This is a genomic window from Pararhodobacter sp. (assembly GCF_034676075.1).
GTDB lineage: Bacteria > Pseudomonadota > Alphaproteobacteria > Rhodobacterales > Rhodobacteraceae > Pararhodobacter.
Map to the genome: position 1 here is coordinate 54,830 of NZ_JAUCCQ010000003.1, position 90,165 is coordinate 144,994.

Annotated in this window: 80 protein-coding genes and 2 pseudogenes (1 of these 82 running past the window's edge); 43 read left to right on the forward strand and 39 right to left on the reverse strand. The window is 63.9% G+C overall.

The features are described 5' to 3' along the window. The 7 genes from VDQ18_RS02370 to VDQ18_RS02400 form a co-directional block, all read left to right on the forward strand. A protein-coding gene (locus tag VDQ18_RS02370) for a DEAD/DEAH box helicase (protein WP_323019413.1) crosses the window boundary here: on the forward strand, positions 1 to 736 show its 3' portion. 470 nt of this gene lie to the left of the window's left edge; the window shows 736 of its 1,206 coding nt (coding positions 471-1,206); its start codon lies off the left edge, out of view; the stop codon is at positions 734 to 736. 114 nt (positions 737 to 850) lie between these two features. After that, on the forward strand, positions 851 to 1,237 hold the full coding sequence (locus tag VDQ18_RS02375) for a hypothetical protein (RefSeq protein WP_323019414.1): 387 nt from the start codon (positions 851 to 853) through the stop codon (positions 1,235 to 1,237). An 87-nt stretch (positions 1,238 to 1,324) separates the two neighbouring features. After that, on the forward strand, positions 1,325 to 2,167 hold the full coding sequence (locus tag VDQ18_RS02380; protein ID WP_323019491.1) for a transglutaminase family protein: 843 nt from the start codon (positions 1,325 to 1,327) through the stop codon (positions 2,165 to 2,167). Between the two features lie 76 nt (positions 2,168 to 2,243). After that, the gene (locus tag VDQ18_RS02385; RefSeq protein WP_323019415.1) at positions 2,244 to 2,375 is read left to right on the forward strand and encodes a hypothetical protein; all 132 of its coding nucleotides are present in this window, start codon (positions 2,244 to 2,246) and stop codon (positions 2,373 to 2,375) included. Between the two features lie 82 nt (positions 2,376 to 2,457). Further along, the gene (locus VDQ18_RS02390; RefSeq protein ID WP_323019416.1) at positions 2,458 to 3,330 is read left to right on the forward strand and encodes a transglutaminase family protein; all 873 of its coding nucleotides are present in this window, start codon (positions 2,458 to 2,460) and stop codon (positions 3,328 to 3,330) included. Between the two features lie 380 nt (positions 3,331 to 3,710). Continuing rightward, positions 3,711 to 3,953, forward strand: coding sequence for a hypothetical protein (locus VDQ18_RS02395; RefSeq protein WP_323019417.1), 243 nt, complete (start codon positions 3,711 to 3,713; stop codon positions 3,951 to 3,953). A 61-nt stretch (positions 3,954 to 4,014) separates the two neighbouring features. Then, positions 4,015 to 5,064, forward strand: coding sequence for a fatty acid desaturase (locus VDQ18_RS02400; protein WP_323019418.1), 1,050 nt, complete (start codon positions 4,015 to 4,017; stop codon positions 5,062 to 5,064). Between the two features lie 111 nt (positions 5,065 to 5,175). On the opposite strand, the gene VDQ18_RS02405 is transcribed toward VDQ18_RS02400, so the two are convergent. Further along, positions 5,176 to 6,540 carry a PLP-dependent aminotransferase family protein gene (locus VDQ18_RS02405; RefSeq protein WP_323019419.1) on the reverse strand — a complete coding sequence of 455 codons (1,365 nt, stop codon included), beginning with the start codon at positions 6,538 to 6,540 and terminating at the stop codon, positions 5,176 to 5,178. 263 nt (positions 6,541 to 6,803) lie between these two features. Here VDQ18_RS02405 and VDQ18_RS02410 point away from each other — a divergent pair, with 263 nt between their 5' ends. Further along, on the forward strand, positions 6,804 to 7,184 hold the full coding sequence (locus VDQ18_RS02410) for a DUF983 domain-containing protein (RefSeq protein ID WP_323019420.1): 381 nt from the start codon (positions 6,804 to 6,806) through the stop codon (positions 7,182 to 7,184). A 69-nt stretch (positions 7,185 to 7,253) separates the two neighbouring features. On the opposite strand, the gene VDQ18_RS02415 is transcribed toward VDQ18_RS02410, so the two are convergent. Genes VDQ18_RS02415 through VDQ18_RS02425 form a run of 3 tightly spaced genes read right to left on the reverse strand, consistent with a single transcriptional unit; the run spans position 7,254 to position 11,456 of the window. Further along, positions 7,254 to 9,200 carry a tripartite tricarboxylate transporter permease gene (locus tag VDQ18_RS02415; RefSeq protein ID WP_323019421.1) on the reverse strand — a complete coding sequence of 649 codons (1,947 nt, stop codon included), beginning with the start codon at positions 9,198 to 9,200 and terminating at the stop codon, positions 7,254 to 7,256. Positions 9,201 to 9,260: 60 nt separating this feature from the next. After that, positions 9,261 to 10,349, reverse strand: coding sequence for a tricarboxylate transporter (locus tag VDQ18_RS02420; RefSeq protein WP_323019422.1), 1,089 nt, complete (start codon positions 10,347 to 10,349; stop codon positions 9,261 to 9,263). Between the two features lie 27 nt (positions 10,350 to 10,376). Further along, a complete protein-coding gene (locus VDQ18_RS02425) occupies positions 10,377 to 11,456 on the reverse strand; it encodes a 4-oxalomesaconate tautomerase (protein WP_323019423.1) in 1,080 nt (359 codons plus the stop codon). Positions 11,457 to 11,563: 107 nt separating this feature from the next. Between VDQ18_RS02425 and VDQ18_RS02430 the strand changes: the two genes are divergently transcribed. Beyond that, a complete protein-coding gene (locus tag VDQ18_RS02430) occupies positions 11,564 to 12,457 on the forward strand; it encodes a LysR family transcriptional regulator (protein ID WP_323019424.1) in 894 nt (297 codons plus the stop codon). A gap of 317 nt (positions 12,458 to 12,774) precedes the next feature. Next, positions 12,775 to 13,440, forward strand: a complete 666-nt coding sequence (locus VDQ18_RS02435; RefSeq protein WP_323019425.1) for an imm11 family protein — start codon at positions 12,775 to 12,777, stop codon at positions 13,438 to 13,440. Between the two features lie 194 nt (positions 13,441 to 13,634). Here VDQ18_RS02435 and VDQ18_RS02440 read toward each other — a convergent pair. Further along, positions 13,635 to 13,960 (reverse strand): annotated as a pseudogene (locus tag VDQ18_RS02440) (transposase); the annotation flags it as partial. A 300-nt stretch (positions 13,961 to 14,260) separates the two neighbouring features. On the opposite strand from VDQ18_RS02440, the gene VDQ18_RS02445 reads away from it, so the two are divergent. The 3 genes from VDQ18_RS02445 to VDQ18_RS02455 all read left to right on the forward strand — a co-directional run bounded on the left by VDQ18_RS02445 (position 14,261) and on the right by VDQ18_RS02455 (position 17,059). Beyond that, on the forward strand, positions 14,261 to 15,136 hold the full coding sequence (locus VDQ18_RS02445) for a dioxygenase (RefSeq protein WP_323019426.1): 876 nt from the start codon (positions 14,261 to 14,263) through the stop codon (positions 15,134 to 15,136). A gap of 121 nt (positions 15,137 to 15,257) precedes the next feature. Further along, entirely contained in the window at positions 15,258 to 16,421 is a 1,164-nt protein-coding gene (locus VDQ18_RS02450) for a muconate/chloromuconate family cycloisomerase (protein ID WP_323019427.1), read from the forward strand. Positions 16,422 to 16,423: 2 nt separating this feature from the next. Then, positions 16,424 to 17,059 (forward strand): glutathione S-transferase family protein, encoded by a 636-nt coding sequence (locus tag VDQ18_RS02455; RefSeq protein ID WP_323019428.1) that lies wholly within the window; start codon positions 16,424 to 16,426, stop codon positions 17,057 to 17,059. Here VDQ18_RS02455 and VDQ18_RS02460 read toward each other — a convergent pair. Beyond that, positions 17,032 to 17,949: a LysR family transcriptional regulator gene (locus tag VDQ18_RS02460; RefSeq protein WP_323019429.1), complete on the reverse strand. Its 918-nt coding sequence runs from the start codon at positions 17,947 to 17,949 to the stop codon at positions 17,032 to 17,034. The two genes, VDQ18_RS02455 and VDQ18_RS02460, sit on opposite strands and share 28 nt — an antisense overlap. Positions 17,950 to 18,068: 119 nt before the next feature. Between VDQ18_RS02460 and pcaD the strand changes: the two genes are divergently transcribed. Both pcaD and dctP read left to right on the forward strand, forming a co-directional pair. Then, positions 18,069 to 18,848, forward strand: a complete 780-nt coding sequence (pcaD, locus tag VDQ18_RS02465) for a 3-oxoadipate enol-lactonase (protein WP_323019430.1) — start codon at positions 18,069 to 18,071, stop codon at positions 18,846 to 18,848. Positions 18,849 to 19,192: 344 nt separating this feature from the next. Beyond that, positions 19,193 to 20,146, forward strand: coding sequence for a TRAP transporter substrate-binding protein DctP (gene dctP, locus VDQ18_RS02470; protein WP_323019431.1), 954 nt, complete (start codon positions 19,193 to 19,195; stop codon positions 20,144 to 20,146). Between the two features lie 67 nt (positions 20,147 to 20,213). Here dctP and VDQ18_RS02475 read toward each other — a convergent pair whose 3' ends face one another. The 7 genes from VDQ18_RS02475 to VDQ18_RS02505 form a co-directional block, all read right to left on the reverse strand. Continuing rightward, complete coding sequence (locus VDQ18_RS02475; protein WP_323019432.1) at positions 20,214 to 23,036, reverse strand: molybdopterin-dependent oxidoreductase; 2,823 nt, start codon at positions 23,034 to 23,036, stop codon at positions 20,214 to 20,216. Continuing rightward, positions 23,033 to 23,878 carry an FAD binding domain-containing protein gene (locus tag VDQ18_RS02480; RefSeq protein WP_323019433.1) on the reverse strand — a complete coding sequence of 282 codons (846 nt, stop codon included), beginning with the start codon at positions 23,876 to 23,878 and terminating at the stop codon, positions 23,033 to 23,035. The genes VDQ18_RS02475 and VDQ18_RS02480 overlap by 4 nt, the downstream gene beginning before the upstream one ends. Further along, positions 23,875 to 25,191, reverse strand: a complete 1,317-nt coding sequence (locus tag VDQ18_RS02485; RefSeq protein WP_323019434.1) for a TRAP transporter large permease — start codon at positions 25,189 to 25,191, stop codon at positions 23,875 to 23,877. The genes VDQ18_RS02480 and VDQ18_RS02485 overlap by 4 nt, the downstream gene beginning before the upstream one ends. A gap of 1 nt (position 25,192) precedes the next feature. Beyond that, on the reverse strand, positions 25,193 to 25,684 hold the full coding sequence (locus tag VDQ18_RS02490; protein ID WP_323019435.1) for a TRAP transporter small permease: 492 nt from the start codon (positions 25,682 to 25,684) through the stop codon (positions 25,193 to 25,195). Positions 25,685 to 25,916: 232 nt separating this feature from the next. After that, entirely contained in the window at positions 25,917 to 26,369 is a 453-nt protein-coding gene (locus VDQ18_RS02495) for a carbon monoxide dehydrogenase subunit G (protein WP_323019436.1), read from the reverse strand. A 218-nt stretch (positions 26,370 to 26,587) separates the two neighbouring features. After that, the gene (locus tag VDQ18_RS02500) at positions 26,588 to 27,811 is read right to left on the reverse strand and encodes an NAD(P)/FAD-dependent oxidoreductase (protein WP_323019437.1); all 1,224 of its coding nucleotides are present in this window, start codon (positions 27,809 to 27,811) and stop codon (positions 26,588 to 26,590) included. Between the two features lie 78 nt (positions 27,812 to 27,889). After that, the gene (locus VDQ18_RS02505) at positions 27,890 to 28,558 is read right to left on the reverse strand and encodes a GntR family transcriptional regulator (RefSeq protein WP_323019438.1); all 669 of its coding nucleotides are present in this window, start codon (positions 28,556 to 28,558) and stop codon (positions 27,890 to 27,892) included. Between the two features lie 251 nt (positions 28,559 to 28,809). On the opposite strand from VDQ18_RS02505, the gene VDQ18_RS02510 reads away from it, so the two are divergent. From VDQ18_RS02510 to VDQ18_RS02550, 9 genes are read left to right on the forward strand one after another with little or no spacing between them, the layout of a single operon-like run. Next, on the forward strand, positions 28,810 to 30,093 hold the full coding sequence (locus tag VDQ18_RS02510; protein ID WP_323019439.1) for an aromatic ring-hydroxylating dioxygenase subunit alpha: 1,284 nt from the start codon (positions 28,810 to 28,812) through the stop codon (positions 30,091 to 30,093). Positions 30,094 to 30,104: 11 nt separating this feature from the next. After that, complete coding sequence (locus VDQ18_RS02515; protein WP_323019440.1) at positions 30,105 to 30,455, forward strand: hypothetical protein; 351 nt, start codon at positions 30,105 to 30,107, stop codon at positions 30,453 to 30,455. Between the two features lie 10 nt (positions 30,456 to 30,465). Further along, positions 30,466 to 30,885, forward strand: a complete 420-nt coding sequence (locus tag VDQ18_RS02520) for a cupin (protein WP_323019441.1) — start codon at positions 30,466 to 30,468, stop codon at positions 30,883 to 30,885. Further along, positions 30,882 to 31,172, forward strand: a complete 291-nt coding sequence (locus VDQ18_RS02525) for a hypothetical protein (protein WP_323019442.1) — start codon at positions 30,882 to 30,884, stop codon at positions 31,170 to 31,172. The genes VDQ18_RS02520 and VDQ18_RS02525 overlap by 4 nt, the downstream gene beginning before the upstream one ends. Continuing rightward, positions 31,169 to 31,699, forward strand: coding sequence for a nuclear transport factor 2 family protein (locus VDQ18_RS02530; RefSeq protein WP_323019443.1), 531 nt, complete (start codon positions 31,169 to 31,171; stop codon positions 31,697 to 31,699). The genes VDQ18_RS02525 and VDQ18_RS02530 overlap by 4 nt, the downstream gene beginning before the upstream one ends. Then, entirely contained in the window at positions 31,696 to 32,553 is an 858-nt protein-coding gene (locus VDQ18_RS02535; RefSeq protein WP_323019444.1) for a dihydroorotate dehydrogenase electron transfer subunit, read from the forward strand. The genes VDQ18_RS02530 and VDQ18_RS02535 overlap by 4 nt, the downstream gene beginning before the upstream one ends. After that, the gene (locus tag VDQ18_RS02540; protein ID WP_323019445.1) at positions 32,547 to 33,488 is read left to right on the forward strand and encodes a dihydroorotate dehydrogenase; all 942 of its coding nucleotides are present in this window, start codon (positions 32,547 to 32,549) and stop codon (positions 33,486 to 33,488) included. Before VDQ18_RS02535 ends, VDQ18_RS02540 begins: the two co-directional genes overlap by 7 nt. A 7-nt stretch (positions 33,489 to 33,495) precedes the next feature. Further along, complete coding sequence (locus VDQ18_RS02545; RefSeq protein ID WP_323019446.1) at positions 33,496 to 33,810, forward strand: non-heme iron oxygenase ferredoxin subunit; 315 nt, start codon at positions 33,496 to 33,498, stop codon at positions 33,808 to 33,810. Next, entirely contained in the window at positions 33,807 to 34,787 is a 981-nt protein-coding gene (locus tag VDQ18_RS02550; RefSeq protein ID WP_323019447.1) for an asparaginase, read from the forward strand. The genes VDQ18_RS02545 and VDQ18_RS02550 overlap by 4 nt, the downstream gene beginning before the upstream one ends. A 213-nt stretch (positions 34,788 to 35,000) precedes the next feature. Here the strand turns inward: VDQ18_RS02550 and VDQ18_RS02555 are convergent, their stop codons facing one another. From VDQ18_RS02555 to VDQ18_RS02565, 3 genes are all read right to left on the reverse strand, one after another. After that, a complete protein-coding gene (locus VDQ18_RS02555) occupies positions 35,001 to 36,887 on the reverse strand; it encodes a TRAP transporter fused permease subunit (RefSeq protein ID WP_323019448.1) in 1,887 nt (628 codons plus the stop codon). Positions 36,888 to 36,919: 32 nt separating this feature from the next. Then, positions 36,920 to 37,906: a TAXI family TRAP transporter solute-binding subunit gene (locus VDQ18_RS02560; RefSeq protein WP_323019449.1), complete on the reverse strand. Its 987-nt coding sequence runs from the start codon at positions 37,904 to 37,906 to the stop codon at positions 36,920 to 36,922. A 348-nt stretch (positions 37,907 to 38,254) separates the two neighbouring features. Further along, positions 38,255 to 39,535, reverse strand: a complete 1,281-nt coding sequence (locus VDQ18_RS02565) for a Rieske 2Fe-2S domain-containing protein (RefSeq protein ID WP_323019450.1) — start codon at positions 39,533 to 39,535, stop codon at positions 38,255 to 38,257. Between the two features lie 112 nt (positions 39,536 to 39,647). On the opposite strand from VDQ18_RS02565, the gene VDQ18_RS02570 reads away from it, so the two are divergent. Genes VDQ18_RS02570 through VDQ18_RS02585 form a run of 4 tightly spaced genes read left to right on the forward strand, consistent with a single transcriptional unit; the run spans position 39,648 to position 43,201 of the window. Next, positions 39,648 to 40,592, forward strand: coding sequence for a PDR/VanB family oxidoreductase (locus VDQ18_RS02570; protein WP_323019451.1), 945 nt, complete (start codon positions 39,648 to 39,650; stop codon positions 40,590 to 40,592). Then, positions 40,582 to 41,763: a Gfo/Idh/MocA family oxidoreductase gene (locus tag VDQ18_RS02575; protein WP_323019452.1), complete on the forward strand. Its 1,182-nt coding sequence runs from the start codon at positions 40,582 to 40,584 to the stop codon at positions 41,761 to 41,763. The genes VDQ18_RS02570 and VDQ18_RS02575 overlap by 11 nt, the downstream gene beginning before the upstream one ends. Next, positions 41,760 to 42,752, forward strand: a complete 993-nt coding sequence (locus VDQ18_RS02580) for an ABC transporter substrate-binding protein (protein WP_323019453.1) — start codon at positions 41,760 to 41,762, stop codon at positions 42,750 to 42,752. Before VDQ18_RS02575 ends, VDQ18_RS02580 begins: the two co-directional genes overlap by 4 nt. Positions 42,753 to 42,760: 8 nt before the next feature. Further along, positions 42,761 to 43,201, forward strand: a complete 441-nt coding sequence (locus tag VDQ18_RS02585) for a hypothetical protein (RefSeq protein WP_323019454.1) — start codon at positions 42,761 to 42,763, stop codon at positions 43,199 to 43,201. 12 nt (positions 43,202 to 43,213) lie between these two features. Here the strand turns inward: VDQ18_RS02585 and VDQ18_RS02590 are convergent, their stop codons facing one another. Next, the gene (locus VDQ18_RS02590; protein WP_323019455.1) at positions 43,214 to 43,633 is read right to left on the reverse strand and encodes a hypothetical protein; all 420 of its coding nucleotides are present in this window, start codon (positions 43,631 to 43,633) and stop codon (positions 43,214 to 43,216) included. Between the two features lie 191 nt (positions 43,634 to 43,824). Here VDQ18_RS02590 and VDQ18_RS02595 point away from each other — a divergent pair, with 191 nt between their 5' ends. Next, entirely contained in the window at positions 43,825 to 44,334 is a 510-nt protein-coding gene (locus VDQ18_RS02595; protein WP_323019456.1) for a MarR family winged helix-turn-helix transcriptional regulator, read from the forward strand. A gap of 211 nt (positions 44,335 to 44,545) precedes the next feature. Here the strand turns inward: VDQ18_RS02595 and VDQ18_RS02600 are convergent, their stop codons facing one another. Continuing rightward, positions 44,546 to 45,424 carry a LysR family transcriptional regulator gene (locus VDQ18_RS02600; protein ID WP_323019457.1) on the reverse strand — a complete coding sequence of 293 codons (879 nt, stop codon included), beginning with the start codon at positions 45,422 to 45,424 and terminating at the stop codon, positions 44,546 to 44,548. 82 nt (positions 45,425 to 45,506) lie between these two features. On the opposite strand from VDQ18_RS02600, the gene VDQ18_RS02605 reads away from it, so the two are divergent. Beyond that, positions 45,507 to 46,301, forward strand: a complete 795-nt coding sequence (locus VDQ18_RS02605; RefSeq protein ID WP_323019458.1) for a phytanoyl-CoA dioxygenase family protein — start codon at positions 45,507 to 45,509, stop codon at positions 46,299 to 46,301. Positions 46,302 to 46,330: 29 nt separating this feature from the next. On the opposite strand, the gene VDQ18_RS02610 is transcribed toward VDQ18_RS02605, so the two are convergent. Beyond that, entirely contained in the window at positions 46,331 to 47,080 is a 750-nt protein-coding gene (locus VDQ18_RS02610) for a sulfite exporter TauE/SafE family protein (RefSeq protein ID WP_323019459.1), read from the reverse strand. Positions 47,081 to 47,165: 85 nt separating this feature from the next. Between VDQ18_RS02610 and VDQ18_RS02615 the strand changes: the two genes are divergently transcribed. Continuing rightward, entirely contained in the window at positions 47,166 to 47,846 is a 681-nt protein-coding gene (locus VDQ18_RS02615) for a FadR/GntR family transcriptional regulator (protein ID WP_323019460.1), read from the forward strand. Positions 47,847 to 47,972: 126 nt separating this feature from the next. Here VDQ18_RS02615 and rnk read toward each other — a convergent pair whose 3' ends face one another. Continuing rightward, positions 47,973 to 48,896 (reverse strand): nucleoside diphosphate kinase regulator, encoded by a 924-nt coding sequence (gene rnk / locus VDQ18_RS02620; protein ID WP_323019461.1) that lies wholly within the window; start codon positions 48,894 to 48,896, stop codon positions 47,973 to 47,975. A 408-nt stretch (positions 48,897 to 49,304) separates the two neighbouring features. Between rnk and gdhA the strand changes: the two genes are divergently transcribed. Beyond that, positions 49,305 to 50,660, forward strand: coding sequence for an NADP-specific glutamate dehydrogenase (gene gdhA, locus VDQ18_RS02625; protein WP_323019462.1), 1,356 nt, complete (start codon positions 49,305 to 49,307; stop codon positions 50,658 to 50,660). A 2-nt stretch (positions 50,661 to 50,662) separates the two neighbouring features. After that, on the forward strand, positions 50,663 to 51,862 hold the full coding sequence (locus VDQ18_RS02630; protein WP_323019463.1) for an HPP family protein: 1,200 nt from the start codon (positions 50,663 to 50,665) through the stop codon (positions 51,860 to 51,862). A 318-nt stretch (positions 51,863 to 52,180) separates the two neighbouring features. On the opposite strand, the gene VDQ18_RS23570 is transcribed toward VDQ18_RS02630, so the two are convergent. From VDQ18_RS23570 to VDQ18_RS02680, 11 genes are all read right to left on the reverse strand, one after another. Further along, a complete protein-coding gene (locus VDQ18_RS23570) occupies positions 52,181 to 52,498 on the reverse strand; it encodes a transposase (protein WP_416235081.1) in 318 nt (105 codons plus the stop codon). A 154-nt stretch (positions 52,499 to 52,652) separates the two neighbouring features. Beyond that, positions 52,653 to 53,681: a polysaccharide biosynthesis protein gene (locus VDQ18_RS02635; protein ID WP_323019464.1), complete on the reverse strand. Its 1,029-nt coding sequence runs from the start codon at positions 53,679 to 53,681 to the stop codon at positions 52,653 to 52,655. A gap of 8 nt (positions 53,682 to 53,689) precedes the next feature. Beyond that, positions 53,690 to 54,511 (reverse strand): hypothetical protein, encoded by an 822-nt coding sequence (locus tag VDQ18_RS02640; protein ID WP_323019465.1) that lies wholly within the window; start codon positions 54,509 to 54,511, stop codon positions 53,690 to 53,692. A gap of 52 nt (positions 54,512 to 54,563) precedes the next feature. Further along, a complete protein-coding gene (locus VDQ18_RS02645) occupies positions 54,564 to 55,661 on the reverse strand; it encodes a hypothetical protein (protein WP_323019466.1) in 1,098 nt (365 codons plus the stop codon). Positions 55,662 to 55,670: 9 nt separating this feature from the next. Then, positions 55,671 to 56,720: a pseudaminic acid synthase gene (pseI, locus tag VDQ18_RS02650; RefSeq protein WP_323019467.1), complete on the reverse strand. Its 1,050-nt coding sequence runs from the start codon at positions 56,718 to 56,720 to the stop codon at positions 55,671 to 55,673. After that, on the reverse strand, positions 56,710 to 57,357 hold the full coding sequence (locus VDQ18_RS02655; RefSeq protein WP_323019468.1) for a UDP-glucuronic acid dehydrogenase: 648 nt from the start codon (positions 57,355 to 57,357) through the stop codon (positions 56,710 to 56,712). Before VDQ18_RS02655 ends, pseI begins: the two co-directional genes overlap by 11 nt. Beyond that, on the reverse strand, positions 57,354 to 58,463 hold the full coding sequence (pseG, locus tag VDQ18_RS02660) for a UDP-2,4-diacetamido-2,4,6-trideoxy-beta-L-altropyranose hydrolase (RefSeq protein ID WP_323019469.1): 1,110 nt from the start codon (positions 58,461 to 58,463) through the stop codon (positions 57,354 to 57,356). The genes VDQ18_RS02655 and pseG overlap by 4 nt, the downstream gene beginning before the upstream one ends. After that, complete coding sequence (gene pseF, locus VDQ18_RS02665; protein WP_323019470.1) at positions 58,460 to 59,167, reverse strand: pseudaminic acid cytidylyltransferase; 708 nt, start codon at positions 59,165 to 59,167, stop codon at positions 58,460 to 58,462. Before pseF ends, pseG begins: the two co-directional genes overlap by 4 nt. Then, positions 59,164 to 60,324, reverse strand: coding sequence for a UDP-4-amino-4,6-dideoxy-N-acetyl-beta-L-altrosamine transaminase (gene pseC, locus VDQ18_RS02670; RefSeq protein WP_323019471.1), 1,161 nt, complete (start codon positions 60,322 to 60,324; stop codon positions 59,164 to 59,166). The genes pseF and pseC overlap by 4 nt, the downstream gene beginning before the upstream one ends. Beyond that, positions 60,321 to 61,610 (reverse strand): lipopolysaccharide biosynthesis protein, encoded by a 1,290-nt coding sequence (locus VDQ18_RS02675; RefSeq protein ID WP_323019472.1) that lies wholly within the window; start codon positions 61,608 to 61,610, stop codon positions 60,321 to 60,323. Before VDQ18_RS02675 ends, pseC begins: the two co-directional genes overlap by 4 nt. Further along, complete coding sequence (locus VDQ18_RS02680; RefSeq protein ID WP_323019473.1) at positions 61,607 to 61,975, reverse strand: MarR family EPS-associated transcriptional regulator; 369 nt, start codon at positions 61,973 to 61,975, stop codon at positions 61,607 to 61,609. Before VDQ18_RS02680 ends, VDQ18_RS02675 begins: the two co-directional genes overlap by 4 nt. 265 nt (positions 61,976 to 62,240) lie before the next feature. Here VDQ18_RS02680 and VDQ18_RS02685 point away from each other — a divergent pair, with 265 nt between their 5' ends. From VDQ18_RS02685 to VDQ18_RS02715, 7 genes and pseudogenes are all read left to right on the forward strand, one after another. Next, a complete protein-coding gene (locus VDQ18_RS02685) occupies positions 62,241 to 63,371 on the forward strand; it encodes an NAD-dependent epimerase/dehydratase family protein (RefSeq protein WP_323019474.1) in 1,131 nt (376 codons plus the stop codon). 3 nt (positions 63,372 to 63,374) lie between these two features. Continuing rightward, positions 63,375 to 64,532 (forward strand): non-hydrolyzing UDP-N-acetylglucosamine 2-epimerase, encoded by a 1,158-nt coding sequence (gene wecB, locus VDQ18_RS02690; protein WP_323019475.1) that lies wholly within the window; start codon positions 63,375 to 63,377, stop codon positions 64,530 to 64,532. After that, complete coding sequence (locus tag VDQ18_RS02695) at positions 64,529 to 65,764, forward strand: glycosyltransferase family 4 protein (protein WP_323019476.1); 1,236 nt, start codon at positions 64,529 to 64,531, stop codon at positions 65,762 to 65,764. Before wecB ends, VDQ18_RS02695 begins: the two co-directional genes overlap by 4 nt. Before the next feature lie 210 nt (positions 65,765 to 65,974). Beyond that, positions 65,975 to 66,580 (forward strand): sugar transferase, encoded by a 606-nt coding sequence (locus VDQ18_RS02700; RefSeq protein ID WP_323019477.1) that lies wholly within the window; start codon positions 65,975 to 65,977, stop codon positions 66,578 to 66,580. Continuing rightward, a complete protein-coding gene (locus VDQ18_RS02705; protein WP_323019478.1) occupies positions 66,577 to 67,203 on the forward strand; it encodes an acetyltransferase in 627 nt (208 codons plus the stop codon). The genes VDQ18_RS02700 and VDQ18_RS02705 overlap by 4 nt, the downstream gene beginning before the upstream one ends. Positions 67,204 to 67,209: 6 nt before the next feature. Continuing rightward, positions 67,210 to 68,340, forward strand: a complete 1,131-nt coding sequence (locus tag VDQ18_RS02710; RefSeq protein WP_323019479.1) for a DegT/DnrJ/EryC1/StrS family aminotransferase — start codon at positions 67,210 to 67,212, stop codon at positions 68,338 to 68,340. A gap of 179 nt (positions 68,341 to 68,519) precedes the next feature. Further along, positions 68,520 to 69,101: pseudogene (locus VDQ18_RS02715) on the forward strand (IS5 family transposase); the annotation flags it as partial. 978 nt (positions 69,102 to 70,079) lie between these two features. On the opposite strand, the gene VDQ18_RS02720 reads toward VDQ18_RS02715, so the two are convergent. The 8 genes from VDQ18_RS02720 to VDQ18_RS02755 form a co-directional block, all read right to left on the reverse strand. Next, positions 70,080 to 72,482, reverse strand: coding sequence for a hypothetical protein (locus tag VDQ18_RS02720; protein ID WP_323019480.1), 2,403 nt, complete (start codon positions 72,480 to 72,482; stop codon positions 70,080 to 70,082). Between the two features lie 111 nt (positions 72,483 to 72,593). Then, positions 72,594 to 74,501 carry a hypothetical protein gene (locus tag VDQ18_RS02725; protein ID WP_323019481.1) on the reverse strand — a complete coding sequence of 636 codons (1,908 nt, stop codon included), beginning with the start codon at positions 74,499 to 74,501 and terminating at the stop codon, positions 72,594 to 72,596. Beyond that, positions 74,498 to 76,879, reverse strand: coding sequence for a HAMP domain-containing sensor histidine kinase (locus VDQ18_RS02730; RefSeq protein WP_323019482.1), 2,382 nt, complete (start codon positions 76,877 to 76,879; stop codon positions 74,498 to 74,500). Before VDQ18_RS02730 ends, VDQ18_RS02725 begins: the two co-directional genes overlap by 4 nt. 124 nt (positions 76,880 to 77,003) lie before the next feature. Further along, the gene (locus tag VDQ18_RS02735; RefSeq protein WP_323019483.1) at positions 77,004 to 77,855 is read right to left on the reverse strand and encodes a phosphoadenosine phosphosulfate reductase family protein; all 852 of its coding nucleotides are present in this window, start codon (positions 77,853 to 77,855) and stop codon (positions 77,004 to 77,006) included. After that, positions 77,852 to 81,301: a hypothetical protein gene (locus VDQ18_RS02740; protein ID WP_323019484.1), complete on the reverse strand. Its 3,450-nt coding sequence runs from the start codon at positions 81,299 to 81,301 to the stop codon at positions 77,852 to 77,854. The genes VDQ18_RS02735 and VDQ18_RS02740 overlap by 4 nt, the downstream gene beginning before the upstream one ends. 4 nt (positions 81,302 to 81,305) lie before the next feature. Next, complete coding sequence (locus VDQ18_RS02745; RefSeq protein WP_323019485.1) at positions 81,306 to 82,232, reverse strand: DUF4007 family protein; 927 nt, start codon at positions 82,230 to 82,232, stop codon at positions 81,306 to 81,308. Next, positions 82,225 to 83,379 (reverse strand): cysteine desulfurase family protein, encoded by a 1,155-nt coding sequence (locus VDQ18_RS02750; RefSeq protein ID WP_323019486.1) that lies wholly within the window; start codon positions 83,377 to 83,379, stop codon positions 82,225 to 82,227. Before VDQ18_RS02750 ends, VDQ18_RS02745 begins: the two co-directional genes overlap by 8 nt. A 392-nt stretch (positions 83,380 to 83,771) precedes the next feature. After that, positions 83,772 to 86,045 carry a hypothetical protein gene (locus tag VDQ18_RS02755; protein ID WP_323019487.1) on the reverse strand — a complete coding sequence of 758 codons (2,274 nt, stop codon included), beginning with the start codon at positions 86,043 to 86,045 and terminating at the stop codon, positions 83,772 to 83,774. Between the two features lie 594 nt (positions 86,046 to 86,639). Here VDQ18_RS02755 and VDQ18_RS02760 point away from each other — a divergent pair. The 3 genes from VDQ18_RS02760 (at position 86,640) to VDQ18_RS02770 (ending at position 89,948) form a co-directional block, all read left to right on the forward strand. Then, entirely contained in the window at positions 86,640 to 87,515 is an 876-nt protein-coding gene (locus tag VDQ18_RS02760) for a LysR family transcriptional regulator (RefSeq protein WP_323019488.1), read from the forward strand. A gap of 76 nt (positions 87,516 to 87,591) precedes the next feature. Next, positions 87,592 to 88,827, forward strand: coding sequence for a D-alanyl-D-alanine carboxypeptidase family protein (locus VDQ18_RS02765; RefSeq protein ID WP_323019489.1), 1,236 nt, complete (start codon positions 87,592 to 87,594; stop codon positions 88,825 to 88,827). A gap of 17 nt (positions 88,828 to 88,844) precedes the next feature. Next, positions 88,845 to 89,948, forward strand: coding sequence for a D-alanyl-D-alanine carboxypeptidase family protein (locus tag VDQ18_RS02770; RefSeq protein ID WP_323019490.1), 1,104 nt, complete (start codon positions 88,845 to 88,847; stop codon positions 89,946 to 89,948). Positions 89,949 to 90,165 lie beyond the last annotated feature (217 nt).

Here is a 90,165-nt window from a genome sequence, read left to right on the forward strand (position 1 = left end):
GATGCTCGACATCGGCTTCATCCATGCCCTGCGCCGGATCGCGCCGCTTCTGGGCAAGGACCGCCAGACGATGATGTTCTCGGCTACCATGCCGAAGTCGATGGCGGATCTGTCGCGCAGCTACCTCACCGATCCGGTCCGGGTCGAGGTCTCGCCGCCCGGCAAGGTCGCCGACAAGGTCACCCATTCGGTGCATTTCGTCGCCCAGGAGGCCAAGCAGGCGCTGCTGATCGACCTGCTGCAGGGGCATCGCGAGGAACGGACGCTGGTCTTTTCGCGCACCAAGCACGGGGCCGAGCGGCTGATGAAGCAGCTTGACCGCGCCGGGTTCGCCGCCGCCTCGATCCATGGCAACAAGAGCCAGGGCCAACGCGACCGGGCGCTTCAGGCGTTCCGCTCGGGCTCGGTCACCGTGCTGGTGGCGACCGATGTCGCGGCGCGCGGGATCGACATTCCCGGCGTCGGGCATGTCTATAACTTCGACCTGCCGAACGTGCCCGAGAATTACGTCCACCGCATCGGCCGGACTGCCCGCGCCGGCACCGCCGGCCGCGCCGTCGCCTTTTGCGACGCCGGTGAGGTGAGCGAACTCAAGGCCATCGAAAAGGTGCTCGGCATGCCGGTCGAGGTCGCCGGGGGCAGCCCCTGGCAGACCCGGGCCCAGGCGCCGAAACCGCAAAAGGGGCGCCGCCCGCGCCGTCGCACCGGAGGATCCTCGGCGCGACTGGCTGCGTGATCTCACGCAGCCCCCCACCTTCCTGAGGACCAAGCCCGCGCTGACCCGGCAGTTGACTGCGACCCGGACAGGCTTTCACAGCGACGCGGCGCTTTCCCCGCAGGAGGATGAGACATGACGACCCCCGACTGGATCAAACCCGGCCTCTACGGCGCCCTGATCGGCGGCGTCGCCGTCGCCATCCTGGGCTTCACCTGGGGCGGCTGGGTCACCGGCGGCACCGCGCATGATCAGGCGACGGCAATGGCGCGCGACGAGGTGGTCGCCGCCATGGTGCCCGTCTGCCTTGGCATGGCGGAACGCGATCCCGACCGGCTGGAAACGCTGGCGACGATCCGCGCCGCGACCAGCTACCGGCGCCGCGACGCGCTGATGGCGACTGGCTGGGCAACCATGCCGGGCACCGAAGCGCCAAGCCGCGACGTGGCCCAAGCCTGCCTCGCCGCGCTCGATGTCGATGCGATGCCCGAAGCCCCGGCCAGCGCGGCGGACGAAGGGTGAGCGGCCCCGGTGCCGCCGCCCGCCCCCGGGCCTTGAGCGGGGAACACGCCCTTGGATGATAACCCCACGCAACGGACCGCGCCGGGCATGCGGATGCGCATCGGCTGCCGCATGCGCTATCGCATGGAGCAGCCGACGCCGATGATCGCCATGCTGAACGTGCATTACTCGCGCTTCGGCGATCTGGAGCGGGCCGATTATCTGGTGACCTCGCCCAGCGTGCCGCTGGAAAGCTACCGCGACGGTTTCGGCAATTGGTGTACGCGGATGGTGGCCCCGGCGGGGGAGTTCATCCTGGCCTCGGACGGGATCTTCCGTGATTCCGGCCTGCCCGATCCCTTCGCGCCCGAGGCCCAGCAGGCCGCGGTGCAGGACCTGCCCTTCGACACGCTGGTCTACCTGCTGGGCAGCCGCTATTGCGACACCGACCTTCTCTCCGAGGAGGCCTGGCGCCTCTTTGCGCAGACGCCGACTGGCTGGGCGCGGGTGCAGGCGATCTGCGACTATGTGCACGAGACGGTGGCCTTCGACTACATGCAGGCCAGCGCCACCCGCACCGCCTCGGAAACGCTGCGGGGGCGGCACGGGGTCTGCCGCGACTTCACCCATCTCGGCATCGCCTTTTGCCGCTGTATGAACATCCCGGCGCGCTATTGCACCGGGTATCTGAGCGATATCGGCGAGCCGATGCCCTATCCCGCCGGCGATTTCGCCGCCTGGATGGAGGTGTATCTGGACGGCCGCTGGTGGGTCTTCGACCCGCGCAACAACACCCGCCGCCTGGGCCGGATCCTGATCGCCCGGGGACGGGATGCGGCCGATGTGCCGCTGACCCAGACCTTCGGGCCGAACACGCTGACGCAATTCGACGTCTGGACCTGGGACGCGCATGATGACCCGTTCGAGGCCGTGGCCGGCGCCCGGAACTGAGGGGCGGGCCCGGATCCCGGCCCGCGCCTGTCTGAACAAGACACACCCCCTGACTTAACCTGAACTGGAGAAGACCATGGCCAAGGGCAAAAGCCGTCGCGGCCGCGAAGACAAGAAGCCGAAACAGACCAAGGCCGCACCGGCGCCGGTCATGTCCTTCGGCAAGGGCCTGACCCCCGACACGGCGACGAAGCTCAAGAAGGCCTGAGCCCGGTCACCCGGGGCGCGCGCGGGCATCGGCGATTGCCCTGCGCCCCGGGCCCCTGACCGACAGCCGAAAGAGACCGACCGTGACCACGCTGACGACCTATCACAAGACCGAATACCGCTATGCCAATCCGGTCCTGCTGGGGCCGCACCGGATGATGTTGCGCCCGCGGGAGGCGCGCGAACTCAGGCTTGTGTCGCACGAGATCACCCTCACCCCACCCGCCACCCTCACCTGGTCGCATGACGTGGCGGGCAATGCCGTCGCCACCGCCCGCTTCGACCAGCCGACCGACCATCTGCTGATCGAGAGCCGGGCAACCGTCGATCTGACCGCGCCGGTCTGGCCGGTCTTCGCCATCGCCGCCGAGGCGATCCGCTTTCCCTTCCTCTATTCGGCCGACGACTGGACCGATCTCGGCGCCCTGACCACCCCGCAATACGCCGATCCCGAGGGCCAGTTCTCGCGCTGGGTGGAGGGGTTCGTCTTTCAGCGCCCGACCGACACGCTGTCCCTGCTCAAGGACATCGCCAACGGCGTCTCCAGCCAGATCTCGTATCAGGGCCGCGAACGGGAGGGAACGCAATCGCCCCTGGAAACGCTGGCCCGCGGCTGGGGTTCGTGCCGGGATTTCGCCGTGCTCTTCGCCGAGGCCGCGCGCATGCTCAGCTTCGGGGCGCGCATCGTCTCGGGCTATCTTTTCGATCCCGAGACACGGCTCGTGGGCTCCGAAGGTGCGGGCTCGACCCATGCCTGGGCCGAGGTCTTCATCCCCGGCGCGGGCTGGGTGGCATTCGACCCCACGAACCAGAGCGTCGGCTCGAAGAACCTGATCCCGGTCGCCGTGGCGCGCAGCATTCATCAGGTGGTCCCGGTCGCGGGCAGTTTCATCGGGCTGGGCAATCCTCTTCTCGGCATGAATGTCGACGTGCGTCATTCGGTGATCGGCTCTTGACCGGGACGGCCGCGATCCCGGGCCCTGTGCCCAGCGCTTCCCGGGCACTCCCGTACCCTTGCGCGCGCCGGACAGGTCAGCAGCGGTCCGGTCTGATCCAGATAGGCCGGGTCAAGACCCGCGAAGGCCACCGGCCCCCGGCAATCATGCACCGTCACATACCCCTCACGGACCCCGCTCAGCCCCCGCGCATCCGTGAACTGATCGCGGGTCAGCGGGCTTGTCGCGGCCGGCGCCTTGGCCTGTCCCCGCCGATGGCAGAGGAATGTCGGGCCCGACGGGTAGACTGCTCGCGATCACTCCAGCATAGAGCCTTTCATGCGCAAGGTGGGCAGCCGTCTGACAAGCGTCATGGCGGCATGAGAAAAGGATCCCACCGAATGTCCAGCACGAGCGGCGCCGCGGGACTGGCCGCCCTGTCGATCTGCGAAACGCGGCTGCTGGCCCTGACCGACCGCGGACGCCTGCCCGGGCACGAGGCCGCCGGGGTCCTGCGCGACGCCGCGGCCCCGCATGAGACCACCCAGGGCGCCGGGCCGGAGGCCGGGATGCACCGGGCCGCCGCCGCGCTCTTCAACACGATCTTCGCGGCGGAAAGCTCGCTGCGTCGACCCTCGCCCTGACGCCACAAAACGTAGAGGATCTGCACCACCCATGACGCGACCGTCCACCTCAGACATGACCATGCCCCGACCGCCCGAAGCGCGAGAGCTTCCCGACAGCAGCGCCGAGGCGCCGCGCCATGCCTCGGACTGGACCCGGACGCTGGCGGCCTATCGCCAGCCGATCCAGTCCCGCAGCGTCTTTGAACTGGCGGTGACGCTGGTGCCGCTTGTCGCGCTCTGGGCGGCGGCCTGGTGGGCGATGTCGGTCAGCCCCCTGCTGGCGATCCTGCTGGCGCTGGTCAACGCGGGCTTTCTGGTGCGCGCTTTCATGGTGCAGCACGATTGCGGGCACGGGTCGCTGTTCCGCGACCGGCGGGTCGGCGACTGGGTCGGGCGCGGGCTGGGGGTGCTCACGCTGACCCCCTACGATGTCTGGCGCAAGACCCATGCGATCCACCACGCCACCACCGGCAATCTGGACCAGCGAGGGATCGGCGACATGCCGACGCTGACGGTGCGGGAATACGAGGAGAAAGGCCCCCTCGGCCGCGCCGCCTATCGGCTGCTGCGCCATCCGGTCTTTCTGTTCGGGGTGGTGCCCTTCTACATGTTCTTCCTGCAAAACCGCCTGCCGGTGCATCTGATGCGCTCGGGCTGGCGCTACTGGCTCAGCGCGATGGGCACCAATGCCGTCATCGCCCTCTTGGTGGCCGGGATCCTCTGGCTGGGGGGCTGGCAGGTTCTGGTCTGCGTCTTCCTGCCGACGACGATGCTGGCGGCGACGATCGGCATGTGGTTCTTCTATGTGCAGCATCAGTTCGAGGACACCAGCTGGCACCGGGGCGAGGACTGGAACATCCAGGAGGCGGCGCTTTACGGCAGTTCGCATTACGCCCTGCCCGCGCCGCTGCGCTGGATCAGCGGCAATATCGGCGCGCATCACGTGCACCATCTGGCCAGCCGCATCCCCTTCTACCGCCTGGATGAGGTGATCCGCGATCACCAGGTGCTGGCCGGGACCAAGCGCATCACGCTGTGGCAGAGTTTCCGCTGCGCGCGGCTGCACCTGTGGGACGAGGAGGGCCGGAAACTCCTGTCCTTCGCCGAGGCCCGGGCGCTGTCCGCCTGAGGCTCAGCGCGCATGGGAAAACGGGGCCCGCGAGGGCCCCGTTGGTTTGTCAGGCGACGGGACGCCGGTCAGCTCCGTCACCCGGACTGGTGCGGCCCAAGGCCCAGCGGGTCAGCCCATGAACTCGCTGGGCAAGAGCGCCTGATGCAGGAAGAGCAGGGTCTCGCGCAGATCCTCGCGGCCGATCCGGCCACCGAGGCAGACGCGGAGTTTCTCCTGCGGCGGGCCATCGACGGTGAAAGCATCCGAGGGAATGAGCCCCAGCGGCCGCCCGGCCATCTTCACCACGACATCGGCGCGGCCCACCCCCTCGGGCAGGGTCAGCCAGATGTTGAAGGCGTTCTCGGCGGCCTCGAAGCGGAACCCCTCCAGCGTCTCATGGGCGATGGCCTGCCGGGCAGCGCTTTCGAGGCGGATGAAGCGGCGGATGGCGTCGGCGGTGCCGTCCTCGATCCATTGCGTCGTCAGCGCCGTGGACAGCGGCGAGGGCATCACCGACAGCGCCCGGATCGCCTGCGAAAGGCGGATCGCACCGCGCGGCGAGGGGGCGACGGTGAAGGCCAGCCGCAGCCCGGCGCCCAGACATTTCGCCAGGCCGCCGATATGCCAGGTCAGGTCCGGCGCCAGTTGTGCCATGGGCGCGGGCGCCTTGGCGGGGATGAAGCCATAGGCGTCATCCTCGATCAGCGTCAGCCCGGTGTCGTTCAGCACCTCGGCCAGCGCCTGCCGCCGCCCGGCTGGGATGGTCAGGGTCGTCGGGTTCTGCAGCGTCGGGTTGAGATAGAGCGCTTTCGGCTGATGCCGGGCGATGGCGGCCCGCAGGGCCTCGGGCGTGATGCCCTGCGCGTCCATCTCCAGCCCGATCAGCGTCACGCCGAAGCGCGCGGCGATGTTGCGGATGCCGGGATAGGTGAGACGCTCGCAGAGGATCCGGTCGCCGGGGCTGGTGACGATCGACAGGATCGCCGCCATCGTCGCATGCGCCCCGGGGGTCACGGCGATCCGCTCCAGCGCCGGTGTCAGGCCGCGCTGGCCCAGCCAGCTGGCGGCAGCGATCCGGTCCCGATCGGCCCCGACCGGCGATTGATAGCGCAGCAGCTCAACGAGATTGGCCGAAACCATGCCCAGCCCCGCCTGCATCCGGCCGAGGAGCGCAGGATCCGTGGGTTCGGGCGGCAGGTTCATCGACAGATCGCCCGCGCGCCGGCGCTCGGGATCCTCGGCCGCGGCGGGACGCGGCGCGACGAAGGTGCCGCGGCCGACATGGCTGGCGATCAGCCCGCGGGCCTGCGCCTCGGCATAGGCGCGCGAGACGGTGGTGAAATCGAGGCCGAGGCTCGCGGCGAGGCGACGCTGCGGCGGCAGCCGGTCGCCGATGCCCAGCAGACCCTGCTGGATGCCCTGGGAGATGGCATCGGCAATCGCCAGATAACGCGGCTTGCCGGTGTCTTCCAGCTGGGGGACCCAATCAATCATCGCGGCAACTCCTGTTCAGCAGCAGGCTAGCGGATTGATTCGGGGAATTGAAGGGCAATTGTATGGATATACGGCTCCAACGGCCTGCCGCGACGCTTTGTCCGCTTTTACTGTCATAAGCGGACCCGCTTTCGCGCGCCACCCCCAATAGAACCAATCAATCACGCTACAATGTCGCACTTTGAATGTGATTTTTCCCATTCAATTTCCCACAATCTGCCCTATATTCACCCCATGCGTCTTGACCGAAAGCGAGTACGACTATGAGCACCCCTGCCCCCCGTGATACCAAGCTGGCCGTCCGGCGCGGCCTGATGCTGCGGTGCCCGGCCTGTGGAGAGGGTAAGCTCTTCGGCCGCTACCTGAAGGTCAATCACACCTGCGCCGCCTGTGGTGAGGAGCTGCACCATCAGCGCGCCGACGATGGCCCGGCCTATCTGACGATCCTGGTGGTCGTGCATGTGGTCGGGATCGCGCTGCACAGCCTCGTCGGTCGCTATCAGGACCACCCGCTGCAACTGGCGCTGATCCTCTGTACGGTGGCGACGGTGCTGTCGCTGGTGCTGCTGCCCCGGATGAAGGGGCTGATGGTGGCGATCCAATGGGCCAAGGAAATGCACGGGTTCGGCAAGGCCACGTCCTGAACCACCCCCGCCAATAGGAAAGGAGCGCGCTGTCCCCAGCGCGCTCCTTTTTCGTTTCCGGCTGCGGGATCAGCCCAGCAGGGACATGACCATCCCCTGCGGCAGGCGCAGCGACATGGCGGTGGTGATGCCATAGATGAAGGCCAGCGCCGAGGCGGTCAGGAACAGCGACCGGATCACCGGGGCCTTGCCGATCAGGATCAGGAACAGCGGGAAGAACAGCGCCATCGACGGCAGGAAGCCGATCAGCCAGATCGCGGCGACCACGGCGATGAAGAGGCCCAGATACAGCTCGCGCCCCGACCAGCGACCGGCGACAGCCAGCGCCGCATCGTCGTCGTGCAGCGCCGAGGCCCGCCCCATCGCCAGATGCACCAGCACCCAGACCGCGCCGCCCGCCGCCAGCAGACCGACGGTCAGCGGGAAGACCTGGCCGAGGAAACTCAGCCCCAGGGCGGTGACGATGCAGACCAGCGCGGCACCGAGGAAGAGCGCGGTGAAGGCCATCTGCCGGGGACGGGTCGCGGCGGCGGCCGGGTCGGTCTCGCCCTCGCTGGAGATATCGGCGCCATAGCGCAGGCCGAGGACGACCGAGGCCACGGTGATCGCGGCGATGATCAGCACGCCCGGACGCCAGATCCAGTCCCAGTCGTAGAACTGGACGGCCTGATAGAGGTAGCCCTCGGCACCCGGGGCCAGCACGAAGCCGATCAGCAGCGCCGGACGCGGCCAGCCGAAGCGGCGCATGTAAAGCCCGACCGCGCCCATCACCACCAGCGCCACCAGATCGGCGATCGACCGCGTGGCCTGGAAGGCCGCGAACATGGTGATCATGATCATGAAGGGCGCGAGATAGACGAAGCGGATCTGCGTCAGCTTGGCGACATAGCGGGCGAGCAGCACGCAGAGCCCGGCGCCGACGATATTGGCCAGCGCCAGCGACCAGATGATCGTATAGGTCAGGTCAAGCCGCGTCTGCACCAGCGTGATGCCGGGCTGGATCCCCAGCAGCACCATGCCGCCCAGGAACACCGCCATCGAGCCCGAGCCGGGCACGCCGAACAGTAGCGTCGGCACCAGCGCGCCGCCCTGGCAGGCGTTGTTGGCCGATTCCGGGGCGATGACGCCGCGGATGTCGCCCTTGCCGTATTGCGACTTGTCGCGGCTGGTCTGGACGGCGTGGCTATAGGCGATCCAGTCGACGACCGCGCCGCCGAGGCCGGGCAGCGCGCCGATGACGCAGCCCAGACCGGCGCAGCGGGCGACCAGCCAGGGATGGCGCAGCACGTCGCGCAGCCCCTTGCCCCAGCCGCCGCCGAGGCCCGTGGTCTCGGAAATGGCATTGCCGCGCTTCAAGAGGTCGATGATCTCGGGGATGGCGAAAAGGCCCATGGCGACGACGACCAGCGGGATGCCGTCATAGAGGTAGTCGATGCCCAGCGTCATCCGGGGCTCACCGGTCGCGGGGGCGGTGCCGATCACGCCGACGATCAGGCCCAGACCCGCCGCGGCGATCCCCTTGGCGAGGCTTCGGCCTGACAGGACCGCGACCATGGACAGGCCGAAAAGCGTCAGCATGAACAATTCCGCCGACGAGAAGGACAAAACCAGCGGCCGGGCCATGACGATGGCCACCGACAGGACCAGCGCGCCGATCACGCCGCCCAGAAGCGAGCTGGCGAAGGCGGCCGAGAGGGCCCGTGCCGCCTCGCCCTTCTTGGCGAGGGGGAAGCCGTCCAGAACCGTGGCCTGACTGGCGCTTGATCCCGGAATGCCCATCATCACCGAGGTGAAGGTGTCGCCCGTTGGAATGACCGCGACCATGCCAATCAGCATGCCGAGCGCCGAGGTCGGGTCCATCCCGTAGAGGAACGGCAGCAGGATGGACATGCCCGCGATGCCGCCCAATCCGGGCATGATGCCCACGGCCAGGCCCACGAAGACACCGATGACCAGAAATCCAAGGTGCGCGCCGGTAAAGACCTGGCCCAAAGCAAGAAGTGCGGCGTCGAGCATGTTTCACCCTCCCCAGTGTTGAACGCCGGCGGAACCTCCCCAGGGTCCGCCGGCAAAGCGTCAGAAGCTGACGTTGAACTCGTCGCGCAGCCAGGTGACGAGGTAGTCGCGGACCGCGGGGTCGATCTGCAGCGCCCGGGTCAGCGCGGCATCGGCCTCGGCCCCGACTAGCTGGGTATAGGCACCCAGTTCCTCACCCGCGCGCTCGCGGAAGTCCGGGGCATCGACGATCTCCTGCGCCGCGGCGGCATAGGCGGCGATGATCTCGGCCGGGACGTCGCGGGGCAGGACCATCATCTTCTGCAGCGAGAAACCGGCCAGCATCAGCGAACGCCAGGCGTCGAAGGCCTCGCCCTCGGGCGCGGCACCGGTCGCCTGTTCGAAGAACTCGACGAAGGTCGGCAGGTCCGGGAAGGACGGATCGCGCGAGACGCTGCCATCTGCGTTGACCACGCCGAGCGCGAAGAGCGGCACGGCACTGCCCGCTTCCACCAGCGGCGCGACGCTGCTCAGATAGGCGGGCGTCGTCTGGAAATCGATGCCCGACTCGCCCCGCTCGAAGGCCAGACGACCAGCGCCACGGCTTTCCATGCCGAAGACGGCCCGGATGTTGAGGTCGAGCATCTCGAAGGCCAGCAGCACCGGCATTTCCAGACCCGTCGCGCTTTGCGCGGCGAAGCGGATTTCCGAGCCGCGCAGCGCCTCGATATCCGCCGGGCCGCTCACGCCATAGCTGGGCGCGATATAGACGACGCCGCCGACGGGCGAGGCCAGGACCGCGGTCCAGTTGGCATAATCGTAGCGCACCCGGGGATCACCCAGGATCGCCGGGAACTGGGTCGAGGCCGAGGTACCCAGCACTTCCAGCCCGTCCGACGCCGCGCGCATGGCGAATTGGTTGGCGCCGGTGATCGAGCCCCCGCCCGGCACGTTCAGCACCACGACATTGGGGTTGCCCGGCAGGTGCTGGCTGAACTGCGGCGCGAAGAACCGCGCCCAGACATCGGTGCCGCCGCCGACACCGAAGGGAATGGTCCATTCGATGTTCTCGCCCGCGAAGTCCTGGGCAATGGCCGGGGTGGTGAGGGGGGCAAGGGCGATCGCGGTCGCGAGCACGCCCCTGAGGCTCAGGGATTTCAGCATGGTCATGTCGTCTCCTCCTACGTTGATGGTCGCTCAGGCGGCGGTGTCGCGGACGTGGACAACGCCTTCGAGAATACGCCGCGCGGTCCGGATCACCGAGACCCGCGTCACTTCTCCCGTCTCGGGGTTCTGCTCGATCTCGATCGGGGTGCTGCCCGAGGGATGCTCGATCTGCAGCAGGCGCCGCCCCTGCGCATCGGGCGCGGACAGCCGGGCCAGATCATGGGCGACGGTGCCGGGCGTGCAGCAGGCGGCGGCGATGCAGACGGCGCCGGTCACCGCCACGGCGGTATGACAGGAATGCGGCATGAAATACCGGGCGCGGATCGTGCCGCCCGCGGCGGGCGCCGAGACCAGGATCGGCTTCGGGATCACCAGCTGCGACACGTCGCCAAGGCCCATCGCCCGCCCGGCCAGCAGGCGCGCGGCCTCCAGCGCCTCCATGAAGGCGCGGTCGGCATCCAGCGCGGCGGGGCTTTCGCCGCCGGTCTTCCCGAAGCTCTGCGCATCGGCCATCATCGCCGCGACCGCCATGTCGATCAGGCTGACCTCATGCCCGGCGATCCGGTCGCGGGTCTGGCCCGTGGGCAGGAATTTCCCGGTCTTGGACCCGGCCGCATCCAGAAACGCCAGCCGGATCGGCGCGGCGGTGCCGGGGACGCCGGCAATGGCGGTCGTGCCCTCATAGGTCACGCGGCCGCCGGGGGTTTCCACCGTCGATTCGATCAGTTTGCCGGTGTTGACGTTGTGGATGACCAGTCGGGTCAGCCCCGGGGTCGCAGGCACCAGCCCCTGTTCGATGGCGAAGGGGCCGACCGCGGCCAGCATGTTCCCGCAATTGGGGGCGGTGTCGACCAGCGGCTTCTCAACGTTCACTTGGGCAAACAGGTAATCGACATCCGCGCCGGGCACGCTGGCGGGGCCGACGATGGCCACCTTGCTGGTCAGCGGGTTGCCGCCCCCCACACCGTCGATCTGCAGCGGATGACCCGACCCCAGAGCCGAGATCAGCGCCGCATCGCGCGCGGCACGGTCGGTCGGCAGATCGGCGGATAGGAAGACCGGACCCCGCGACGTGCCGCCACGCATCAGAACGCAAGGTATTGTGTGCATCGGCTCGCTCCCACTCCCTCGGACCCAGTCCGAACTCGAGGCGATACTTGCCATCTGCCGTCTTTTGTGTGAAATGCATTTTTTACACCCACTAATGCGCTATGCACATGAATATTGACCTCGATGACCTCCGCGCCTTCGTCGCCACCGCCGAGATGCGCAATTTCGGCGCCGCGGCGGACAGTATCCACCTGTCGCAACCCGCCCTCACCCGGCGCATCCAGAAGCTGGAATCCGTGCTGGGGGTGACGCTGCTGGACCGCACCACGCGGCGGGTCGAGCTGACGGCGGTCGGGCGCGACTTCCTGGGCCGGGCGCGGCGCCTGCTGGACGATTTCGAGACCTCGCTGCTGTCGGTGAAAGAGATCGCCGAGCGTCGCTCGGGCCTCGTCAGCATCGCCTGCATCCCGACGGCGGCTTATTACTTCCTGCCCGACGTGGTGCGGGCCTTCAACACCGCCTATCCCGCGATCCGCATCCGCATCGTCGACAGCGGCGCCAACGAGGTGCTGCAGAGCGTCCTGAACCGCGAGGTCGATTTCGGCATCACCCTGCTGGGCGCGGACGATCCCGATGTCCTCTTCGCGCCGCTGGTCGAGGAGCCCTTCATGCTGGCCTGCCGCAAGGACCACGAGCTGGCGCAGCGCAGCGAGATCTCCTGGGCCGATCTGGCCGAGCACCGGTTCATCACCGTCGGCCGGTCCAGCGGCAACCGGCTGATCGTCGATCTGGGGCTGGGGCGGGCGGGGATCCGGTCGAAATGGTTCTACGAGGTGCAGCACCTCTCGACCTCGCTGGGCCTGGTCGAAGCAGGCCTCGGCATCGCCGCCCTCCCCCGCATGTCGCTGCCCAGCGGCGACCACCCGACCATCGCCAGCCGTCCCTTGATCGACCCGGTGGTCACCCGGACGGTAGGATTGGTACGTCGCTTGGGTGTTACGTTATCGCCGTCAGCGGAGCGGTTTTACGGGATGATGATGGATCGTTGGAAGGACCGGTGAGGGGTTGGGTGGGTTGATGGCGCTGGTGACCTGCCACTGAGCTTTCATCCAACTGCGGCTTGAGCCCGGTTGGTGTTTACGCTTCCCGCTTATCTACCAAAGAAGGCGCGGGCGCTATAGCTGTTGAATCTCAACATGTGAAAGAGGTCGTTCCAAAGTATTGAGCCGGCCACCCAATGGTTGTTATCGAAGCACCGCCAGGTTGCAGATGCATATCGCCCCCCAGAACCAAAGTCTGGGGCGTCATTGACGATTGACCTTCGCTTCTCCACAACCGAAGCTCGCAAAGCCCGCCGCAGGACACAAAGCCAGATCTCATGACCAATGCTTGGTTCGTCAACGGTATCCAGACCACGCTGGGGGCGAAGAATGTCACCATGATCGGCCTTGATCCTGAGGACAAGCGGGGAAAATCCGAGGATGACATCAAAGCTGTCGCTCGTCGGTACCTCATGGGCACCTACGCCTTGCAGGATGGGTATCGCGTTGACCATGACGGAATGGAGGCCGTTTTCCGCTGGGGCACAGGTACCAAGGTCCCCGAAGGCGATACGCCGCCACCCTTCATGAGCATGAACTCGATCCCCGGGGTGAGTGCCGAGACCAAAGCGCTGCTGGAACAGTTCGACCTGGGTGAGACGTATTTCCGACCGATCCGCATTCTGGATCGGAACCGGAAATACGAACTGTGGGACCAGGATTATTTTGTGCTCAATGTCTGCAATCGGCGGCGATGGGTTGATATGAGCAACCCAGATCTGCCAGCGTTCAGGCCGCGTCCGACACCAAATACCAACCCGCCAGCTTACCGAATTGGAAATCCGGAGAAAATCACTGTCAGTGCCGAGGCATTGAATGGCCCGGACCTGTGGAAAGACATCTGCGTGAAGGATTCCCTGTTCGTATCTCCACGCCTCGCAAAAGCGCTCAAGGCCGCCCAGCTGGACAAGGGCTGGCGACTGAAGAAGACGCTGGCGGCGTAGGAGACCACGCCGTGCCCCCGGTCATGGGCCGCCGGCACCTTGGAGGGCGCGCGTCCGCTGCAGTGTTCACCGAAGCGGACCGAGGAAGGCGTCACGGCCAGCATAGCCCGTAAACCTTTGAGCGCCGAAGTTGTTTGCCGACAGCGCCTTGAAGCAGGAGGCGCATCTGGTCGACTACCGGGATCGGCTTCCAGATTGACACCGAGAAGACGCGCCAACACGACCGAAGAAATGCCTTTGCTGGATGTGAGCACGAGAAACATGGCGCAGATCCACAGACGCAAGTCGAGGTTCGTGGCGTGCATCGGGGTGAGCGTGGTGATCGTGAACTGGAGACGGCAATCACGGCACTGGTACAGCCCTTGACGGCAAGTCCGGCCCCGCAGCGCCGAGGAAGCCACCGACCCACAATGCGGGCAGTGCCGGCCGGCCATATGAGGCCCTCCATGAACCGTCGTAAGTGCAACTCGCTCGGCATCCGCCTCCAGATGCCAGGGATGGACTTCAGTTCGGTGATCATCGTAGCGCTCCATTCGTTCCGATAGCCAAGCGATCTTGGCCCGGTGCGCGGATCGCAAAAGAGAAAATCCCGAAGACTGCGTGGAATAGGGCGAGGTGGCAACAAAACTATGCCATATCAGCGCCTTGGGTTGGGCTGCTTTTCCTCGTGGATAAGCGGGTTACGCTTTGGCGCCGCGACTTCAGGCCACCCCGAACCCGATCAGGTATTGCATCATACCCCGTGTCCGTCTGGTCGGGGTACGCCCCATCGTGCAAGCCTTCGCGCGCATCACGCACCGAAATTCCGGAGGAGGAACTCATGCGCACAATGACCGTCGACACCGTGACCGATACCGTCATCGCATCCCTGGGGCGCCACGACACGATCTCGGCCCGCCAGCGCGAGATCATGGAGGCTCTGATCACGCATCTGCACGGCTTTTGCAAAGACGTGAAGCTGACCCATGGCGAGTTTCTGCAGGCCTGCGATTTCCTCGCCCGAGCCGGGCAGATCTGCTCGGACAAGCGGCAAGAATTCATCCTTCTGGGCGACATCCTCGGGGTCGAGGTGCTGGTCGACATGCTGTCGAACCCGGTCGAAGGCCCCGAGACGGTCTCGACCGTTCTTGGCCCCTTCTTCCGTCAGAACGCGCCGATCCTGCCCAAGGGCGCCTCGACCGTACAGGCCGCGTTTGACGGGCAGGAAACCGTGCTGGTCGAAGGTCATGTCCGCGACACCGAGGGGCGCCCGGTCGCCGGGGCCATCATCGACGTCTGGGAAGACGCACCGAACGGGCTTTACGAGAACCACGATCCGAACCAGCCCGACTACAACCTGCGCGGCCGTTTCGAGACGGACGCTCAGGGGCATTACGCCTTCCAGGCGATCCGGCCGGTCCCCTACCCGATCCCCGGCGACGAGACCGCAGGCGAACTGATCCGCTACATGGGCCATCACTGCATGCGCCCCGGGCACCTGCACATGATGGTCACCCGCGAGGGCTTCCGCCCGCTGATCTCGCAAATCTACGATTCGAGCAGCGCGCATCTCGACGAGGATTCGGTCTTTGCCGTCAAGGAAGAGCTGATCGGCGAGTTCCGAAAGGCTCCGGCCGGTGCAGAAACCGACCTGCTTCTCACCTTCGACTTCGTCCTGCCGCGCGCCGCCAACGCCGTCGGTGTGGCTGCCGAGTGACCTGAAAGACAGCCGCGCGCCACGCTCTCGGGCGTCGCGCGCGGTCCGACACCACCCGCCCCAGCCAGCGCTTCGCTGAGGACGGGGCCCGGGCCCGACCAGCAGACCGAAAGACCCCGTCATGAACACGCCCCAAACCCTCGACCGCACAGACGCGCAAGCGCTGCCCGCGCGGCGGATCGTTGCCATCGAGACGGCGATTGTCGACGTGCCGACCTGGCGTCGGCACCGCCTGTCAAACACCGAGATCAGCGTGCAATCCTGCGTCATCGTGCGGGCGGTCCTGAGCTGCGGCGCCGAGGGCTGGGGCGAGGCCGCGACGCTCGGCGGTCCCCGCTGGGCCGAGGAAAGCGTCGAGGCGATCAAGGCCAATATCGACACCTATATCGCCCCCGCGATCCTGGGCGCCGATGCCCTGTCGTTCGAAGCCAACGCGCTGAAGATGGCCAAGGCGGCAACCCGCAACGCCTCGGCCCGGGGGGCAGTTGAGGCCGCGCTCCTCGATGCCGCCGGCCATTCGTTGGGCCTGCCAGTCACCGCTTTCCTCGGCGGCCGGGTGCGCGAGCATATGGAGGTCCTCTGGGCGCTGGCCTCGGGCGATGCCGAGCAGGAGATCGAGGAAGCCCGGCGCAAGCTGGAGGCCCGCGAACACCGGCGCTTCAAGATCAAGCTGGGGTTCCACCCGCCGGCCGAGGACGTGGCCCGGGTTGCCCGCATCGCCGAGGCGCTCCCCGGCTGCGAGATCGTCTGCGACGTCAACCAGGCCTGGACCGAGGCCACCGCCATCCGCTTCCTGCCCCGGCTGGCCGAGATCGGCGTCGTGCTGATCGAACAGCCGCTGAAGCCCGGCCATCAGGCGGCGACGGCGCGGATGGCCGCCCGCAGCCCGATCCCCTTCATGGTCGACGAGGCCGCCTTCACCGGCCCCGAGATTGCCGCCAACGCCGCCGCCGCCACCGGCAGTGTCTATTCGCTGAAACTGGTGAAAAGCGGCGGGCTGCTGGAGATGAAGCGCGCTGCGGCGATTGCCGCGGCGATGGGGATGGAGCTCTATGGCGGCTGCCTCCTGGAAGGCGCCATCGGCACCGCCGCGCATCTCGCCGTCTTCGCCTCGTTGCCCGCGCTGGAATGGGGGTGCGAGCATTTCGGTCCGCGCATCGCCAAACGTGACCTGACCCATGGCGAGATCGTCTTCCGCGACTTCCAGATTCACTGCCCGACCGGGCCGGGATTGGGGATCAGCATTGACCACGACGCCCTGCGCGACGTGACGCGGAAAGCTTGACCATGCCGCTACTTCACTGGTCCCCGCGCTCTCCCTATGTCCGCAAGACGATGATCGCCCTGCAGGAAAAGGGCCTGTCCGACCAGGTACGGACGGTGCGGACCGGCGCCGATCCGATGATCCCGCACCCGGGGCTGATGGCGGTCAATCCGCTTTCCAAGATCCCCACGCTGGAACTGGAGGACGGCCGCGTCCTGATCGACAGCCATGTCATTTGCCGTTGGGCCGACCGCACCGGCGGCGAAGGCCCGCGCCTGTTCCCCGAGGGCGAGGCGGGCCTTCTGGCTGAACGCGACGAGGCGCTTGGTGCCGGGCTCATGGACATCGCCCTCAACTGGCTGATAGAGGGCCGGCTCAGGGACGCGCCGCAACGATCTGAGGCGATGCTGGCCGTCTGGCAGACCAAGACTGTCGCGGTGCTGGACTGGCTGGAGACCCTTGCGCCCAGCCTCGCGGCGCGGCCCTTCGACATCGGCCACCTGACCATCGGCACCGCGCTGATGTATCTGGACTTTCGCTTCGCTGCCGAGGAATGGCGCAAGCACCGCCCGGCGCTGGCCGAGTGGCATGCAGGCTTCCTTGCCCGTCCTAGCGTCCGGCGCGAGCCCTTTCAGGATGACCCCCGCCCCGCATCTTGAGCCGCCAGGCTTCGGGCAAAGCGCCGCGTCAGGTCGAGGAAATGCACCACATGCGGCGACCGGTTGTCGAGGCGTGACAGCACCGACAGCCCAGTCCCGGGATTGAACCCCTGATAGGGCCGGTAGACCACACCCGGCCGTTGGGTCTGCGCCACCGATTGCGGCACGACCGACAGGCCCGCGCCGACCGACACCAGCGAGATTGCGCTCTGAAAATCCTGCGTGAGTTCAAGGCGCTTGGGTTGAAACCCCTCGCGCTCGCACAGGCCGAGCACGACATCGGCATAGGAAGGGCGCGGCCGACGCGGGTAGAGGATGAAGGTCTGGTCGGCGAGATCGGCCAGTCTCAGTCCTTCACGCGACGCCAGTGGTGAATCGCTCGTCAGCGCAAGGATCAGATCCTCGCGCACCAGCGTCTCGCGGCGGAATTCGTCGTCCTCCAGATCCGGCCGGGCCACTGCGACATCAATGTCGCGCTGAACCAGCGCCCGGTGCAATTCGGCGTTGTTCATGGTCGACAGCGCCAGATCGACCTCCGGATAGGCGGCACGGTAGCCCTGGATGAGCTGCGGCAGCACCCCATGCGAGGCCGAGCCGACGAAGGCCAGCCGCAGCCTTCCGGCCCGCCCTGCCCCGACCAGCCTCACTTCGCGGCTGGCGCTGTCCAGCCGGGCGAGGATCTCGCGCGCATGCTCGTGCAGCAGCTCGCCCGCCTGCGTCAGTCGGATCGCACCGCGCCCGCGGTCGAAAAGCGTGGCGCCCAGCTCCGCCTCCAGCGCCGCGATCTGCCGCGACAGCGGCGGCTGGGCGATGTCCAGCCGCGCCGCCGCCCGGCCGAAATGCAATTCCTCTGCCACGGCGAGGAAATAGCGCAGATGCCTCAGCTCCATGGTTGCCTCCCTGTTCCACGAGCCGCCCGATACCCGCCGGGTATGATGCAAGACTGGCGGGCATATTGCACCACCCGCCGCACCCGTGTTCCATGCCCCCTCAGAAGGAAGGAACCAGCATGCTGCCAGTCACCGATCAGGGCCTTGTCCTGCACGCCCGCGCCGACGGTCCCGTCGATGCGCCCGCCGTGCTGTTGCTCAACTCGCTTGGCACCGATCTGCGCATGTGGGACGACGTGGTCGAAGACCTTGCCCGCGACTGGCGCGTCCTGCGCTTCGACAAACCCGGGCATGGTTTGTCGCAGAAGGCCGCGGGCCCCCTCGCCATCGCCGACCTCGGGCGGATGGCACTGGCGGTGATGACCGCAGCCGGGGTGCCCCGCGTGCATGTGGTGGGCCTGTCGATCGGCGGCCAGATCGCCATGGACATCGCCCGGCGGGCGCCCGAGCGGCTGGACCGGCTGGTGCTGTCGAACACCGCCGCCAGGATCGGCACCGCCGAGGCCTGGCGGGCGCGGATTGCCGCTGTTGCCGAGACCGGCCTTTACGCCATGGCGCCCGGGGTCATGGAACGCTGGTTCTCGGCCCGCTGGCGGTCCGAGCATCCGGCCCGATTGGCGCTCTGGCAGACCATGCTCGCGCGGACCGATGCCCAGGGTTACGCTGCCTGTTGCGAGGCCCTGGCCGCGTCGGACCTGGCTGACGCATGCGCCACGATCACCGCACCAACGCTGGTCATCGCCGGCGCCGAGGATGGCGCGACGCCACCCGAGCTGGTGCGCGGCATGGCCGATCTGATCCCCGGCGCCCGGTTCGCGCTGATGGAGGGCGCGGGCCATTTGCCCTGCGTCGAGGATGCCGGGGCCTATGCGGCGCTGCTTCGGGCGCATCTGGGATGAGCAAGGAGCGGCGTGATCTTGGCACTCGACGTATGCAGCATACCAAAAAAAGCGCGTCGCGCCGGTCTGCCACCATCGCTGCTCCTCGCCTGTCGCCACGGTATTCCTATCCGTCGTCGGCCCAGCGCGGCGCCTTGAGGAAGGTCCTATTTGGCGCGCATAATCCTTGCCTTGCTCAGGAAGTGAGCAGACGCTGAATTTCATGACATTCCCCTCCGCGATGCGCTCGACAAGTCAGGCAGGACCAAGAATCATCGCTTTCATCGCAATTATCGTATACCGTATCCATAAGTAGCTCAAAGATCAAAACCGCTGCTTCCGCCCTTCAACAGGAGAGACCAACGATGCAACACTGGAAGATCTATCTCGCCGGGCTCGCGCTCAGCACGGTGGCAGGGCTGGCCCATGCCGACGAGGTGACGCTGCGCGCCAGCGCCTTCGTCCCCACCTCGACCACCTACGGCGTGCCGTTCCAGCTCTATGTCGACCGGGTGAACGAGACCGGCGCGGGCCTCGTGCAGATCCGCGTCGTGGGCGGGCCCGAGGCGATCCCGGCCAACGAGCAGCCGAACGCGCTGACGGCAGGCGTGCTCGACATCATTGCCACGCCCCCCTCCTACACCAAGGGCCAGTTCGTCGAGGCCGATGCGCAATCGCTGACCAACCTCTCCTTCGCCGAGCAGCGCGAAAGCGGCGCGGTCGACGCACTGTCGGAACTCGCGGTCGAACGGATGAACGCGCGCTACCTCACCGGCTATGGCACGGGCGTGCCCTTCCACATCTATCTGACCGAACCGATTTCCTCGCTCGATGACCTCAGCGGCCAGCGCCTGCGGGGGCAGACCACCTACAATCTGCTGTTCAACGCGCTCGGCATCGACAGCACCGCCGTCGCCGCGCCCGAAGTCTTCACCGCGCTGGAGCGGGGCGTGATCAGCGGGGTCGGTTGGGCCTTCTGGGGGCTGGGCGATTTCGGCTGGGACCGCCTGATCACGACCCGCGTCGATCCCGGATTCTACAACGTGATCATCAACGTCCTGATCAACAACGACAGCTACAACCGCCTGTCGCCCGAGCAGCAGGCTATCCTCAACGACGCCGCCGTCTGGTTCGAGGATTACATGGTCGAATGGTCGGCCGAGCGCACCGCACAGGAATACGCGGCGCAGGAAGCGGCGGGTGTCACCGCCTTCGACGCCGGCCCTGAACTGGCCGAGCTCGCCACCCGCGTCTATTGGGAGGATCTGGAATCGCTCAGCCCGGAAATCGCCCGCCTGCGGCCGATGCTGGAACGCTGAACTAGCGGATAGCTAAAGGAAAGGGCCGGGGAAACCCGGCCCATTTTGCTTGTCATCAAGCTGCGGTTCAGACGATGCCCTGCGCCGCAAGGATCCGTGCCGGTGAATAGGGTTGATGCGTGACCTGCGCGCCGAGCGGCCGCAGCGCGTCGTTGATCGCGCAGCGCAGTGCCGCCGGACCCGCCACCAGCCCCGCCTCGCCCACCCCCTTGGCCCCCAGCAGCGTCGCCCGGCTGGGGGTCGAGACATGGGCTATGGCGATATCCGGCATTTCGGCCGCCATCGGCACCAGGTAATCGGCCAGCGTTCCGGTTTCGAGCTGCCCGTCTGCCGAATAGACGCATTCCTCGTAGAGCGCCGCGCCGATCCCCTGCACCAGCCCGCCGCGCAACTGCTCATCAACCAGCAGCGGGTTCACCACCCGGCCGCAATCGTCGACCACCCAGGCGCCCAGCACATCGACCAGCCCGGTGTCGGGATCGAGTTCCACCTCGACCGCCACCACGCCGTTCGACATGAGATAGGGCAAGGCGCCGGGCAGGAAGCTCTCTTCGACGCTGAGCGAAGGGACCACCGACAGCGGGATCTCGGTCGGGTTGTAGCGCGCAAGCCTCAGCACCCGATCCAGCGCGATCAGGGGCGAGCCGCTGGCATCGGTGACATCCTCGCCCACGATCCGCAGGGCCTCGGCCGGGCGCTGGGTCAGCGCCCCGGCGATGGCCAGAATCGAGGCTTTCAGTCCCCGGCTGGCCCTCAGCACAGCCTCACCCCCCAGCGCCACCCCGCGCGAGGCCCAGGCGCCACCGCCGTAGGGATTGCGCGCCGTGTCGGTGGTGCCGAGGCTGATCTGGCCGACCGAGACACCCAGCTCCGCGGCAGCGATCTGGGCCAGGGCCGACAACGTCCCCTGCCCCTGATCGGTGACCGAGGTTTCGATCTTCACCCGGCCCCGTGCCTCGAGCGTCACTCGCGCGCTTTCCTGCGCTGCGACGGCCACGCCCAGCGGCCCGTAGAGACGCGAGCCAACCCCCGTCATCTCCACGAAAGCCGCCAATCCCAACCCTCGATGGATCCCCTCGGCCCTGAGCCGCCGATGGTCGGCCCGTTTCGCCGCCAACCCGGCCAGCCCTTCCAGCCTGTCCTGGCATTCTTGCAGCGACAGCGGCTCGAATCTGAGCCCCAGCGGGCTGGTCGTATCCCCCGGCTCGGCAATATAGTTGCGCCGCCGGATCTCTTCGGGGCTGATACCCAGCGCATCGGCGGCAAGGTCCATGAGCTGCTCGGTGATCGCCGTGGCGATCGGCTGGCCGACGCCCCGATAGGCCCCGGTCGGCGCCTTGTTCTGCAAGACGCCGCGCAGCCGCCCCTTGAAGGCGGCGAAGGCATAGGGGCCGCCGACCATCGAGCAGGCCTGCAGGGCTTCCCCGACCGACCCGCGCGGGTACATGGAATAGGCACCAAAACCGGCCAGCAGATCGACCTCGAAGCCAAGGATCCTTCCGTCGGCATCGACGGCGATGCGGGCATGGCCGGAGGCCTCGCGCGCATGGGCGTCGGCGGTGAAGGATTCCAGCCGGTCCGCCACCCATTTTACCGGGCGGTCCATCAGCGTCGCGACTGCAACGACTGCCATGTCGTCGGCATAGGCGTGCAGCTTCAGCCCGAAGGCCCCACCCACATCCGGCACGATCACCTGAACGGCGCCGGGATCGAGGCCCAGTTGCTGGGCATAGATCTCACGCTGCTGGAACGGCGCCTGATGCGACAGATGCACCCGGATCTCGCCCCGGGCCGGATCGAATTCGGCGATGATACCGCGCGGTTCCAGCGACATGCCGGTCTGCCGGGTGAAGGCGAAATCCTGTTCCGCGATCACGGCGGCGCCCGCGAAGGCGGCCTCGGCATCGCCTACCGTGAAGACCTGATCCAGGATCAGGTTCGTTGCTTGGGCGGCGTGCACGGTGGCCACGTCCGACAGCGCCGCTTCGGTGTCGGTCACGGCGGGAAGTTCCTCGAACTCGACCATCACCAGCTCGGCGGCATCCTCGGCCTCGGCCCGGCTTTCGGCCACCACCGCGACCACGGCCTCGCCCTGCCAGCATGTCTCACCCAGGGCGAGGCAGGGCTGGGGCGGAGAACTGTGGCCCTTCACCCCCGCAAGGCTGGTGACCCAGGGAGGGCTGACCCTGGCCAGATCCTCGCCGGTGAAACAGGCGAGGACACCGGGCATGGCCAGTGCCTCGGCCGTGTCGATGGACAGGATCCGGGCATGGGCATGGGGGCTGCGCAGAAAGGCGACATGGGCGCAATGCGCCGGCGTGATGTCGTCCAGATAGCGCCCCGTCCCTGTCGCCGGTCGTCTTGCCGCGGCGCGCGGCAGGGGGGCGCCGATCCCCTCAGCTTTCGGGGCCTCGGGCGCACGACCCCGCGCCACGTCCTCGATGGCATCGACGATGGCGTGATAGCCCGTGCAGCGGCAGAGATTGCCGGAAATCGCATCGCGGATTTCGGCGCGCGAGGGTTCGGGGTTCTGATCGAGCAGTTCCACCGCCGTGAGCAGCATGCCCGAAGTGCAGAACCCGCATTGCAGGGCGTTGCGGGCGACGAAGGCCTCCTGCAGCGCATGGAGCCGCCCCTCGGCGGTCAGCCCTTCGATGGTCTGGACCTCGGCATCCTGAAGCTGCGCCACCTGCGTCAGGCAACCGCGCACAACCTGCCCGTCGACCATGACGTTGCAGGCACCGCAGACCCCGTGCTCGCAGCCCAGATGGGTGCCGGTCTGCCGCCGGTCATGGCGCAGATAATCGGCCAGATGCCCGCGGGTGCAGGCACCCACGCTCACCTCCTTGCCGTTCACACGGAAATTCACGATCGGGGCGACATCATTCATGCGGCAAGGTCCATCAGCACCCGGCGGGCCAGCGCCCGCGCCTGGGCGCGTTTCTGCTCGGCCGAGCCCGCGAGGCTCGGCATCGGGTCGAGGTCGGCGGCGATGGCCCCGGCGAGGTCCGCCGCCAGAAGCGGCGTCAACCTCTGCCCGATGGCTCCCTCGGCGGCCGGGCACAGCACCGGCGCGGGTTCGCTGGCAAAGGCGGTCAGCGCGATACCGCGCACCACGCCCGCCTCGATCACCGCCCGGGCGACGAAGCCGGCACTGGCGAAATCGCCCCGGCGGCGCGTCACCTCGCCAAAGGCGAAATGCTCGTTCGCGCGGGCGCGCGGCCAGCGGATGGCGACGAGCATCTCTTCGGGGGCGCGCAGCGTGTCGTAGATGCCAAGGAAGAAGTCCCGCGCCGAAACCACCCGCTCGCCCGAGGCCGTGGCAAGCACCAGCTCGGCGCCCATCAGATGCGCCACTGCCGGCATCTCGCCTGCCGGATCGGCATAGGCGATGGAGCCCGCCGTCGTCCCCCGGTTGCGGATCGCCGGATGGGCGACATGCGGCATCACCTGCGCCAGCACCGGCACCTCGCGCGCGACGAGCGGGCTTTCCAGCACCGCGCGGTGGCGGACCAGCGGCCCGAAGACCAGGTGCCCGTCCTCGAGCGTGATCCGGTCCAGCCCGGGGATGCCATTGATGTCGACCAGCAGGGCGGGAGCATCGAGGCGCAAGTTCAGCGCCGCGCCAAGGCTCTGCCCGCCAGCCAGGATCCGCGCATCCTCGGTCGCCAGCAGCGCCAGTGCCTCGGCCAGCGTCGCAGGACGGGCGATCTCGGTTCTCGGCGCCTTCACTTCATCAGCTCCGGCAACAGGCTGACCAGCCCCGGGAACAGGATGAGCAACCCCATCACCAGGAATTCCAGCGCCAGGAACGGCAGGACCGCCTTGTAGACCGCCGTCACCCGCAGCTTTGGCCCCGCCACGCCCTGCATGACGAACAACAGAAGCCCGAAGGGCGGTGTGATGAGCGAAATCTCTAGCGCGATCAGCACGAGGACCCCGAACCACAGCGGGTCGATCCCCGCTGCGCCGACGATCGGCATGAAGATCGGCAGGGTCAGCATCATCATCGACACCTGGTCCATGAAGCAGCCCAGGAAGACCAGCACCGCCAGCATTCCCAGCAACAGCATCAAGGGACCGATGCCCGATGCCACGACCAGACGGCTGATCTCCTGCGTGGCGCCGGTGAAGGCCAGCACCTGCGAGAAGGTGCCCGAGGTACAGATGATGACTAGGATCATCGCCGAGAAGATCAGCGTCTCCTTCAGCGAATGCACCAGCATCGACAGGCTGAAACGCCGGTAGATCACCGCGGCGATGACCGTCGCCACCACGCCCAGGGCCGCGCTCTCGGTCGCGGTGGCGATGCCTGCGAACATTGAGCCCACGACACAGACGAAGATCAGCGCCAGCGGCAGGACGTTCACCAGCACCGGCCTGAGCCGCTCGCCCAGCGTCATCGTCTCGGTCTCGTAGATCGGTGCGAGGGACGGGTCCAAACGGCAACGCAGCATGACATAGCCAAGAAACAGCACCGCCATCATGATCGCCGGCACGATCCCGGCAATCAGCAGGTCGTTGATCGAGATGGAGGCAAGGCTGCCGAGCATCACCGCCAGCCCCGAGGGGGGGATCAGCATGGCGATGCCGCCGACGGCCAGGATCGGCCCGACCGCCATGCTGTCATGATAGCCGCGCGCCTTCATCTGCGGGTAAAGCGACTTCCCCAGCACGCCCGCATTGGCAATCGTCGACCCCGAGAGCGATGAAAACAGCGTGCCCGACAGCACAGCAACGATCGACAGCCGCCCCGGCACGCGGGAAATCAGCCGGTCGATGGCATCGATGGCACGCTGAGCGAGGCCGCTGTGCAGCATGATCTCGCCCATCAGCACGAAGAGGGGGATGGGCGCCAAGGAATATTGCGCCGCAGGCGAGCGCATGTTGCGCAGCATCTGCATGAGGCCGATGTCGCCGCCGAGGAACAGCCAGGCCCCGGCGATGTTGACGGCGATGAAGGCAAAGACGATCGGCAGGCCCAGCATCAGAAGGGCGACGATACCGCCCAGCATCAGCACAAGGGCGAAGATCCATTCCGGCATCTCAGACCCCTTGCTGCGCGTGGAAGGGCGCGAGCAGCCGCCCGGCGAAGGTCAGCGCCATGAGCAGCGCCGCCAGCGGGATCTGCCATTGCAGCCACCAATCCATCAGCACGTAGTCACCAAAGACCATCTGCTGCGTCTGGTAAGAGCGCATCAGCACGCGCGTGCCCCAGATGCACAGGATCGCGCAGCAGGACAACCCGATCAGGTCGATCAGCCGCTGCACGCCGCGGCGGACGGGCGGCGAAAAGCGCTCGAGAAAGACGTTGATCGACAGATGGGCATTGCGGCGCAGCAACCAGGGCGCCGTCAGGATAGCGATGCAGAAGAGCCCGATCTCGGAAAAGTCGATCAGGCCCCGGAATACGCCGAAACCAAGCCCCCGCCGGATCGACTCGGCGGCGATGGCGCAGGTCATGAGCGCGAGGATGATCCCCGACAGGACCGCAAGTGCGGTCACCACAAGGTCATAGAGGGCAATGGCTGTCTTCATGTCTCGTCCTGGCTGGAGCCCCGTGGGGCGATCGCGCTCGAAAATCTCTGGAACCCGGCACGGCGCAGCGGAGCGATCCCCGCGAGACGGCACGCCTGAAAGGTCTGCGGCCGGGCGCACCCGTCTCGCGGCAATAGAGGCCGGATTGGCCCCAGCGCACAAGGGGCGCTGCCGGGGGAAGACGGGCAAAGCGCCCCCTGCCCCGAAGGCGTCGCAGGGGCCCGCGCCCGGGTCAACCTGCGGGCGTTTCGGAGACAAGTTGCGCCTCGAGCCGGTCGAAGAACTCGCCCGACAGCTTGGTCGCCGTCCCTTGGATGAGCCGGGCGCCCAGTTGCGCGATCTTGCCGCCGACAGTCACGTCGACGCTGTAGTCGATCCGGGTTCCTGCCCCCTCCGGCGTCAGCGTGACCCGGGCCCGGCCCCTGGCGAAACCAGCGATGCCACCCTTGCCCGCGCCCTGCAGCACCATGCTGTCATTGGGATGCTCCTCGTCGAAGGTCACATCGCCCTTGAAGGTCGCTTTCACCGGGCCGATCTTCAGCGTAACCTCGGCCTCCATCCCGGCCTCGGTCGCGATCAGCGACTGGCAGCCCGGGATCGCTTGGCGCAGGATCTCGGGATCGTGGACCGCGGCCCAGACATCGCGCCGGCTTGCCGCGACCAGCCGGGTGTCGGTAATTTCCATGGGAAGTGTTCCTCGTCTCCGGTCCGTTCCCCGCCGCCCCGTGGGGGACGTGGCAGAGTTTGGGATGCCGATCCAATTTTGTGTATGCTGTATACGTTATTTCCGCATGTCAACGATATTCGCCCGTTTCCTCTGTCTTCGGTGACGCAGACTTCCGTTGCCCGGGCGTCGGGCGAGCTGCCCGGAAAAGCGGCACTAACCAGGGGGACGTGGCAGGGTCAGACAAGCGACTTCAGCGGGACTGACGAATCAGCCAGTTTGGCCGGGTCGGCCTTGACCTTCCCTTCGACCAACTTCTCGAGGAAGCGCCGCTCGCGGCCGCGGTCAAGCAGCACACCACCGGCCACGGCTTCTTGGTCATCAAGCCAAAAGAGCACCTCGCCTCCCTCGCCCCGGGCAACGGTCCGGGCGCCCTCGGCCCATAGTCCCACCACTTGGATGTTATGGCCGAGCTGATCGCTCCACATCCACGGAAGCTCGGCATGCTCGGTCGTCTCCCCGGTGATCGAGCGGGCAATTGCGCGCGGTTGCCGATCGGCGTTGCGCCAGGTTTCCAACCGCTGTTGGCGACCCAGATGCGGATTCCAGCTTTCGGCGACATCGCCCGCGGCAAAGACACCCACAAGGCCGGCTACGCGACCGGCCGAATCAGTCAAGATCCCGCCCGAGGCGCCACGATTTGCCGCTGGCACCAACTCGGACGCGGGCAGGATGCCGATGGCCGACACCACCAGATCAGCCGCCACAACATGGGATTTTCCGACCGAATCGCGGAGGTGAATTGCCAATTCGCCGGTCTCTTCACGGATCTCCTGCACGGCGATTCCAGTCAGGATCGTCACCCCCGCCGCCGCGTGTTTCGCAGCCAGCCAGGTTGAGGTTTCAGGTGGCAGAATCCGCGCCATGACGCGCGCGCCCGCCTCGATCACCGTGACCGCACAGCCCAGCTCGGTTGCCGTCGCCGCAACCTCCATCCCGATGACCCCACCGCCGATGATCGCCAGCCGCAAACCCGGGGTGAGGCGCGCCTTCAGCCCCCGGCTGTCGTCGAGGCTGCGCAGCGTGCGGGCGTGTTCGCCCCCTGGAACCGGCAGGTCGCGGGGCCGGCCGCCGGTCGCCAGGACCAGATGATCGTAGGCGATTCGCTCGCCGGCGGCGGTGATGACACGGCGCCCGGCGCAATCCAGCGCAACCACGGTTTCGCCGGTCCTCAGGTCAATGCCCTGCCAGCACCCGTCCGGGTCAAGGAAAAGGCCTGCCTCCCCCTCGGCACCTTTCAACACGGCCTTGGACAGTGGCGGACGTTCGTAGGGGGGGTGCGATTCGGCGCCAATCAGCGTGATTCGGCCCGAGAACCCCTCACTGCGGAGAGCCAGGGCACAGCGGCCACCCGCCTGCCCCGCCCCAACGATCACCACCACCTCGTCCGTCATTTCGGGCATCGCGTTCTCCTCACACCTGGATTTATCGTATTCCGTATACGTTAAATCTGTCAAGAAGGTGCAAGCCTGATCCGATACTCAGCCTTGCCGCTGCTCGGCGTTTTCTGCCGCCCAGGTCTTGAAGGCCTCGCCTGCCTGCGTCAGCAGCATGGTCATCACCGCGCGCGCCTCGTCCTCATTGCCGGTGCCGATGGCCTGCGCGAGCTTCGCCATACCGTTGACAGAGACCCGGCGCATGTCCGGTCGGCGAAGGGTGTTTATCCGAATGAAATGGATGAAATCCTCATACCGCGCGATGGCCGCGACCAGCTGCCGGTTCGAGACATGCGAATAGATGTCGTCGCGGATCTTGCGATGTGCTTCGACATAGGCGTCACTCTCGCCCGTTTCGTCGAGCGTCTGGTGAATGCGGCCAGCCAGCGCGAAAAGCCGCCCAGCATCGGTCTCGCGCACCAGCTTGGCCACGGCATGCGGTTCCAGCAGCAGGCGAATTTCGATCACCTCGGAGATCTCTTCCGGCGTGAAATTCGGGAAACGGAAGCCCCGCGTCGCCTGAACCAGCAGCCCGTCGCGCACCAGCATGGCCAGCGCCTCGCGCACCGGCGTCCGCGAAACGCCCAGCTCCTGGGCCAGGTTGATCTCCTGGAACTTGGTGTCGGGATCGAACCCCCCTTCGGTAATCCGTGCCTTCAGCGTCTCGTAGACCTGTTGGCGGAGGTCGGCGACGCGCTGGATGGAATTCATCATGGGAATTGTCCGTTGCTGGGGGATCGCCGCCGTTCCACGGGGACCGCGGCCGCGACAGGACGCGGAAAACGGACGGGACAGGATGCGATCACTGGATCGACGTTTCTCAACATGTGGCACGACAGGGCGTTTCAGGCAACCGATGACGCAGCTTTGCGCAGCGCCCGCCGCTCGGCCACCCGACATGCAGGTTTCGCTTGCCATCCGGAAATTAACGTATACGGTAGACGTAATCCGCAGAGGAGTTACCCATGACCGCCGCCCGGCTCCACGACCGCTACCCCGAACTCGGCACGGGTCCGATCCCCGTCGCGCCCTATATCGACCCGGCCTATTTCGAGCTTGAGAAGAAGTATCTCTTCAAGAACACTTGGCTGCATGTCGGCCGGGTCGAGGAATTGCCGAAGGTCGGCGACTACATGCTGCGCAATATCCCCGTGCTCGATTCCGAGATCGTCATCGCCCGGGCGCGCGACAAGAAGCTCTACGCGTTCCACAATGTCTGCTCGCACCGACTGAACAAGATCGCCTATCAGCCGACCGGCACGACGCGGAAATTCTTCTGCAAATTCCATGGCTGGGCCTATGACCTCGACGGCACGCTGACCGGCGTTCCCGACGAGAAGTCCTTCATGGACCTGGATAAATCCTGCCTTGGGCTGACCCGGGTCTCGGTCGATACCTGGAACGGCTTCATCTTCATCAACGCCAATCCGGCGCCCGACGTCTCGCTCAAGGACTTCATGGAGCCGGTCTATGCCGGCTTCGAGACCTACCCGTTCGACAAGTTCACCGCCTGCTACGCCTGGAATGCGGTGGTCAATTGCAACTGGAAGGTCGCGCTCGATGCCTTCCAGGAAACCTACCACGTCAACTACCTGCACGGCCGCTCGATCGCCTATGCGCTGCTGAAGGATGAGGACGGCAACCTGCACCCGATCGACGGTATCTGCGGTGACCTTCACCGCCGTCTGTCGATTGCCGGAGATCCGGATACCGTCTACGGAAATCCGCAAGCCGCGACCGCCGCCGCCGAGCAGGATGTGGGCGTCAACCAGACCGGCCACCGCATCGCCGCCAAGGCGCTGAAAGTGGCGCAGGGCGGCACCCGGTACGACCTGAGCGGCATCAAGCTGCCCGAGCTTCTGAACTGGACGAAACACCCGTCCTGGGCCTTCGACATCAACGTCGTCTTCCCGGATTTCTACCTGTCCTGCCGGCCGAACTATTTCCAGGCCTACAACTTCCGCCCGATCTCGCACGACAAGACGCTGTTCGAGGCGCGGGTCTACTACCCCGAGATGGTGACGGCGGGCGGGCGCTTCTATCAGGAATACATGAAGACGGCGCTGCGCGACGTCCTGCTCGAGGATCTGAGCACGCTGGAAACCACGCAAGCCGCCGCGGCGACCGGCGCCAAGCAGGAAATGATCATCCAGGATTTCGAGCTGATGGTGCGCCACCAGGCGGTGGCCATCGACCGGCTGATCGAAGAGGGGCTGCGCCGCGACGGCCAGCTCCAGGCCGCGGAATGAGGAACCAGTCCATGTCCAAACTCCCCCCTGAATTCGCCGCGCTCGAACCCTTTTCGGACTGGTGCCTGCCGCTGGAATCCCAGCGCAACCTGCGCCGCGTGAGCCTGGGTTTTGCCGAGATCAACGCCTTTGCCGAGGCGATGCTGCCCCAGGTCGAGGCGATCTGCGCCCATATCGACGCTCACCGCGCCGAGGATGGCAGCTACGACCGCGAAAGCCTAAACCTGTTCCACATGCTGCTGTCCCTGGCCGAAGTGGCCCCGGCCATCGAATCCTATGACCCCGAGGTCGAGGTGGTCGATGGCTACGACACCCGCAAGTTCGTCCCTGACGAGACGCACAAGCTGCGTCCCGCGATCTGAGGAAGCGTCCATGCCGCAATGCCAGCTGTTCTCCTTCCGGGAGGGCCTCGACGAGGTCGTGCCCGGCGGGCTCAGGATGAAAGCCGTGGTGGGCCAGTCGCTCAGCGTCGGGGTCGTCAATTTCTGCCTGCCCGGCGGCCCCGGCATTGCCGCCAAAGCCCATGCCCATGGCGAGGAGGCGACGCTGCAGATCCGGGGAGGCTGCACCGTCAACCTCGGCTGGTCGGTCGAGGCACCGGAAGCCTCGGTCGAGCTTGAGGAAGGCATCGTCATGCTGATGCCCGCCGAACAGCCCCATTCCGGGATCAACCGCTTCGACTCCGAGGGCGAATGCCTGCGGCTGAACGTGGTGACGCCGCCGCGCCAGGAATACGGCGCCAGCGGCAACGCCAAACCCTTCTACCCGGGCGCACCGGAGGCCAAGGCATGAGCTGCGAGATCCACGACAGCGGTCTGGGTGCCGCCCCCTTTGCCGTCCAGGGTGCCGCGCTCTCGGTCGCCATGGAACGTCTGCCGGTCGGTACATCGGCGGAGCTCTCGGCCCGGGGCGGGCCCGAGGAGATGGTCGCGCTGCTGGAAGGCAGCGCCACGCTCAGGGCCGACGATGGCGAGCATTCGCTGGTCCCCGGTACGGGCGTGCTGATCCCGGCTGGTTCGGCGCGCGAATGGACCATTCTGACCCCCGCCCTCGTGTACCGCGTCAGGGCCGCCGGATGAGCGTCGAAGACCGCCTCGCCCGGCTCGAGGCCCATGCAGACATCGAGGCCGTGATGCAGGTCTACGCGGCGGCGGCGGATGCGAAGTACACCGCCCGCCACCGCAAGGCCGCGCCCGACCGGGTGGCCGAGGCCGCGCGCGCGCAGGCTGCCTGTTTCACCCCGGACGCCGAATGGCAGGCCGGCGGGTTCGGCGGCAGCCTTCACGGCCGCGTGGCGATCGAGGATTTCTTCCGTGAAGGCCCTTGGTCCTTTGCCACCCATCTCTATGCGGCGCCGCAGATTCAGGTCGCCGGCACCATAGCCGAAGCCCGCTGGCGCCTGTGGGAGCTGGGCGTCCGCGACGAGCGCAACCCTGCCATCCAGGGCCATGTCACGCTGTTGACGGGCGTGGTCCGCCAGAGCTGGCACCGTCTGCCCGAAGGCTGGCGCATCGCCGTCATGGCCTTTGACCAGCTCCATGCCCTGACCCTTGCCACCGACACGGCGGCGCTCAGCTGCCTCATCCCCGCCGGAGACACCCCGTGACCGCAACCTGCCCCGCGCCGACTGCCGCGCCCGACCCGGCGCCCGCTGCTGCCTTCCCCATCGCCGACACGGCCTGCCGCGTCGTCTCGAACGAGCCGGTGAACGCCGAATACCGCCTACTGCTGGCCGAGGCCGGGCCCACCGCGCTGACCGCCGAAGCGGGTCAGTTCTTCCAGCTCAAATGCCCGCCGACGACACAGGACCACCCCTTCCTGCGCCGCCCGATGAGCGTCTATCGCATCGACCGGCAGAACGGGCAGATTGGCTTTCTCTACAAGGTGACCGGCAAGGGCACGCGCGGCCTGTCTACGCTGGTGCCCGGCGACAGGCTCGAGGCCATCGGTCCCCTGGGCCTGGGTTTCACCCTGCCCGCGGGGACAAAGCATGTCCTTCTGGTGGCCCGGGGCGTGGGGCTTGCCACGCTGACGCCGCTCGTGCAGATGGCCCGCGCTGCCGGGGCCGAGGTCACGGCGATCCTCAGCGCCCGCAATCCCGCCATGGTCATGTCGCGCGACGAGCTGGCGGCGCAGGGCGCCCGGGTCATCGAGGTCACGGATACAGCGGGCGACAGCGACATGGCGCAGGTCGAGGCGCTGCTGCGGCGCCTTCACGCCGAACAGCCCTTCGATTTCGCCGCCACCTGCGGCTCGAACCGCCTGCTGCAACTGACCAAGGCGCTGAGCGCCGAATGGCAGATCGCCGGACAGGCGGCCATGGAGGCCTTCATGGGCTGCGGCATGGGCATGTGCTATGCCTGCGTGCTGCCCGTGACCGCCCCCTCCGGCGAAACCATCTTCAAACGGGTCTGCCGCGAAGGACCTGTCTTCAGCATCGAGGAGGTCCAGTCATGGTAGACCTGTCCGTCCAGATCGGCAGCGTCTCGCTGCGCAACCCGGTGATGCCCGCCTCGGGGACCATCGCCGAAGGCTTTGCCGAGATCGTCGACCTCGGCCGGCTCGGTGCGATCGTGCTGAAGACCATCACCCCCGACATCCGCCAGGGCACCCAGCCGCCGCGGGTGGCCGAGTTCACGGATGCCACGCTGTTTTCCATCGGCATCCCCTCGAAGGGGCCGGACTACCTGCTTGATTCCACCCTGCCGGTCTATGCCGATTTCGGGGTGCCGGTGGTGGCCAGCGTCTCGGCCGACAGCGCCGAGGATTTCGGCACGCTCGCGGCCTATATCTCGGCCCCCGGTGTTGCGGCGATCGAGGCCAATGTCTCGTGCCCGAACCTGCGCGCCCATGGCCAGGCCTTCGGCATGGACCCCGAGGCCACGGCCGAGGTGATCCGTGCCATGAAGGCCAGGACCGACACGCCGATCTGGGCCAAGCTCACCCCCAATGTCGGCGACATCGCCCAAATCGCCCGGGCCGCCGAGGCCGCTGGCGCCGATGCGCTGGTGGTGTCGAACGCGCTCTTGGGCATGGCTGTCGATGCCGAGAACATGCGCCCCCGACTTGGCAATGTGATTGGCGGACTAACGGGCAACGCGGTCAAGCCGATCATCCTGCGCATGGTTCATCAGGTGGCGCAGGCGGTGTCGATCCCGATCATCGGCTGCGGCGGCATCGCCAACGGCGAGGATGCGGTGGAGTATCTGCTCGCCGGAGCGACTGCCGTGCAATTCGGCACCGTCAACTTCATCGAACCGGCGGCGATGGAGGAGGCCATCGCCTGGATCGAGGCCTATTGCCGCCGCCATGGCGTCACCGAGGTCCGCGCCCTGACTGGGGCCATGAGCCCCCGCCACGACCAGAAGTCGCCCCTGCAAAGCGCCGTTCTCTGAGGATCCGATGAGCGACTGGACCGAACTTTGCGCCGCCGACGCCCTGCCCGAGGGCGAGGCAAAGGGCTTCACCATCGACGGGCTCAGGCTCTGTGCGGTCAATGACGGGACCGGGATCTTCGTCGTCGCCGACCTCTGCACGCATGGGCAGGCCTATCTGTCCGACGGGTATTTCGACGCCGAGGAATGCGTCCTCGAATGTCCGCTGCACGGGGGGCTCTTCAGCTACCGCGATGGCTCGCCACAGGGCGACCCGGCGGAAAAGCCTGTTCGTTCCTTCCCCATCCGGGTCGAGGGCGGCCGCGTGATGGTGCAGCTATGAACCGGCGCGTCGTCATCCTCGGCGCCGGGGGCACCATCGCCATGGCGGGGGCGCATGCCTACGATTGGGTCGATTACGGCGATACCGGGATCATCAATCCGGTGGACGAGATCGTCGCCGGCATGGATTTCGGGCTTCCCGGGGTGACGCTGGACCTGCGCAGTTTCCGCATGCTGCCCTCGACCGGGATCACGCCCGAGGACTGGCTGGATCTCGCGCAGACCATCGACACGCTCTGTCACACGGACGCCCCCGCCGGGATCGTGGTGACCCACGGCACGGCGACGATGGAGGATACCGCCTTCTTCCTGCATCTCACGCAGCGGGTCGATGTGCCGGTGATCCTGACTGGCGCACAGCGGCCACCGAATACCGAAGGCTCTGACGCCGCCGCCAACATGCGCCACGCCATCGCGGTCGCCGCCAGTGGCACGCTGCCGGGCGGCGCCTATCTGGTGATGGACGCAAAGATCCTGCCCGCCGACCGCGCGTCCAAGACCGCGAACCACGCGCTCGATGCCTTCGAAGCGCCAGACGGCGGCCCCTTGGGAACGGTGAACGCCGACGGATCGCTGACCCTGTTCAATGCGCCGCTGCCCAGGCCGCATGTCTTCGCGCGGCCACGGGCGCCGCTGCCTCGGGTCGGTGTCGTCATCTCCTATCCAGGTGCCGGGGGCGAGGTGGTCGAGGCGCTGACCGCCTCGGGTGTTGCCGCATTGATCAGTGCCGGTTTCCCCCCCGGCCGCCCCACCCCCGGCGAGCGCGCGGCGATGCAGCGCGCCGCCGGGGCCGGGGTGCTGGTCGTGCAATCCTCGCGCGCGCCCCGGGGCCGGGTGCCCTTGCAGCGCTGGAATGAAGAGGCCGGGATCCTCTCGGGCGGCGGTCTGTCGCCCGCCAAGGCCCGGATCCTCGTGATGCTGGCCCTGGCCGAAGGGATGGCCCGGGACGAGATCCAGGACCTGCTTCTGTCCTGGTGACGCGATCTGCGGCTCGGGCCCATGTCGGGCGCTTAGGTGCGGGCTCGACATTCGGAAAGGAGCCCCTTGCCGATGGCCTGAACCGGCAGACAGCGCAGCCGCGCGGCGGTGGAGGGATAGCCTTCGCCCCGGCTCGGACCCGCAACGCCACTGATACACAGGACAAGGCCGGCGCAGGGTCGCCCTGCGCCGGCCTTTTGAGGGATGATCGGCTCAGCTGTGGTCGGGCTCGCGCTGCAGGATGACCTGCTCGCCCGTCACCCGTGCCGCCTGTCGGACCATCACCATCGCCACAACGATGATCAACGTGCCCGAGAGCGCCAGCACCACATGCGGTGCGACGGCGGCAACGGCGGCGCACAGGAACAGCGGTCGCAGCCAGAGAACGCGGGTATTGCCCGCGACCCCCTCGACCGAGACCGCCATGGCCGCGGTCGCGGCGACACCCCCAACCACCGCCAGCGTGTTGGCGAGGGGGTCCGCCAGCAGCATCAGACCAGGGTTCCAGACGAAGGCGAAGGGCATCAGAAAGCCCACGCTCGCAAGTTTCATCGCATCGAAGGCGATGCTGAACGGATCGGCCCGGGCTATCGCCGCTGCCGCCAGCGCCGCCACCGCGATGGGTGGTGTCAGGGCCGAGAGCACGGCAAAGACCAGCAGGAACATGTGGCTTTGCAGCAGCGGATAGCCGAGTGCCGCCAGCGCCGGCCCGACCAGAACCGCAGCCAGGATATAGGCCGAGGGCGTCGGCATCCCGAGGCCGAGGATGATCGTCACCACCGCGGCGATGACCAGCGTCAGCAGCGCATGCCCGCCGCTGACCGACAGGATGACGCTCGCCGCCTTCATGCCGAGCCCGGTCATCGTCAGCCCGCCGATCACCAGCCCGGCCGCGGCGCAGGCGCCGGCCACGGGCAGGATGCTCAGCGTCGTCTCGCCCAGCCCTTCGACGATCTTCCACAGCGTGAGCCGCGTGCTGGGCAGGATGGCCGAGGCCACGACGACCGACAGCACCCCCATGCCCGCCGTCAGGTTGGGTGAATAGCCCGCGACCAGGACGCCGACGATGATGGCGATGGGGATCAGGAACACCCAGCCGGTGCGGAAGGTCTCGGCCGCCGAGGGGATATCGCCCTCGGCCGGGCGCAGATCCTCGTTCACCGCGCGCAGATGCACCTGCAGGAACACGCCGAGGTAGTAGAGCAGCGCCGGAACCAGCGCCGCCATGATTACCTCGCGGTAGCCCACATTGGTGTATTCGGCGAGGATGAAAGCGGCCGAGCCCATGATCGGCGGCATCAGCGAACCGCCGGTCGAGGCCGCGACCTCGACGGCGCCGGCAAAGCGCGCCCGGTAGCCGAGCTTCTTCATCACCGGGATGGTGATCGAGCCGGTGGCCACCACATCCGAGGTGGGCGAGCCCGACATCGTGCCGTAGAGCCCCGAGGCGATCACCGCCACCTTGGCCGGGCCGCCGCGGGTGCGGCCGGTCAGCAGCGTGGCCAGCGAGAAGAAGAAATCGCCGCCGCCCGCCTTAGCCAGGAAGGTGCCGAACATGACGAAGAGGAAGACGTAGCTGGCGACCACCTTGATCGGCACGCCGAACAGGCCGTCGGTGGTGAAGACCAGGATATCCAGGAGATAAGAGAACTCGTCCACGCCGTGGCCGAAGGGCGGGGGCAGCAGGCTGCCGAAAAGATTGTAGGCCAGAAACAGGCTGACCACGAGGGTCAACGCCAGCCCGGTCGTGCGCCGCGTCGCCTCGAGCGTGAGCGCCAGCAGCAGGCTGCCGAAGGTGAATTGCGCCGGCGTCAGTGCGTCCAGCAGGCTGATCCGCAGCGAGATCGTCTCGGCCGAGGTGAAGAAGAAGATGCCGCAGGCCAGGCTCAGGCCGCTGAGCGCCCAGTCGTAGACCGGCACCCGGTCGGGCGCGTTCGGCGTGGCGCCGATGGCGATGAACAGCAGCGTGAAGATCCCGTTGACGAACAGGATCCCCAGGATCAGCGGGTCCGAGATGGTGAAGATGTTGGCGTAGATGACCCAGAGCGAGAACAGCGCCGCGGCAATGACCAGCAGCCTGTTCCAGCGGGCCGCAAACATGCGTCTGCGGCCCGTGGAAAGTAGCGCAGCCATCATTCCGCCAGCAACCCGGCTTCCCGGTAGGCCGCGGCCGCACCCGGGTGGAAGGGGATGACGCTGGGCGTGGCCAGCAGCTCGACCGTCAGATCGCCCATCGAGGAATGGACCGCGCGCATTTCGTCGAGGTGCTCGATCAGGGCGGCGGTGATCGTATGCGCCACCTCGTCGCTGAGCTGGTCATGGGTCAGCAGCAGCGCCCCCAGCGCGGAACTCGCCACATCGTTGGGCTGGTTGGAATAGCTGCCGCCGGGGATGATCATCCGGCCGGTGCCGTATTGGGCATTGGTGGCCTCGATCACCGCCTCGGGCACTTCCAGCAGCACGACATCGCTGTTCTCGTCGACGGCGCGGAAGCTCGAATGCAGTACGAAGATGCCGTTGGTGATCATGTCGAGGCGACCGTCCTGCATCAGCTCGGCCTGTTCGCTCGACCCGGCCCGCACCAGCTGCCCGCCATTGGCCGCCAGCGCCTCTTCGGTCACGCCCGCCTCGGCCAGCATGAAGAGCGCGAGGTCCGAGGTGATGTTGCCCGGCCGGTTGATCCCGATCCGCAAGGGCGCGCCGCTGGTGGCGATGTCGTCCAGGCTGTCGATGCCGTATTGTTCGGCGACACCGCGATCGAGGAAGAAATGCATCGGCGCCCAATTGTAGAGGTAGCCGATGGCGCGCAGGTTCTCGATCGGCTCGCGGAAGGGGGCGGTGCCGGCCAGGGCCACGGTCGCCTCGGCGTCATGGGCCAGACCCAGATCGACGCGGTGGCTGGACAGAAGGCCGATATTGGCGAAACCGCCGCCCGTGGATTGATAGGTCACGACCGAGGCGGGATCGGCCGCCTTGGCGACCCGGTCCAGCCCGACGCCGACCAGCGACCAGAGCCCGCCGGGGCTGGCGCCCGCCAGGTTGAGGTTCACCGCCTGGGCCTGGGCGCATCCGGCAGACAGGGCGACCGCGAGGGCGGTCACCAGGGGTTTGAAATTCATGTCATCCTCCCTTTCAGACATGGTCGTGGCGATGGACCGGCCCTGGTCGAGACACTCCTCCCGGGTGGTCCGGCTGCGTCTTCCCGTCTGATTCCCCGGCGCGCGTCGCATGGTGACACAGAGCGTCCGTGCAGGCGAAAAGATATAACTTAGACGTCTATTTTGTAGCGAGGAACCTTTCTTTGCGTCAAGGAGAAACACCGGGGACTTGACATTTTATCATTGTTTTTCATTGATCTACGCCGGATTCCGGCCGCCAAATGGACACCCCACCCGGCCGGCTTTCCCGGCAGGCGCTCCCCCTCCGCCCCGGCAGTGGCCGAGGCACTCCTTCCCTTGCGGTGCCCCCTATTCGGCGGCGGTGCTCGTGGCCTCGCGGACCAGCGTCCGCCAATCGACCTCTTTCGGATAGATCCCCTCGCGCGAGGCGATGCTCGCCTGCGGCGTGCGCGGCTCCTCGGTGCCGATGGCCCGCCCGCCCTCGGCGACGCTGCGCGCGGCATCGACCATCAGCCGGCGGAATTCGACGATGGCCAGATCCGAAGCGCCCAGCGTGTCCGAATGCCGCTCGACTCGCGGACCCATGCTGACCCACATGGCGATATCCTGGTTGGGAATCCCCTGGATGCCGGTGAAATTGCCCGCTGCCATCGCCTCGCGGTCCTGCAGGAAATCGTTCTCCAGCGTGCGGAGCGGGCGCCATTTCGGGTCCAGATCCTCGCCCGGAACGGCGTGGTTGAAACGGCGCCATTCCTCGGTCGTGGGCGTCTTGCGGGCGCCCCAGGCGATGAAGTGGAAGGCGGTTTCGGTGTCGTTGATCGGCACGATGACCGAGGCGACGTTATAAGCGTTGTTCGGCGGAATCAGCGAATAGAAGGGCGCAATGAATTCGGTGATGCGCAGGTAGTTATGCGTGGCCGCGTTGCGGATCGGGGTGCGGATTGCGGCGTAATGGAAGCCGTAGCGGGTCGTCTCGGTCTGCATCCGGGGCGAGCGGTCGGTCGACGGGCGATACCAGCTCTTGTCGTCGGCCGAGGCGCTTTCGACCCGCGCGGGCTTCATGTCCGAGGAATGCAGCGACGAGGAATGGGCGCTGTCGATCTGGCCCTCGTGGATCTGCGCCCAGTTCGCCGGAACCCTGATCTTTAGGATGGCGATATCGGTATTTGAGGTCGGGGCGAAGGCGGGCGGCATGAAGGCAGGCATCGCCTCCTTGTCGCCCAGCCAGGCCCAGACGAAGCCGCCCCATTCCTGCGTCGGATAGGCCCGCGCCTTGACCTTGTTCTTCAGGGGGCTGGCGTCGGGTTCCGAGGACATGGCGACCGTGTTGCCGTGAATGTCGAATTTCCAGCCGTGATAGAGGCAGCGCAGCCCGCATTCCTCGTTGCGGCCGTAAACCAGCGAGGCCTTGCGATGCGGGCAGAGTTCGTCCAGCAGGCCGAGCCGCCCTTCGGTATCGCGGAAGGCCACGTATTTCTCGCCCAGAACCTCGACCCGCAGCGGCTTGCCATCTGGCTCGGCCACTTCCTCGATCAGGCAGACCGGCACCCAGTGCTGGCGCATCAGCCGCGCCATCGGCGCGTCGCCGGTCACACGGGTCAGCAGGTCGTTCTCTTCTTGGGTCAGCATCGCTTGGGTCCTTCTGTTCCGCAACCGCCCGCCGGAAGGGGCGGCTGCAAGCCTGTTGACAGATAATACTTAGCTATCTAAGTCTTTCAAGGAATTTCTGAGCGGAGGATGCATGTTTGATTTTCCAATCGCGCTGACGGTGGCCGGACGGCGCGACCTGACGCCCTCGGTGGTGGAGTTCAGGCTGGTCCGCGCGGATGGTTCCGCCCTGCCCCCCTTCGCCGCGGGCGCCCACCTGACCCTGCGGACGCCTTCGGGCGCGATGCGGCGCTATTCGCTGGTCAACGAGGGCACGGCGCCGACCGACTACGTGATCGCCGTGAAGCGCGAACCCGACTCGCGCGGTGGCTCGCGGTCGATGCATGACGAGGCGCTCCCCGGCGTCACCCTCGACGTGACCGAGATGGAAAATACCTTCGCCCTGACCGAGGCCCCGGATTACCTGCTGGTCGCTGGCGGTATCGGCATCACGCCCCTTTATGCCATGGCGCAGGAGCTGGAGCGGCGGAGCAAGCCCTTCACCCTGATCTATTGCACCCGCAGCGCCGAGGAGACCGCCTATCGCGAGGAACTGGCGCAGGCCTTCGGCGCCCGGGTGCATTTTCACCATGACCAGGGCGATCCCGCGCAGGTCTATGATTTCTGGGACCATTTCGCCGAGCCCCGCCCGCAGCACGTCTTCTGCTGCGGCCCCAAACCGCTGATGGAGGAAATCGCCGCCCTGACCGGCCACTGGCCCGAGGGCCGGGTGCATTTCGAGGAATTCCGCCCGGTCGAGATCGTGCGCGCCACCGATCAGGCCTTCGAGGTGGAGCTGAAACGCTCGGGCCGGGTGATGAAAGTGCCCGCCGACCGCTCGATCCTGGAGGCCCTGCGCGAGGCGGGGGAGCGCACGGTCTCCTCCTGCGAAAGCGGCACCTGCGGGACCTGCAAGACCCGGCTGCTGGCGGGCGAGGCCGATCACCGCGACATGGTGCTGATGGACGAGGAAAAGCCCTCGCATATCATGATCTGCGTCTCGCGCAGTCAGGGCGGGAGGCTGGTCCTTGACCTCTGAGCCGATCCGTCTGGGTGTCGCTGGGCTGGGCCGCGCCTTCGTGCTGATGCTGCCCAGCCTCCGCGCCGATCCGCGGCTGCGGCTGGTCGCCGCCGCCAGCCCCTCCCCGCGCGAGGCCGCCGCCTTCACCGCGGAATTCGGCGGGCCCTGCCACGCCGATGTGGCCGCGCTCTGCGCCGATCCGGGGGTCGAGGCGGTCTATGTCGCCACCCCCCACGCCCTGCACCGCGCCCATGTGATCGCGGCGCTGGAAGCCGGCAAACATGTGCTGGTGGAAAAGCCGCTGGCGGTGACGCTGGCGGATGGCCTCGCCATGGTCGAGGCGGCGCGAAAGGCGAACCGGCATCTGATCGTCGGCCCCAGCCACAGTTTCGACGCGCCGGTCGCCCTGGCCCGCCAGATCATCGACAGCGGCGAATTCGGCCGGCTGCGCATGGTGCAGGCGCTGAACTACACCGATTTCCTCTATCGACCGCGCAGGCCCGAGGAATTGCGCTCGGACCAAGGCGGCGGCGTCATCTTCAGCCAGGGCATACATCAAATCGATATCGTGCGCCTGCTGGCCGGGGGGATGGTCACGCAGGTCAGCGCCATGACCGGCGCCTGGGACCCGCAACGGCCCGGTGAAGGCGCCTATGCCGCGCTGATGCACTTCGCCGACGGCGCCTTCGCCTCGCTCAGCTATTCCGGCATGGCGCATTTCGATAGCGACGTCTGGATGGGCAATGTGGGGGAGCTGGGCCACGACAAGCCCGCCGACAGCTACGGCGCGGCTCGGCGGGCACTGGCAAGCGCCGCCCCTGCTGACGAGATCGCGCTGAAAGAGGCCCGCACCTTCGGCGGCGGCCATCAGCCCGCGCCCGCGCAGCATCACGAACATTTCGGGCCGATCCTCGCGCTTTGCGACCGGGCCGACCTGCGGCTCACCCCCGACGGGGTCGAAGTCTCGGCCAACACGAGGCGCGAGTTTCGTCGCTGCCCCCTGAGCGCCGCAACCCGCGCGCCGGTCCTCGACGCGCTGGTCGCCGCGCTGCGCGAAGGCCGCACGCCCGTTCAGACCGGGGCCTGGGGCCTCGCCAGCCTCGAGGTCTGCCACGCGATCATCGCCTCGGCTGCCAGCGGCCAGCCGCAGCGCCTTCACCATCAGATCACCACAGGGATGGAAACATGACCACGCTTTCGCTTTCGCTCGCAATGGGGGATTACGACCGCACCCGCCCTCTCGTTGACGGGCGCGTCGCCATCGACGGCGTGTCGCCGATCCCGATGCTGCTGAGCCCGGAAGAAATGTTCTTCCGCGCCTTCCGCCATAAGGCCTTCGATATCTGCGAGTTGTCGCTGTCGTCCTACGCGATCTCGGTTGCCCGGGGGGATGCGCATTACGTCGCCGTGCCGGTCTATCTGAGCCGGGCGTTCCGCCACACCTCAGTCTATATCCGCTCCGACCGTGGGATTCGGGCGCCCGCCGACCTCAAGGGGAGGCGGATCGGCATCGCCGAGTATCAGCTGACGGCGAATGTCTGGGTGCGTGGGATCCTTGAGGAACATTACGGCCTCGACCCGGCCGAGGTTCAGTGGGTGCGGGGTGGCATGAACACCCCGGGAAGGCCGGAGAAGATCAAGGTCGTGCTGCCCGACACCATCCACATGGAGGCCGCGCCAGACGGGCGCTCGCTCAACGACCTGCTGGTCGCAGGCGAGATCGACGGCTTCATCGGCCCGCGCGCGCCCCGCTGCCACGACGAAGGACATCCGCTGATCGGGCGGCTCTGGTCCGATACCGTGGCCGAAGCCTCGGACTATTTCGCGAAAACCGGAATCTTTCCGATCATGCATGTGCTGGGCCTGCGCCGCAGTCTGGCCGAGGCGCATCCCTGGCTGCCCGGCGCGCTGGTCAAGGCCTTCACCCGTGCCCGCGACCTGGCGCAGGAGGCGCTTGCCGATACCTCTGCCACCAAGGTCACCATGCCCTTCGTCGAGGACACGCTGGCGCGCGCGCGGCGGCTGATGGGTCCCGATCCCTGGAGCTATGGTCTGGGTCAGAACCGCGCGGTGCTGGACACCTTCCTGCGCTATCATCATGAACAAGGTCTCTCGCCCCGCCGCGTCACGCCTGAAGAGCTGTTCCACCCCGCCTCGGTCGAAAGCTACAGCTTGTGAAGGTGTCCATGCACGAGAACTTCCGCCCCGGTGAACTGGTCGAGATCGCCCTGCCCGACCGCCTGGCGCATGTGCAGGTGACGCATCTGCACGCCAGCTATCCGCCGGTGGTGCGGGTGCTGGAGAATCGCCCTGGGGCCCGGTCGGGCGATCCGGCCACCATCGCGGCGGGAGCTACGGCCTTTACCGCGATGCTACCGCTGGGGGCGGTCCTGATGCGGCTGGGGCTGCGGGCGACCCGGCTGGGCGTGCAGACGATCCCGGCCAGTGACGCGGGTTTCCCCACCTTCCGCATGCCGATCCGGGGCCGGTCGGGCGAGGTGTTGTACTGGTGGCTGTGGGATGGCACTTCCCTGCGCTACGAGGTGGCGCCCGGCACGGATCTGGATGCCCTTCCCCTGCGCGAAGTCATGAGCGCCGAGGATTTCCTCGCGGGTCTGACGCGCTGAACCCCGACGGCCTCAGCCCACAAGAAAGCGGTGAAAGCGCCGGTGCAGCCAGGGGAGCGTCCAGGCGGTGTTGATCCCGGTCAGCACCAGCGCCACCACCAGCAGGGACAGCGGCCGCGGGAGCCCGCCGATCAGCGGGTCCAGCCCGTAAACCAGCAGAACCAGCGCCGGAAAGACCGCCAGAAACGCGATGAGCCATCGCTTGTGGAAGGGAACCGGGCGCGGCGCCGAGGTCAGATCCGGCTGTACCTCGGCGAGTCCGGCCAGCGCCTGCCGCAGTGTCGCGCCGCTGACTCCCTCCGCCAGAACCAGCCAATGCCCGTCGATCCGGCACCACTCCCGGGCGGGCGTAGCCGCCGGGTTCAGCGCGGTCAGGATGGCAAAAACCCGGTCACGGTTGGCGAGGGGAACGAGGAGGGGGACGGGTTTCATGCGCAGGCTCGACGAGAGGCGGGTTCGGTCGGCGCGGTTGCCGTGTCATAGATTCGATATCTAAGTATTAGCAACCCGCCCCCCAGTCAAGTTGTCTTCCCATCCGACAGGCCCGGCAGAAAATACCCGGTGCGCCCGGTCCTGATGTCCAGTAAGTTGAAGACCTTGTGACATTTAACCGGGATCAGGCCATGCAGGACGGCGCATCAGAGCTGCACGATGACGAGAGGCTGGCGCGACTGATCCGGCTATCCGCGCGCGGGTTCAACCGGGCGCTGTCGTTGCGGTTGCAGCAGCATGATGTGACGTTCGGGCAATGGATCTTCCTGCGCATCCTCTGGGTCGAGGACGGGCTATCGCAGCGCGAACTCAGCCAGCGCGCCAATGTGACCGAGCCCACGACCCACACCGCGTTGAAAAAGCTGGAGCTCCAGGGGCTGATCCGGCGCGAGAACCCCGACGACAACCGCCGCCGCCAGCACACCTATCTGACCGAGCAGGGCAAGGCCCTGCGCGCGGTTCTCGAACCGCTGGCTATCGAGGCCAACGAAGTCGCCGCCGAGGGACTGTCTGCCACCGAGCGCGAGGATTTCCGCCGCTATCTTCTGATCCTGATCCGCAATCTGGAACGCGACGAGGCCGAGGCTTCGAAGCAGGGCCTGAAAGTGCCGCCAAAACGGGGTTGGACCGGCGACGTCTGAGACGCTCTCAGCCGTTGACCCGTCAGGATTCCACCCAGGAATCCCCTGTTCACGACTAATCGCTCGGTCCGAAAGACTCCTCTGGCTTCATTCTAGGTGACACGTCGGTGGCGCGCGCCGGTTTGACCAGCATGAGCGGGACTTCTTGCCGATAGCGACGGCAATAGGTGTGGACCGCCCTGCCTGCAGAGGCCAAGGTCCAAACGGCCCTTCAGAAGAAGTCTGCAATCGCTTGGACGATTGGCTGGAGATCCGGGCTTTGAGCCCGCGAGCCGGACCAGAACAGAAACAGATCGGCGGCAGCGCTGGGGGAGGAAATCGGCAGCGTGACCAAGGCGCCCCCGTCATAGCTGATGTGTCCTGGCGGATTGGAATAGCTGATGCCGATGCCCATGCCATGCGCGGCGAAGGATCGCATCAATTCCAGCGACGAGGCCCGATGCGCGATCCTGGGCGCCAGGTTGAGGGCGTCGAACAGCGACTGGATATACCCGACAGACAGCCCCTCGCTCGACAGGATGAGCGGATGATCGGCGATCTGCTCCAGTGTCAGGGAGGGCTGGTCTGCCAGCGGGTGCCCCTGGGGCAGGAAAGCCACGGGCACCACGCTCCGCAGCTTCAGGCGCTCGAAGCGGCCCTCGAAACCGATGTCGTAGGAGAGGGCGACATCGGCCTTTCCTTCGGCCAGGTCGCGGGAGAGACTGGCAAAGCGCCCCTCCTGCCCGCGGAACGCCTGTGCCGGGACCTGCCGCTGCAGGACGTCGAGGATCGGGGCCAGATACCACGGCGCGATATCTTCGAAGCATCCTACGACGACGGGGCGGTTGGCATCGGACGCCTTCTCGATTTCCTGCGCCAGCGCGAGCAGGTCGCGCGCCCGTTCCACCAGCCGATGCCCGAAGGGGGTGACGACGATCACCGACCCCTTGCGGCGCAGGAAGATCCTCTCGCCCAGGATCTCCTCGACACGGCTGATCGCCACCGAGAGCGAGGGCTGCGACACATGCAGGCGCGCCGCCGCGGCGGTGACACTGCGCGCCTCGGCGACGGCGACGATGTATTCGTACTGGCGCAGGGTTATGGATAGCATGACACTATTTATTCTATGAAGATATATGATTGGAAACTAAATTCTCGCCCGTCTACCGTCGGCACGCAAAAGGAGACACGCGATGCATGACCTGGTGACACAAGCGGATATCGATGCCTTCCAGCGCGACGGGGTTGTCCTGATCAAGGGGTTGTTCAGGGACCATGTCGACGGTCTGCGCCGAGGCATCGAGCGCAACATGGCTGAGCCCGGCCCCTATGCCGCCGAGAACCTCAAGGCAGGGGAGGGCGGGCGGTTCTTTGACGATTACTGCAACTGGACCCGCATCCCCGAATTCGAACAGGCCATTCGCCATTCACCGGCCGCCGAGGTCGCCGCGGACCTCATGCAATCGCGGCAGGTCCAGATGTTCCACGACCACGTGCTGGTCAAGGAACCCGGCACCTCGAAGCCGACGCCCTGGCATCAGGACGGCCCCTATTACTTCGTCGAGGGCAAGCAGACCGTCAGCTTCTGGTCGCCGATGGACCCCGTGCGCGAGGCCAGCCTGCGTTGCGTGGCGGGCAGTCATGCCTGGGAGAAGCCCGTGCTGCCCACGCGCTGGCTGGCCGAGACCAGCTTCTACCCCGAGGATGACGCCTACATGCCGGTGCCGGATCCCGATGCCGAGGGCATGGACATCCGGGAATGGCACATGGAGCCGGGGGATGCGGTCGCCTTCAACTACGGCATCCTTCACGGCGCGCGGGGCAACACCACCCAAAGCCGCCGCCGGGCTTTCTCGCTGCGGCTGGTGGGCGATGACGCGCGCTATGTCGAGCGGCCGGGCCGGACCTCGCCCCCCTATCCCGGGCACGGCATGACCCCGGGACAGGTGCTGCGCGAGGATTGGTTCCCGATCCTCTATCGGCGGTAGGCCGGACCGGGCGCCCTGCTTCTGCGCCGTCAGGCGAGGAAGAAGGCGATGGTCATCGCCGCGCCCACCAGCGTGATGAACCAGCGCAACAGATCCGTGCGCAAGATGCGGCGGCTCAACCGGGCTCCGGCATAGCCGCCCGCCGTCGCACTCACCGCCAGGATCAGCGCCTGCTCCCAGGCGATCAGTCCGGCCCAGACGAAGGCTGCAGCCGAGATCAGCGACAATACCGCTGACAGGAGGTTCTTCAGGCCGTTCATGCCGTGCAGGTCGGTGTGGCCCAGCAGGCTAAAGGCCGCGAGCAGCATGATCCCGAGACCGCCGTTGAAGTACCCGCCATAGACGGACACGGCGAGGATTGCCGCGCCCGAGACGACCGGCCCCGCCGCACCGCCCCCTCGCTGGCGCAGGGCTTTCAGCAGAAGCGGACCGGTGGCGAAGAGCAGGGTTGCCAGCAGCAGCAGCCAGGGCACGATCCACAGAAAGGTCTCGCCCGGCGTCACGATCAACAAGAGCGCGCCGAGAATGCTGCCGAGGGCCGCGAGGCCGAGGATCGCGCGCAGTCCCAACGCCCCTTCGGCCCTCATATCCCCTCGAAACGCCCAGGCACTGCTCAGATACCCTGGCAGCGCGCTCAGCGTCGCGGTGGCATTCGCGGCAACCGGAGGCACGCCCACGTAGATGAGCGCCGGAAGGCTCAGGAAGGTGCCGCCGCCTGCCACGGCATTGAGAAGGCCCGCGGCACCGCCAGCCAGGCAGAGCAAAAGCAGCTCGGTCATCGCGTCTAGCATCCCGTTCATGGTTCGCGCCGGTCCTTGCGTCCTTTGCAATTGGTCTGCAAATTGGTTCGCAAAGGAGGCACCCGTGGCAAGACATTCCGCGACGGATATCCAGCGCCATCTGTTTGCACTGGTGGAAGAGCTGACGCCGGGCGAACGCCTGCCGCCAGAGCGCGAGCTGGCAGCGCGCCTCGGCTGTTCCCGGCAGACGCTCAGGGCGGGCCTGTTCAGCCTCGAGCAAGACGGCAGGATCTGGCGCCATGTCGGCCAGGGGACATTCTGCGGCACGCGGCCGCGCCACCTGCCGGTTCGCGATACGCTGCTGATCGAGGGCGCGACACCCCCCGATGTCCTCCAGGCGCGCCTGCTGCTGGAACCGATGGTCGCTGCTGCAGCGGCGCGGCTGGCGGAACCTGCCGACGTGGCCCACCTGCGTGCGAAGGTCGACGCCGGGCGCAAGGCTCGTGATCGTGCTGCCTGCGAACAGGCAGATGACGCGTTTCACCGGGCGCTGGCGCAGATCTCCGGCAATCCGATCCTGGTGGGCTTCCTCAACTACCTTTCCGGCGTGCGTCGCCGGGTGGCCTGGCAGCGGGAATGGGAGGCGACCTACCGACGCATCGGCACCGCGGCATTTCAGACCCTGCACAGCGATCAACACCGACGGATTGTCGACGCGATCGAAGCGCGCGATCCGGGCGCGGCCGCATCCTCCATGACCGAGCACCTGGAAACCATCAGGACCGATATGACGGGAGGCCGCTGACCGGCCGCCTTATGGGCGGGTCAGCGGCAGGGTTGCACGGGTCGAAGGCTGCACCCACCCCGCCCGACGGCCGAGGCGACACGAAGCCTCGCGCTGAGACTGGGACCGCGCTGCAGCCCCATCAAGTCAGTCCTCCGGGTCTGGTTGCGTGACGCTGAGAATCGTCAGCATGCGCCGCTCGTTGTCCCGCGTGTCCCAGTAGAAACTAGCCCCCTCGGCAAGACCCAGCAGGGCGACCCCGATCGGCGTCGTCACCGAAACGCGCATCCGGGCGATATCCGCCTCTTCGGGATAGACCAGCGTCACGGTCTTTTCCTGTCCGGTGTTCTCGTCACGGAAGACGACGGTGCTGCCCATGCCGACCACGTCCTTCGGCATCTTGTCGGCGGCGACGATGCGCGCGCGGCCGATCTCTTCGTACAGACGGTCAGCGAGAGCAGGATGGCGGCGCAGCATACCATCGGCCAGCCCCTCCAGATGCGCGAGGCTTTCCTCGCTGATGACGATCCGGGGGTTCTTCTTGGCCGGGCTTTTCACGGCTTGGGCGGTGGTGGACATGGTAATTTTCCTTGTGTTCACGGGTAATGTCGGAGGATGGCGCGGCGCCTCGGCCACGCTGGTCACGCAGAGACGGCCGATGCGGCCATCCTCGAAAAGCAGCGGTGCCCGCCGACCGACGCGCATGCCGATCAATGTGGCCCCCAGAAGCGAGGCAACGGGGATCGCGCCCTCGGGCAGGCCGGGAACGAGGCGATGCACCAGCAGGCCGGTCCGGGGCGCGCCGCCGTCGATGGTGAAGCTGACACGCGCGCCGCCCACCACCAGATCGCGATCGTGCACATCGTCCGCCGGACGGGTGTTCATCAGCTTGCTCGCCAGCACATAGGCAAGCAGTTTCGAGCCTGTGCCCCGTCCGCCTTCGCAGGCCTCAAGATGTTCCAGCAGGGCCCGATAGTCCGCAGAGGGCAGATTGACCGGGATGTGGCGAAGTTCTCTGCGCAGAGATCGGGATGCAAGCGCCGACTGGGTTGAAGGATTGACGCCGACCATAAGTCCTCCTCGGGTGCAAGGCACCGCGTTCACGTTTCATGACGGAGAGGAGACCCCGGGAGGTATGGCAGGCGCGAACGCGCCTAGACCGCCCGGGGAAGCGGGCGGTTCAGCAGACGAAATCGGAAATGATCAGCGTGCTTGGCCATGCAGAACAGGTAGGGATTGCCACCCCGCGCGTCAATGCCGACAGGCCCTGATCGGCTGGTTTGAGCCAGACTTTGGGCGATTTCCCGAGGCCAGAGAGGGAAAGCCGGTGCCGCCCGTCTTTGCCGCGGCCCTCACCAGTCGGAAGAAAGTTTTCATGAGACGGGTATTTTGCCCCCCTTCCCCCGTTCCCCTTGCTGAAATTGTCGGCTAAGCGAGCAAAATGCAGGCATCCTGAAAAACGATCCAGAAGGCAGCACCGTGAATACCATCGACGAGAAACTCCGCCCGATCCTTGCCGACGTCATCCGACGCAACGCGGGGGAGCCGGAATTTCACCAAGCCGTCCACGAGGTTCTGGAAAGCCTCGGTCGGGTGGTCGCCAAGCATCCCGACTACCTCGACCAGGCGCTGATCGAGCGCATCTGCGAGCCCGAACGCCAGATCATCTTCCGTATTCCGTGGGTCGATGACCGGGGGCAGGTGCAGATCAACCGCGGCTTCCGCGTACAATTCAACTCGGCGCTTGGCCCCTACAAGGGCGGTATGCGCTTCCACCCGTCAGTGAATGTCGGAATCATCAAGTTCCTCGGCTTCGAGCAGACGTTCAAGAACGCGCTGACCGGCATGCCGATCGGTGGCGGCAAGGGCGGATCGGACTTCGACCCCAAGGGCCGTTCGGATGCCGAGATCATGCGATTCTGCCAGTCTCTCATGACCGAACTGCACCGCCATCTTGGTGAGCAGACCGATGTGCCTGCGGGCGATATCGGTGTGGGCGGGCGCGAGATCGGCTATATGTTCGGTCAATACAAACGCCTGAACAACCGTTTCGAGGCCGGTGTCTTCACCGGAAAGGCGCTTGCCTACGGCGGGTCCCGCGCCCGGACCGAAGCGACGGGCTATGGCAACACCTATTTCGTGCAGGCAATGCTGCAGACGAAGGGAACCGATTTCGACGGCAAGAAGGTCGTGGTCTCGGGCTCGGGCAACGTGGCGATCTACACGATCGAAAAGGTGCAATCCTTCGGCGGCAAGGTCATCGCCTGTTCCGACAGCTCAGGCTATGTGGTGGACGAGGCCGGGATCGATCTGAATCTGATCAAGGACATCAAGAATGTCCGGCGCGAACGAATCTCGGAATACGCCCGCCGCAAAGGCGAGGGCGCGCATTTCATCGCCGCAGGCGCGGGCTCGATCTGGGATACGCCCTGCGATGTGGCGATGCCCTCGGCGACGCAGAACGAACTCTCCGGCAAGGATGCGGCCAGCCTGATCAAGAACGGTGTGATCGCCGTTGGCGAAGGCGCGAACATGCCGTCGACCCCCGAAGCGATCAAGGCGTTCCAGGACGCGGGCGTGATGTTCGCTCCCGGCAAGGCCGCCAATGCCGGCGGGGTCGCTACCTCGGCACTGGAAATGCAGCAGAACGCCAGCCGCGACAGCTGGAGCTTCGAGCAGACCGAGGCGCGGCTGGCCTCGATCATGCGCGGCATCCACGACACCTGCCACCAGACAGCCGAGGAATACGGCGCGCCGGGTGACTACGTGCTGGGTGCCAATATCGCGGGCTTCGTGCGGGTTGCGGAATCGATGCGCATGCTGGGCGTGATCTGAGCATGGAACCGGGACGCCGCCAGGGCGGAGGAACGGCGCTGCTTGCCCGTTGCCTCGCTTGGCTGCGTCCCTTCGGCCCGGTCATCGGACCGACCGGCCTGCCGGAGATGGCCGCCGGGGCTGCAGGGGCCGGGCTGGCGCTGCTGGTCTGTGCGGGGCTCCTCTGGGGCGCAGCGGTCGATTTCGCCACCGGCGCGTTCCTGATCGCGCCGATGGGGGCGAGTGCGGTGATCCTGTTCGCCTTGCCGAACAGCCCGCTCGCCCAACCCTGGTCCGCGATTGTCGGCAACAGCCTCTCGGCGCTGGTGGCGCTTGGCGTGCATCAGCTGGCCCTGGACCCGGCGCTGGCGATCGGGATCTCGGCCTGTCTGGCCCTTCTGGTGATGTTCCTCAGCCGGTCCCTGCATCCGCCGGGTGGCGCTGTGGCGCTGACCGCGGCGATGAACCCCGCGATGCTGGAGGCGATGGGCCTGCGCTTCGTGCTGCTTCCGGTCCTTCTGGGGACCGTCTCGCTGGTGCTCATGGCGCTGGCCTGGCACCGGCTGACCGGAAGGGTCTATCCGTTTCGCCAGCCGCACGAGGCAGGGCCGCATGCCACCGCCGACAAGGCGGCGGAGCAACGGCTTGGTCTCGCCCCGGAAGAGCTGGCCCGGATCCTCGCCGACTATCGCCAGTCGGCCAACCTCGGGGTCGAGGATCTGTCCCGTCTGATCGCCGCGGCCGAGCAGGTTGCGGCGGGCCATTCCCTGGGTGCGATGACCTGCGAGGAGATCATGTCGCGCGACCTGGTCACCGTGCGCCCTGATGCGCGCAGCGCCACCGTTGCGGATCTGTTTCGCAAGCACGGGTTCACCTCGATCCCGGTGGTGGATGGGAAGGGCGTGATGCTGGGCGTGATCTTTCAACTGGATCTGATCCGTCGGGCCAGACGCGATGCGCTGCGCAGACGCAGCCGGTTCGGGGGCGCGATGGCTGTTGTCGGGGGCGACGCATCGATGGGCCTCCTGCGCGCCACCGAAATCATGACCACCACGCTGCCGACCGCGACCCGCGGTACGCTTGTCGCGACGATCCTGCCCCTGTTGTCCGATGGCGGGACCGAAGCCGTTCCGGTGATGGAGGCAGACCGGATCGTCGGCATCGTTACCAGAACGGACATGCTGTCGGCCTTGGCCCGATCAACGGCGCGGAGCATTAGCTGACAGAAGCTCTAAGGGGGGCTACGAGCGGGCAACCAGGCCGCTATCGACTTGATTTGTCAGTACATCGTCCGCAACCATGCAAAGATGATGATCGGTCTTTCTAGGCGGTCTGGAGATCCTACGGGCAGTGCGTCGGCCGTTTCTTCGAGGTCTGCGGGCCGAGGGCTCGCCCTCGTGTTCGAGCAGCACAAAGATCCGCCCCTCTCGGCAGATTTGCTACAAAAATCGCCTGCCGGGCAGTGGATACCCGAACCGGCGCCGTTCTTTGGCCAGATCACACAACCGACCCCACAGCGCTGTATCCGGGGCATGCTGCGATTAGGAGCGGACCGTCTTCCGATCCGCCCCGGTAAATCTGACACGCCCGTCGTTCTGCAGCCCGAACTGGGTCTTCAGATGCGCGACACCTTCGCGCTTCACGCCGGGCGTCATCGCGGACATCGGAATCCCTGAGTACTTCGCCTTCCAGACATAGAACGCGCCCTCCGACGTCCCGCGCTTGCGGCATAGATCGGCGCACTTCGCACAGGCATCATGTTCCGCTAGAATGCGGATGGTCTGTTCTTCTGTCCGTCGGGCCTTATTCGAAGCACCTCTAGTCGCAGTTGGAGGAACAATCCCGCGGCAGGTCAGCAGGTCAAAGGATCAAGGCACGCATGATCTGCAACGCAGCGCCGCGGGTGCAGCAGCCTCCCCCGCCAGTACTATACGCAGTGCGGCGCTTCCTCGCAGGGTCTGACTGCCAAGACAACAGACCGGCTGCGAGGTCACACAGTGCTAAAGCAAGGATCTACTCCTCGGGTTCGACCTGTTCGCCGCGCAGAGTGGCCTGCATGAAGCGCAACTTCTTCAGCAGCGCCTGCATCCCGGCGACGTCCAGACGGGTCGTGTTGTGCGAGTTGTACTCGACCGATTGAGAGATCTCGATCTGGCCGCGCTCAACATACTTGCCATAGTTCAGATCCCGCAGATCCGGCGGCACGCGATAGTAGCCACCCAGGTCCTCAGCGGCGACCATTTCCTCACGGCTCAACAGCACTTCGAACAGCTTCTCACCATGCCGGGTGCCGATGGTGTTCACCGGGTGGTCAGGCACGCCGAGGAGGCCGGTCAGCGCATTCGCCAACGTCTCGATGGTGGCAGCGGGCGCCTTCTGGACAAAGATTTCGCCCGGATTGCCGTGCTCGAACGCGTAGAGGACCAGATCGACCGCGTCATCGAGCGTCATCATGAACCGCGTCATCGAACCGTCGGTCAGGGTGATCGGCTCGCCGGCTCGGATCTGATGGGTGAAGAGCGGAATAACCGAGCCGCGGGAGGCCATGACATTGCCATACCGGGTGGTGCAGATCACCGTATCGCTGCTCGACCGGGATTTGGCGACGATCACCTTTTCCATCATCGCCTTGCTGATACCCATGGCGTTGATCGGGTAGACAGCCTTGTCGGTGCTGAGACAGACCACCCGCTTGACACCACAGTTGATCGCGGATTCCAGAACGTTTTCCGTTCCGAGGATATTGGTCTTGACCGCTTCCATGGGGTGGAATTCACAGGACGGCACCTGCTTGAGCGCCGCGGCGTGGTAAATGTAGTCGACGCCGCGCACCGCATTCAGGATCGACTGATAGTCGCGGACATCGCCGATATAGAACTTCAGCTTGGGGCTGTTGTACTTCTTCCGCATATCATCCTGCTTCTTCTCGTCGCGGCTGAAGATACGGATCTCCTTCAGGTCGGAATCGAGGAAGCGGCGTAGAACGGCATTGCCGAACGAACCGGTGCCGCCGGTAATGAGCAGGGTCTTGTTGGTGAACATTCTCGAATTCATTGGCTCTGGGCTCCCGAGACCAAAATAGATTGAAGGTCCCTATGAGGATAAGCATCCAATAGAGATCCGTTTGTGGCATTCACTATCCGGATACCATTTTCCGCTGCAAGCCGAGCAATGAGGTAGTGAAATGTCGTAGTTATATGGTACTCTTTGAGGTAGAACGCAAGATTATAGGATCTTAGCATCGCCACCTCATCACTATCATCATACGAGTGCATGTTTGATCGGGACGCAAAAAGATTGTAATCACACCCCAGAAGATATATCTCCCTGAAACCCATGTAAATGGCCGAAATCAGCGCCAAGCCAACGACATTCATGGTTATCGAGAGATTACCTGATAGATTTGACCTCATTCGGTCAACAGGGTAGTTTTTCGCATACACCAATAGCCTTCTTGCTTCGCCTGGGACATAATTTTTTGCCCTCACATCCGTAATGAAAATTGGTGGCGATTGGGAATATTTTCTCAGGATGGCGCTATATGTGAAGCTTAGCTTACCCCAGTAGCTGTTGTCAGCCAGGACATAGTATGTCGGCGCTAGTGATGAGAAGTTCTCCACCCTATAGAATGAGTTCACCGCAAATGTGAATTCCTCTTTCAGCGAACTCACCTCCTCGGGCGAGATTCCCGCTAGGGATGGACCCGTACCAAGAATGAAGCACCTCTGATCCTTATGAATCCCCTGATAGTTACGGTTCCCACGTATTTCCTTACGTATCTGAGGCCGAACAGCAAGAAGAGCATCGCTAGCGACATTAAACGCCCTAAAAGCAAACTTGTTTGCCTTCTCATGCGCAGAAAAGAACGACATCCCATTTCCCCTTCCATTCCAGTCAACGTAGCTAGCCTCTGAGCGCGACTGTCTAAGGCGCCCTTGTATTCACTCGCAACAGAACAATGAAGATGCATGAGAATATAGCGACATCCAATGGCCCGTGAAACGCGGTAGAGTCAAAAAATGACCTGAACATTGATACAAGAAGGGCAAGTGAAGCGTAGTGGTTGCCACTCCATGTCAACTTCCAAAATGAATAAATTGCCAGTGACAGGAAGAGAAGGATGCCCAAAAGGCCGAAAGACAGATGCAAGCTTATATAGGCATTGTGCGGATTTCCATCGAGCGCAACGATGGCCTGAACGCCTTCAGCAGGTGGCGCGAATAGAAGGTAGCCAATTCTTTCTGTTACCTGCCCAATATACTCCGATATTACGAGTTCTCGGGCGTCTGGACCGCTATCTGACAGCCGTTCGAAGCGCTCTATCCCGGTGGAGAGCGTTTCGACAAGATTCTGCGCCTGAGGAATCATAAGGATTGAGATCGCAACGACGACGGCAGCCATTGCAAACTTGATCCTATTCCCCGCTTTAGAAAGGAAAACGGTTCCGGCGAGAACGATGATCGAGCTGATAATGCCAGACCTCCCGATGCCCCAGAGACACACAAGAGCCATGGATATTGGCACCACCGAACGAGGCTGCAATCTATTCCGGCCACAGGAAATATAATAGAGCGAAACCGACAGAACCATCAAGGTGGAAATGTAGTTTCGACTAATCGAAAATACCTCCTCCGGATCCACGCCGGAGACCCCATGAGCCACGAAGATAAGTACCAGAACCAGTGTAACAACCAAGTACAATCTTGCCGGCAAAGGCGATCTTGCGATTGCCCAAGCATAACCCATATTCGCAGAAAATTGTAACGCAGATATCACAGAAAAATTATTTCCGGCGATGCTATTTACGAGCGAGAGCGTAAGAAATGCGGCCATCACAAGAGAAATCGAGACATTGAATGAGCCGATTGACGCTGCCAAGACTGCATATGCGGACCCAATAGCTAAAATGAGCACGGCTACCAAGAGCTGGGCGTTGGGATTCACCACATAGAATCGCGCAAAGCTCAGCAAGATAAAGATTGGTCCCGCGAGCTCAAAAATGGAAGAGATCCTGAGCCTCATCACTCGGCCCTATACGATATCATCCCAGGTCACCGCCGTATGCTTAGCCACATCCCGTGTAACGCGCTGCCCCAAGACGGCGTCCAGATGCTTGGGCGCCAATCCATAGCCCGGGCGAACGCTGCGCACCGCGTCGGCGGTGATGACCTCGCCAGCCGCCAGATCCTTCACGAAATACAGCGAGCGGCGGAATTGCACGTTACCCTGCTCGCTCGACTTGCGGCCATAGTCAACCTGGCCAAGCGCCTGCCAGGCCGTACGCGCGCCGCTGCACAGTGCCGCCATCTCGGCCGGCTCCAGCGAGAAGCTGTCGTCCGGGCCCCCGCCGTTGCGGTCCAGGGTAAAATGCTTCTCGATGATCGAAGCCCCCAGCGCCACACTGGCGATGGCGGTGGTATTGTCCAGGGTATGATCCGACAGGCCGGTGACCAGCCCGAAACGCTCGATCATATCGGGAATGGTGTGCAGGTTGTAATCCTCGGGCGGCGCGGGATAGCCCGAGACGCAATGCAAAAGCGCCAGTTCGCGGCAGCCCCCATCGCGCGCCGCGGCGACGGCTTCGGCGATCTCTTCGGCATCGGCCATACCGGTCGAGATGATCATCGGCTTGCCGGTTCCGGCGACATAACGGATCAGCGGGAGATCCACGGCCTCGAACGAGGCGATCTTGTAGGCTGGCGCCCCCAGATCCTCGAGCAGATCCACCGCCGTCGTGTCGAAGGGCGAGGAGAAGATGGTGATCCCGAGCGCCCGGGCATGGTCGAACAGCGGCCGGTGCCAATCCCAGGGCATGTGCGCCTGGGCGTAGAGGTCATAGAGCGTCCGGCCCTCCCAAAGCGTCCCCTTGATCATGAAATCGGGCAGGTCGGAGTCAAGTGTCAGCGTGTCAGGCCGATAGGTCTGCAACTTGATAGCGTCGGCACCCGCAGCAGCGGCGGCATCGATAATGAGACGCGCGGTCTCCAGGCTGCCGTTGTGATTGGCCGAAAGCTCGGCAATCACGTAGGGCGGATGCCCTGCCCCAATGGCGCGGTCAGCGATTCGGATTTCATTCCCCATCGGCGTGCTCCACTTTCATGATGTAGCGATGTCCCTGATAGATGAAATAGGCGGGGAACCTGTTCGGGTCGCAGACCCTGATTAGGTTGAACTGTGAGGCGATGCTGGCATTTGCGTCAATCATGCTGTCGGCCGGAGTACGGCGCCGGTAATACTCAGGCTCGACCTCAGGATCTTGCTCGACGGGAACAATGCTTGCCAAGTTGGTCACCGAGTATGTGAGCAGATCCATCTCTGCTGTGAAGAGCAGATCGTTGATTTCATCCCAAAGGGCATGCTCAGGAACCGGAATTACCTTCTTGGCCCAGATCCGGCCGCTGTCCACGCGATCCTCGGCCTCAAGCAAAGAAAGAGTAATGCTCGAAGCGCCCCTCGACAGCTCCCAAATATGGGGGCTCCACCCCCTGCCCTGCGGTAGGTCGCTGGCGTGCAGGACAAGGGTATGTGCGTACTTCGCCCGGTCTTGGGCCGTCACAATCTCTGAGCAGGAAATCAAGAAGAGGAAGGTTCCGTCTGAAATGTCCTTCTTGCTTCGAACCAGCTCGACCTCTAGCGATGGGTCGGCCTCGGCGATCCATCTTTCCAGATAGGGGTTCACCGGATGGCGGCTGTCGGTGCAGAGCAAAGTTATCTTCACCACGTATCTCCAGTCATCAATGAGGCAACGCGCCACGCGCTCTGTCCGTCGATCATCTCGGTCTTTGCCATTTGCAGCAGTGCGTTTTGCCGCTCTGTCGTGGCGAGCAACGCTGGGATGTCTCGACCACAATTTTCAACAAGAACTGTGCGGGCCATGCCGCTGGCCTCCAGGCCCCGGGCAATCCCACTCTGGTTATCAGCCAACACCATCTGGATTGTCGGCAGGCCCAGGCAGCAGCGCTCCCAGGCCGTGCTGCCGGCGGCACCGATTGCCAGATCGCTTTCGGTCATCAGTTCGGCCATATTGCCGACCCCGACCAGCACCTCGACGGGAAAGCGCATGTCGGCGGCCCGGGCGCGGACCGCCTCCAGCCAAGGGGCGCTCGGCCCCATGACCACGGTGATCGACACCTCATCCGGCAGTTGCGAGGCCGCGAGTGCATCGAGCACGCGACAGGTCACATTGTCGATATCGGCACCGCCGAGTGTCACCAGGACGCGACGCAATTCCGGCTTGGCGCGGCGGGCAAGGCTGGCGGCGCGATGGGCTGCGAATTCCGGGCGCAGCAGGGCATATTCCGGGCCGAGCAGCGCCACCGCGCCGTCGGGCAGCAGGCCGTCATAGTCCGTCGCCACGCGGCCGAGCCCGGGATCGAGCAGCAGATCGCAGTCGTGGACCCGGTCCGCCAGGTCATCGATCGCCATGATCCGCCCGCAGACCGGGCGCAGGCGGCGTTCCCATTCCTGCCCCAGCGCATAGTGATCGACGACCAGCCAATCCGCCGCGGGAGCGCCCGCGAGGACCGCGAGGCAATCCCCGGCATCGCCGGCCTGGTCTGTCCCCAGCCAATCCGCCGGCGTGCTCCCTGAAGCCGATCCGGCGCCGGGCGCCAGTGTCGGCAAGGCAAGGACGCTGTGCCCACGCGCCGCGATCTGCCTGCGCAGATCACCCTCCAGCGGCCGACACAGGAAAAGCGTCTCGGCGCCACGCTCGCGCAACGCATCGGCAAGCGTCAGGCAACGCATGACATGGCCGGTGCCGATCCGCACCGAGGCATCGGCGCGGAAGATAATCCGCGGAGCAGATGCCGGACCATCCCTCATGCCCGTTCCGCCCCTTCGGCCCCGAGGGCACGGAACATCCACTCCGCGCGCTCCCAATCCTCGGGCGTGTCGATATCCTGCACGCGGTATCGCGGCAGGCGTAGCGGCAGGCAGTTGGCGCCAAAGATCGGCAGGCCACTCGTCCAGGCCGAGGCCGTCCCCCAGTAGAACTGTCCGGCATCGTGCCACGCTTCTTCCAGATCCTGCGAGCGGGTGGTGAAATGCTCGGGCTGGAACATGGCCACATGGCCGGTCTCGGTGATGCGGATCGCGCGCTGGATCGGGAAGGCATAGCTGGTGACGGAAAAGACAAAATCCGCCCCGCCACGTTCAAGAAGCTCAAGACCGGCGCGCAGATCAGCGGCGGTGACGAAGGGCGCCGTCGCATAGATGCAGCAGGCCTGCGCGACGCTTGTCGCAGACGCAGCCTCGACCTCGGCGATGGCATGAGCGATCACCGGGCTGGTCGGAGTGTGGTCATCCGACAGGGCGGCGGGGCGCAGGAAGGGCACCTCTGCGCCACAGGCCCGGGCGACCTCGGCGATCTCAGCGTCATCGGTGCTGACGATCACCCGGTCGAAACAGCCGCTATCCAGCGCGGCCTGGACCGACCAGGCCAGCATCGGCCGGCCGCAGAACGGGCGGATGTTCTTGCGCGGGATGCGCTTGCTGCCTCCGCGCGCCGGGATCACGGCGATTTTCATCCCGCCAGCGCCTCGCGCAGCACCTCGACCACGAAATCCTGCTCGGCGTCGGTCAGGGTCGGGTGCATCGGGATGCTGATTGCCTCGCGGTAATATTGTTCAGCCTGCGGGAAGTCGCCCGGCCGGAAACCCATCTTGCTGTAATAGGGCTGCGTATGCACCGGGATGTAATGCAGGTTGACCATGATGTCCCGCGCGCGCATCGCCTCGAACACCTTCAGGTGACTTGTGGCGATCCGGTCCAGTTGCAGGCGGATCACATAGAGATGCCAGGCGGAATGGCTGTCGGGGTGCTGCCAGGGTAGCGTCACGGGAAGATCCGCCAGCAGCTGCTCGTAGCGTGCGGCGATCTCGTGGCGGCGCGCGACATAGGCGTGCAGCCGGGTCATCTGACTGACCCCGAGCACGGCCTGCATGTCCGTCATCCGGTAATTGTAGCCCAGATCGACCTGCTGGTAATCCCAGGGGCCGTCCATCTCCTTGGTCATCAGCGCCGGGTCACGGGTGATGCCGTGGCTGCGCAGCAGACCGAGGCGCGTCGCCAGATGGTCGTCATTGGTGAGCGCCATGCCGCCCTCGGCCGTGGTGACGATCTTGACCGGATGGAAGCTGAACACTGTGATGTCGCTGTAGCGGCAATTGCCGATCGGCTCATCCTTGTACCGCCCGCCGATGGCATGGGAGGCGTCCTCGATGATGCGGAAGCCGTATTTCTGCCCCAGCGCGTGGATCCGCGCCATGTCGCAGGGCTGGCCGGTCAGATGCACCGGAACCACCACCTTGGGCAGACGCCCGGCCTTTTCGGCGGCGATCAGTTTCTCTTCCAGCCGGTCCGGGCAGAGGTTCCAGGTCCGGGGATCAATGTCGACAAAATCCACCGCCGCTCCGCAATACAGGGCGCAGTTCGACGAGGCGACGAAGGTGTTCGGCGTCGTCCAGAGCACATCCCCCGGCCCGAGATCGAGGGCGAGACAGGCGATATGCAGCGCCGAGGTCGCGCTGTTCACGGCCACCGCGTGGCGGGCGCCCGTCTCGGCAAGCACTGCCTGCTCGAAGGCGGGAATGCTCGGCCCCTGGGTCAGGTGCGAGGATCGCAGGACGCCGATCACGGCGTCGATGTCTGCTTGGGTGATATCTTGCTGGCCGTATCGAATCATCTGGAATGCGCCATCTTATGGGGGGCGGGAGGTGACACCGGGCCGGTGTCGCCGGGAGTGAATAGGGCGAGGGTCTTCCACAGCAAGACCAGGAAAAAGGCGGCGATCAGGCCCAGCGGCACCGCCAAGGCGCGCTGTTCCGTGGGCAGGCTCATCGTCAGGCCCCAGGTCACCAGAGCGAAGAGAGCGAACGCCGCGAGATGACTGTAGATGATGGGGCGATCCCGGCCGCGGGCATAGAGCGCGTAATGCGGCACCATGCCGAGTGCATTGATGGTCATTGCCAGCACCAGAAAAGGAAAAAGTCCTCGCTGCGCGACGTAGACGGGATTGCCGATCCAGTCCAGCAGGACGGGTAGGGCCAGCCAGCTCAGCACGCTGAAAACCGCCGAGATGGCGATGGTCTGCACCAGCATGCGCCGCAGGGTGATGCGGAACTCCGAGGTGTCGCCGGCATGATGCAGGCGGATCAGCTCGGGATAGCCGAAGGCGAAGACCCCTGCATCGAGAAAGGTCATCAGGGCGCTGGCGACGCCGATGAACAGGACATAGGCCGCAACCGTTTCGATCCCGGCCAGATCTTCGAGCCAGAAGCGGTCAAGCGTCTGCACGCCGCGCAGGGCGAGGGTCGCGACCAGAAAAGCCAAGCTGACGATGATGCCCCGCCGCAGCCAGGTCAGGTCCACCGCATCGCGCCAGCCACCGAACCGCATCCGGGCGATCAGGGTCACCCCGATAGACAGCGTCAAAGCTCCGCTGAGCCCCCAAAGGACGAAAACCGTCGTCAGATTGCGGCTTTCGGGCCAGAGGGGCATCACGATCAAAACGGCAATCGCCCAGAGGCCCTGCCGCGAGAAGTGCAGCAGGCTGGCAGAGATCTGACGCCCCAGGGCGATCAACAGCCGGTAAATTTCCTGATTGGCATATTCGCACAGCAGGATCGGCAAGAACCACCACAGCAGCGTCGGCGGCCAGCCTGCCGACCACAGAATGCCGATGGCGGCCGGCGCAACCACCAAGAACAGCACGGCGGCCAGGCAGGATTGCGTCTTCAGCAGGCGGCCGCGCTCGGCCTCGGGAGCCTTCAGAATCTCGCGAGTGATGTAGACGTAGAAGTCCAGCCCCACGAAATAGATGGCATAGCCGATGGCAGCGGTGAACAGCCCGTAATAGCCGACCCCCGCAGGGTCGAGGTAACGGGCGAGGAAGAAGATGAACAGAAAGCGCACGCCGAGAGTCAGACTGCGCAGGCCCGTGTTGAGCAGGCGGGTTACAGCGCCCCTCATGGCCGGACCTCGCCATTATCGCCCTGCTCGCGGGTCAGCTCGATCTCGAGCGCGGCGATCTCCTGCTTGAGTAGTTCGTATTCCGCGGTCTTCCGGGCGAGGAAGAGGCGGGTTATGGCGGCCTTCTCGGCCAGCCCCTTGGGTGTCAGCACGTAGGAATACCGCCGCTTGTCCTCGGCGGCAGCAAAGCGCCCGAGTTTGACAAATCCTCTTTCGATCAGAGCCTTGAGCAGGTAATGGGTGCCGCCGGTACTGATACCGACCGCGGCCGCCAGCTGACGCTGGGACATACCCGGGTTCTGCTCGAGCAGGCGCAAGATACGGAACCGGGTTTCTTCCCGCAGCCGGTCGTGTAGATCGGACATCTCAGCTCCGCCTCGCGATCTCCCGCCACCGGCAGCCCGGCACAGTTCGCTCATCTTTGAGCGATACCATGCCGCTGCAGCATTGCCAAGCCGCCCTCTGTGCGGCGCCCCGCCGCCCGGTTCTTTTGCCGGTTCCTCTCGACCCGGTTTCGCGATAAAGCGCAGCCAGGCAGAAAGCCTCCCCGATGCAAGAGGTGGAACGGATGAGCAATGCCCTGATCGCCGGATCTGTTGTCAGGTCCCCCATCATCGGCCAGCCCGCCTGATGTCGTCGCGTATCGTCATCACCGGCGCCGGAGGCCTGCTCGGCTGGCACACTTCCGCCCGGCTGCACGCGGTGAACTGTGCCGCCCGCTACCGTGGCGAGGTCGCCCCCTTTGATCTGGTCCTGCTTGATCACGCCGGTTTCCAGACCGATGCGGTGCTGGACGCCGCCCTGCGCGATGCCGATATCGTGCTGCATTTTGCCGGCGTCAACCGCGGCACCGAGGCTGAGGTCCGGGATGGCAATCCGGCCATTGCGCGGCGCCTGGCGGATGCCTGCGCCCGGCTTGGGGTCGCGCCGCATATCGCCTACGCCAATTCGACGCACGCCCGCCTCGACACGCTCTACGGCACCTCCAAACGCCGGGCGGCCGAGATCCTGGCCAGCATCGGCGGCGGTTTGACCGACCTGATCCTGCCCCATATTTTCGGCGAAGGCGCGCGCCCTCGCTACAACAATGTCACGGCGACCTTCATCGAGGCGGTGATCGCGGGCGAGACGCCGCAGATCGATCCGGCTGGCAAGGTCCAGCTGCTGCATGCCGGGGCTGCGGCGCAGACCGCGATCGATGCGGCTCTGTCCGGGCACGACGGCGAGCTGGTCCCGCAACCCCGGCCGACCGAGGTCCCGTGGCTCTTCGAGACGCTGCAAGGCTTTCATGCGGGGTATTCCGCCAACCTCTATCCCGATCTGTCGAACGGCTTCATCCGCGACCTGTTCAACACCTATCGGGCGGCACTTTACCCCGGCGGCTTCCCTCGCCCCCTGAAGTTGAACACCGACCCGCGTGGCACGCTGTTCGAAGCCGCGCGCGGCGGCGGCGGCGGCCAGACCTTCCTCAGCTGGACCGAGCCCGGGGTGACTCGGGGCGACCATTTCCATCTGCACAAGGTGGAGCGCTTTCTCGTGCTTCAAGGCGAGGCAATAATCCGAATGCGCCGCGTGCTGGGCGGTCCGGTGACGGAGTATCACGTCACAGGCGACCGCCCCTCCCCTGTCGACATGCCGACGCTGCACGCCCATTCCATTCAGAATATCGGCGATCGGCCCCTGCTGACCCTGTTCTGGACGCACGACCTTTTCGACCCGGCGGCGCCGGATACTTATTTCGACCCCGTATTGCAGGATTGATTGATGAGCAGGCTGAAAGTGATGACGATCCTCGGGACCCGCCCCGAGATCATTAGGCTGTCCCGCGTCATGGCGCGGCTCGACGCCTTCACCGATCACGTTCTCGTGCACACCGGGCAGAATTGGGATCATGCCCTGAACGAAGTCTTCTTCGAAGACCTGGGCGTCCGAAAACCCGACCATTTCCTCGGCACCGGCGGCGGCTCCTTGGGCGAGACGCTGGGCAAGATTCTGATCGAGAGCGAAAGGGTCATTCGGGCGGAGAAACCCGATGCGGTGCTGGTCTTGGGCGATACCAATTCGGCGATTTCGGCGATCATTGCCCGGCGGCTAAAAGTGCCGGTCTATCACATGGAGGCCGGTAACCGCTCGTTCGACCGCAATGTCCCCGAAGAGACGAACCGCAAGCTGGTCGACCATATCGCCGACTTCAACCTGGTCTACACCGAGCATGCGCGTCGGCATCTGCTCTCGGAGGGCATTCAGCATCGTCGAATCTACCTGACGGGTTCACCGATGAACGAAGTCTTGACGCATTACCGCGACCGGATCGAGGCCTCGGACATCCTCTCGCGGTTGTCCTTGAATTCCCAAGGCTATTTCATCGTATCCCTGCACCGGGAAGAGAATGTCGACAATGCAGCGCGGTTGCGGTCACTCCGGGATACGCTGAATTCTCTGGCGCAGGATTACGACATGCCGGTAATCGTCTCCACGCATCCGCGCACGCGCAAGCGCTTGGAGGCCTTGGGAGAGGACGGAGCCTTCGATCCGCGCGTGCAGTACATGGCGCCTTTCGGCTTCCATGACTACAATGCGCTGCAGATGAATGCGTTCTGCGCCATCTCGGACAGCGGCACGATCGCCGAAGAAAGTTCGATCCTGCAATTCCCCGCCATCACGCCACGCGATGCGATCGAAAGGCCGGAGGGGCTGGATGTTGGCTGTATCCTGGTCACCGGCCTGAACCAGGACACGATCCGCGAAGCAGTCGCGGCCGCAACCCAGCTGCATCGCGAACGCCAGGCGAGCGGTCGCCGTCATCCGCTGCCAGAGGATTACGCCATCGACAATACCTCGGAACGCGTCCTTAGCCTGATCCTGGGCACGGCCCGGCTCTCGAACGGCTGGGACGGGATCCGGATGAACGATCTGACATGAGCCGTCACGAGAGCGCCAATCCGCGGCTGATCATCCTGACCCAATGGTTCGATCCTGAGCCGACACCCAAAGGGCTCGCTTTTGCCCAACGCATGGCTGAGCAGGGTTTCCAGGTCGAAGTCGTCACGGGGTTCCCGAATTATCCCGGTGGCACAGTCTATCCGGGCTATCGGATCCGCCCGCTTCGCCGCGAACAGCATGGTCAGGTCCTTGTCACGCGGCTGGCGCTCTATCCCAGCCATGACACCGGCAAGATCGGGCGCATCCTGAACTATCTGAGCTTCTTCCTTTCCGCCTTCGTGTACCTGACCTTTGGGGCGCGCCGAGCGGACGTGTTCTACGTGTACCATCCCCCCCTGACGACCGCCCTGGCCGCGGCCTGCGCCGGCTGGCTGCGCCGGACGCCGTTTCTGGTCGATATCCAGGATCTGTGGCCAGACACCTTGCGCGCGACCGGCATGATCGGCAATTCGCGGATCCTGCGGGTCGTCGATTGGCTATGCCGCTGGGTGTATCGCCGCGCCGCTCACATCGTGGTTCTGTCGAACGGGTTTCGCAACCTGCTCACTGCTCGTGGGGTTCCCGCCGAGCGGATCAGCGTAATTCCGAATTGGGCTGACGAGAGCGCCCCGAACGAGCAGGTGGAGGCGACCGGCCAGGTGCTCGGTCCGCCCGGCCCGTTCCGCGTATTGTTTGCGGGTAACATGGGGCCGGCTCAAGATCTCGATACCGTCCTCGACGCCGCAACGCTCCTTGCAGATGCGCCGAACATCGAACTCTGTCTACTGGGCTCAGGGCTCGAGACCGACCGACTGACGGCCAGACGTACCGCAGAGGGTATAGACAATGTTCGCTTCCTGCCGCGGGTTTCACCGATCGAGGCGCAGGCCTGCCTGCGCGCGGCTGATGCGCTGCTTGTCCACTTGCGGGACGATCCCTTGTTCGCGATCACCATTCCGTCCAAGACCCAAGCCTATCTGGTAGCTGGTCGGCCCGTCATCATGGCTGTTGCCGGAGACGCGGCCGACATGATCCGCAGCGCCGAGGCTGGCGTTGCCACTCGGCCGGGGGACCCAGAAGAATTGGCAAAGGCGATCCGCGATCTTGCCAGTCTTGCGCCTGAAGAGCGCGCAGTGATGGGGGCCAACGGACAGCGCTTTTACTACAGCCATCTCTCCCTGGATATTGGTACGCGCAGGTTTGCAACGCTGCTGCGGGACGTGATCAGGTAAATGCGCGCCTGCTGGTTGGTCGGCGCCCCCCTGCGACCACTGTCTGGTTTCACCGATTGCAACCTCTGTTAGGCCGACATCACAACTATGCGCACAGGGCTCCGTCGTTTCTCAACAGGACTTTGTTGCCCTGTCGAATGTGTTAAGACAGGGTCACGCTCAAGTCTCGACGCGAAGTCGACCCCTAGCACTCCACTTATTTTCATCGCTATGAACAATATCATCATTCGACTGCGCGATCTTTTCTTTGCCTGCATCGCGATCCTCCTGCTCTCGCCATTGCTGGTCGGGACCGCGCTCTTGGTCTGGCTCAAGATCGGGCGGCCGATTTTCTTCCGGCAGGTGCGGCCGGGCCTGCATGGCAAGCCCTTCCAGATGCTGAAGTTTCGCACCATGCGCGACGCCATCGGCCCCGATGGCCAGCCGCTGCCCGACAGCGAGCGCCTGCTGCCCTTCGGCAAGTTCCTGCGCGCCACCTCGCTCGACGAGTTGCCGGAGCTGTTCAACATCCTCAAGGGCGACATGAGCTTCGTCGGCCCCCGGCCCCTGCTCATGGAGTACCTGCCGCTCTACACGCCCAGGCAGGCACGGCGGCACGAAATGCGGCCGGGGATCACCGGCTGGGCGCAGATCAACGGCCGCAACGCCATCACCTGGGATCAGAAGTTCGAATACGACGTCTGGTATGTCGAAAACCAATCCTTCTGGCTGGACACCAAGATCTGTTGGCTGACCATGATGAAGGTCTTCCGGCGGTCCGACATCAATGCCCAGGGTGAGGCGACGATGCCGAAATTCCAGGGCCCCGGCTCATGACCCACCTGATCGGCGTCTATGGGGCGTCGGGCTGCGGACGGGGGATCATGCCGCTGGTTCGGGCGGAACACCCGGGCGCCACGCTGGTGTTCATCGACGACGGCCAGGCGCCGGGTTCGGTGAACGGCCATGCCATCACCGATTGGGCCGGCTTTCTGGAGCGTCCGGCACGGCAACGCTCGGTGTGCCTGGCCATCGCTTCGGGCCGGGTGCGCGAGACGCTGGCAGGCAAGTGCGACGCTGCGGGGGTACCGCTGATCGGCGCCCGCGCGGCCTCGGTCGTGGAGATGGACGAGGTGCAGATCGGCGAGGGGGCGTGTCTGTCACCCTTCGTCACGCTGACCTCAAACATCCGCATCGGGCGGGCGTTCCACGCCAACCTCTATTCCTACATCGAACATGATTGCACCGTGGGCGATTACGTCACCCTGGCGCCGGGCGCCAAGGTGAACGGGAATGTCACACTGGGCGATCATAGCTATATCGGATCGAACGCTGTCATTCGGCAGGGGCTGACCATCGGCCACGCCGCTGTGGTCGGCATGGGTGCGGTCGTCACCCGTGACGTGCCGCCGGGCGCGACCGTGGTCGGCAATCCGGCCCGCATCTTGAACAAAGGCTGATTTTCCATGCGCATCTATTTGTCCCGTCCGCATATGTCCGGTCACGAGGAGGCCCGCGTGGCCGAGGCTTTCGCCTCGAATTTCGTGGCGCCCCTTGGACCGCAGCTCGACGCGTTCGAGGCCTCGATCCGCGATTACCTCGGCGGCGGGCTGCATTGCGTGGGCCTTTCCTCGGGCTCGGCGGCGCTGCATCTGGCGCTGCGCATGGCCGGGGTCGGGCCGGGGGATGAGGTCTGGATTTCCTCGATGACCTTCGCCGGCGGCATCTTCCCGGTCAATTACCTGGGTGCGACGCCGCGCTTCTTCGACCTCGACCCCAAAAGCTGGGCCATCGACACCGCGCGTCTGGCCGAGGAACTGGCCAAGGCCGCGGCCGAGTACCGGTTGCCCAAGGTGATCGTGCCGACCGACCTTTACGGCCAGTCCGTCGATCTGGACACGCTGGAAGCGCTGGCCGGGCAATACGGCGTGCGGCTGATCGTCGACAGCGCCGAGAGCCTGGGCGCGACCTTTCTGGGCGGGCGCAAGGCGGGCACCGGCGGCGATGCCGCGATCCTGTCCTTCAACGGCAACAAGATCATCACCACCTCGGGCGGGGGCATGCTGGTCACGCGGCACAAGGACTGGGCCGATCAGGCGCGCTTTCTTGCCACCCAGGCGCGCGATCCGGCGCCCCATTACGAACATTCGACCTTTGGCTACAATTACCGGCTGTCGAACATCTGCGCCGCGATCGGCGTGGGGCAGATGCAGGTTCTGGACGACCGCGTGGCCCGTCGCCGCGCCATCTTCGAACGCTATCGCGCCACGCTGGAGCGGCCCGGTATCGCCTTCATGCCCGAGCCCGAGGGCTATCGCTCGACCCGCTGGCTGACCACGCTGACCGTCGACCCGGCCGAGACCGGCACCGACCGCGAGGCGATCCGCCTGATGCTGCTGGAGCACCAGATCGAATCGCGCCCGCTGTGGAAGCCGATGCACATGCAGCCGCTCTATGCCGGCGCGCCCTATCACGGCATCGGCATCGACGAGCGGCTCTTCGAGAGAGGCCTGTGCCTGCCCTCTGGCAGCGACATGACCGACGAGCAGCAGGATGAAGTTGTCGAGCGCGTCGTTGGGTTCCTGGCAAGCCGCTGATCGCCCGCTTCACAGCAGAGTTGCCCTTCCTCTTGGCATTGGCGCAGTATTAGCGTGTTGACTAGCCACTGAACTTCCGTTCAGCCACGACCAGAGTCCGCCCGAAGGAGAGGGCGGATTATGAGTAAGGCACGACGGACAGAGGAACAGATCATCGGCATTCTTACGCAACATGATGCCGGCATGCCAAAGGGCCGCGAAAACTGCTCGTGGACAGTACCGGTATCAAGTTTCTTGGCGATGGCAAATGGCAGGCGCGCTGGTCTGGCCTTCAGGGTCGACGCCCGTGGAGCAAGGTGCCTCAGGCAGTGGACACGGCCACTTTGGAGATCAGAGCGGCAAGGTCTACCTCCAGCAGCGATGACGACAGCCCCGTGCTACCGCAACTGATCGGCCAGCTCGCCGCACCGCCTGTGACGGCGGGCTGTGCCTACGTCACCCAGCAGGTGCCACACCGCCCTCAGCGGCCGCAACGCCACCGCGATCATCCCGATCCACAAGAACGGCCGACCATGGGGACCGCTCGGCGGCCCGGGCACGAAACGAGACCCTTCGTGCCACGCGGCACCATGGCCGGGTGTTGTGGAAGCGGTGGACCGGATACCATGCCCGAAGCCGGATCGAGGCCAAGATGCGCTGTCTCACTGCCTGCGGCGGGCGCGTCACCGCGGGAGACCCAAACCGCCGAAATCCAGCTCCGCGTCGCACTGACGAACCGCGTCGTCGCCCTTGGCACCGCCGAGATCGTTCGCGTCGCCTGACGCTGACGGGGAAAGGGGCCGTCAGCGTCAGGCGTCCGTTGCGCAACACCGTTATTGTCCCATAAGCTTGGAGTAGGCTTCACTTCGGAGAGCCGTTGTCCAAGCTGGCCTCGTCGCAGGCGTTGTGTTGGCTTCCGGCTCAAACGGCAGAATGAAGCCGTATCCGGGCTTTCGAGGAAGCAAGCCGCATTGTTGCGCAGGACGGTTCTAGAGCTATGCTACCTTGCGAAGGGAGGGAGCTTCCTATCATGTCCCTCCCCTTCCACCGCGAAGAGAGGCGGGTTTCCTGGCCGATCCGTTCAGTGGCACTGTGTTGGATGGCATCAGGTCAACCGCGGCAGGACCGGTGAGGGGTTGGGTGGGTTGATGGGGTGGGCTTGGGGTTCTGGCTGTTACGTTGTGTTTTTGGAACGCAGAAGGCCCCGCTGGAGGCGGGGTTTTGTGTGTTTTTTTGGGGGTTTGGGGAGTGTTCCGGCGGTCGTGGCGGGGGGATCGCGGAGCTGGAACGCATGAAGCGCCCCTTGGGGCGTTTTTGTTTTGTTTGGGATTTGGTTGCGGGGGCGTGCAACCAACGATACTTGCGATTGGTCGAACGCCAAATCCCCAAACTCGCTGCTTAATGTAACTCATTGGCGCCGCTTGGGAAATCCTGCTTTCGAGGTATTCATGCCTCGCATTTAGCAGCAGAGACCGGTCAGTCCCCGAACAGAGCGACAGCCGTACTAGTGACTAACTGAACAGCGCCTCCAGCGCTGATCTGTGCTCCGCATGCTTGACCAGGTTATCCCTCTTCAGCTTCTCCAGACCGGACGCGCTCTTAACCCACAGGGTTCCCTTCCCGCTTACTCTAATCGACACATGTCGCCGATCTCGCCGCCCCGCCGACGCCTGCTGGGTGCAGCGTTCCTCAAAGGCGCCGGTCGACCGTTAGCTCAGCAAAGCTCTTACGATCATTACGGCAGGCGAGATCACCCGCTGCTATCCAAGCGCCTCGACCAAATCACCTGTCTCAAAGTTCAGCAGGAACTGAGCATAGGAAGCATTAAACAGGTCGGATATATATTCGGTTACTTCAACTGGATCGGCTTTCTCGGTGCCGCGGGATATTTCGTAATTCCGCGACTTGGTGATGCTGAATAGGAACAAAGCGTGGAAGTAGACCGCACTGATGTAGCGATTCCGACCCAGTTCGATTGCCTCCTCGGATCTGGCCTTGGCGTTGAAGTCCCGCAGCACAGTGCTGTCGAGGTTGATGAAGACGTGCGAGAGCTTGTCGCCTTCTTCAGCGAACGGAATGACCACCGTGCCGTTCCCCATTTCCTGACCGCTCTGGGATAGCTGTTCCCAGGATGTTGTTCCGTCGCGTCCATCTTGACTGCAGAGGACCGGCTCTGGCAACCCCGGCAGCGGTTCTGACTCAGGAATTTCCTGAACGGTCTTCCTCTCCGGGTCGGTGACCCGAACGATGACGGTCTCGATAAGTTCTCCGGTCGGCGAAGATAGCGCGGCGGTCATTCGGACCGCATCTCCCACCTTCATCGTTCCGCTGGCTCGCACGCCCACCTTTATCGTCCCATCAGAAGGGCTGGTTCTGGTCACGGTAAGGCGGTCCACCTCCTGTGTCGGCTCGGGAGTTCCACCACCGCTGGCGCCTTTGGCGTCGGGTCCCAGCATAGTCACGGTCATGCTTCCCGGGTCGTCGCAGCGGTCGAAGTAATCGTTCTCGACGTCTGTGGCAAACGAGATCGTGCGGCTCCCGCCCAGTGGTAGGTGGAAGAGCTTGACGCCATCCTGGACGGCATCGCCGCCCTTGACTTGGAACGCAGAGGGATAGCGTTTGGGATCGAAGGACGGTGCATCCCGCTTCTCGCGCTTGGGTCGACCCCTAGCCTCCTGCCTAGGCTTATCCGTATCACCACTGTTTTCGACGGGAATCGAGAAACTCTGCTGCAGTATCCGCGTCAGCGCGTCTTTAATAGGCAGGTTCCGCGTCATTCGCCTGAGCATGCTGCTCGTGTTTGCGTCATCGACGCTGAAGCTGGATCGACGCTTCTTCGCGATCTCCTTCAACTCGCTGCTCGACAGGATTTCGCGCAGGCGCTTCCGAAGCGCCTCGGCGGTATCGCCGTCCTTAAGGCGATCGCGGGAAGCCATGAACAGCTCATTGCGCACGCCAAGGTGGAGTTCGGTGCAATCCACCTGAACAAGAACATAGTCCTTCATCAGCGGCATCTTCAACGCACGCGTGATGAACTCTGAGGTGTAGAAGCCATGAACCTGACCGTTCAGGGAGAACACTACCGACATGTTGTTTTTGAAGAACTCGCGCTGGATGTATTCCTTGGTCTCCTTGACCCCCTGTCCGCGCGATCGCGCCTTGAAGACGAAGACGGTTATGCCGAGCTGACCCAGCTCCGCCGACTGGTCGACCTGCGAGAACCTTCTCTCGAGCACTTCGTCGTTGTTCTCGAGGCGTCGTCTCTGCCCTACCACCACCGTTTCGAGCGCGTTGTTGTTGGGATAGCGCTCCTTCTTATCGACTGTGTAGAAAGGCAGAGCCGGTTCGAAAAGGTATTCGTGCAAGCTTTGATTGAGATCGCGAGAGATGACTGTTCGCGTGCCCGAAGGTAGGCGGTATGAATAGAGCTTAAGGAGGGATCCAGTCGTGAACACCCGCTCGTGCAGTCCGACGTTGAGTTCATCCACCTCTATCGATGGAATTCTATCGTCCAGCACCAGATATTCGTACCAAGTATTCTTACGCCCCGCGCGCTCGGCTAGTGCGGGGGGATGGCGCCGAAGCAGGGTAAAGCCGAGCGGGTGACTTCCGTCGAAGCGCTTGCTGGCGATCAGTTGGAAGCGTAGATCGCCGCAGAATGCCAACGCGCCGGCACCGCCCATGTTGTACTTGCCCTGCACAAAGTGAACATCGTTCTTGTTACCCCGCAGCAGCGAAAGGAACGTCTTGGGAAAGTCCTCCGGCGCCTGACCGATCCCATTGTCGTAGATGAGGAGGGAAGTGTCGGTCCTTGGGCCGCTGGCGACGATCTGCAGTTCATGGGCCTGCTTCCGCCTAACGTCGCCTAGGTCCCAGTTGCGATGCTCGGGAAAATATCGATCAAGCGCCGCTTGCACGCTCTGTGGCGCATCTGCCGACCGAATGTCGATGCCGTCTTGCAGCACCTTCTTCTCGAGGATGGCGTCGATGCCGTTGGTGACCTTCTCGACGAGCGCCGGCACCGGATTGGCTTGCTGGTTCTCGACAACCCCATAGAAGGCTTCGTTGTCGCCATAGGGGCGCCACTTGGTGGAATCGGTCGACAATCCCTCGGCATCGAGCAGCGCCTGGACCTCGACCTCGGTCCCGGCAGCAAGCAACATTTCAAATAACCTTCGCACAAGCCCCCCAGACCATCGACTAATACTGTCCGGAAGTCGCCGATCCGACGACTTCGGTTATCCGCACCCTCTTCGGGATTTGCGACCCTGAGATCAGCTCCCCGCCACCATCTCGACCTGCAAACCGCACCAGTTTTTCGCCGCCGTCAACTTGTCGGAAACCATAAATTTCGCCCCTAGGTCGATTTCGAATTTGGCGCCACTACAGAGGGCTGTTCTCACGGCCTCCTGCGTCCCTCTGCTCCGCAGACCTTTGAGTGCCGTTGCATCATCTTTCGACATCTCTCCAAGGTCGATGTCCTCGAGCTTCGCAAGCAGATTTTCCGCGACGGCGCGATGCAGCGAGATGCGCGCTACGTCGGACCCGCCGCGACTTGGATAGACCTCGCAAGTACGCATTTGCACCTCACCAAGATCGATCTCGTGAAGCTTACTGTCACTCTTGCGGATGAGGAGTTGAAAATGGCCGTCCATCCGAATGACGGGTGCCACGGCAAGACCTACTCGCCCTAGGTTCTCGAGCACCTGGTTTTGGAGGTCCTGAGCGTAAAGCGGGCGCAAAGTGCCGCAGTAGCGCAGATCTTCGAGATTTTCCCGTGTTGCTAGATTCTTAAGCTTCCACTCGATGCTGTATTGGGATGCGTCTAGGATAATAAAATCGGAGAGCGATGATTTTGGAGCATTGTAGGCTTGCAGACCGCCCTCCACCAACAAGAAGCGATCAACAGATCGCTTGCCGTTGCGAACGATAAGATCGCAATCAGGGGTGAGCAGCGCCCATATCTGATTCGGAGGGCCGTCCGATTTAGTCAGATAGAGATCTCCCATGCGCATATGCGCCGGATCTAGGTTGGTGTCGATCCGTGCCCGGTGATATAGTTCAGCAATCTTTTCGGTCCGTCCGTCGTAAGCTCCTTCAATCAAGTTGGCATGCTTGTCCAACTTGTCCCGCGTTGGGCGCTTCGTCTTGTCTGCCGTCAGTAAGCCGATCGACCCCAGCAGGCACTCTCCGAAGAACCATTCAAGGTAGTCGAAAAGGCTCAATCCCTCCTGAGCGAGGCGGTAGTTCACCAGATAAGCGAAGTCTTTGAGCTCAAGCTCCTCGATTTCCTTACGCATGTTGCCGACTGCACTCTCAGAGTGAGTCAGCCACAAGAGCAAAGCGCTGTGGAGTTGCAACCCAAAGGGATGCGATTGGACGATATCCAGAAGGATGTCTGCTGCCGGTCTTATCACGCCCACCGGCTCTTTCTTACCCTTTGGAGCGTCGGCCGGTAGCTTTTCGACACGCACGTCGGATTTCCGTATGAAGCCGAAACGGCTGGCAAAAACCTTGCCCTTGTTGCCGGAGGCCTTTCTTCTATAGGCAGCAGCCTCGGCCTCTACATCCTTGGACGACATGAGGATGATCGATGGATGCTTGTCCTTAGCCAATGCAGGTTTAAGGATCTCATCCAGCCGAGCCAGCGAAGCTCCTGTTGCTTCCTCGGACTCTGCGGCAGTTGGCGCTTTTTCAGAAGTGATTGTGTCAGCCAAGTAGTAGTCCGCGAAAACGAGATCGGGGATCGGGTCATTAGCCTCGATCATACCAGACACTCTCCCATAGAGCGTAACGTCTACCTTGCAACGGTTCAGAAGTTCGAGAAGTGGGTCGACATCCGCGAGGTTGTTACTCTGCTTGGTCTTGAAGATCATCGTCGGATCGAATCTGGGATCGCGCGTAACCAAATACTTCCGGTGAAGCTTCTGCAGTAGCACCAGTAGCTCCTCGCCGGTCCAGCTCTGCGATTGGATATGCTCCATGGCAAGTGCGGTCACGTCTTTGGTGACGCCTACCTCGCTCAGAATCTCGACCGCCTCTTCCGTTTCAAGAAAGTCGTAGAGGGCGGAATAATCGCTCTCGTTGAATTTCGGTACGTCGAACGCATCGTCTAGAAGGGCAATGTTCTTTATGCCGCTCGCCTTGATCGCATCCCCGAAGCGTCTGTCAGTGAGCATCATTCCCCCCCCATATCGATCACAAACATGCTCAATCTACCTTCGCGATGCAAACCCGGCGTCTTGTCCATGTAGAGTTGCCAGTCGTTGTATTCGGCCAGTTCCCTCGAAATGTACAATCCCAACCCGCGCCCCTGTCCCGCCGGTTTGGATGTTATGAAAGGCTGGAATATCGTTTCACCTCTCGCGGGGTCGACGCCGGGGCCATTGTCCTCGACCGTGACAACCCGAGTCTCCGCATCAATCGACACTTTGATCTGGGGTTCGAAGCCGTTCTGATATCGCGACTGCAGCTTGAGCCAGTAAGTGGCATTGGCGATCAGGTTCTCAAGTATCTGGATGAACATACCTCTCACCGCCTTGACGATGAGACGTCCCCTCTCTGGTTTGATCACTTGGATGTTGTGGCGCTCGAACTCGTTCTCGTGCTGTTGCAGCACGTATTCGATCACTTCGGACACATCGAAATTGGTCTTCGTCTGCCGACGCTCGCCCGTCAGTTCGTCGAAGGCCGAAACGCGCTTCTGCAATGTGACGAGCTGGTCCTCCAGCGCCCGCAGAGCCGACTGCTGCTGACTTGCCCGTGCGTTCACCAAAGCCGTCATTGTATGACGAACAGCACGGTCGAGTTCATGGAAGATGAACTCGGTGATCAATCCAATGCCAGCGAGGTGCAGCAACTTCTCCCTCTCATCCACGGATTGAGCAACCGATTTGTCAAGCTTTCGCACTGCGGCAGCACACTGCGTCACGAGCGTGTCGACGGCTTCACCCAGACGATTCCCCAGACCAATCTGGTCAGGGCCCAGATGCATGCGTAACTCGTCCAGCACAGTTTCGACGTCATGCTGAGACTGACGGAAATCCATAGCCGCTTCTTCGGCTTCCCGTTTCTTTACAGTCTCGAATTCATCGGCTTCGTTTATCAGGCCCCGCAGTTCGACATGCAAGATGACCATCAGCATCTTCCGAAGGGCGCTCTCGGCATCAGACTCGATCAGTCCTTGGCGGTTGGTCTGCTCGCTAAGCGCCAAGTGAGAAGAGTGGATCAGCACCCTGCCCAAGACTTGCTGTCGATTGAGTTTGAAGCCCGACTCACCAAACGCATTGCGGTCGAGAGCGAGCCAGTCGTCGCCCGGCTCGCCATAGGGAAGTATTCGGAAGCCGTGCCGGTACAGCATCGGACCGCCGGACCATTGTGCGATTTGGTCGCGGGTTTCCTGTTGCTTGTCTGTCAGCCCTTCGATCGCTCTCACGACGGCACGATTAAACCAATACACGTCAGCCTCGAACGGCCCCAAGTCCACAAGCGCATTCGACCTGATCAAGATGTTCTCGAATGCGGCGTGCCCGCGTTTCCCTCGACGCTTTGAGTCTCGCTGCGCCATGGAGTAGATCTCGACGCCACGGAATCGAACCGAACGTGCTTTATTTCGCAACTGATAGTTTAAGTCGGCTTCGAGCACCGGCTCTTCGGTCTTCGGGTCGAAATAGAAGCGGATATTGCAGGTGGCATGTGCGGCATCTGTGAGCTTCTTAGGTACACGGGGTATCACGACGCGTGCACCGTTGTGGCGGACGACCAACAACTCGTTCGCCTTGGACGTAAACGGGTCGATCGTTCTGGCAATTTTTCCTCGAATGACGTCGTCGAAGCGACCCGGCGTCCAGTCGGCATTCAAAGCAGATATTCGGATGGTCGTGCCGCTCGCTTCGGGATCGCTCTTCATGCGCCCCTTGATGGGCTCGACTTTGATTTCCTCAAGCGGCGTTTCGCTGTCGTGTGAGAACAAGGACCAGTTGATGCGGAGGCGCCCCCAAAAAGGCTGCCCAGCCGTGGTGGAATGCACCAGCAGTCGATCACCCAGACGCATGGTCGACAGACGGCCGACGCCTTTGTCTCCGAGATACTGGGCTCCCTTAATATTGTCGCTTCTCCTCGAACGCGTACCAACGGTAAGGAAGACCTCATCGAGATCCCGTAAGGACATGCCCTTTCCGGCATCGCGGACTTCGATCCAGTTGTACTGGGAATAGAGCGAAACGAGGGCCGTTAGAAACCGAGCGCCTCTGGATACATTGCGCTCGAGGCTCGCCAGAAAACGCTCCATTGCCTCTCTGGGAGCCGTGGACACCATGCCCGCGCGAATCTCCTTCAGAACTTCCTTCGGATCTACTCCTTCCGCCAGTTTCTCTAGTGCCCGGGAATAGACACTATGTGGAAGGATGACCTGAGCTTCGATTTCGATCTTGCTGAGAGGAGCCTTGTGGGAGCCGGCGTCGACCGAATTCTTTATCAGCTCGTAGAGTGCGACTTCGTCCGAACTGATCAACTCCTTCCCAAGTTCGAGCAATGTACGCGCAGCGAATCTAAAGGCCATCCAACCAAACCCTACATCATCCTGACCGTCAGCGCAGTCACCCACTGATGACCACGATATCTTAAGTAATTCGTCTAGATCGTCACCCTGAAACTGATGCCGAGCAGATCATCGCAATTCTGCTTTAAATCGAACAGACCAGACAGCCGTCCCTGAGATGCGCGTCGTCCTCGGGTTCCAAGCCGCCCAAGGTCTCTACGAGCGATCTATTGCCTCTCTTGGCCTTCTTACGCTCTTGGGCGATCTCCCAGTCCTTCTTGATCTTGGCGACCCGCTCTGGCTCCATCAGCTCGCGCAGTGGCTCGTTCCGGACCCAGTAGAACTGTTCGCCGAACTGCACCGAGCGCTCCTCGTACTCCATGGCGAGGGCGAAGTAATTGGGATGGGTTTCAAGCAGCCTGACCCATTCGATCTTCTGCTGGTAGAAGCAGAAATAGCATCCCGACCGCGAACGCCCCCATTCCATGTAGGGCGGCAGACCAAGTCCGGAGTCCTCGAGAATGCGGATGATGTCGGCACGGACCAGACCATCGTCCTGGAATGGATAGACCGCGAGAATATTGGGTTTCGTGCTGATGTAGCCGGTCCGGTTCTCGTCAGCCCGCAGGCCCACGTAGTTCACCACTGGGCCCTCGCCGACATAGTCCTCGAACGGCTTGAGCTTGAGCATCTTCGTGCACCAGCGCCGATGGTTCGAGGGCAACATGCCACGATAAACCGTGAGCCAGTGGTCGAAGCTGTCGACAGGCGTGGTGCGGACGATCGGCTTGCCTAGGATCGCTTCGAGCCGGGCGATGTAATCGTAGGTCTCAGGCAGCTCCTTGTCAGTGTCATGGAAAATGTACTCGATGTCAGATACCCGATCACGCAGGTAGATGGCCAAGGCAGCGCTGTCCTTGCCTCCACTGAGGCTCAGGATGTGGCGGACCGGCTGGCCCTCGAACAACGATTCCATGTCCGCAGTGTATTCAGTCATCGTGCGATCCCTGACAACATCGTCGCCTCTTCATGGGTCTCTGTCTGCTTGGCCAGCTCTCTGAACAGAAGGTTGGCCAGGAACTGGATGCGCTTGGCGTCGCCTTGAGGCAACGTCTCGGCCATCTTGTCCAACAGTGCCTGCTCGTGCTTGCTCAGTCTAGCATCGCTCACGACATGGACGTAGTCCTTGCCATCGGGAAGCGTCAGGTTGACGCGGAGCGCGTCCTTGGAGACGGTGGACGTGCCCGTACCGAAGGCAGTGGCCTCGACCTTGGCGAAGAGCTCGGCCAAAGCGCCCATCTCCTCCATGAATCGCGGCTCATCCGCGGGCGACCACCTGGATGGAGGCTTGGCAACGACGAGACTGGCGAGCGATTCCGCCCACGCGTCCTTGGCAAGCCCTGAGTCTCGGAGACGAAGGGCGAAGGCGCGTAGCCTCGGCTCGCGCGCCGCGACCGACACGCCGGCCGCACGTTGGGCAAGTGCGTCGCGATCAAATTTGGATGTCTCGTCGCCCATGGCGATCGCGACGGATCCGATGATGCGTTCAAGGAGTCGCGCATAATCGGTCTGCAGTTCCGATATAGCCTCGCTGAGCCGAAGGACGAACTGCTCGGCCCGCTCCGCCGTCGCTGGCGTCGTCAGATCGAATTCAAGCAGCCCGCAGGCCTTGGGCAACGACACGAACATCAAGGTGGCGGGCTCGGTCGCTGTCAGGAGCGCATCGCGGACCGCGGCGGCGGTCGGCTCCAGCTTGCGCGACTTGCGCGTATACTCTGGAAGCTTGGCCGCGAACTGGCTGAGCTTGGTGACTATGTCGAGGAGAACAGGGCGACGATCGGTGACGTCGCGCACGAACGCGTCTGCCAGGCGGCCGAACACTTCGGCGCGGACGCCTTCCACGCTGCAGTACTGGACTTCGAACGTCGCCGGAGCCTTAGTCAGGCGCATGAACTCCAGCGCGCCGAAATTCGCGATGAAAGTCCCGGTCTCGTAGAGCGCCAATTCGTGGGCGCGCATCTTGAGGACGGTGGCGAGAAGGAGGGGCGACAGTCCGTCCCGAACGCCGTAGGGCGGACGTCGCAGATCGTCGAGGATGTCCTTCACCGAGACTCGCCCCCCCATGCCCTGGCGGATCAAGAAGACGATCCGTCTCATGGCAGGGAGCAGGCGGAGCGGATCTTCGGCCGAAGGTTCTCTCAGCTCGAAGCCGGACCCCATATCGACGTGAAGACCACCCTTGGCGAAGATGGAAAGGTACATGGACTTCTCAGGGGGCGCCTTGTTCGGATCGATCCCCATAAGTGGGGTGCGGTCGTGGCGAAAGATCCCTTCGATCAGCCTCATGCGCGCTGAAGCGGCAGCGCTGCTGATGGTGGTCTTGTTGACGAGTTCGTTGGCGACCCGTGGAGCGTCGGAGAAGCGATCGTCGCAGATCCGCGACAGTTCATTGACAAGGCCGCCTTCGATCACCAGGGGCTTGCCCACATGGAACCAGTCAACGTTGCGCGCGGGCGACCGCCGCAATGCGGAGATCGACGAGAACTGCTGAGCAAGGCTGCGCTGTGCCTCGTGGAGCTGGCGGGACACCTCTTCGGCCGCAAGTCCGTCGTCGGACAGTTCGGGCGTATTATCCCTGACCCATTCCCAGCATCTGACCGCAAGCACCTCGGGAGCGAGGAATGCTACCGACCGCGTCACGCCGCAGACCAAGCGGTCGTTCGCAGCGGTCAGGCGTTCCGCGGTGTCAAGGGCCGCCCGCTGCTGCTCGGGGGAGTTCGGCAACACCAGCAGCACCGTGCCATCGGCTGCGCTCATCACCGACATGGCATCCTCGGCGTCTTGTGATGCCGCATGGCGCAGGTCGAAGTAGCGCATGGTGCCGCGCTCGAGATAGTGGCGTCGGGCCAGCAACGTCTCGCTAGGCAAGAGTGTTGCCATGTTCGAGGCGACGTCCTCGATCGGGCCAACGGCCCGCAATGCGTTCTGATATGCGCTTCCAAGATTGACGCTGGTGTTCGGCCAGAGTCTGAAACCGGTGCGCGCGCCGCGGTCAAATAGTATCCCGCTCGAGAGCAGCTGCCCCAAGGCGTCCCTGATGGATTCCTCTGGCAGCCAGGAGAAGCAGGCAACGAGTGCCCCAGTCGTAGGCAGCAAATCGTCCGAATCCAGGAGATTGAGCAGTCCGATCACCTTGAGCAGCCGGACTTGCAGATCCGGGAGCTCGCGGTGCGCGTCAATCGTATTCACGATACGAAGCCACTGGTTCTGATAGCTGTGACCTGCCAGTCGATGTCCAAAATTGGCGCGGACATAGTCGTAAAGGTCAGCGAGCGAGTACCAGCCTTCGCCTACGGCCGTGGCTTCGCTGAAGCATTGCAGCCCATATGGTTCGTTGGACAGGAGAAAGCCGAAGAGCGAGCGCTCGTTCTGCCCGAAGCGCGCGAAGAAACGCACCAGAGGCGGAAGAAGCGTCGGATGGAGCGGATAGATCGTGGTCGCGTCCATCGTCGCTGCGCTGGCGGTCTGGCCGCCCAACCACCCCATGGCCCCAGTGGCGCGAGCGGCATCGCGCGCCTGCTCGACCACGCCGGCGGGGATGGCCCCAACCCCCAGTGCGCCCGCGATCAGCGCTGCGGTATGGGCAAGCGGCTGATCGAAGACGATCTCCTCGAAGCGGCCGGCGACCTTGCCCCACTCGTGGCGGGCGGCGACCGGCAGCCTCTCCGCATACGCATGGAAGCCTTGATGCAGCAGGCCGACGACGATGAATGGCCGGTTTCCGCTTCGGGAGGCCATCTCTGCCAGCCGCTGGAGCAGGAAGACATCCTCGGCATCCGGGTTCTGGGCGGCGTACTCGAGGAGCTTGCCCAACTCGTCGATGATCAGCAGCACGCCAGCGCCTTCCGCACTCGCAGCGTCCCGCAGGGCGCCGACCACCTCGTCCACTGCGAACGTCGAACGGCCTTCAGATCCGGCGTCGAGCAACGCGCGGATAGAAGCGAGCTGCTTCTTGGACAAGACATCGCCCCAGGACGACAGGCCATTACGCACGCCCCGCTCGATGGCCTGGGCAAGGCCCTCGCGTGCGCCGGTGACGAGCATGGGCAGCAACGGCCTGTGGTCGGCCTCTTTTCCATGGCCGATCGCCCGCGCGATCTTGTCTACATCTGCGCCGCCATTGCCGTCCAGGAGACGCGCCAGCATCAGAGCGAAGGACGACTTACCCACGCCGTAGTCGCCGGTGACGCGCCAAGCTCGCTGCGCCGACCCGCCCTGAAGGCCCTTGAGGATGCGGGCCGATGCGGATGCCATGGCCGGAGTGATGACATAATGCTCAAGCGCATTCGGGTCGTCGAAGTCGCGCTCGAGCTGCACGGAGCGATAGAAGCGCGATGGCACGTTGAAGAGCTGGGAGAGCTTAGGGCGATCGATATCGGTCACTGGCTCAAACTCCATACACACTTTTAAGGGTCGGTGCGGCGCCCTCCCGGAAGACCATACCCTGCACCGCCGAAGGCTGGTATCGTAACGAAGCACCTGGCCGACGCGAAATGGCTTCCAGCCGCTGCCGAACATCGTCCTCGGTCAGCTTGAACACCTGACCGGGAGAGCCGCTCGCCGTAGCGATGGTACGCAGGGACAAAGTAGCTTCGCCGCTTGCCTGACGGTCCCAGAAATCGCGAACGCAGTACTCGAAGAGGTTGTCAGTGATGTCCGGCTTGGGTTCGCGTCGGAAAGCGTAGACCGTATCCCAGCGTCCGCCGATGTTGCGCCGCTCGCCCGCCGGGACGATTAGGTTCAGTCCCACAAGGGGACCATCGAGCGAATCCTCGACAGCAACCTTGGACCCGCGCGTTCCAATATAGGTGTGCAGGAAGACGTCGAAGTGCTGGGCGAGCGTCACGTCGGAATGATCGTGGCCAAGAGATGTCGATCTGCGGCGGAACGATTCCAAAGCCTCGGTCCGTGTGAACTCCGGATATGGCCATTCCGACAGCATGTGCGCCCATGCAAACAGCATGGGACTGGCGCGGGACGAAACATTCCAGTGGAGGAGCCAGAGCGTGCGCTCGTCCTCGAGATAGGGATCCAGCCCCCCTTTGGCGAGCACGGCGTTCCCGAACTCCGTAGGTTTGTGGCTCCTGTCATCGGAGACCGTAGCCACGCCCATGGTGTCCATCCAGAAGCGAAGCGAGCGCACCATGTTCTTGCCGATACCGAGTTCCACCATGCTGCGCTCGTCGTCGAAAAACATTCCCGGGTCGCACATGATAGCGCGATAGGCCTTGGGCAGCCACGCGTAGCGGCAGGCGAAGGATTCGTGACCCGAGAAGCGGAAAGGGCCCGATCCGGTGCGAATGGCATCAAGCATTATGGCGTTCCAAGCTGGTTCTGACGGAGGCGATCGCCGAAGCGATCCGTTGGGCCGCGTGTAGCACATCTTCGCGGGTCGTGTGGCGCCCCAAACCAATGCGCAGTGCACTTTCCTGCACATCCTGCGGCAACCCCATGGCCTGAAGGACATGCGACGCCCCCTGCGCGCCAGACATGCATGCGGCACCCGTGGAGATCGCCACCTCGTTGCGCAGACGGGCGACGACCAGATCGTTTGGCGCCCCGGGGGCGGAGATGTGGACATTGCCGGCAAGCCGAGGGTCGCTTCCGTTCAGGACCAGATCGGGCACAGCCGCTCGCAGTTCGGCGCGCATCAGTGCGCTCAGCCCGCGAAGGCGTTGCTCCTCAGCCGCGCCTTCCTCCGACATCAGTCGGCAGGCGATCCCCAATCCTACGATGCCCGGGACATTGGGGGTGGCTGCATGGCTTCCAGACAGCCCGTAATTGTTCTCGGCGCGGTAGACCGACGAGATCAGCGCTCCGACACCCTTGGGGGCATGGATCTTGTGGCCGCTGAAAACGAAATAGTCGAAAGGTGTCTCGGAAAGATCAAGCGGGACGCGACCAACACCCTGAGTGGCATCCACCAACATCGCGACGCCGGCCGCTGCTGCGAGTTCGTAGGCCTTGGCCACCGGATAGATCGTCCCCACCTCGTTATTGGCCGCCATCAGGCACAGCAGATCGATCTCGGGCAACAGCCCTTCGATACGGTTCAGGTCGATCGACGCATCTGGCGCGACGTCGATCCATCGAAGCGTCGCCATGCCGAGCCGTTCGGCACGTCGAGCCATGTCTATCACCGCAGGATGTTCCACCCGCGATAGCGCAACGCGCAATGGCGAACCTTCAGCAGTTCCCAAGGCATGGGAGAAGGCGAGCTCAATGGCATGGGTCGAGCCCGACGTGAAGCGCACATCGGCAGGATCAGCGGACAGCAGATCAGCGACTGCATCAGTCGCAGCCTCAATAGCCGCGGCGGCGCGCTCGCCATGAACATGGTCGACGCTATTCGCATTGCCGAACTCTTCTACCATGTGGCGCATGACCGCTTCAGCCACACGCGGATCGACAGGGGTAGTGGCGTGATGATCCAAATAGATCCCGCCCGTTGATTCAGTCATCGGCATGCTCTTTCGGCGGCGGTCCTCTTATGACGCACATTTTCCTGGCAGTGCGCTTGGCTCAACACTTTGGACTTGTTCGCGGGTCGGCACAATGCATCTCATCATTAATGAGCGATTATGACCACACCAGATGAAACCTATCAAGCTGATGAAGTTGCCCTTATTGATGGCTCGGCAGCATAGGTCCAAATCGGCCATTCGCGTATACGCTGCGAAAGGACGCATTCCGCCCCTCGCAGAGTGTCGGTCGGGTGTGCGTTGCACCTCTTGCGGATGACCGCTGTTCGAGGATTGCTGCGACCGCCACGCTGCGCTGTGGTCAGACCGCTTTCCGCCCATCCTGCCTCTGGGCCGGAACCGCTACGAGGTCTGACCCTTAGCCCTTAATTTTACGCGGCTTCCCACACCTGGTTGAGAATCCTCGCCGCAATCTCTGCCTTGTCCTGCGGCAGGAACCGCCCGTAGTGCTGGGCGACCATTTCTGCCGTGTCCTGGATGGCGTAGCTCGCCTGCTCGTAAGAGCCAGTCTGCTTCAGGATATGCGTCGCTAATACGTCGCGAACATTGTGCGGACCGTGAGGCAGGAGGCCCTTGATCACCCCTTTCCCCGTCCAAGGATTGTAGATGCCATAGCGCTGGATCGCTGTGCGCCAGGCCTCGTAGAATGTGTTCTGGCAATAGGCTGCGTTGGTGCTGGTCTTCTTCGCGGTCTTAACGAAGAAGGTGCCAGGATCGGCGGCCGCGCCGATGAGACGTGCCCTGTGATGGGCGATCCAGGCCTCAATCATCTCGTAGAGCTTGCCGAGATCCGGCAAGATCAGCCGGAACGGCTTGGCACCGAAGAACGAGGAATTGGCGTTCTTGAACGCCACCGAGGGGATCAGGATTTCCCAGCCTTGATCGCGCGTGCTCCAGCGCAGCTCGCCGCGCTTCATATCCTCGAGCCGACGCTCCGCGGTTGGAAGGCCGCCCCGTTTGCAAAGCAGGAGTTCACGCAAGTTTTTTTGACGCAGACCTGTATGCAGGCCAATGCGTAGCAATAGGAACGCCCGAACCGCTTCGGCGGCCGAGCGCGGGTGATGCCGCTCATTCGGCATGCGGCGCAGGATCTCCTCGGTGATCTTGCGATACTCACCAACCGGGCTGGAGGCTTCCAGCACCGGCAAGATCGGCTCGAACGGATCACGATGGATGCGCGCCACGCGGTCGATCTCCTTGATACGGCGCCGGGCTTGCTTGTACATCCGGTCACACGCTCCGTCCCAGTCGGCGCGGACCTCAGCAATATCCTGTTCTGAGATCAGGCCGTCGATCACCCGCAGGTTGCCAGCCAAGCATGGCGTCTGGCGCAACCATCCTGTCTCCTCACGGCAGAACGCTGCGGCAATCGACAGCAGATCGATCTCCCATTTGGTATAGAAGCCGCGACGCCGCTCGCGCCATTGGAGATACCAGTCCCAGACCTGCGGAAAAATCATCATGGCGAATGTCAGTAGCCTGGGATGGGCACCAAAGCCCTGAACCTCGCTTTTCTGTGGAGCGGCGAAGGCGCCGAACCAGAGTCCGAAGTGCTCGACTTTCTGGGACGCCGTTTCCTCGCCCCAGACCCCGTTCCGCTGCAAACCGAAAGCCGCAAAGGTCGAGGTCTTGAAGCGCAGGATTTCCGCCATCTCGTCGTTCAGCCGCTTCGGAGCGTTGATGATGCCGGATTCGCCTTCGGCCGTGGCGATCGAAGACTTGCGGCGCGGCCCGGAGGCGCAGGCGAAGCGGACAGCATACCGCTGGCGCATCATTGCTGCCTGATATCGTCGATAGTCAGTCGAGCCGCTGACGATGACATTCCGGACCCAGTCAAGGATCTGCGTCTGTTCCCTTCTGGGCCTCCGGTTGAAGTCATCCGGCAAATGCCAGGCGAGCCGGCGCCGCTCGGCAGGGGCTATTTCGTCCAGGTTGAAGTCTCCCGGAGCCCGTTCAGCTCCTCCCGTCTTCGCCGCGAAATATCCCTCCGGCAGCCGGTAGCGCCGTTCGATCCGTTGAAGGATTTCCAAGCTGATCGCGGACCGTGGCGCCTTCGCCCCCCTACCCCATGTCATCAAGGTGCTGCGATGCACGCCATCTTCGGGCCGCACCACAGCATTGTAGAGATGATAGATAGTTTCGCCATGACGGGAGGCATGCAAACGCAAGGCGGCGCCAAAACTGTCGGGCTCGTCCCATGTGCTTTCCAGCGGCTCCGGGAACTCGACGATGGGCTTCGGCCGTCGTCCGGGTCGTTTACCCTTTCGCACGGAGGACGATGGCGACGGGGAAGCCGGCACCTTTCTGTGTGCCCCCGCAGTTCCCGTTGCCGGCGCTCGTTTCGCCGCTGATTTCGGCTCAGAGCGCAGCCGATACTCGGCAACCGCCCTGGCGACAGCATCGAAGATGGGCTGAAGACTGGAGCGGACATGCGCCAGACGCGAGGCATCCATCCCCAGCCGCTCCGCCAGTATTTTGAGATCCAGACCACTGCCTCGGTAGGGCGGATATTCGTTTCGCTCGAGCAGGTCCGCGAGGCATTCTTGCAATGTGCGCACTTCGCCCGGAGTGAGCAGCGGGGCAAGCCTCAAGTCGCAATACTCCGCGATCCTGCGCGGCGTGAGAGTTGAAGGTGTTGATTTCATTATGTGTCTTCCGATAGTCGCGGGACCGCGTGACTAACGGAAGAGATCAAAGCCCAAAAGCGCCTTCATGCCCGCCTAGCCGATCACGGCAAAGCGTACTCGATTTGAACTTGTATGCCTGGCGCCAACAATACAGCTGCATCGGCGAAATCCCCTAGCACCATGCCAGCGCGGAAACGTTCACGCCAGGCTCAAGCACTGCAGCCACGGCTTGCGCTGTGAACTTGTCCGACAGCCGTCGACCCTCCCGAACCGGGGCACCATCCAAACGCTCGGTCTCGACCTCAAACAACCGCACGCAACCTATCGCAGGTACAAGCGCAGAGCTAAACGTAGGCATGGGATCCCGGCGGCAAACAGCTTGACGAACCTGTCCCAGACCGCCCGCGCTGCTAACCGACAGGCTCTCCTTGCCGCTTTCCGCTAACCGCCGTAGAGCGGTGGTTTATCTCACGGCCACGGTCTCTTAAGTCTGCTAGAAGAGGCGAAAGGCCGAACGCGAGAACTCTACATCTACCCCATCCTTCTGACTCTGCTTTCAGAGCCACTCGAATAATATGAAATGCGAAACCCGTGCGGTCAAGGAGGCCTGAAGTGAACATCGATTATCTAAAGGACTTCGTCTGCCTTTCCGAAACAATGAATCTGACTGTCGCCGCAGATTTACGCGGAACGACCCAGTCCAACTTCAGCAAAAGGCTCAGAAGCCTTGAGATCTGGCTCGATCACGAGCTGATCGATCGCAAGAATCGTCCTATTACACTTACCCCATATGGCGAGTTGTTCATTCTAAAGGCAAAGTCAATTCTTGAGGAGCTACACGACTTCAAATCCAACAAGACTCCGTGGGATTCGTCATCAGGCGGAGTCAAAATAGCGACACCTCATGCGGCCACCCATTATGCACTTCCAAACCTGATGCACATTATCAGAGGGATTTTGCCGAACGCCTTTCTGTTGCCGCGTCTTCAAAATCAGGCGGAGACCGCTGTAATGCTCAGCCGGAATGAATGCGAACTAGCAATCGCCACTCAGCATAAAAGCCTGCCTCTTTCTCAAGAACTGGAAGTATTTCGCTCTGTAGCATTCGATTCGGACAGACTGACAATGGTATTCAACCCTGCCTGCATATGTCCGACCAATGACGTAGATCTTTTTGCACCTCACAGAAACACCTACCTTGGAAAAATTTGGAGCGCGAACAAACCGGCCACCTGCCAAAATCCAGAGATCGGAGTGGGACTCGTCGCTGAAGTGCGCGCACACTGTTTGACCGGCAATGGCATCGGAGTCTTGCCCTTTAGCTTGGTCGAGGCAGACCTGGCACTCGGAAGACTAAAGCAGATCGACCCGTCGGTTGACCTTGCCTACTCTTACCGCCTCTTCTGTGCACCGAAAGCGTCTCCCTTGGCCCGGCAGGTCTGGGACGTCGTTCGGACCCTCGGCGCCGCCATTCCCCAGACTACTTGAATTAGTCATTCAATGACTTGGACAGTATCCGACTGATCAACCTATGATTTCTGCCAAAAACTAAGAGGCAGGAATCATGCAGACCTACATGCCGGCGGCTGTCGGGTGTTCCCATTTTGGGATGCTCGGCACCGCCAAAGCGCTTGTGCGCATATCACTCGCGGTTGTCGGACTGCTCTTCAGCTCTGCTGCAAGCGCGGACGAGTTCGCACCTGCGGTTCGATCCATCTCGGTCTACGATATCCCAAGCCACACAGTGATGCTCGAGCAGAATGCCGACGTGGCCATGCCGCCTGCGTCAATGACGAAACTGATGACGCTCTACATCCTATTCGAGGCTCTCGAAATGGGCAGGGTCCAACTCGAAGATCGCATGGCCGTCTCCGCCTACGCTGCCAACCGAGGTGGCTCCACGATGTTTCTGGATACGCGCGACAACCCCACTATCGAGGATTTAATACGGGGCATCATCGTCATGTCTGGCAACGATGCTGCGATCACTGTTGCAGAAGGCTTGGCTGGAACAGAAGGTGCATTCACGCTCCAGATGAACTCCGTCGCACAGCGGATTGGGATGGAGCACTCTCACTTTTTGAATGCAAGTGGGTGGCCGGAGGCAGGCCATGAAATGTCCGCCAGAGATCTCGGGGCGCTTGCCCTGAGCATCATTGAAGAGTTCCCGCAGCACTATCATTTCTTCTCACAGCCAGAATTTTCCTTCGACAATCGGGCGCCAGCGAACCGATTCAATAGAAACCCGATACTGGGATTGAACATTGGCGGCGACGGCCTGAAAACAGGACACACCGACGAAGCTGGGTACGGCTTCGTCGGTTCCGCGGTTCAAGGCAACCGTCGCATAGTCTTCGCTTTCATGGGAGCGCAGGATGCCAATGCAAGAGCACAGATTGCACGAGACATTGTCCTCTGGGCATATGGGCAGTTTCGGTCAAGACAAGTGCTTCGAGCTGGCGATATTCTTGCTCAAGCCGAAGTGTGGCTTGGAGAACAGCGGACGGTTCCCCTTACAGTTGCCAGCGACGTCACCATACTGTTGCCCACATCCTCACCGGATGACGTTCAAGCTATGCTGTCGTATCTGGGCCCGATAACTGCACCAATCCACGAAGGCCAAGAAGTTGGGCACCTGTCGATTTCATTAAGCTCCGTCGAAACGACACATATTCCCGTTGTCGCGGCCGAAAATGTCCGCATGGGCGGTTTCTCAGTTCGCATCTCCGCGGCCGCGACGGTTCTTGCAAATTTAGCAATGCGTCACACCACAAGCTTCTTAACACAAGAAGAAGAATGAACTTAGGGGATGAAATTATGAGGAGAACTTCCAAATCAAATGGAATCAGCAAGTGGTCAATTCTCTCGTTGACCCTTGTCGCCGCTCTAATTCTACCGACTTCCTCCAGGGCGGACAATTACGCGCATCTTGTTTTGGATGCAAGAACAGGAAGTGCACTTGAAGCGCACAATGCAGACGAGTTACGGCATCCGGCATCTCTTGCAAAGATGATGACGATATACGTGGTCTTCGAGGCAATCCGCGATGGCCGATTAACCTGGGGCCAACGAATTCGAGTGTCCGCAACAGCAGCTAGCCGCATCCCAACGAAGCTCTATGCACCGGCTGGGTCTACCATTACTGTGCGAGAGGCAGTACTCGGAATGATCGTTGTGTCAGCCAACGATGCTGCTACTGCGGTGGCGGAAGAACTTGCAGGCAATGAAGCCGCATTTGGAGAGCTGATGACGCGACGGGCGCGCCAGCTTGGAATGGCGAGCACGCTATTCACAAACGCATCGGGCCTCCCAAGTCGTGCTCAAGTGACGACTGCGCGCGACATGTCGGTTCTTGCCATTGCTCTGCAGCGAGACTTCCCGGAATTCTACCGCTTGTTTTCTCATACAAGCATGACTTTCGCTGGACGAACTCGCTACGGGCATAACCGCCTCATGTCCAGATACGAGGGGATGGACGGAATCAAGACTGGCTATACGGATTGGTCCGGCTTTAACATTGTCAGCGCCGTTTCATACGGGAACAGGCGTGTCATTGGTGTCGTGATGGGGGGAGCAACAGCTCAATCTCGTGATGACCGGATGGCAGAACTCCTAGACAGGGCTATGCCAAGAGCCTCCAATGAGCCTGGGCTACCATCGCTTCCGCGACGAGTGTCGTCGGCAGCAGTCCTCGTGTCCCCTCGTCCACCAGCACGACCATCGCAGTTTGAAACACGTGAAGCCCTTTCGCCGTCGGTCCTAGTTTCCCTGCGCCCCCGGAGACGCCCTGAGGAACTGATGGTGGAATTTGCTATCAGCGCCGCATTGCACGGTCATGCTTCTGCCGATGATGTTCCATTTCAGGTTGTTAGCACGGATCACATCGAAGCCGCGATTACCCAAGCACTTGAGCACCCCTGAGAGGATCAGCGCCTGATGAAGGCGATGCCCAACGACACATTCATGATAGCTGATGCAAGTGCGGGCCTGCTGGGCCCGCGCTTGCCCGAGAATATCAAAAAGAAGGCAACATCAAGAACGAGTGGCCGTTCGTCGAACTCGCTGATGTAATCGGCAGCGGTCTAACAGGCCGCTGAAAAACTCCTGCCTCGACGCCGATGGCGGAACATGATTCACG

Coding starts and splice junctions, on each gene's coding strand:
- VDQ18_RS02450 (WP_323019427.1), top strand. CDS start 15,258: ATGAACACGCCCCAAACCCTCGACCGCACAGACGCGCAAGCGCTGCCC.
- VDQ18_RS02675 (WP_323019472.1), bottom strand. CDS start 61,610: ATGAGGGGCGCTGTAACCCGCCTGCTCAACACGGGCCTGCGCAGTCTG.
- VDQ18_RS02510 (WP_323019439.1), top strand. CDS start 28,810: ATGACCGCCGCCCGGCTCCACGACCGCTACCCCGAACTCGGCACGGGT.
- VDQ18_RS02645 (WP_323019466.1), bottom strand. CDS start 55,661: ATGAGGCTCAGGATCTCTTCCATTTTTGAGCTCGCGGGACCAATCTTT.
- VDQ18_RS02635 (WP_323019464.1), bottom strand. CDS start 53,681: ATGTTCACCAACAAGACCCTGCTCATTACCGGCGGCACCGGTTCGTTC.
- VDQ18_RS02640 (WP_323019465.1), bottom strand. CDS start 54,511: ATGTCGTTCTTTTCTGCGCATGAGAAGGCAAACAAGTTTGCTTTTAGG.
- VDQ18_RS02505 (WP_323019438.1), bottom strand. CDS start 28,558: ATGATGAATTCCATCCAGCGCGTCGCCGACCTCCGCCAACAGGTCTAC.
- VDQ18_RS02400 (WP_323019418.1), top strand. CDS start 4,015: ATGCCCCGACCGCCCGAAGCGCGAGAGCTTCCCGACAGCAGCGCCGAG.
- VDQ18_RS02605 (WP_323019458.1), top strand. CDS start 45,507: ATGCATGACCTGGTGACACAAGCGGATATCGATGCCTTCCAGCGCGAC.
- VDQ18_RS02530 (WP_323019443.1), top strand. CDS start 31,169: ATGAGCGTCGAAGACCGCCTCGCCCGGCTCGAGGCCCATGCAGACATC.
- dctP (WP_323019431.1), top strand. CDS start 19,193: ATGCAACACTGGAAGATCTATCTCGCCGGGCTCGCGCTCAGCACGGTG.
- wecB (WP_323019475.1), top strand. CDS start 63,375: ATGAGCAGGCTGAAAGTGATGACGATCCTCGGGACCCGCCCCGAGATC.
- pseC (WP_323019471.1), bottom strand. CDS start 60,324: ATGATTCGATACGGCCAGCAAGATATCACCCAAGCAGACATCGACGCC.
- VDQ18_RS02395 (WP_323019417.1), top strand. CDS start 3,711: ATGTCCAGCACGAGCGGCGCCGCGGGACTGGCCGCCCTGTCGATCTGC.
- VDQ18_RS02415 (WP_323019421.1), bottom strand. CDS start 9,200: ATGCTCGACGCCGCACTTCTTGCTTTGGGCCAGGTCTTTACCGGCGCG.
- VDQ18_RS02590 (WP_323019455.1), bottom strand. CDS start 43,633: ATGAAACCCGTCCCCCTCCTCGTTCCCCTCGCCAACCGTGACCGGGTT.
- VDQ18_RS02445 (WP_323019426.1), top strand. CDS start 14,261: ATGCGCACAATGACCGTCGACACCGTGACCGATACCGTCATCGCATCC.
- VDQ18_RS02385 (WP_323019415.1), top strand. CDS start 2,244: ATGGCCAAGGGCAAAAGCCGTCGCGGCCGCGAAGACAAGAAGCCGAAA.
- VDQ18_RS02540 (WP_323019445.1), top strand. CDS start 32,547: ATGGTAGACCTGTCCGTCCAGATCGGCAGCGTCTCGCTGCGCAACCCG.
- VDQ18_RS02500 (WP_323019437.1), bottom strand. CDS start 27,811: ATGCCCGAAATGACGGACGAGGTGGTGGTGATCGTTGGGGCGGGGCAG.
- VDQ18_RS02595 (WP_323019456.1), top strand. CDS start 43,825: ATGCAGGACGGCGCATCAGAGCTGCACGATGACGAGAGGCTGGCGCGA.
- VDQ18_RS02600 (WP_323019457.1), bottom strand. CDS start 45,424: ATGCTATCCATAACCCTGCGCCAGTACGAATACATCGTCGCCGTCGCC.
- VDQ18_RS02495 (WP_323019436.1), bottom strand. CDS start 26,369: ATGGAAATTACCGACACCCGGCTGGTCGCGGCAAGCCGGCGCGATGTC.
- VDQ18_RS02705 (WP_323019478.1), top strand. CDS start 66,577: ATGACCCACCTGATCGGCGTCTATGGGGCGTCGGGCTGCGGACGGGGG.
- VDQ18_RS02555 (WP_323019448.1), bottom strand. CDS start 36,887: ATGTTTGCGGCCCGCTGGAACAGGCTGCTGGTCATTGCCGCGGCGCTG.
- VDQ18_RS02545 (WP_323019446.1), top strand. CDS start 33,496: ATGAGCGACTGGACCGAACTTTGCGCCGCCGACGCCCTGCCCGAGGGC.
- VDQ18_RS02755 (WP_323019487.1), bottom strand. CDS start 86,045: ATGAAATCAACACCTTCAACTCTCACGCCGCGCAGGATCGCGGAGTAT.
- VDQ18_RS02695 (WP_323019476.1), top strand. CDS start 64,529: ATGAGCCGTCACGAGAGCGCCAATCCGCGGCTGATCATCCTGACCCAA.
- pcaD (WP_323019430.1), top strand. CDS start 18,069: ATGCTGCCAGTCACCGATCAGGGCCTTGTCCTGCACGCCCGCGCCGAC.
- VDQ18_RS02710 (WP_323019479.1), top strand. CDS start 67,210: ATGCGCATCTATTTGTCCCGTCCGCATATGTCCGGTCACGAGGAGGCC.
- VDQ18_RS02720 (WP_323019480.1), bottom strand. CDS start 72,482: ATGTTGCTTGCTGCCGGGACCGAGGTCGAGGTCCAGGCGCTGCTCGAT.
- VDQ18_RS02560 (WP_323019449.1), bottom strand. CDS start 37,906: ATGAATTTCAAACCCCTGGTGACCGCCCTCGCGGTCGCCCTGTCTGCC.
- VDQ18_RS02765 (WP_323019489.1), top strand. CDS start 87,592: ATGCAGACCTACATGCCGGCGGCTGTCGGGTGTTCCCATTTTGGGATG.
- VDQ18_RS02750 (WP_323019486.1), bottom strand. CDS start 83,379: ATGACTGAATCAACGGGCGGGATCTATTTGGATCATCACGCCACTACC.
- VDQ18_RS02680 (WP_323019473.1), bottom strand. CDS start 61,975: ATGTCCGATCTACACGACCGGCTGCGGGAAGAAACCCGGTTCCGTATC.
- VDQ18_RS02730 (WP_323019482.1), bottom strand. CDS start 76,879: ATGGCCTTTAGATTCGCTGCGCGTACATTGCTCGAACTTGGGAAGGAG.
- VDQ18_RS02485 (WP_323019434.1), bottom strand. CDS start 25,191: ATGCCGGAATGGATCTTCGCCCTTGTGCTGATGCTGGGCGGTATCGTC.
- VDQ18_RS02565 (WP_323019450.1), bottom strand. CDS start 39,535: ATGCTGACCCAAGAAGAGAACGACCTGCTGACCCGTGTGACCGGCGAC.
- VDQ18_RS02770 (WP_323019490.1), top strand. CDS start 88,845: ATGAGGAGAACTTCCAAATCAAATGGAATCAGCAAGTGGTCAATTCTC.
- VDQ18_RS02585 (WP_323019454.1), top strand. CDS start 42,761: ATGCACGAGAACTTCCGCCCCGGTGAACTGGTCGAGATCGCCCTGCCC.
- VDQ18_RS02550 (WP_323019447.1), top strand. CDS start 33,807: ATGAACCGGCGCGTCGTCATCCTCGGCGCCGGGGGCACCATCGCCATG.
- VDQ18_RS02420 (WP_323019422.1), bottom strand. CDS start 10,349: ATGACCATGCTGAAATCCCTGAGCCTCAGGGGCGTGCTCGCGACCGCG.
- VDQ18_RS02700 (WP_323019477.1), top strand. CDS start 65,975: ATGAACAATATCATCATTCGACTGCGCGATCTTTTCTTTGCCTGCATC.
- pseI (WP_323019467.1), bottom strand. CDS start 56,720: ATGGGGAATGAAATCCGAATCGCTGACCGCGCCATTGGGGCAGGGCAT.
- VDQ18_RS02735 (WP_323019483.1), bottom strand. CDS start 77,855: ATGACTGAATACACTGCGGACATGGAATCGTTGTTCGAGGGCCAGCCG.
- VDQ18_RS02460 (WP_323019429.1), bottom strand. CDS start 17,949: ATGGAGCTGAGGCATCTGCGCTATTTCCTCGCCGTGGCAGAGGAATTG.
- VDQ18_RS02430 (WP_323019424.1), top strand. CDS start 11,564: ATGAATATTGACCTCGATGACCTCCGCGCCTTCGTCGCCACCGCCGAG.
- VDQ18_RS02475 (WP_323019432.1), bottom strand. CDS start 23,036: ATGAATGATGTCGCCCCGATCGTGAATTTCCGTGTGAACGGCAAGGAG.
- VDQ18_RS02685 (WP_323019474.1), top strand. CDS start 62,241: ATGTCGTCGCGTATCGTCATCACCGGCGCCGGAGGCCTGCTCGGCTGG.
- VDQ18_RS02455 (WP_323019428.1), top strand. CDS start 16,424: ATGCCGCTACTTCACTGGTCCCCGCGCTCTCCCTATGTCCGCAAGACG.
- pseG (WP_323019469.1), bottom strand. CDS start 58,463: ATGAGGGATGGTCCGGCATCTGCTCCGCGGATTATCTTCCGCGCCGAT.
- VDQ18_RS02410 (WP_323019420.1), top strand. CDS start 6,804: ATGAGCACCCCTGCCCCCCGTGATACCAAGCTGGCCGTCCGGCGCGGC.
- VDQ18_RS02570 (WP_323019451.1), top strand. CDS start 39,648: ATGTTTGATTTTCCAATCGCGCTGACGGTGGCCGGACGGCGCGACCTG.
- VDQ18_RS02610 (WP_323019459.1), bottom strand. CDS start 47,080: ATGACCGAGCTGCTTTTGCTCTGCCTGGCTGGCGGTGCCGCGGGCCTT.
- VDQ18_RS02725 (WP_323019481.1), bottom strand. CDS start 74,501: ATGATGCTCACTGACAGACGCTTCGGGGATGCGATCAAGGCGAGCGGC.
- VDQ18_RS02425 (WP_323019423.1), bottom strand. CDS start 11,456: ATGCACACAATACCTTGCGTTCTGATGCGTGGCGGCACGTCGCGGGGT.
- VDQ18_RS02580 (WP_323019453.1), top strand. CDS start 41,760: ATGACCACGCTTTCGCTTTCGCTCGCAATGGGGGATTACGACCGCACC.
- VDQ18_RS02630 (WP_323019463.1), top strand. CDS start 50,663: ATGGAACCGGGACGCCGCCAGGGCGGAGGAACGGCGCTGCTTGCCCGT.
- VDQ18_RS02490 (WP_323019435.1), bottom strand. CDS start 25,684: ATGAAGACAGCCATTGCCCTCTATGACCTTGTGGTGACCGCACTTGCG.
- VDQ18_RS02525 (WP_323019442.1), top strand. CDS start 30,882: ATGAGCTGCGAGATCCACGACAGCGGTCTGGGTGCCGCCCCCTTTGCC.
- VDQ18_RS02435 (WP_323019425.1), top strand. CDS start 12,775: ATGACCAATGCTTGGTTCGTCAACGGTATCCAGACCACGCTGGGGGCG.
- VDQ18_RS02380 (WP_323019491.1), top strand. CDS start 1,325: ATGCGGATGCGCATCGGCTGCCGCATGCGCTATCGCATGGAGCAGCCG.
- pseF (WP_323019470.1), bottom strand. CDS start 59,167: ATGAAAATCGCCGTGATCCCGGCGCGCGGAGGCAGCAAGCGCATCCCG.
- VDQ18_RS02520 (WP_323019441.1), top strand. CDS start 30,466: ATGCCGCAATGCCAGCTGTTCTCCTTCCGGGAGGGCCTCGACGAGGTC.
- rnk (WP_323019461.1), bottom strand. CDS start 48,896: ATGGTCGGCGTCAATCCTTCAACCCAGTCGGCGCTTGCATCCCGATCT.
- VDQ18_RS02405 (WP_323019419.1), bottom strand. CDS start 6,540: ATGATTGATTGGGTCCCCCAGCTGGAAGACACCGGCAAGCCGCGTTAT.
- VDQ18_RS02375 (WP_323019414.1), top strand. CDS start 851: ATGACGACCCCCGACTGGATCAAACCCGGCCTCTACGGCGCCCTGATC.
- VDQ18_RS02745 (WP_323019485.1), bottom strand. CDS start 82,232: ATGCTTGATGCCATTCGCACCGGATCGGGCCCTTTCCGCTTCTCGGGT.
- VDQ18_RS02515 (WP_323019440.1), top strand. CDS start 30,105: ATGTCCAAACTCCCCCCTGAATTCGCCGCGCTCGAACCCTTTTCGGAC.